Consider the following 115343-nt stretch of genomic DNA (forward strand, 5'->3'; position numbering starts at 1 on the left):
GATATTTTTTTAAGGATCCGGACAGATATGACGAAAAAGCTCTTCAGAAATATTGGGAGGGCCGGGAAACAAAAGAACGGCTGAAGAAGTTAAAGGATCGACTGGCTTCTCTGGAAGACTTTAAAGCCGACAAAATTGAAGAGGTTACACGATCGTTGGCATCGGAGATGGAAGTGCCGGCGGCAAAATTAATTCACCCGATGCGGATTTTGTTGACAGGGTTTTCGGTTAGTCCGGGGCTGTTTGAAATGATGGAGGTGTTGGGTAAAGACACTTGCATTCGGCGAGTTGAGCGGGGTTTAAAGGTGTTGTAGGGATTACTGGGGAGTCGTCTAATGGCAAGACAGCGGACTCTGGATCCGTCGATCGGGGTTCGAATCCCTGCTCCCCAGCATGTTTTTTCATGTGTGCGCCCATAGCTCAACTGGACAGAGCATCTGACTTCGGATCAGAGGGTTGGGGGTTCGAGTCCTCCTGGGCGCACAAGATGTACACGATTTGGCGCATTCGTCTAGTGGCCTAGGACGCTGGCCTCTCACGTCGGTAACACGGGTTCGACTCCCGTATGCGCCGCCATTTGCGCCCGTAGTTCAACTGGAAAGAACACCTGACTACGGATCAGAAGGTTGGGGGTTCGAGTCCCTCCGGGCGCACCATGATGAGTACCAGAGATGAAACCGTCCACACGTACTGGATGGGCAAAGCCTTGGAAGAGGCCGGAAAGGCTTATGATGAAGGGGAGGTTCCCGTAGGGGCGGTGGTTGTTTGGGAAAACCGGATCATTGGACGGGGACACAATCAAACGGAAGCGTTGCAGGATCCCACCGCTCATGCAGAAATTCTGGCGATTACAGCCGCCGCAAGCTTTTTGTCTTCATGGCGCCTTGAGGGAGTTTCGTTGTATGTCACGTTAGAACCGTGTCCCATGTGTGCAGGCGCCATTGTTAATTCAAGAATACCTACATTGGTTTTTGGGGCATTTGATCCCAAACGGGGCGCCTGTGGATCACTCTACAATATCGTACAGGATGAGCGGCTTAATCATCGGGTGCAGCTTATTTCGGGGGTGTTGGCTGAAGAATCCTCGGATTTACTTCGGCAGTTTTTTAAGGAGCTCAGAATATTCTGAGCGAAGGTATCCGGATCAGAAAAGACGGGTAGGTTTTAGAAACAGATCGGTTTGGAGAGGTGTCCGAGCGGCTGAAGGAGCACGCCTGGAGAGCGTGTGTACCCTCCGGGTACCGTGGGTTCAAATCCCACCCTCTCCGCTATTTGGGGCAGTAGCTCAGCTGGGAGAGCGCTTCCCTCGCACGGAAGAGGCCGGCGGTTCGAATCCGCTCTGCTCCACAAAATCCTAAAACAACACTGGAATTTGCCATCGGCTTTGATCAATGGGCAAGTCCTCCGCAATGGGAAGGTGCTCAACTCCGTCAGGACCGGAAGGGAGCAGCGGTCGGCATTCGGACCATGTGCCGGAGGGGTGCTTGCCCATTGATTGAAGCCGGCAAGGGTTTAAAAATTCCGGATGTGAATTGTCTGCATTAAAGAATACAGCCTATGGCCTATCAAGTTCTGGCGCTTAAGTGGCGTCCATCATTATTTGAACAGGTGGTGGCACAAGACCATGTCACCCGCACCCTCCAAAATGCAATTTCGAGCGGCCGAATTGCCAATGCCTATCTTTTCTCCGGGCCAAGAGGGGTTGGGAAAACCACAACAGCCCGTATCTTTGCCAAAGCGTTAAACTGCAAAGAGGGCCCCACACCCACACCCTGTAATACCTGCACAAATTGTTTGGAAATTGCCGGCGGGCGGAGCATGGATGTCATTGAAATTGACGGCGCCTCAAACCGGGGTATTGACGAAATTCGGAACTTGCGGGAAAATATCCGGTATGCCCCATCCAACAGCCGATACAAAATCTATATTGTTGATGAAGTCCACATGCTCACCACTGAGGCCTTTAATGCCCTTCTGAAAACCCTGGAAGAGCCTCCCCAACATGTGGTTTTTATTTTCGCAACAACCGAACCCCACAAAGTACCGGCTACCATTCTGTCGCGCTGTCAGCGTTTCGATTTCAAGCGCATTCCTCTCCAGGTGATTATTGATCATTTAAAATTCATCTGCGAAGATGAAAAAATCGGAATCGACGAAGAATCGCTTCTGGTTATCGCCAAAAAGGCAGATGGGAGTATGAGGGATGCACAAAGCCTTCTGGATCAGATTATCTCCTTTTCGGGTGAAACGGTTGTGATTGACGATGTGCTTCAGGCGCTCGGCGTTATTCAACAGGACCTGTATTTTGAATTTACGGACATTGTAAAATCCCAATCCATTAAAAAAGCGCTTGATTTTATCGATAGATTTATTGCGCAGGGCTACGACATTTCAGGCTTCTTGATGGGTTTGGTGGAACATCTTCGAAACAAGCTGTTTGTTCTGTCGATGAATTCGACGAAGCTTTTGGAGGTCTCCGAAGCCTCAAAAACCCGGTATCTGGAAGAAAAAGATCAGTTTTCCGAAGAGGACCTGCTGCGATTTATTCAAGTCATCTCCGAAACAGAAGCCACCATCAAACGAAGCTCAAATCCGCGGCTAAAGCTCGAAATCATGGCCGTGAAATTAATTAAAATGGATCGCTCCGTAACCATTTCCGATTTGGTGGAAAAGATTTCAAAAATAGGTGCGGGCAAAAAAGGCGCTTTACTGACGGGTGAATCCCACAATCCGCCTCCCAAAGTGCCGGATTTTTTTGGCGGAAAGTCTGCACCGCCGCCTTCTAAGGTTCCACCACGCATGGCTCAGCCTCAAAAAGCCGTCAGGCCCGTGGAAGCAGAGGGATCCGGAAACCAGCTTCAAAATGAAGGAGGCGAAGAAACAGATGAACCCTCGTCTTTGCGGGTGGGGGATTCGGCGGAATCGTATTCCGCGGCACCTGTAACGGACCTGAAAGAAATTCAAAGCCGGTGGAACGAAATTCTGGAGGCTGTCAAACGAAAAAAAATGACACTTGGCTTTTTTTTGCAGGAAGGATATCCGATAAAATTGACGGGAAACACTCTGGAAATTATGTTCGATAAATCGAACGGTTTTCACCTAAATGCCGTTCAAAAAGAACGGGATATTCTTACACAGGTATTGGCGGATTTACTGAATCAGACGTTTTCTTTGAAATTTAGCAGGGGAACGCTGGACGCGGCTGCTCCGAAAGCAGGGGCATCGGATGAACCGGCACGGGCTGCTCCGGTAAAAAAAAATGGTCTTGACCCGAAGGTACAAAAAATTTTACAAATGTTCGATGGTGAATTGTTGTAAACTGGAGGATAGAATCAATGGCAAAGCCCAATTTATCCGCTTTATTAGGGCAAATGCAAAAAATGCAGGAGCAATTGCAGAAAGCTCAGGAAGAATTAGAAACAATTGAAGTTGAGGGAAGCTCCGGCGGCGGGATGGTTACCGTTCTGGCAAACGGAAAGCGCGAAATTAAGCGAATCCAGATCGACCCGGAAGTGGTTGATCCGGACGATGTTGAAATGTTAGAGGATTTGATTGTAGCGGCTGTAAATCAGGCTCTGGAAAAGGCCGAACAGGCCGCCAATGACCATCTCAATCAAACCACAGGCGGAATGTTGTCCAATCTGCCCGGTGGTTTTAAAATTCCGGGATTTTAGTCAGGAATGCAGTTTTATTCGTCGGAATCGCTTGAAACCCTGATTAGTGAGTTTTCGAAATTGCCCGGGATCGGGCGCAAATCGGCCCAGCGGTTAGCCTTTTACCTGTTGAAGCAGTCCCGGGAAGAGGTTGCTGCCCTTGCACAGGCCCTGATCGACGTAAAAGACAAGACGCGGCTGTGCTCCGTCTGTTTTAATATTACGGAGATTGATCCCTGTCCGATCTGTCGGGATGTTTCCCGTGACCATGCCACTATTTGTGTGGTTGAAGAAGCGAACGACATTTTGGCGATTGAAAAAACGGGCATGTACCGGGGTGTGTATCACGTACTGGGCGGGGTGTTGTCGCCGCTGGACGGAATCGGGCCGGAAAATTTGCGAATAAAGGAACTGCTGTCGCGGCTGACGGAGGAGGTTCAGGAAATTATTCTGGCCACCAACCCGGATGTGGAAGGAGAGGCCACGGCACTTTATCTTCAAAAGCTGATCAAACCGCTCGGGAAAAAGGTGACCCGGCTGGCAAGAGGCATTCCTGCCGGGAGTGATCTTGAATTTATAGATGAACTGACGCTTTCGCGTGCCCTTGAAGGGCGAAATGTTTTGTGACTTGAGTGATAGGGAAGAGCGTGTCGTTGCTTAATGCTACACCAAATCAATTGTCGATTATTCGTATCATTTTAACCCCCTTTTTTGCATGGACATTCCTTACCGACAACCTTCATTGGAAAATTGTTTCTGCCGTTATTTTTACAATTGCCGCAATTACCGATTGGTACGACGGCCATGTGGCCCGCAAATACGGGCTCACCAGCATGTGGGGGCGATTTCTGGATCCCCTGGCCGATAAAATTCTGGTTCTGACCGCCTTCTTTGTCTGTGCCTTTGCCGGCGAAATTTCCTTCTGGATGGTCTGGGTCATTGTGATTCGCGATGTTCTGGTGACCGGATTGCGGTGGTATGCCATGTTCAAAAAACAGCCTATTCGCACCTCCTACACGGCCAAGGCAAAAACAACCAGCCAGATGGTCACACTTTTTGTCCTGATTGCGTATCCGATCATGGTGGATTTTGCGAATCGGGGTGTCATTTGGCTGGCCGGAATTGTCCGCGTTTTCGAATCACTGGCCATTATTGACATCCTGATGTGGATTGTCGTTCTTTTAACGGTTTTGACGGGCGTTCAATATTTGATTGAAAATAGGGGACATCTGAAAACGCTGTTCTGGGATGTCTTTCATGTATTCGGTACATAGAATCGGGTCCGGTTCCGTGGCCAAACACAGAAAGCAGACGGGCTGATCAAACGGCCGCCAATCCGTCTCCGGTGAGGTTGCCGCCGGCAAACCATTGGTCTCATTAAAAATAACCGGGAATTCCTTATGAAAACATGGATCGCCAAATTCTTATCGACAACAGCTTTTACCGGATTGTTTCCAATTGCTCCCGGAACCGTGGGAAGCCTGGTCACCCTTGCCCTCTTGTGGTTTCTGCCGCCCCTTTCTCCCTCCCTTCTGCTGAGTGCCGCCCTGATCGTATTTTTGGTTGGAATCTGGAGCTCGGGCATCACCGAAAAAGCCATGGGAAAAGAAGATCCCGGATCCGTTAACATCGATGAAGACCTTGGGATGTTGATTTCACTTGTTGCCCTGCCCAAAACGGTTCTCTGGTGGGGAGCGGCTTTTTTGATTTTTAGATTTCTGGATATTACCAAGCCCTGGCCGGCTAAACAGTCCCAGGCCCTGGGCGGAGGGTTGGGCATTATGATAGACGATGTTATTGTCGCTGTTTACACCAATCTTCTCTTACAGCTTGTGCGGGTGTTTTTCTGATGAAAGCAGAAATCCTTACCATTGGCGATGAAATTCTACTGGGCCAAATTGTCAACACAAACGCGACCTTTATTAGCCAAAAGCTGGTCCAGTTAGGCGTAGATCCCCGGTGGATTACGGTAGTAGGGGATTCGGAAACAGAAATCCTCGATGCACTAAAAATTGCCTTTACGCGGGCGGACGTTCTGGTTGTTACCGGCGGACTCGGCCCGACCCACGATGACATCACCAAATATGCTGTGGCAAAATTCTTCAACTCGCCCATTGTCTTCAACAAGGACCTTTTTGAGAGACTGCGCAAAGGCTTCGCGGAACGAGGATGGGTCATGCCTGCCGTGAATCGGAATCAGGCAGAGGTGCCGCAGAAGGCGACGATTCTTCCCAATCCGATCGGAACGGCCCCCGGGCTTCTTTTTGAGGAATCGGGAAAGGTTTGTTTTGTCTTGCCCGGTGTTCCGGCGGAAATGGAACGGCTCATCCAGGATTCGGTTATTCCCTTTTTGCGTACCCATTCTTCGTCTGAAAAGAGCTGCCTTTCCTACAAAACCCTTCGCACGACCGGCATTTCTGAATCCAGATTGGTGGAAAAACTCGGCGATCTTCAACCGATTCAGCAGCTTGTCAGAGTGGCGTTTCTTCCCCATTACTACGGCGTAGATTTGCGGCTAACAGTCAGGGATTCTTCAAAAGAGGCCTGCGAAAGAAGGCTTCGTAAGGCGGAACGTCTCATTCGCAGCAGGATTGATTTGTACATTTACGGAGAGAATGATGAGACTCTCGAACAGAAAGTGGCCGAACTTTTGTTCAAAATGCACGCCACCATAGCGGTGGCCGAATCGTGCACGGGGGGGTTATTATCCCATAAACTTACAAACGTTCCGGGAAGCTCCGCCTATTTTCTGGGGGGAGTTGTTGCTTACAGCAATTCGGCCAAAATGGCGGTACTGGGTGTTCAGGCCGAGACCCTTCGTCAATTTGGTGCCGTCAGCGAGCAAACGGCAAAAGAAATGGCAGAGGGGGTAAGAACCCTTCTGGGAGCAGATTTTGCCCTTTCCACAACGGGAATCGCCGGCCCAACCGGAGGGACAAAAGAAAAACCCGTTGGATTGGTGTTCATCGGTTTTTCCGATGGCACAACGACTACGGCAAAAAAATTTATTTTCTCCAACGATCGTCTGGCAAATAAGGAACGCTCATCCTACGCCGCCCTTGAATTCCTCCGCCGTCACATACAAAAAATTATTTGATAATAGTAAATTAATTATTTAAATTATTAAATGATTCGGTCATTTATTGCAATTGAAATTCCCGATTTTATTCGGTCTCACATTGCCGATCTGCAGGATGAAATGCGCCGGTTTCATGCCCATGTGAGTTGGGTAAACTCCGGAAATATTCATGTCACACTGAAATTTTTGGGTGACATTCGGGAATCGCTTGTTCCGCAGATTGGAGATGTGCTGGGTGAAATTTCTTCTCACACGCGTCCTTTTACCATTACAATTGAAAACCTGGGATTTTTCCCGAATGCGAAGCGGCCACGGGTGTTGTGGGTGGGAGTGACGGACCGGCAGCAGCTCAAAACTCTCTACAACGAAATCGAAGACGGCCTGTCTCACCTGGGTTTTAGCCGGGAAAAAAGAGGTTTTACACCCCATCTCACCATTGGCCGCGTCCGACATCCCGGCGGAATAGAGGAGGTGGTTGCCCGAATGCAAACCCTCTCTTTTCAACCGGGATCGTTTGAGGCAAAAGAGGTAGTGCTGATCAGAAGCACTTTAAAGCCCACGGGGGCTGTCTATAATCCCCTTGGACGATTCGAATTTAATGGGGACTGAAATCACTTAAATAACCCTGGAAGGAAGAACATGGCAAACGAAAAAGAGGAAAAGTTAAAGGCGTTAGATTTGGCGATTTCTCAAATTGATCGCCAGTTTGGAAAAGGCTCGATTATGCGTCTGGGAGCCGATCGGGTGATTCCGGATATTGAGGTCATTCCGACGGGCTCCATTGCATTGGATGCAGCTCTTGGTGTGGGCGGAGTTCCACGGGGCCGAATTATCGAGATTTTCGGACCGGAGTCCTCCGGAAAGACCACATTGTCACTTCATATCATCGCGGAAGCGCAAAAGGCCGGTGGACTGGCTGCGTTCATCGATGCCGAGCACGCTCTGGATGTCAAATACGCTCACAACCTGGGTGTGGATACAGATAACCTGCTCATTTCGCAGCCGGATACGGGCGAGCAGGCCCTCGAAATCACGGAAACCCTGGTGCGGAGCGGCGCCCTGGACTTGATTGTGGTCGATTCTGTTGCCGCGCTGGTTCCCCGGGCAGAGATTGAAGGTGAGATGGGGGATGCCCAGATGGGACTTCAGGCCCGGCTCATGTCGCAGGCCATGCGTAAACTGGCGGGAGCAATTTCAAAGGCCAAAACCAGCGTCATCTTTATTAATCAGATTCGCGAAAAAATCGGCGTGATGTTTGGGAATCCCGAAACCACCACCGGTGGGCGGGCGCTGAAATTTTACACCACCATCCGAATGGATATTCGGCGGATCGCATCGTTAAAAAGCGGCGACAGTATTGTGGGTAACCGCACGCGCGTGAAGGTGGTGAAAAATAAGGTAGCTCCGCCGTTTCGGGAAGCGGAGTTCGACATCATGTACGGCACAGGCATTTCCCACGTGGGAGAACTGATTGATCTGGCTGTGGAGAAAAAAATCATTCAGAAAAGCGGGGCCTGGTATTCCTACGGAGACGAAAGACTGGGACAGGGGCGCGAAAATGTGCGGATGTTCCTCAAAGAAACGCCTGAGATGTTGAAGGAAATTGATGAAAAAGTCAGGCGGGCTCTGGGCCTTATTCCCGAAAAAGAGGGGGAAACAAAGGCACCCGGCGCAGAATAAATTCCTGTTGCTTTCAAACAGGATTTGCTTGAAACAGGGTCTGAACGAAAACACCATGTGCACCTGATGGGTTGCCGGCGCAAGGTGTATGGGCACATTCACCGATCTCCGGAAACTTTGCAGCACCAGTAGTCATTCACGACGCATTGTGTTTCGTTCGGACACGAAACAGGGCCTTTCGTTGGAAGATCATTTAAAAAAAACCATTACGAAAATAGAACAGCAAAAGGGACGCAAAGATCGTGTCTCTATTTTTTTAAATGGGGAATTTGGTTTTGGGATTCACCAGAATTTACTCATCGATTTGGATTTATTTCGCGGCAAAAGTCTGAGTGAAGAAGAAATTACTGAAATCCTGAAAACCGAAGAACGTGCCTCTGCCAAGGAAAAGGCGTTTCGTTGGTTGTCGTACCGGAGCCACAGTCAGAAGGAAATTGCGCAGAAGCTGCAGCGGGCTAAATTCAGCCAGGACACGATTGAATGGACACTCGCGGAACTTAACAGGCTGAAATTTCTGGATGATGAAGGGTTTGCGCGGATGTACGCGCACGACCGGCTGCTCAAGCGGCCCATTGGCAAGCGGCTTCTTAAACGGGAGCTTCAGCAAAAGGGCATCAACCCGGAAACGGCGGATCGGGTTGTGGAAGAGGCCTATTCGGAAAAATCAGAGGCGGAGCTGGCAGAGACTCTTTTGAAAAAAAAGGCACGGGCGTATGCCCGATTTGAGCCTCAGAAGGCCCGTCAAAAGGCGGCTAATTTTTTGGCCCAGCGGGGATTTGGCTGGGACGTCATTTCGGAAGCGCTTGAAAAATTTAAAACATGAAAATCACCCAAAGAAAGAGAGGTAGGAATGAAAAACCGGTTGTCCTGGTTTGGAGCCGGCGTCTTGCTGGCTGTTCTGAATCTGATCGTGTTTGCACGGGTTGTTACCAATCGGCCGATAGGTGCGTCAACCACGTATCCGTACCTGGCTGATCTATTGGCTGGTTTAAAAAACAGCGCCTATTTTTTGAAAATTCAAACGCCGGGGCACTGGGAGATGATTTTCCTGCTGGGTGCTTTTTTGGCCGGATTGGTGGCCTCTCTCGCATTTGGTGATTTTAAGCTCACCTCCATTCACGAACGCTGGAAAAAACACAAAGGCGATTCCTCGGCCGTTCGGCTGATCTGGGCCTTTGTGGGCGGATTTATTCTGATTTTTGGCGCCCGGATGGCCGGCGGCTGCACCAGCGGACACATTCTGTCCGGCGGAATGCAGATGGCTGTCAGCAGCCTGGTTTTCGGCCTGTTTGTCGTGGTCGGGTTAATTGTGACGGGAAAAATCTTTTATAAAAAATAGAGGATTTCAAAATGTTTCTGACGATTTTAATTTTGGGATTTTTGTTTGGTTTGATTTTACAGCGGGCGCGGCTGAATACCTTTGACACAATCGGCGGATTTGCCATGTTGGAAGATTTGACGGTCGCAAAAGCCTTGTTGGTAGCCGTCGGCGTGGGGGCTATTCTCTTAAGCCTTGAAATCTGGTTGGGATGGGCCTCCTTTCATGTCAAGCCTCTGATTGTGGGCGGGGTGGTGGCAGGCGGTTTGATTTTCGGTGCCGGAATGGCGATTTTGGGCTACTGCCCGGGAACACTGGCAGTTTCGCTCGGCGAAGGCGCGATCGACGCCTTTGTGGGCATCCTGGGGGGTCTGTTTGGCGGATTGGTTTTTACCTGGCTTTTTCCCGGGATGAAATCGATTCTGGGTCCCAATTTGGGAAAACTTTCGATCGGCAGCCTTCTGGGAGGGCATCCGGCCGTCAATTTTGTTGCGGCGCTGGTTGTGGGAGGTGTTTTCATTTGGTTTGCATTTTACCTGGATGGAATCGAAAAAAAGCGGATAAAAAATTAATGTTCATTTATTTGATTGATTTTAATCCCTAAAATTTTATATTTTTTAAACAGTTGTTTTTGGCCTGAATAATTCATTAGCCACAAAGTCACGAAAACACAAAGGTATAATAAATAAAAAGATAAATAAATATTCATTAAAACAGAAAAACATGCAGGACGAACTGAGTTTCAAATAACCAATTATTCTAATCGGTATAACCTTCGTGATTTAGGGTCTTCGTGGCGAAAATTTATGAATAATGCAGGTTGAGAAGAGAAAACGGTTTTATTCATGAGAAAAGGATTGTTGTTTTTATGAATTCAAAGGAAATTCGTCAGTCGTTTTTGGATTATTTCAAAAGCAAAGATCATAAAATTGTTCCCAGTGCACCGGTGGTTCCCATCGATGATCCCACCCTTCTGTTTACAAATGCCGGAATGAATCAATTCAAGAAGATATTCCTGGGATTGGAGAAACCTGACTATCCGCGTGTGGCCGATTCTCAAAAATGCATTCGCGTCAGCGGCAAGCACAACGATCTGGAAGAGGTGGGGAAAGACACCTACCATCACACCTTTTTTGAAATGCTTGGAAACTGGTCGTTTGGGGACTACTACAAAAAAGAGGCTATTGCCTTTGCCTGGGAGCTTCTCACGGAGGTGTGGAAACTTCCGAAGGAAAAGCTCTGGGTCACCGTGTACAAAGACGATGACGAAGCGGAGCAACTCTGGAAAACAACAACCGATGTGGCCGCGGGCCAGGTCCTTCGATTTGGGGAAAAGGAGAATTTTTGGGAAATGGGTGAAACCGGTCCCTGCGGTCCGTGTTCTGAAATTCACATCGATCTGGGTCCCGGGCACTGTGACAAACAGGGCGTGCCGGGGCACGTGTGTCAGGTAAACGGGGATTGCAGCCGTTACATCGAGCTCTGGAATCTGGTTTTCATCCAGTATAATCGACAGGAAGACGGAAGCCTGAACGAATTGCCGTCCCGGCATGTGGACACCGGAATGGGTTTCGAGCGAATTGTGGCGGTTTTACAGGGCGTCCCTTCCAATTACGACACCGATTTGTTCCAGCCGATTATTCAGGCAATCTCTGAGCTTTCTGGTGTGGCGTATCCGGGTCCCGATGGCGGTGTAGCACACCGGGTAATTGCAGATCATGTGCGCGCCCTCAGCTTTGCGATTGCCGATGGGGCCCTGCCGTCTAACGAAGGGCGCGGCTATGTACTCAGGCGTATCCTCCGGCGGGCCGCCCGCTACGGACGCAAGCTGAACATGAAAGAACCATTTATTTACAAACTGGTTCCTGTTTTGGTAGATGTAATGGGCGAGGCGTATCCGGAATTACGGGAAAAACACCAGTTTGTGTCCATGGTAATTCAATCGGAAGAAGAAAGCTTTGGAAATACGCTGGATCGCGGGATTGAAATCTTTGAAAAAACAGCAGCCGATTTGAAAAAGAATAACCAGACCCAATTTCCCGGATTTGCTGCCTTCCGTCTGTACGACACCTACGGATTTCCTCTGGACTTGACCCAGCTGATGGCTGAAGAACAGGGCCTTACGGTGGATTACGAGGGTTTTGAGAAGGCCATGGCGGAGCAGCGAAAACGAGCCAAAGAGGCCCAAAAATTTAGGTACGAAGCGCACGAGTTTTTCAAAGAAGGAGAAACCAGTCCCCACTCCGAATTTGTCGGTTATGAAAAATTAAAAGAAACCGTTCATCTGGTTGCTTTTTCTGGAAATGAATTTCTCCTGGACAAAACCCCGTTTTACGGAGAGTCCGGCGGCCAGGTGGGAGATACGGGTGTGGTTTACACCCCGGATGGGCATTTCAGGGTGAGGGTTGTGGACACCCAGAAAAGCGGAAATATGATTATTCATATTGGCAAAATCGAGCGCGGAAGTTTCGAAGATGTGAAGAACAAAGAGCTTATTGCCGAAGTTGACCGCGAGCGGCGGAAATCTATCGCCAGAAATCACACCGCCACCCACTTGCTTCACAAGGCCTTGCGAACCGTTCTCGGAGGGCATGTTCACCAGGCGGGTTCGCTGGTAGCTCCCGATCATTTGCGCTTCGATTTGACGCACTTCGAACGAATTGCCGCGGAACAATTGGATGAAGTTGAGCGCCTGGTCAATGAAGCCGTTCGGGAAAATTACAGGGTGGAGGTTTTAACGCTTCCTTACAATGAGGCGAAAAAACTCGGAGCAGTAGCCCTGTTTGGTGAAAAATACGGGGATATTGTGCGGGTTATAAAAATTGACGACTACAGCATGGAATTCTGCGGGGGAACACATCTTAACTTTACCGGAGAAATTGGCTATTTCCGGATTTTGTCTGAGTCCAGTGTGGCTTCCGGCGTGCGCCGCATTGAGGCGGTTACGGGAGTGGCGGCCGATGAACTGCTTCGCCGGGAAAAACACGAGTTGGAGGCGTTACGCCAGAAATTGGCCGCCACAGCGGAGGATTCCGTTCAGCGGTTAGAACAGGTCCTTCAGGAGAAAAAGGCTCTGGAAAAGGAGCTTCTGAATGCCCAGCTCAAGCTTGCCCAAACTGAATTGGACAGCCTCGTTCAACAGTCCGAAGAAGTGGATGGTTTTAAAGTGGTTGCCAACCGCCTTCCTGTGGGAACCGTGGGCGAGCTGAAGCAGATCGGCGATGTGCTGCGCAGCAAATTAAAATCCGGTGTGGGTGTACTGGGGTCTGAAATTAATGGCAAACCGTTTCTCCTCTGTGTAGTAACGGATGATTTGATCCAAACAAAGAAACTGAAAGCAGGGGATGTGGTAAAGCGCCTGGGAAAATACATTGGCGGCGGTGGCGGCGGCAATCCAAGAATGGCTCAGGCGGGCGGAAAAGATGTGAAAAACCTGGATAAAGCTCTTCAGAAAACACGCGATGTTGTTCTGGAATTGCTGGGATAGTTTGACAATTAATTTAGAGGAAAGAGGATTTGCCGCAGAATAATGAAAGGCCTATAAATTTCGTTTAGGCCCTGCAGTAAACTTGAGCCCAGAGGGTTTTAGAATGAAAGAAAGAATTTGAATTCTTAACATTTAATCGTGAGCAAATGGCTTGATAACGAGGCAGGAAATTGACAAGGACCTACGAGAAGCTGTTAAAAATATGTGAAGACAGGGGGGCTGGCTATTTTGTGCTTTTTGATCCGGATAACTATGCTCGGGATAAAGTGGGTGAACATGCAGCTCTGGCGGAAGAGTCCGGTGTGGATGCCATTCTGGTCGGAGGAAGCCTTCTTTTCGACAATCACTTCAACGCGTTTATCAAAAAGGTGAAAGAATACACGCACCTGCCGGTTATTATTTTCCCGGGAAGTTCCCGGCAGATTTCCCCGTATGCGGATGCCATTTTGTTTCTGTCCCTGATCAGTGGTAGAAATTCCAACTACCTGATCGGTGAACAGGTTATTGCCGCCCCGATTATTCGGGCGTTGAAACTGGAACCCATTTCTACCGGCTATGTTCTGGTGGAATCGGGGAATACAACCACGGTGGAGTATTTGAGCGGAACCCGTCCCATTCCCCGCAACAAGGCCGAAATCGCGGTCGCCCATGCTCTGGCGGCCGAGTACCTGGGGATGAAAATGCTCTATTTTGAAGCGGGAAGCGGGGCAGAATTTTCGGTACCCACGGACATGATTCAAGCCGTTTCAGACCAGACGCGTTTGCCGATAATTGTTGGCGGGGGTATCCGGACTCCGGAAGAAGCTCATGAAAAGGTTCAGGCTGGGGCCTCTTTCATTGTAACCGGAAATATCCTGGAGAGAAAGCATGACCCGGATTTACTCCATGCGTTTTCCGATGCGGTCCACAAAGTGTAAACCCTAAAAGAGAGATTGCAGAAAGCGGTTTTTTTATGATTATTGATATTCACTCTCATATTCTTCCGGCCTATGACGACGGCGCAATGGATGAGGAAATGACGCGGAAAATGCTCCATCAAGCCTTTGAAGGCGGAACCCGGGAGATTGTTTCAACCTCTCATATTTTGAGCAATGCGGATTATAACCGGCAGTCTGAAATTTTCGAAAAATTTGAACGGGTGAAAAAAATTGCGCAGCAAGACCATCTGGACATGAAATTTCATCTGGCATCGGAAATTTACATGCACCCGGATACCGTTGTGGACCAGCAAATTTCAACGTTCAACAACAATAGAAAATACATGTTGGTGGAGTTCTCCCTTCGCACCATTCCGGAATTTGTTCCGGAAATGCTTTTTAATTGGGTCATGGCCGGTTACCAGCCTATTTTAGCCCATCCGGAACGGAACCTGAAGATTTTTAATACACCGGCCTATGCGTACAAATTTGCTCAAATGGGGGTTTTGCTTCAAATGAATGGCGGAAGCCTTTTGGGGATTTTTGGGGAACGGGCGAAAACCGTGGCTCACGATTTAATGGATCACAATCTCATTCATTTTATTGCCAGTGACGGCCACAATGTGGATTCCCGTCCCATTTTTCTGGGAGATGTGTTCCAGTATGTGGCTGACCACTGGGGAGAAGACCGGGCCGTGGAGCTGATGGAAACAAATCCGCGAAAAGCCATTCGAGCCCAAAAAATTGACATCCCCGAACCGATTCCGTTTACCGAAAACACGAAAAAACCCAATAAAATTCGAAATTTCTTACAAAAATTAGGATTGAGCAGCACATGACATCTGAATTTGAAAATCGATTTGCAGAGCTGGCCCGAACCCAGTTGAAAGCGAGTGCAGAAACCAAATTGAAAATGGTTGACGCCTGTCTTCCGCAGATTTTGGAAGCGGGATACGAAATCGCCAGTCGCCTAAAATCCGGGGGGACGCTGTTCCTTTGCGGAAACGGCGGCAGCGCAGCCGATTCTCAGCATCTGGCTGCAGAACTGGTTAGCCGCCTGCGAATGGAACGGGCGGCCATTCCGGCGCTTGCCCTTACGACCGACACGTCCGTGCTGACGGCCATGGCCAATGATTACGATTACACCCAAATCTTTTCGCGACAGGTAGAAGCGTTTGGGAAAAAGGGGGACATTCTTCTGGGAATCAGCACCTCTGGCGGCTCCAAGAATGTCATTGAAGCCATGAAAATGGCACAGGAAAAGGGGCTGTACCGCATTGGTTTGTTGGGAAAGGACGGCGGAAAATTACGGGATTTTGTGGACACCGCAATTATTGTTCCCAGTTCCGACACGCAGCGTATTCAGGAAGGGCACATTACCATCGGCCACATTTTGTGTGACATTGCTGAACAGTTTCTCTTCGGGGGTAAATAAAGGTGACATACGCTTCGGCAGCGAAAAAACCGGTACTGCCCTCAAATGTGTGGGATAAAATCGGTCTGTTTTTCCTGTATGTCATGGCCTTTTTTATTCCCTTTTCAATTGCCGGGGAAGAAAGCGCCTATGCACTTTTGGCACTCGTCTGGCTTTTTGTCTGGGCAAAAAACAGAAAACTGCCAGCCTTTAAAACGGAATTGGAACGTCCTCTTCTGGTTTTGGTCCTGATTCTGATCGTAGCGTCCGTTTTTTCGATTCACCCCGCTGAAAGCTTTTACAATTTGCGCAAGCTCTTTTTTATCCCGCTGATTTACATCCTGCCGGCTTTTATTCGGACAAAGGAACGCCTCTGGCGCGTGGTCCACATCATGCTGCTGATGGCCCTCCTTACTGCGGGATATGGCATTGTCAAATACCTTGTCACCAGCTGGACGAAAGTAATTGCCACGCAGTCCACAACAATGACGTGGGGCGCGCTGTCCGTGTTTTTTGTGCTTTTTTGGGTGGGACTGCTGGTCGGGATTCCCTCAAAAAAATGGAAGGTGGCCTACGCACTGGCGGCACTTCCTCAGTTGGTGGCACAGGTTTTTTCCTACGTCCGCGGATCGTATCTTGGGCTGTTGACCGGTCTGATTGTTCTGGGGTGGATTCGGAGCCGCAAGCTGATTGTGTATTTTCTGATTTTTCTGGTTGGCATCTACTTTCTGTTTCCGGGATCCATCCACCACCGGGTGAAAAGCATTACGAATTTGAAGGTGCACAGCACTCAGGTGCGACTGACCCAGTGGCGGGATGCCGTACCCATGTTAAAAGATCATCCCATTGTGGGTTTCGGCTGGGTGGATTTGGGCGACATCCATCGGAAATATGCTCCGCCCGGAGCCGATCTCACAGACGGTGCCTACACCATCGGCCACTTTCACAACAATTTGGTTATGATGGCCATGATTGCGGGTGTGCCGGGTTTGGCCGCCTTTATCTGGTTGTTTATTTGCATTCTGGTTGTCCTTTACAAGAATTATGCCCGAATTCCGGAGAGCAAGGCTTTTCTAAAATCCGTAGCCGTCATTGGGTTCATTTCGGTGGCAGGGTTTCTGATTAACGGGCTTTTCGACTGGCTTTTTGGAGATGAAGAAGTCTTTATTCTTCTGTTTTTTACAATAGGCCTGGCGATCAGTGCCTATCGTATTCATTTTTCGGGGGAATGAGTTCATTTTTGTTTTATGAGGAAATGCCGCGACGATGTTTGGTTTTTTGAATAGCTCTATCCTGATAGGTCTTCTGGCCGTTACGCTTCCGTTCCTTATCCATTTGTTGAACCGACAAAAAACCAGGAAGGTGGAGTTCAGTTCACTACGGTTTCTGAAAATGCTCCAGCACAAGAAGATGCGCCGGATGAAACTCCGCCAGTGGTTGTTGCTTATTTTGCGCGCGTTGATTATTGCCATGCTTGTACTGGCCTTTGCGCGTCCGACCATTAAAACGCGGTCCTTTTTACTGAAGGGTTCCAATGTTCGGACGACGGCCGTCATCCTTTTGGATAATTCCATGAGCATGGGGACGGATACGGAACAGGGACAGTTGTTCCAATTGGCCCGGAAGGCGGCCCTCAGAGTGGTGCAAAATCTCCAAGATGGAGACGAAATCGTGCTTTTGTCTCCGACTCCCGAACCCGCACTTCATCTGAAGAAAAATTTCTTTTCGGTTTCGAAAGTAAAGGATATTTTGAAGAAGGAACCACTGACCGCGTATCCGGGGAAAATGGGAGAGGCCATTCGGGAAGCGGTCGGAATTCTTCAAAAATCAATAAATCCCAATAAAGAGTTGTACATCATTTCGGATTTCCAGCGTTCCAATTTTCCAAAGGCGTTGAAGCCGCTTCAAACGTTTCCCGATATTCGAACCTACATTTTCTTTTTGAAAACGACCACACAGCCCAACCTGGGTTTTACGGGGGTAAAACTGCTTGATCAAATTATTGAGCCGGGACGCCCGGTAAAATTCCAGGCAAGCGTAAAAAATTACGGCAGCGAAAATGCTCCCGATCGTCTGGTGCAGGTTTTTCTGTCGGGGAAACGCGTAGCGCAGAGCAGCCTTTCGCTGGATGCACAGGCAACTCGGCCGGTAATTTTTGGCGTAACCCCTGAGACCAGCCGCTTTCAGGAAGGCAAGGTGGAAATCGATGATGATCCGCTTTTGCAGGACAATGTGGCCTATTTTACATTTTTTGTGCCGGATAAAGTGAACATTTTGTTGATTGGGTCCCCCCAGGAAACACGGTTTGTACGTTTGGCACTTCTGCCTAAGAAAGAGCAAAAAACGATATTTACAATTACGGACGTTGCCACCTGGAATCCGGCAAGGATTTCGATCGACGACAAGCAGGTTGTAATTCTTGTGGATCCTCCGCCGTTTCAAGCAGTCCAGCGGGATCGCCTCCGGCGTTATCTTCAAAATGGAGGCCGCCTGGTGTTTATTCCGGGAGCCGCAATGGATCTCAAATTGGTGAATGAAAATTTTCTGACGCCGCTGGAACTACCCGTTTTCAAAGAAACAATCGGCCGCCCGGCTCAAACACACTCGTTCCTGAGCTGGGGGAGTATCGACTTCAACCACCCGATATTTCAGGGGATGTTTCGCGAGAAAAAGCCCGTAATTGATTCGCCGCATTTTTATCTGGCCCTGAAAATGGATCCGACAAAGAAGAGCAAGGAAATCATTCAATATCGAAACGGCTTCCCGTTTCTGATGGATTGTCCGGTGGGAAAAGGACATGTTTTTTTATTCACAAGCGGGGTTAATCCGGAGTGGTCGGACTGGGCTTTTACACCCATTTTTGCACCGCTGATGTATCGAACCGTGAGCTATTTGTCTTCAATGGGAAATTTGCAGGCGGTGGCGCACAAGGTAGGCGAGCCGATTGAATTCTCCGTGAATGAAAGCGATCAGCGAATCGTCATAAAAAAACCGGATGGAACGGAAGTTGATGTGCGGCCGGTTTTTCGAGGGGGGAGCGGTCTGGTTACGTTCAGGAATACCGATGAGCCGGGAATCTACACCCTGTTTGAAGGACGGGAAAAAAAGAAGACCTGGGCGGTTAATACGGATCCCGTGGAATCAAATTTGGAACAGCTTACCCCTCGCGAAGTTAAAAAAATACTGGGGAAAAATGTGTGGGAATTGTCTCTCAATGGGAATTTTTCTCAAAAGATCAAGGAATCGCGTTTTGGAAGAGAACTGACCCCCTATTTTCTCTACTTAGCATTTATTTTATTGGTGTTGGAAATGATCCTGGCGCGTACGACACCGGGAAAGAACGATCAAACAAAGGAGGAATTGCCCTAAAAAATTTATGAAAATCTTGCATTCAATCCAACAGGAAACACAAAAAGCGCGCGAAAAAGCCGTCTTGGTGGGAACGCGTGCGCCCTTCCAGCTGCGCTGGGAGGTGGAAGATTATATGGATGAACTGGCTCTGCTGGCGGATACGGCCGGCGCGGATGTGGTGGGCCGGATGATACAGGACCGCCGAAGCGCCGACCCCACGTACTTTATTGGAAAAGGAAAAGCATCACTGCTTTCGAGTCTGGTTTCACAGTTGGAGGCAAACCTTGTGATTTTTGATGATGATCTTTCTCCTGCTCAGGTTCGCAATCTGGAAAATGTAACCCATGTGAAGGTTCTGGATCGAAGTGCGCTGATCCTGGATATTTTTGCCCGGCGTGCAAAAACACGGGAAGCACGAACCCAGGTGGAACTGGCACAGTTGCAGTACTTGCTGCCGCGGCTTACCCGCCGCTGGACGCACCTCTCCCGACAGGAGGGCGGAATCGGTACCCGCGGTCCGGGCGAAACCCAGCTGGAAGTGGACCGCCGACTGATTAAAAAACGCATCTCTGCATTGTCCGATGAACTGGAGAAAATTGAAAATCAGCGAAAAACCCGGCGGAAGGGCCGCAAGGAGGTCTTTAAGATTGCACTGGTCGGTTACACGAATACCGGAAAATCGACCCTGTTGAACATCCTTTCGGGTTCGCACGTAACCGTTGAAAACCGGCTGTTTGTGACCCTGGATCCTACCGTTCGATCGGTTCGGCTGAACCCGCGGCAAAAATTGCTTTTGATTGATACGGTGGGTTTTATTCGCAAATTGCCGCACCATCTGGTGGCCTCTTTTAAAAGCACGCTCGAGGAAACCACCTCGGCCGATATGCTGCTGCATGTGGTCGACATCAGTCATCCGCAATTTAGGGAACAGATTGCCACGGTTAAGCACGTGCTTCAGGAGTTGGGGATCGGCCAAAAACCGGTGCTTTTTGTTTTCAACAAAGTCGATCTTTTGGAAGACCGCAAGCGGATTGCGTACGTGAAGAAACATTTTCCCAACAGCGTTACGATTTCTGCCGTCAGGGGCATCTTTTTGAACGACCTGCGTCAGAAACTGCTCTCTTTTATTGAAGAACAATTCTACGAAACGGATGTCTCCGTCGATCCGGAGAGCAAGGACATCATTTCCGATATTTATCGGGAAACGGTGGTTTTGGGAAGTGATTATGTGAACGGCGATCTGGTGTTGCACGTTCGCGCCCGTCATGGCCAGATTGAAGCCATCTGGCAGCGAAATCGGGAAAGGGGCTCGTCCGATCTTGAAACGGTTGCCCTTAACGAAAACTAAGGATAGAAGCTTTCGGAAGGCTGCGTGGACCATACAAAGGAAAAAATATGACGACTGATTTAAAGAAAGCAATCAAACAATTTGTACAGGAGCTAACCCCCAAACTGATCGAAATTCGCCGGCATATTCACGAACATCCGGAGTTGTCGTACCAGGAGTACGAAACAATGGAGTATGTTTCGACGATTTTATCCGATTATGGTATTCCTCATCAGAAAGGTGTGGCCAATACGGGAGTAGTGGCTCTCGTCGAAGGTGAAAAGCCGGGGAAGGTAGTTGCCATACGCGCGGATATGGATGCCCTGCCTATTGAGGAAAAAAATGATGTGCCCTACAAATCGCAGAATCCCGGAATCATGCATGCGTGCGGGCACGACTCCCACACAACCGTTGCTCTGGGAGCGGCCATTATACTCAATCATTTTAAGTCCCACATCCAGGGAAGCGTTAAATTCATTTTTCAGCCGGGTGAAGAAAAAAATCCCGGTGGGGCTTCCCTGATGATCAAAGCCGGTGCGCTGGAAAATCCCAAAGTGGACATGATTTTTGGACTGCACAGCGATCCCCGTTTCCGCCCGGGGGATATTGGCTATCGCTACGGGGCCATGATGGCGGAGCCCGACGAAATCCGCATCAAAATAAAGGGGAAAAGCGGTCACGGAGCCGCTCCTCACCTTACGGTGGATCCCATTGTCATCGCGGCCGAAGTGGTTATGGCTCTGCAAAAAATTCCAAGCCGAATGGTGGATCCCAATGAAAAAATTGTGGTGACCATTGGGAAAATCGAGGGGGGCCATGCGACAAATGTAATTCCGGATGAGGTGAACATGCTGGGAACGGTTCGGACACTGAACCCCGAAATCACACAACAGATTCCTGAAATGATGGAACGGATTTTGAAGGGAATTACCAGCGCCTATGGGGCCGATTACGAATTGAAATACGATTTCGGTTACCCGGTTTTGATGAATGATGAGTTGGCCACGGATATTTTGGTCGAAGCGGGGAAAGAATTTTTGGGGCCGGAACACGTCAAAGAGGTGCCTAAACCCAGCATGGGCGGCGAAGATTTTTCATTCTATTTGCAAAAGGTTAAAGGTACATTTTATCGATTGGGTACAGGAAATCCGGAAAAGGGAATTACCGAATACTGGCACAATTCACGGTATAACATCGATGAAGACGCTTTACCCGTGGGGGCCGGATTTATGGCCTATCTCGCATTGAAAACACTTCAAAACTTGTAGGGACTGCTCATGAAGAACGATGTCCTTTGGGGAACAGTAAGCGCATTATTTTTCATTCTTTTCCTGATTGCAGGAAGCGCCCCCGCCCATTCACAAACACGGTCCTTTATTCAGGGTACCAACCCAAAATACGAAGTTGGGGATTGGATTAGCTACACGGACACCCGCACCGTACAGTCGATCGCCGTCGGAAATCGGTTCATCTACTTTGCAACAACCGGGGGCATTGCCCGCTACGACTTCTACGGGGATCGTTGGGTAGAGCCCTTTACCTTGAGCGACGGACTTCCTGACAACAATATTCAGACGGTTGCTTTTGATTTCGAAAGCGGTTCCCTTTATTGCACCACTGCCCTGGCTCTTTGCGTCAGGGATCCGGCCTCCAGACGGTGGACGAATTACAGCTATCGGGAAATCGGGGTGGGAAACCAAAGAGTACATTCCATTGGTTTTGATCAGAATTACATTTACCTGATTACGACGGGCAACAGGGCCTTAAAAGGAAATCGGAACAGCAGCACCTTCACTCCGGTGTCTTTGAAGGAGATTACGCAGGTTCCGGCGGATTCCATTTCCTGGTTCGGAAAATTTGGCTTTAAATCGATGGCTCTTCCTAATTTTTTGATGAATTCCTCCTTGCTCTTTTTCCCGGATGCCAGTCATCCCTATTTTCAGGATGTGAATGATCGAAATTTTGAGGTGACGTATTACGTGGAAGATCCCTGGCAGACCCTCTGGCTGGGAACCCGGGGGTTGGGAAGCGCAAAAGCGAACATGCGCACCAATTTTTTGGAAATGCTTCCCTTCGGCTTACTTCAGAAAAATGTAAATGCCATAGCCACCGAAGGCAGCGACATGTGGATCGGGGGGATAGATCAGACAGATGAAATCCAGGGCATTACACACTGGAATCGAAAAACCGGCCAGTGGGATTATTACGAGGGTCGCTACATTACGGGCCTTCGTTCTGATGATGTTACGTCTATTGCCCCGGACGGCCGCTACATTTGGTTCGGTACGCTGGACGGCCTTTCACGATTGGACTCCAAGAAAAACAATTGGGACAGTTTTACGATTTTCAACGGATTACAAAACAGTCAGATTTACGATGTGGTTTTGGATTCCCAATATGTTTGGGTGGCAACAAAAGACGGCCTGGATCGGATCAAGAAAACACGCTCCGGACGGGACACACTCATCGTGAAACACATCACCCGGCCGCAGGATCGGGTAACCGTGTACGATCTTGAAATGGACGGCGACTTACTCTGGGCCGCTACCAACTATGGTGTTTATGTGTACAATAAGAAAAATCAAAAAGGGGGATATTATTATGGTGCCGACGGGCCGGGAAATGCCCCTGTTTATTCGGTTTCGGTCAGTGGAGATGAGGTCTGGTTTGCCACAAATTATGGCGTGGAAGTCTACAATAAAACGTTGAAAAAATGGCTGGGTCCGCCGGAGCGGTATTTTGTCCCCGGGGTGGAGATTCTGACCATCCGGGCCACATCCAAGGCTGTTTGGCTGGGCACCACAAACGGGGTTCTGAAATACAGTAAGCGCCGGAAATTCTGGCGGAAATTTAATCAAATTGACGGACTTTTGGATCAGCGTGTGCAATTTATTCTCCCGGATGGTGATTATATTTGGTTTGGTACCCGGGAGGGGATGACACGGTTTTATTGGAATGCCCCCTACCGCATCGATTAACCCGCTTCACGCAAATAATCCCGATCGGTTTGGCAAATCTGAAAAGGGGGACCAACCTGCAGCAGGCTTTCGGGGAAGAATCCATTTTTATTCACTTGGAAAAATGAGACGGCGATACCCATTTGGGTGAATCATCAAGTTTAGAGGAGCGACATGACAGAAGACAAAAGAGGCCGGCAGTTCCATATCGCCACGCCAGAAGAGATCAAATCGGGACAGGTTGTGGACGTTTACTTTTCGCGGACAAAGGAGATCCTTGAGGCGGAGAAGAAAGACAAACACGTGGTGGCTGAGTTTGTGGTCAAGCGCTTTCCGGAAGGTCGTACCTGGGGTGTATTTGCCGGTCTGGAGGAAGTGGTGTACCTGCTCCGGGATTTAAATATTCAGGCATGGGCCATGCCGGAGGGCACCGTTTTTCGGGAAAATGAGCCGGTTTTGGTGATTGAGGGAAATTACCTGGATTTTGGTCTGTACGAGACCGCCATTTTGGGGCTGCTGTGTCAGGCATCCGGTGTGGCCACAAAAGCGGCGCGGTGTAAAAAGGCTGCCGGCGAAAAAACCGTGCTCAGCTTTGGCGCCCGCCGCATGCATCCGGTGCTGGCGCCCATGATTGAGCGCAACGCCTACATCGGCGGATGTGACGGCGTGGCCGTCATCAAAAGCGCGGAATTGCTGGGAATCCCGCCCGCAGGGACCATTCCCCACGCGCTGATTTTAATTTTAGGGGATACCGTGGAAGCGGTCAAAGCCTTCGACCGCGTCATTGATCCCAAAGTGGCGCGTGTGGCTTTGATTGACACCTTTACCGACGAAAAATTCGAGTCCGTGCGCGTGGCCGAGGCCATGAAGGGAAACCTTTTCGGCATTCGTCTGGATACGCCGGGTTCGCGGCGGGGGGATTTTCTGAGCATTTTAAAAGAAGTGCGGTGGGAGCTGGATTTGCGCGGTTTTAAGGATGTGAAAATCTTCGTTTCCGGCGGCATCGATGAAAACAAAATTCCCGAATTAAACGAAGTGGTGGACGCCTACGGGATTGGGACCTCCATCAGCAGCGCGTCCGTGCTGGATTTTGCAATGGATATTGTGGAAATTGAGGGCGTGCCCATAGCCAAGCGGGGGAAGGCCTCGGGTCGGAAAGACGTGTACCAGTGCCCTTCCTGTCACGCTTCTGTTGTTGTGCCTTTTGGTCAGGAACCCAGGTCCGTGTGCGATTGCGGTGTGCCCTACAAACCGCTGCTCCAACCCATTTTGGACCACAAAAAATTGTTGGTCGATTTGCCGGATCACAAGGACATTCGCGCCTACGTACTGAAGCAATTACAATTCTTTCAAATGTAGAGTAGAATATTCAAAAGGAGGGCTTCAAATCTCAAGAATTGGTACACCTTAGCAGCCGCCCGAAAGAATACACCAATTGAGGAGGTACAGTACCATGAAAAACAACACAGCCAATCAAATCTTGAGAATAAGCCTGGCCTTGGGATTTCTGGTTTTTGCCGCCCATCTTTGGGCCCAGGGAATCCCGCGGAAAGCTAAAATTGCCCTTGTGTCGTTCGATTCCCGAAAGGATTGGAACCCTGCCACGACATCCGGGTTGAAGCAGGCACTGGAGGAAACGGGTTGGGTTCAGATTGTTGATTTCGAAAATTCTCCCGATTTTGTTTTTTTCATTCGTCACGCGGATACGAACACACTTCATTCCGATCTCACAGTTTTTTCCGTTGCCTTCATGCAATCGCTTCCGGCTCCCTGGTTGGACGAGTTGGCGAAAGAGGAAATTTCTTACAAACTCATGCCGGCATTTAGAAATAAAAAATTACCCAAAAACGGCAAATTCGTGCGGGAGTACGTCACGCGAGAAATGTGGAAAGAATATCGCTATTTGCTCGATTTGAGAACCTACGCGTTTAAGAAAAGAGAAGCGCCAACTTATTGGAAACAGGTTGCCAGTGACGGCCTGGCGGCTGTTTCACGCGTTTACCGAGTTCAGAAATAGCTAAAATCCCGGGCGGCTGGCTAAGGATTGGGGAGTTTTAAAAGAATCCTTGTTTTTCTGTCGAAAAAATGACTCCCAAAAATGAAAGACCGATTCAGGCCCTTTAAGTTATTCAAAACCTGTCAGATCTGTGGCTGAGGTGTTTAAAACGATTTAAAAATGTAAGAAAGGATCAATGTTGCCTACAAAAACCAGCTTGAGTCCAGGAAATAAATCATGCTAAAATTTTTTAAAAATTACCTCCAGAATTCCAGGAAAATTCTACACTCTTATGACAATCATTTGAAAAGAAAGGAAAATATTTATCTCAAAGATCGTTTGGAACAGGAATTTTACGACACAGAGGCAAAGAAATTCTTGGCCAATTTTGATGAGGCGCTTTTTCGATATGATGAGAATGAACCCATGCCTGCGAGCCATCGTTTTTTCTATTCCCTATTTTCTGAAATTCGGAATAGAAGAATTTTGGATATTGGCTGTGGTCATGGATTTACATCTGTTCGGCTGGCAAAACAAGGGGCAGACGTTTACGGAATTGATATTTCTCCAAAAATGATTGAATTGGCCCGACGGAATGCAGCGTTTAATCATGTCAGTGACAAGGTCACTTTTCAGGTAATGTCTGCTCAGGAAATGGATTTTGATTCGGATTTTTTTGATTGGGTGATAGGTTTGGGTGTTTTACATCATCTGAATCTGGAATTGGGAGGGAAGGAAATTTTTCGGGTTTTAAAAAAAGGAGGTAAGGCTCTGTTTATAGAACCTCGAATTCCGTTTAAGGAACTTATTTTTTTAAGGAGCCTTTTTCCAGTAAAATGCCTCGAATCACCAGGCGGTTCTCAATTAACAGACAAAGAAATCCGGGAACTCGGGAAGCGTTTTTCCTTAACCCAGATAAACTATTTCCTGTTCTTACGAAAGTTGAGTCGATTGCCATTTTTGGGAAAATATGCTGAGACACTCGAGAAAATTGATCAAAAAATGATCGAAAGAATGCCCTTTCTGTATAAATTTTACTGGGCCTTTGTGGTACAATTTACAAAATGAGCTGCAACGAAGATAAATAACAAAAAGAAGTAAGGGCCCCGCTGTTCGCCGGTTGCTTCGACAGGCTCAGCAACCGGTAAGGCCAAGGGCATTGAGCCTGTCGAAATGCCCGGAGTAAAAAGGTGAATGCCAATGAGCAAAGGCTATATGTACATTCTGGAATGTGCGGATGGCACGTATTATACTGGCAGCACCAAGGATTTGGAAAGAAGACTGTGGGAGCATCAAAATTCGATCGGTGCTAATTATACGAAGAAAAGACTGCCGGTGAAATTGGTTTACTATGAAGAATATAACAGAATTGACGAAGCATTTTATCGCGAAAAACAAGTGCAGGGCTGGAGTCGGAAAAAGAAACGGGCATTGATAGAAGAAAGGCAGCAGGATTTGCCTCTTTTATCCAAAAATTACACGCAGTTTGGAAAAACAGATACTGCAGAAAAGATGTAAGCGGTTGCTTCGACAGGCTCAGCAACCGGCGAGGCTAAGGGCATTGAGCTTGTCGAAATGCCCGGAGTAAAATAGAGTGCGAGAAAAAGTGCGAGCGATTACTTTGGCAAGCTCAGTGACCGGTAATAATTAACCGCCATTCCGGTGAATGTAAAAGACCAAAGAATCCCATGAAAAACACGATTCCTCGGTACCAATTTTTCGAACACACCGGCGATATGGGGCTGGAGGTTCTGGCCTCTTCGCTGAATGAACTGTTCGAATGGGCCGCCCGCGGCCTGACGGCTGTCCTGACGGAGCCCGAAACCGTTCAGCCGAAAGCGGAGCGGAACTTTTCACTCCGGGCTGATCAGTTAGACGAATTGCTCATTCGGTGGCTGAACCGGTTGAATTTCGAGTTTGAAACGGAGGGCTGGCTGTTTGCCGAGTTTCGGGTGCAGGTGAAGGAGGATTTTTCCCTGCACGCCGCAGCGCGCGGGGAACCTTTCGACCCCCAGCGGCATGAAATTCTTCGGGAGATTAAAGCGGCGACCTACCACCAATTGGTGGTAGAAAAGCGTGATGGGGTTTGGTACGCGCGTATCATTTTCGATCTTTAGATTGGGTCCCAGTTAAATCTTAAATCCAGCCTTGCGAAGGTTTCAAAACCTTCGCAAGGTTGATCATTCGCGCAAAAAAGGAGGAGAACGATGGAATTCAAGAAAATCCGCGATTACGTCTGGGAGATCCCCCGCGAGGGGAAAATGCGGGTTCCCGGGCGGATTTACGCCTCTGAGAAAATGCTGCGCGAGATTCAATCGGACGAGAGTCCGAAACAGGTCATGAATGTGGCGCATCTTCCGGGAATCGTAAAATACTCGCTGGCCATGCCGGACATCCACTGGGGCTACGGATTTCCCATCGGTGGGGTGGCCGCTTTTGACGTGAAGAACGGTATCATTTCGCCCGGCGGCGTGGGGTACGACATCAACTGCGGCGTGCGTCTGCTGCGTTCCAATCTCACCCGCGAAGATGTGCAGCCCAAAATTCGTGATCTGGTGGCTGCCATTTTTGCCCGTGTGCCCTCCGGGGTGGGGTCTAAAGGGCCGCTTAAACTGAGCGATTCAGATGGGCGTAACGTACTGGTGAAGGGTGCGCGTTGGGCGGTTGAAAAAGGTTTTGGTTCGGAAGACGATCTGGAGTTCATTGAAGAGCACGGACAAATGCCTCACGCCGACCCAGCAGCCGTGAGTGCTGAAGCCTACACGCGCGGCCGCCCTCAACTGGGCACCATCGGTTCCGGTAATCACTTTGTGGAAGTGGATGTGGTGGACGAGATCTACGACGAAACCGCTGCCCGGGCGTTTGGTCTGTTTCCGGGGCAAATTGCCGTTATTGTCCACACCGGTTCCCGGGGATTTGGCCACCAGGTGTGCGACGATTCCATTCGGAAAATGCTTCGGGCGTCGGAGAAATACGGCATCGATTTGCCGGATAAACAGTTGTGCTGTGCGCCGTTTCAATCCCCGGAAGGTCAGGAGTATTTTGGAGCGATGAATGCAGCGATCAATTACGCCTTTGCGAACCGGCAGGTCATTTCCCAGTGGATTCGTGAAGCTTTCGAAATGGGGCTCGGCCTTTCGCCCCGCGACATTGGCCTCCAAACGGTGTACGAAGTGGCCCACAACATTGCCAAGCTGGAAACCCACATTGTGGACGGCCAAGAACGTGAATTGGTTGTTCACCGGAAGGGAGCCACGCGTGCCTTTGGTCCGGGGCATCCGGCCGTGCCGGAGGCGTATCGGGATGTGGGACAGCCGGTTCTCATCCCCGGAGACATGGGGCGGTACTCCTTTGTTCTGGTGGGTACCCGGCAAGCTATGGAGGAAACGTTCGGCTCTTCCTGCCACGGAGCCGGTCGACGAATGAGCCGCCACCAGGCGAAAAAAACAGCAAAGGGGCGTGCCATTCACCGGGAGCTGGAGGACCGCGGCATCTATTCCATGGCGGCCAGCCGGGCAACGATGGTAGAAGAAATCCCGGAAGCCTACAAGGACGTAGCCGATGTGGTGGATGCGGTGGAAGGCGCGGGCATTGCCCGGAAAGTGGCCAAGTTGGTACCGATTGGCGTGGTTAAAGGATAAGTGCGGTCTTTTGTAGAGGATAAAAACGGCCCGGCTTTTCTTCCGGAATTCAGCATGGGAAAGGGTTCACAACCCAAAAATGAAAAAAAATAGGACACCCCGGCTGTTAGGCGTTTCTGCAAAAATATTGTTGCAATCCCAAAATTTTTCTTGACATCTTTGGAAAATATTCTTACAATTGAATGTCATCTTGCATTTCATTAAACCCAGTAAGGAGGGGAAAAATGGCGAACGGAGTAAACAAAGTAATCCTAATTGGCAACCTTGGAAAAGACCCGGAATTGCGGTACACTCCCAATGGAACCGCGGTGGCGAGTTTTAGCATCGCGACCAATGAGCGCTGGAAAGACAAAGAGGGAAATTTTCAGGATCACACAGAATGGCACCGCATTGTAGCCTGGCGGAAACTGGCAGAAACGGTTGGCGAGTACCTGAAAAAAGGCAGCCAGGTGTACATTGAGGGTCGACTCCGAACCCGGACCTGGGAAGATCAGAATGGAAACAAACGAACCACGACGGAAATTGTAGCTGATTCTTTGCAAATGCTGGGCAGGCGTGAAGGCGTTTCTTCTTCTGATGTGGCGGCGTCCCCCACGGCATCGGATGACGAAATGGCCGCATCGGATGATTTACCATTTTGAGTAAATGATGATCGCATTCCCAAAAGAATCCGAGGCTGATTAAACCTCGGATTTTTTTTGGCTGAAAAGAAAGAGGCTTTCATGACACCAAAAAACTTGATCCAAAAAGCAAAAGACGCCCAAAAAGAAGCAATCGCACCCTATTCGAACTTTAATGTGGGCGCAGCTCTTTTGACTAAATCCGGTAAGGTTTACAGCGGCATTAACATCGAGTCCAGTTCGTACAGCCTGACCATTTGTGCCGAGCGTGTGGCCCTTTTCAAGGCCCTTTCAGAGGGGGAACGGGATTTTGATTCCATCGCAATTGTTACGGATGCCGATGAATTGTGTCCCCCGTGCGGGGCGTGCCGTCAGGTTTTGTGGGATTTTGCCCCGGACCTGAAAGTAATCCTGGCCAATAAAAAAGGGGATGTGAAAGAATACGAACTGCGGGAGTTGTTTCCCGCCGCATTTGATCAGAATTTTTTGGACCGATAACCCATCAGAGGAAAATGTGAAGAAACGAATTTTGATTGGAATTGCCGGGGGAACCGGCTCCGGAAAAACATTGGTTGCCAAAAACCTCTTTCGCGATTTGGGTTCCGATCGCGTGGTTATTCTTCAGCAAGACGCCTACTACAAAAACCTGTCTCATCTTCCGTTTGAGGAACGGGCCAAGCAAAATTTTGACCACCCGGATGCCATCGACTCCGACCTGCTGCTTCGTCATATAAAAGACCTGTTGGCCGGAAAAACGATTCAACAGCCCATTTACGACTTTACCATTCACCTGAGAAAAAACGAAACCCGGGAAATTGGCGGGCATGATATTATTATTTTGGAAGGCATTCTCATTCTTTACAATCCGGAACTCCGCAATTTAATGGACATTAAAGTGTATGTGGACACCGATGCGGACATTCGGTTTATCCGGCGCCTTATGCGGGATACGAAAGAGCGCGGCCGCAGCATGGAATCGGTGGTTCGGCAATATAAAGAAAGCGTTCGCCCCATGCACCTTCAGTTTGTGGAGCCTACAAAGCGGTACGCCGACATCATTATTCCGGAAGGGGGAATGAATTTTGTCGCCATTGATATTCTACGGGCAAAGATCGCCGCACTTTTAACAGAGTTGGAGGAAAAATAGAGGCGTTTTCCGGGTGTGCTAAACCCCCGAAAATCGCCCGGCTTCGGAAGTCAGGTCATCATGATTCAGTCCATTGTGATCCGGGGAGCACGGGTACACAACCTCAAGAATATTACACTAAACTTACCCCGGAATGCGTTCATCGTCGTAACCGGCGTTTCCGGTTCCGGGAAATCCAGCCTGGCATTTGACACGCTTTATGCGGAAGGACAGCGCCGTTATGTGGAATCCCTTTCCGCGTACGCCCGGCAATTTCTGGAACGGATGGACAAACCCGATGTGGATGAAATCAGCGGGATCTCGCCGGCAATTGCCGTTGAACAGAAAAATACGGTGCGAACCTCCCGATCCACCGTCGGAACGGCCACGGAAATCTACGATTATCTTCGTCTCCTGTTTGCCCGGGTCGGGAAAACCATCTGTCCCGTCTGCCAGATTGAAGTCAAACCGTACACGCGTCAGGCCATTTTTCAACTTTTGGTATCCCGCCATCTGGGAAAAACGGCCTTAGTCGGATTTAAATTTTCACCTCCGGAAAACCAGTCGGCTTTAGACTACCGAAGTTGGCTGATCCAAAATGGCTTTCACCGGGTTTGGGTCGATGGAAAACCGCTGCGCCTCCGGGATGTGAAGAATTTCCCGCCGGAGTGTGTCCAGTGGGATGTTCTGGTGGATCGTCTGCCGATTCAGACGACAGCCGAATCGCGGTGGATGGAATCCTTGGAGCTGGCTTTGGAGTTTGGACGCGGCACCGTGAGTATTCAGGTGGAAGACGGATTGTCCTACCGGTTTAGTGAAGCACGCAGATGTCCTCGCTGCGGGCGGCTATTTCCGGAGCCCCAGCCCCGGCTTTTCTCGTTCAACAATCCTTATGGAGCGTGCTCCACCTGCCGCGGTTTTGGGGATGTGATTGGAATCGATTTTGACCGTGTCGTTCCCAATCCCCAAAAGACCCTCCGCCAGGGGGCCATTGAGCCCTGGAATACCAAATCCAATGCGTACATGCTGGAATGGCTGGAAGAAGTTGCGCCGACATTTGGAATTCCGCTGGATGTTCCGTTTGAAGAACTGACTCCCGAACAACGGGAAATTATTTTTAACGGCAGGGGGACATTCCCGGGCATCCGCGGCTTTTTTAAAGAATTGGAACGGAAGAAATACAAGATTGGTGTTCGGGTGTTTGTGAGCCGGTACCGGGGTTACACCCGATGTCCCGATTGCGGCGGCACCCGGCTCCGTCCGGAAGCCCTTACTGTTTTTGTGGGGGGAAAACACATCGGCCAAATTGCAGCGATGAGTATCAAAGAGGCCTTTCACTTCCTGAAGGAAACCAAACTTTCCGAGCAAGAGGCGGCCGTTGCGGGGCAGATCAAAAAGGAAATTCTGAACCGGATGAGCTATTTGTTGGAGGTTGGTCTGGATTACCTGACGCTCAATCGCCGCTCCTCCACCCTTTCCGGCGGCGAAATGGAGCGCATCCATCTGGCGACGGCCCTGGGGTCGAAGCTTTCCGGCAGTCTGTACATTCTGGATGAACCGACCGTGGGACTTCACCCGCGTGATACCCGGCGCCTGATTACCGTATTGAAAGAAATTCGCGATCTCGGAAATACGGTAATTGTTGTGGAGCATGACCCGGACGTGATGCGGGAGGCGGATTTTATTGTGGACCTCGGACCCGGTGCCGGCGAAAACGGCGGGGAAATTCTTTACGCAGGGGAGCTCTCCGGGCTTTTGCATCACCCAAATTCTCCGACCGGTCGGTATTTGGAGGGGGGATCTGGAAATTCCGGTTCCGCAGAAACGCCGAAAAGGATCGGGAGATTTTCTGGTGGTTAAAAAGGCCCGCGAACACAATCTCAAATCCCTTGATGTCCGATTTCCGCTGGGCGTGTTTTGCGTGGTTACAGGAGTCTCCGGTTCGGGAAAGAGTACTCTTGTGCACGATGTTCTTTTTGCAGGGCTCCGGAAATTACGCGGCTCATGGAGCGGACACGTGGGGGCGCACGAATCCATTGAGGGGTGGGACAAACTGGATGGCGAAATTCTGGTGGATCAATCGCCAATTGGGCGCACACCGCGTTCCAACCCGGCAACCTACCTGAAAGCCTTTGACGGAATTCGTCAGATTTTTGCCGAAACACGGCTGAGCAAAATCCGGGGGTACAAGCCCGGGCGATTTTCGTTCAACGTTAAGGGCGGGCGCTGTGAGGTGTGTGAAGGGGCCGGAGTGGTCAAAGTAGACATGCAATTTCTTTCGGACGTTTACCTGACCTGTGAAGCCTGCGGGGGGAATCGGTACACGCGGGACATTCTGGAGGTAACCTTCCGGGGGAAAACAATCGCTGATGTGCTGGACATGACCGTGGATGAGGCGCTGACGTTTTTTGAAGAATATCCCCGGGTCACGCGGCCGCTTCAGCTGCTGGCAGATGTGGGGCTGGGGTACCTTAAGCTGGGCCAACCGGCCACAACGCTTTCGGGCGGTGAAGCCCAACGCATCAAGTTAGCCGCCCATCTTTCAGTGAAAGCCAATCAACACATCCTCTATATTTTTGATGAACCTACCACCGGATTGCACCCGGCAGACATCTTCAAATTGCTGGGAAGTTTCGATCGTCTTATCGAAGCCGGCAATTCTGTTTTGGTGATTGAACACAATCTGGACGTCATCAAATCTGCCGATTACATAATTGATCTGGGTCCGGAGGGCGGCGACGCCGGCGGAAAAATTGTGGCAGAAGGAACCCCGGAGGAGATCGCCCTGAATCCGCACTCCCACACCGGACATTTTCTGAAAAGCTATTTATCTTCTCCCAAAATCACACAGCAGATCCGCGCATAGAGAAATTTCAAAAAACTCTTGACAAATTTAATTTTGTATCGTATATATTAAAACCCAAAAATTCGTTCTTTCTCAAAGAAGTGTTTTTTTCAGTCCAACAAAATGAAATGTCCCCGTAAACGGCATCTAAGACCTGCATTTGAGGGAGGTTTCGGAAGGAGGAACCATGATTAAGTATATCCGATGCAAGGAAGACCTTTCATTGGAAGAATTGGAAGAAAAGCTGAAACCTCAGGGAATTAAAGTTCTGAAACGGATGAAATTAACGGGTCTGTACAAAGTGGATGTTCCTGAAACGGTAACCACGGAAGCTCTGCTGAAGCCGCCGGCACCGGGGATCACCGTGCTGGAGGTGTACGATGATTTTCCGGTGAAAGCGCTCCTGGACAAGGCAATTCCCAAGGTTCGGGCCAATCTGGTTTGGGAACAGGGGGAAAAGGGGGAAGGAATGACCATCGGAATTTGCGATACGGGACTGGATGTGAATCATCCCGACGTAAAGGGACGTGTTTCTGCAACAAAGGATTTTTCCGGCGAAGGCGACTACGACGGCAACGGTCACGGAACTCACGTGGCGACAATTGCCATGGGTAATGGTCACGCATCCGACGGGAAGTACACCGGGGCTGCTCCGGAAGCACGAGTCGTAATGGCAAAAGGACTGAAAAGCGACGGGACGGGAATGGCCAGCGATATTGCCGACGGAATTGAATGGCTTGTAGATGAGGGTGTGGACGCCGTTTCTCTGAGTCTGGGCGGAAAAGCCCAGCCGGGAGTCCGGGATATTTTACAGCAAACAGTGGACGCCGTAGTGGATTCCGGAATCCCTGTTTTTTGTGCGGCAGGAAATGAGGGGCCGGCGTACAAAACCATTTCCACGCCGGGCGTGTCCCCCAAAGTCATTACCGTAGGTGCCTCAGATGATTCCGACCATGTGGCCGATTTCAGTTCCAGAGGACCCACCTATGAGGGTCTGAAAAAGCCGGACATTGTTGCTCCCGGTGTCAATATCATCGCCGGGCGCGCCAAGGGGACGGCATTGGGGCACGTCATCAACGAATATTACACGGAGCTTTCAGGAACCAGTATGGCCACCCCGCTTGCGGCAGGCTGCGGATTGCTGATCAAACAAAAATATCCGGACATCACACCAGCCGAGCTTAAGGCTCGGCTGAAAGAGTACGCGGTCAATCTTCACACCAACGATGAAAACATTGAAGGCAAGGGGCGCCTTGACGTTTACGCGGCCATTACACAAACGCAGCCGCCTCCCTCGCCGGTAGAGCCTACACCCGAGGAACCCGGATGTTTTTTATCCCGGCTGTTCGCGAAAAGTCCCGCCGTGATAATGGCTTTCCGGGCATTCCGCGATTCGGTTTTGGCAGGAAATGCTCCGGGGCGTTTTGCGATCGATTCGTACTATCGGTTGAATGGCATGCTTTTAAATGGGCAAAAAACACATCATTTGAATGCAACGGGGTAAAGTAGATTAAAAAGTGGTCGACATAGAATTAATACAGATGATCTTTTTAAAACGTGTTGTATACGCTTGAGAAAACAGAGGGTAAAACATGTTTTTCACCTGTGAGAAACAAAAACGAGTGATTTCTGAATTTTATTGGGAACCCGGGATTTGCATCCATCGTACAAATGCTACATTTTATAAAAAGGGTAATTCTCTGAGTGACCCGGAAGAGGTCTGGAATGATTGGTAACAAAATTTAAAATCTGAACAGAAACAGAGTGAGGTGAGGGCTATGGATAAAAAGCAGCTTGAAAAAATTCGCGAACTTCTGCTGGATCGCCAACGTGAATTACTGAGCGATGCAGGCGCAAGTGTGGAGGACATCGATCAATTGCAGAGCGCCCCGGCTGCCGATTGGGTCGATCGCGTGACGGTAGACAGTGCGGTTTCCTCAATGATTGCACGGGAAAGCGGCTTGGCCAAGGAATTGGAAGATATTAAAGATGCGCTGATCAAGATTGAAAAAGGCACATACGGCATCTGTGAACGATGTGGCCAGGAAATTAATCAGGAACGCCTGGAAGCGATTCCAACCGCGCGATTGTGCCGGGAATGCCAGCAACAGGAAGAAAAGAATATGCGCCGGGGAGAAGATTTCAGAGGGGCGGGCAACATTCCGAAAGAGGTCTTTGAATGGTACGAATGATCTTTCAACGGTCTGAAGAGATCCGTTTTTAATGTCTTCTTTTGCGCGGGTCATTTTAAAAAGGGGTGCCGAGAAACGAATTTTAGCGGGGCACGTCTGGATTTTTGAGAGCCTGCTGCTGAAAACAAAGGGCCCCCTTAAAGACGGGGATATTGTGGAGGTTGAGTCCTATCGCGGGGATTTCCTGGGGCGGGGGTATTTTAATCATCACTCCAATATTGTAGTCCGCCTTCTTACCCGAAAGCGTGAACCCATTGATTTTGAGTTTTTTAAAAATCGCATTCACCGTGCCTTTCAACGGCGCCACCCCCTGTTACAAGCAACAAATGCCTACCGTGTAATTTTTTCAGAAGCCGATTTTCTTCCCGGGTTAATTATTGATCGCTACGGGGACATTTTTGTCCTGCAAATTCTCACATTGGGAATAGAACGATTCAGGAACGAAATTGTAGATGTGCTGGTTCAGCTTTTTCAGCCTGCGGGAATTTTCGAGCGCAGCGATGCCAGGCAGCGTACCTTCGAAGGACTTCCTCTGCTCAAACAGGACGTGTGGGGGTCCGTTCCTGAACGGGTGGAATTTTTGGAAAACGGGCTTACTTTTTTTGCGGACGTGCGCGAAGGTCAAAAAACCGGCTTCTTTTTAGATCAACGGGACAACCGCCTGCTTGTACGTCAGATCAGTGCCCGTGCACGGGTTTTGGATTGTTTCAGCTATTCCGGCGGGTTCTCCGTTTCGGCGGCCAAGGGCGGTGCAAGAGAAGTCATTGCCGTAGACATTTCCGAAACCGCTATTGAACAGGCCCGGGAAAACGCACGTCGGAACCATGTGGCGGATAAAATAACCTTTCGCCCGGAAAATGTCTTCGATCTCTTGAAACACTTCGATAAAGAGGGTGAAAAGTTTGATGTGATTATTCTCGATCCGCCGGCTTTTGTAAGGAGCAAAAAGGCCATCGAAGGGGCCCTGCGGGGCTACAAAGAAATTAATCTCAGAGCCATGCGGCTTTTAAATCCAAATGGCTATTTATTGACCTCGTCGTGTTCTCACAATCTCTCGGAAAACCAATTTCATCACGTTCTTTTTCAGGCGGCCGCAGACGTTCACCGCTCGTTTCAGGTGTTACAAAAGATCATGCAGCCTCTGGACCATCCCATCCTGCTGACTATTCCTGAAACGTACTATCTTAAATCCGTTTTGCTGCAATATCTTGAGTTTTAAAAATTTCTGGTATTCTACCGGATTTTTTTATATATTTTTAAAAAAATCATCATTGAAGCCGTTCCAATTCGTAAAACCAACTGTGGATTATGGTGTTGCGGGATCAGCGGTTTCGCTGTGAGTGCGGGGCTTGTGTACGGATTCCATTCTGAAACTCTTCGAGCTTTTGGTGAAAAACAAATTTAGACAGGAGGTTTCACCATGCCTTTCAAAGATACAACGTTCAGATATTTTCAGAGCGAAACGAATAAAATGGACAAAGAGGTTGAACGACTTTTAAAAGACTTCTTCGTCTCAAAAAATCCGCTGCTGATGATGTCCAAATCGGGTTGGACACCTCACATCGATGTGTATGAAACCCGGGATGCCTATATTATTAAAGTGGAAATAGCCGGCGTTTCGCCTGAAGATGTTCGGCTTCAATTGGACAATCGGACAATAACCATTCGTGGATATCGAATGGATGAAGTTCCGGAGGAAAGAGAGCACTTCCATTTAATGGAGATTAGTTACGGGAAATTCTCGCGTAGTATTGAATTACCTCAGGAATTGGATGGTGAGCATGTGAAGGCGGTATACAACAAAGGGATTCTAAAGATCGTGGTACCAAAATCAGATTCGAAAATGCAGGGCCCCGTGCACGTTCCCATTGAAGACTAATTTATGAACAGGCCAATTGGAGGGAAAAACTATGCGACGAATTCAGCAGATGAGTGTTGATAGATTTGATGAAGAAACAACTCCCCTTGAAGAGCGGCTGGATGAAGAAGCCATTTCCGAAATAAAAGATGAAGATGAAATTGAGCAAATAAAAATTCCAAGAGAAATTCCTATTTTGCCTCTTCGGGACACGGTTATTTATCCCTTCATGGTTTCCCCTCTTTTTGTGGCCCGTCCCAAATCCATTCAATTGATTGAAGATGTCCTGAACCAGGATCGCATTTTGGGATTGGTGGCACAAAAGAAAGCCGAAATTGAAGATCCGAAACCCTCGGACTTGTTTGATTACGGAACGGCTGCTACCATACTGAAAATGTTGAAACTGCCGGACGGCTCCATGCGAATCCTGGTACAGGGAATGAGCCGGATTCAGATTGTCGACTATTTACAGATGACCCCCTATTTCAAGGCCCGTGTCCGGCCCCTGCATGACGTGATTGAAGAAAGCCTGGAGCTGGAAGCGCTGGCAAAGAATGTGACCATTCAATTCCAAAAGATCGTTTCGCTGGTTCCTCACCTTCCCGATGAGCTTCAAATTGCCGTCATGAATATTCATGATCCCGGGAAACTGGCCGATTTGGTTGCCTCCAATCTTAATTTGAGTCTTGAAGAAAAACAGGAAATCCTGGAGCTCATCGATGTAAAACGCCGTCTGGAAAAACTCACGGTGTTCATCAATCGGGAATTGGAAGTTCTGGAGATTGGAAATAAGATTCAGAGCAAAGTACAGTCGGAGCTGAGCAAAAATCAGCGGGAATATTTCCTCCGTCAGCAACTGGAAGCCATCAAAAAAGAGCTGGGTGAGGAAGATGAGCGCACCATGGAAATCAAGGAGCTTCGGGAGAAAATAAAAAAGGCCAAAATGCCGAAAGAGGCCGAAAAAGAAGCCATGCGGGAATTGGATCGTCTGGCTAAAATGCCGCCCGGAGCCGCCGAATACACCGTTGCCCGCACGTATCTGGATTGGCTGATTGCCATCCCCTGGGCAAAATCGACGCGGGACAACCTGGATATTGCCAAAGCCCGAAAAGTACTGGATGAGGATCACTATGATCTGGAAAAAATAAAGGAACGCATCCTCGAATATCTGGCCGTGCGGAAGTTAAAATCGGATATGAAAGGGCCTATTCTTTGTTTTGTGGGCCCTCCGGGTGTCGGCAAAACCTCGCTTGGGCGCTCTATCGCCCGGGCATTGGGGCGGAAATTTGTGCGAATCTCTTTGGGCGGAGTGCGTGATGAGGCGGAAATACGCGGCCACCGACGGACCTACATCGGGGCTTTGCCCGGCCGAATCATTCAGGGGATTCGAAATGCCGGTTCGAACAATCCCGTGTTTATGCTGGATGAGGTGGATAAATTGGGCATGGATTTCAGGGGAGATCCCTCCTCTGCCCTGCTTGAGGTTCTGGATCCGGAGCAAAACAACACCTTTGTGGATCACTATCTGGACGTGCCGTTCGATTTGAGCAAAGTCATGTTTATCACAACGGCCAATTTACTGGATCCGATTCCTTCGGCTCTGCGCGACCGGATGGAAGTGCTGGAGCTGCCCGGCTACATTGAAGAAGAGAAACTCCTGATTGCCCAAAAATATTTGATTCCGCGACAAATAAAAGCCCATGGCCTTCGGAAAACGCAATTGAAAATTGAAGACGACGCCGTTTTACGAATCGTGCGCGAGTACACCAAAGAGGCCGGTCTTCGGAATCTGGAGCGCGAAATCGCCAATATTTGTCGTCGGGTGGCCATGTGGATTGTGGAGGAAAAGACCCAAAAAGAGGTGGTTACCGCAAAGCGCATTCCCGAGTTTCTGGGGCCTCCGCGCTTTTTCTTCGATGTGGCCGAACGCATTCAGGAACCCGGTGTGGCCACCGGACTGGCCTGGACGCCGGTGGGCGGCGATATTCTGTTCATTGAAGCGTCAAAAATGAAAGGGAGCAAAGGGCTTCTTTTAACCGGACAGCTGGGTGACGTGATGAAGGAATCCGCTCAGGCAGCCCTTTCTTACATTCGGGCCCACGCGCGGGACTACGGTCTTAAAGAGGATTTTTTCGAAAAGGTTGATATTCACATCCATGTCCCGGCAGGTGCTATTCCCAAAGACGGGCCTTCGGCCGGTGTAACCATTGCCACGGCGCTGCTTTCGCTTCTGACCGATACACCGGTACGGAATGATCTGGCCATGACCGGGGAAATTACCCTGCGGGGGAAAGTTCTTCCCGTAGGCGGGATTAAGGAAAAGGTTTTGGCCGCCAAACGAGCGGGTATCAGCACCATTATTCTTCCGGAAAAGAATAAAAAGGATCTTGAGGAAATTCCCGAGCAAGCCCGCAAGCAGATGACCTTTCACTTTGTTAATAATTTGAATGAGGTCTTTGAGTTGGCGCTTCGGGAGGAGAAATGGAAGAGAAAAGCCGCCGCAAAGAATCAAAAAAAACAGAGTACGCTGAAAAAAGCTGAGGTCCAGGGGTAATCCTTCCTCTGGCCGCGTGTTTGTTTTTTGTATGTATCATAATTGAAAACTCAGCTCAATTTTGGGAGGAAAAAGGCCGATTTGAAAACAGAACCAATCGGCCTTTTTAAGTGAAACACAATCAATTTCATTCCTACAATTCCTGTTGCACATGATTTGAGAGACATTCGAGAAGGAGGCGGGTTATTATGCAGGACTGGAAAACACTAAAAGAATCTTTTGAAAAAGCGGGACAGGGGCATGTTTTCCGATTTTGGGACGACTTAACAGAGAAAGAGCAGAAGAGATTTCTTGAACAGCTCAAAAAAATAGATCTGGATTTAATTAATCATCTGGTGGAAACCTTTATCCGTAATCCCAGGCCCCGCCGGTTTGATGGTGAATTGGAACCCCCCCAGACCATTCCGATCCCAAAAACCAAAGCGGAAATTGCCCGGGCCCGGGAAGCGAAAAAAATCGGAGAAGAGGCCCTTCGAAGCGGTAAAGTGGGGCTTATCCTGGTGGCGGGGGGCCAGGGCACGCGGTTGGGTTACCCCGGACCCAAAGGAATGTTTCCGATCACTCCGGTGAAAAATAAATCGCTCTTCCAATGGCATGCCGAAAAAATCAGGGCCCTTGAAAAACGCTACGGTGTGGAACTGCCCTGGTACATCATGACCAGCGAATCCAATGATCAGCCGACACGGGAATTTTTCGAGGCAAATAACTATTTTGGGCTAAAGGCTTCACAGATCGTTTTCTTTGTTCAGGATATGCTGCCCGCCGTGGACAAGGAGGGACGGATTCTTTTGGATGAAAAGGGACACGTGTTTACCAGCCCAAACGGGCACGGGGGGACGCTGCTGGCTCTTTACGAGAGCGGTGCCCTCGAGGATATGAAAAGAAGGGGGGTGGAACAACTCTTCTATTTTCAGGTCGATAATGTGCTGGTAAAAATTGCTGATCCCATTTTCCTGGGGTACCACATTCAACAAAATGCAGAGATGTCCAGTAAGGTCGTTCCAAAACGTGATCCGTTTGAAAAATTGGGGGTTATTGGGATTTACAACGGGAAGCTTTCGGTGGTTGAATACAGTGATCTGTCAGAAGAAGACATGCTGGCGCGGAATCCGGATGGCACGTTGAAATACAATGCCGGAAGCATTGCCATCCACTTTTTTCGCAGGGATTTTCTGGAAGCCGAAACGGAAAAAGGGTTTAAACTCCCGTACCACGTGGCCCATAAAAAGATTCCGTACCTGGATGAAACCGGGCGCCGAATTGAACCGGACGCACCCAACGGCTACAAATTTGAAACGTTTATCTTTGATGCGCTCCGGGATACCACGTCGTCAGTTGTCATGGAGGTTGTGAGAGAAGAGGAATTCAGCCCGGTGAAAAACAAAGAAGGAGAAGATTCTCCGCAAACCGCACGCCGGGATTTGACGGATCTATTCGGCCGGTGGTTGGAAAAGGCCGGCGTAAAAATACCCAGAGACGAATTCAACCATGTCATCGGGGCCATTGAAATCAGCCCCCTTTTTGCCCTGGATGAAGAGGAACTGATCCGGAAAATAGGTTCCCGCAAAATTGTATTTCATGAAAAACTTTATTTGGGAGACGATTAATGCTTTTGCTTTTGGGCCTAAACCCATCCAACATTTCGCTGGAACCCATCGTTGAACAGATTAAACAGGCGCTGGGGTTTCTGGATGTCACGCAATTGTTTACGAAACTTTTGCTGTATTTGCCCAACTTGATAGCGGCTGCCATTATTGTTTTAATGGGCTACTTCTTTTATCTGGTGGCCCGTTATTTCATTTTGCGGGCTTTTAAACGCTCCGGCGTGGGAGAGAGCGTCTCAAACGTAATCGTTAAAACCATCCGTTTGCTCTTTATGGGAACAGCCCTGGTTATGGCCTTGAATCAAATGCAGATAAAGGTCATTACGCTTATCTCAACCCTTGGGGTTGCCGGCATTGCCCTGGGTCTGGCGGCCCAGCAAACCCTGTCCAACATGATTGCCGGAATTATTATCCTGATTGATCACCCGTTCAGGGAAGGGGATTTTGTTGAACTGGATGGTACGTACGGCCGCGTTGAAAAAATTACCATGCGCTCCACGCTTCTTCGTACGCTGGATAACACAAAAGTGGATTTGCCGAATCACAAGATTATTGAATCGCGCATTGTAAATCACAGCGACTACCCTTTTCTTCGGGTGCGAATTCCGTTTGGAATCGCTTACAAGGAATTCATCCCCAAAGCGCAGGAAGTGGTGCTGAAATCCATTGAAAACATGCCGCAAATTTTGAAAAACCCGGAGCCCGAGGTCAATGTGACCAATATCGGCGAGTCCAGTATTGACATGGAGTTGATGATCTGGATTGACAATCCGGCCATTGAGATTCCGCTGGGATATGAACTTCGGAAACGGATCAAAATGGTTCTGGATGAAGCCGGAATTGAGATTCCTTTTCCACACCGGCAGATTTTTCTGGAAAAGATTAATTTGGGTGATTTAAAGCCCGACCTTCCCAAGTCGTAGGCCGAAAGAATGGCCGCGAATGAAAGGGGGGCAAAAAAGGGGCGTTCTGGCAGAGCCGATCAGACGATCGAGGTCCTTTGCCAACCGCCAGCCCCTTTCTTAATTCTCTTTCTTCGCTTCGTCAGTTTCTTCCGCTTCAACCTCCACAACCGGTGGTGTTCCGGCAATTAACGGGATGGTTTTGTCCACATCGTCTTTTTTCCCGAGCAGCGTAACCTTGTCTCCCACCTTAAACTCGTAAGTACCATCGGGGATAACCACCGTTTCCTCGCGAAGAATGGTGCCCACAAGCACCTCTTTCGGAAGCTCCACATCCTTTAGCTTTTTGCCCACAACGGGTGAATAATCATAAATAATGACCTGTTCGATGGCGCCTCCGCCCGATTCCAGATCCTTTCGCAATTCTTTCACGCGGCTGGAGTCGATGGTGGTCTTTTCCGTTTCCTGCCGGTTTAATTCGATTTCCAGCTCTTTTTGTGTAAGCTCTTCTTTCACAGATCCGATCTGGCTTAAGAGGCTCGATAATTTCGCCTCCATTTCGTCAAATTTCTTTTCTGTGATCAAGGGGTAAGCCTCTTTTCCGAGTTCCTCAAACAGGGAATCCAGTTTCTTTTGTAATTTCAAAATGTCCAGTTTGGTTTTCCCCAGTTTGGATAACTCACCGGCCTTTTCTGAAAGCTTATCCAGGCCTTCCTTGGCCACCTCTGTGCTGGCTTTTGAAAATTTATCGAGTGAGTCCTGCACTTTTTTTAGAAAATCCATTGTTACCCTCCCTTTTTGATTGAAACCAACAAAATGTGTTCGAATGTTTCTTTTGGGTCCAAAAAACAACAGGCTGATTTTGAGTTGAAATTCATTTACTTAAACTTATAAATTTTTCTTGTAAAAAGCAAAATATTTTTATATCTTTTAACAAAAGAAAGAACAAAAAGTTAGAACCCTTTTTTGGATGGAATTCTCTCTGGCCAGTCACCCAAATTTTGAAAGAATCCCAACTTTATGAGAAAAGCTTTACGAATCACAAGCTTGATCGCGGTGCTGTTTTTAGGGATTCTGATCATTCTTTATGCGTATCTCAGAATAAAATTTCCGCCGGACAAAGTCCAAACCCTGATTTTAGAACAGCTTCGGGAAAACACCCACCGGAAGATCACGGCAACCTCCCTTCGTATTCATCCCTTTTCTGGTTTCGAATTGCACGATCTGGTTGTTTATGATACGACCCGTTTTCCCAAACGGGTTTTCCTGACCGTGAAATCCGTTCAATTGAATTATCGGCTATGGTCCCTCTTTAAGAAAAAAATTGAAATTAAACGGATTGAGGTCGTTGAACCCCATCTGTTTCTTCGCCGGAACCGAAACGGAGTCTGGAATTTTGAGGATTTGATTTCGCCTTCTGCAAATTCTCCCGCGCCGGATTCTTCTTCACAGGAATTGAAAATTCCCGGAATTGTGAAGAAAATCTCGCTTCGTTTGCGGGAGTTCTCTGTACGGGATGCGGGAATGAATGCCGAAATTGCCGATTCACTCGGAGAAGCCGTCGCAAAAATTGGCCCCATTTCTGTTCAACTGGATCATTTTGTCCTTAAGGGACTGAATCCCGCAACCCTTCTTGATCATTTGTCCTTTCAATTGTCGGTGTTTTCCAGACGCGGAAAAATTCAGGTGTCGCTGGTGCCTGCGAGGGGTGTTCCTTTGCCCGGGTTCTTTCTAAAGAAGATCGAAGCCTCGGGGGAATGGACCCTGCAAACGGAATTCCGCACGCCCGAACAGCCGGATTCAACCGAAGGCGACACGTTGGCGCGTCCATCCGCCCGCGTTCGTGTGGCCGGTGCGTTTCATCTGAAGCCCATGGCCATTCGGCTTTTCGGAACCCGCGTATCTTCGGCCGATTCCCTCATTCGCCTCGTCAACAACCTGCCGGACGTTCGGACTGAGCTGAAGGGTGAGGTGGCTCCGAAAACCCTTTCCGTGAAATTCCTGAACATACAAGCAGCGGTGGGGGCTTTTTTGCGCACGGCAATTCGGGTGTCTGCCGACAGCCTCTCAAGTACTCCGGATGTGAGGGTCGCCTGTCAGCAGGGACGGGTCAACCTCACGGAACTGAGTACGTATCTCAAAACCCTTCCGCTTTTGGGTAACAATCCCCTGAAATCGGCCCGGTTGTCCGGAATAATCGATTTTTCAGATTTTCGTGCCCGCGCAACATCTGCGGAAAACCACTTCAACGGCTCCTACCGGTTGCAGCCGCTGGTTCAGCATCTTTCACTTGCCATTCCTGAAATCGGGGCACAAATAACCCGTTTTTCTGCGAAACTTTTGGCCACCGGACAAATCAGGGATTCAAACTTTATTCGGGGAGATGTAAAGGCTTCATTTGTTTTGCCTTCATTGTCTGTGGCTCCTGCGGAAAGCCTGGAAATTTCCGGGAAAAATATCCTCGGTTCGTCTCATTTTGTGCTGGGGAGAAATGGGGTTCCGAAAAAAATAAATTTTATGTTTTCTGCCGACAGCCTGCTGGGGGCACAAATCTCCAGTTATTCGGAATTTACAGTGGCTTCCGTTCCGTATTTGAAAAATCTGAAAATTGAGGACTTCGATGGATCGACGCAAATTCAGATCCAGGGATTGGACGTGGGGGGGATTTCAGGCGGCAGTGCCCGGGGGCATCTGAGCGCCAGCGGACTTCTGGTGGCCAGTTACGGAATGAATGCCTTTGTTCAGGCAACCGTGCATTCAAATGACCTCCAATATCGTTATGCCCCGGGTATTTTTGAATCCCTTCCTGAAATTGATTTTACGGGAAAGGGAAATCTGAAAAGTGCACCGGGTTTTCAAAAGGTTTTTCTGAATGATTTCAGACTAACCCTCAACGATTTTGTCAATGGGGTTATTCGCGCCACCGTTGAGCCGCTTCAGAAAAAAGCCAATGCACAATTGGAGGAATTTTCGGTTGACCTCTCCAGGGTGCGCCCCTTCCTTCCGTCGGATATTCTGGAAAGCCTTCAGTTTGCGGATTGGAATGGACGGGTGACGGTTCAGGCGGAAGCTCAGGCAGCCCTGAATCCGGAGACGGATTCTTTGAAGGTGACCGTTAACGGACAGGCAACGGTTACGGTTCCTTATTTTATTGATTCGGAACTCCTGTTGAATGTGAATGACCTTGCCCTGCAAGCCGATTTCGGCGGTACACCGGACCATTTAAACGCCCGGTTTCAGGGCGATGTCCGATCGGCATTTTTGAGGGATGTGCTGGCAGGGCCCGTCAAAAATACACATTTTGAGGGCCGGGCAGAGATCAGGGATCTGGATAGCATTCACCTGAAGCATTTTTCTCTCAACCAGCCGGATCTCCACGCGGTTGTTCAGGCAAGCGGCGATGTTACCCATTTGAGCGAGACCTTTCCGCGGCTGAACCTGGCAGGCGATTTTAGCGTGCATTCCTCTCAGCCCTTTCCAACCCTTGTAGGCATAACCCTTTCAGGAAATCTTCTGGGGCATTTTCGGGTGAAAACCGATTCGCTTACTCCTGAAAATGTGTGTGCAGACGGGGCAATCACGCTTAAAGGATTTAATGTAGCCATTGAGAAAACAGCGACGATCAGAGGAATTCGCGGGGAGATTCCCTTTCGCATGGGGGTGGATATCGAAAGAAGTCTTTTAATTTCGAACAAGACGGCTGTTCCGATTTCGCTGACGCTGTACCCGGTTTTCCAACCGTATTATTTTCGATCCGATTCTCTTTTTCGAACCATTGGCGTAGATACCATTTCTGTTTTGAATTACACGCTTACAAATCTGCGAAGCGACATCCGGGTGGAAAATGGGCGTATTTTACTGCCCAATACCCGAATAAATTTGTACGACGGAAACCTTGTTTCGCAAATGTGGTTAAATTTGGGTACGGGGCAGTTGAAGGATATGTCATACGAAATTCGGGCTCAGATTGCACGGGTAAATTCGGCCAAATTTCCCGGCTCGCGGAACCGGAAAAAGAAACAGTCCCAAATTGCGGCTTCTTTTCACTTTAAAGGAAAAGGCCTGGATCTTGAAAAGGGTCTGGATATACAGGGGGGTGCTGAGGTAACGGAGATTGGCCCCGCAACCACAGACAATTTGTTGAGAAGCCTGGATCCCCAGGGTCTTGACAAGAGTATTCAACAGGTGCGTCAGCTCATTCGCTTCGGGGCAAAACCCAAGCTGATTTCCTTCCGTATCCGGCACGGAAACCTGTACCCAACGATTCTTCTGTCGCAGCCCTGGTATTATCCCTTTAAAATATCCGGCGGAAAAGTGTCGTTGGTGCGAATTCCGCTGTCGTTTGCGATTAATATGGCGCTGCAGACGTCAGAACCGATTCAGTAGATGCAACGGTCAGAGGCATTAGTAAAATGATGAAGAAGCCCTTAATTATTTTTTCTGCGCTGGAAAATGTGTTGGTAAACCCGCGGAGCTTTCAATGGGAGGATGCCCGGGACATCCTCAATCGGGCGTATCTGAGAGGGATCCCCTGGGTAGTGTGGTCCCGCTGGCCTGTTCAGCAAGTGATCTATTTTCGCGGGCAGTTGGGACTCACCGATCCGTTTATTGTCGAAAGTGGAGGCGCGCTTTACATTCCCTTTGGCTATTTTGATGTTGAAATAAAGGCCGTTGAAAAAGAGGGGTGTGAGGTTATTGAAAATGGATTGCCTGTTGCGCCAATCAGGGAATTTATGGAGGAATTCAGGCGTGTGAATCATTTACCCATTCGGTTTGCTGAGGAATTTTCGGTAGAGGAATTCGCCCAAATTGCGGGGATTCCATTGCATCTGGCGGGCTTTTACCAAAACGCCCGCTATTCACTTGCATTTTATGTGGATCCTTACGCCGGCGGGGAGTGGAGGGACAAACTAAATGTGCAGGCCTCAAAACGAGGAATCCGGATTCGAAAGGAAGGCTCGTTTTATATGGCCGTTGGAAGGAATAATGAAAGCGTTCTGGTTGCAAAATTGAAAAAGTGGTTTGAGATGAGCTGGGGTACGAACCCTGAAGTCATGGCCATTGGCGCCGCCCCTCCGGATACGCCCTATCTGAGGCATGCGGATCGTACAATTGTGTTCAAAAACAAGGGAATGCCTGCAGCCAGTGAGCCTGCTGAAAAGGGTACGGTAACCGTGATGAGTTCGGCCAATCCGGAAAGATGGGAAGGGATTGCGAAACTTTTTGAAACAAACAGTGAGGAAGAAAGAGATGATCAATAGATTTCGAAAAGTATGGATATGGGGATTGGTTCTTCTGATCGTTGGTGCCGTTTTGGCACCCGGTTGCGGGCAGAGGTCTCCCCGGGAGATGACCGTGCTCATTCAGGGGTCTGATGCGTACGCAAAATGGCTGCAGGAAAAATTGTCGGGTCTGGGAAAATCCTTTGGGTGGAAGATTACGGTTTCCGCCTATTTTCAGGATGAAGACCTCCTGGATATGCTTAATCTGGAAAAGGATGGCCGTTCCAATAAAATGGGTGTGATTGAGGTCCCCCTGGAATTGTCGGATTATTTGCGCAAGAAAAAAATGATTATTCCTCTGAAACAGGCCGTGTCCGAGGAACAGTTACGGCAGGACCTCAGAATGTACGATTTTAGCCTTTTCCCGGAGGAGAACAATGCTCAAAAGGTGACTTTCCTTCCTGAACGCGGGACGCTTTTTCTAATGGCCTATTTTAAACCGGCTGTTCGCGAGGTACTCCGGGATTGGAGATTGTATGAAAGAGAGTTTTCTTTTGTCATGCAAAAATACAATCATTGGGGGCTTCCTGTGGGGTACGCCATGGAAAAAAATCCCGAAAAATGGGATTTTTATGATTTGGCCTTTATGGCCTATTACTGGGCTGCCAAGCCCAGTCAGGGGTTGTTGATTCCCAGAATGGCGCATTCGGGGGCTCCCACAACCGGAACACTCAATGATTTGTCAACACGCGCTTTTGAATTGGGTGCTTCAACAAATGATCTGTTCCATCCACTCAATACATCCGTGATAGACATGTTTCAATGGGAAAGCCTTTTTATAAAAGAGGGTCTTTACAATCCGGAGATGTGGGAGAATAACTGGTTGGGAACCGATTTGATTTCTGAATTTCTATCGGAGAATATATTTCTGTCCTTCTTTGACCAATCCCAACTGTTCACGCTTTTTGGGGGGTTAGCGTCGGATACACTTCACGTTCCTCTAAAATTGAGTGAGGTTGGAATATCTACTCTCCCAAAAGGTTGTTCACTCCTGCTGGGGAAAAATCTTGTTTCTGAACGCGCGGGCAAAAAGGTGTCGGGATTCTATCTGTGGTCGCTCGGCATTCCATCCCGATTTCGAAATCCTCAATTGGCCTATAAAGTGATTCGCTTTATAACGGGAGAAAATCTGCAGAAACAAGCCATGAACACCTTTGGGTATCTGCCGTCCCGGAAGAACATTCTTGCGGCGTCGGATTCCGTTCTGGATCGCCGCTGGAAACGGGAGATTTTTCGGGTTGTGAAAAAGCAATTAGCCATAGGTGTACAGCCATTTCCATCAGATTTCAAATGGAATAAGATTGGTGCCCTGTATTTGGCGGCATGGGAAAATATTTGTGTGGAGAAACAAACCACGCGTTGGAACGCGATTGAAAACGCGCTGAAATCCATGGATAACGAGGTGAAACAAATCGAAAAAACCGGTCAAAAATAAGTGCTTTTGTCACAGCGAAGGAGGCAAAAATGAAAAAGGTCATAGGGTTTGGACTGTTGGCGATTCTGAGTGTCGGATTATACAGCTGCAGTATCAAAGCCCCCGAAGTCACCATTACAGGTGAGAAAACAACCCTTGAAAAGCAGGTTGAGGGGACGTATCAGGAGATTGAGAACGATGCCGATATGGTGGCCTCTACCCGGGCCCTTGAGGGCAAGCGGAAACCGGTGATGTCCATTGAAAAACGGCTGGTTTTAAAAGCCATTCAGAATCGCAAATTCAATCAGGATGATGTGGAAGAATTTAAACGCATGGGGATTTTTGGCGAAAATAATCAGGGACTACTGGAAATACGGAACCCGGATAAATTGGAAAAGAACCCGGAGCTCAAGAAACGGGCCCTCATGATTCTAAATGAAGAAAATCATGATCGTAAAATTATTATGAATCGAATTATCCAGGTAAACGAGAATCTAAAGAACGCTTCTCCGGAAGAGGTTCAAGCCGTTTTTGCAAAAATGAATCGCGAGAATTCCAGACCCGGAACATGGATTCAGCTTCCAAATGGAAAATGGGTGAAAAAGAAATAACCCTTATTCAGGGTTGGCCGTGCATTTTCTCGCATGAATCGGCACGTTTTCAACCCAGTTTAATTAAGCGTGGGGAAGCGGATGTTTACGCGTGAGGCGAAAGGGAAATGACGGGCTTTCCGCGAGCGTCAGGTCATGGCAGTAAGGGGTTTTCGCGTGTTTGAAAAGGACGTCAAATAAAAAAGGATTATTTGTTTGCGTTTCAAGACCCAAAATCAGTTTTCCATCCTTCAGATTTTTCCGTTTTTTGCAGGATTTTTGTTGGCTGTTCTCTGGGCTTCAACGGCCGTATCGCAGGAAGCCGGACTTTCTTCCTATTATGAAAAATTGTTTTCTCCGCGCTTGGAGGGGCTGCAGCACCTAACGACCCACCCGAAAAATGATATCTTTCCTTCGCTTTCACCCCGGGGGAAGTGGCTGGTGTTTGCCTCGGACCGCAATCAAAACTATGACATCTGGGCCAAAAACACTCAGACGGGAGACCTGTTTCAACTCACCACTCACAAAAGTGAAGACACTCAGCCGGTCTGGTTTCCAAACGGGAAACAAATTGTTTTTATCTCCAAACGATCGGATGGGTTGGGAGATCTGTATCTTCTTTCTGTGCGCCTCTTTCGGGGTTATCTCCTCTCAAAAAAAACGACGCAATTAAACGACTATCTGGGGTACGATGGCGAGCCGGCCGTCTCTCCCGACGGGAAATGGGTGGCGTTTGTCAGTGACCGGCAAACCGGACGAAAAAATATCTGGCTCCTGAGAATGAAAACCCGCAAGGTCTTTCAGGTAACGACCAACGGCGGATTCTCGCCGGCATTTTCTCCGGGAGGCCGGTGGCTGACCTTTACCAAATTCTCGAAGGGACGCTGGCAAATTGTTAGAATCCCGTTTTCTCCCGAAGAATTTCCTGTCTCTCCCGAAAAGGAATCTGTTGTTTTTTCGTCAGGCAATCCTTCAGGTTTTTCCGCCTGGAGCGATTCATCCCACATTTTAGTCGTAACCTATCCCTACGACACCAACGGGGATGGGAAGAAAACGGTTTCAGATCATGGTGTTCTGGTCGAATGTTCCTCAACCCCGCCAAAAGACGGCCATTTTGACGAAGCCAATCTTCCGGTGTTTAAAACCTCGGGAATCTGGGGATCCTATTTTCCCGTTTGGGGGAAAACCGGGAAGATCCTTTTTTCATCGGACTTTGAGGGAAATAAGGATATCTGGGCCATGGAGCCGTTTGGCGAGATTCGCATTCCGGATACCCCCTGGGCCATTTCAGCGTTTGCCGAGCAGAAATTTCCCCTTCAACCGGTGCGGTATTTTCAGGTTCTGAATGATTCTTCGTTTCAAACGGTCTGGCGGAGAGCCCGAAAGACCTACCTCTTGCAGCGCCTGTTTGTTTTGAGAAAGGGTTTACAGCGTGCCCAGGGCTCCCCGGATTTCTTTTCTCAATTTGCCTTTAAAATGGGAGAGACGGCGGAAAAGCTCGGCTGGAACAACTTAGCCGACACGTATTATTCCCGGGCCATTCAGGATGGGGCAACGCAGACTCCCTGGGCGCTCCGGGCGCAACTGGCGCTCTGGAGGTTGGGTACCCTTCACCCGGCCGCTGAAATGGTTGAAATCGATTCGCTTCTTTCCCAGACAATTCGGGACAAGACGTCCCGGGCGCTGCTGTATCTGGAACAGGCAAGGCTTTTCAGGAAACTGGGAAAATACAATCAGTCGCTGGAAAGGCTTCAATCCGTCCTGAATGAAAAAGCCATTGCCGTGGATGTAATTTTTCGTGCGGGCCTTATGCTGGGGGAAATCTACACGGAACTACAGAATTTTCAATTGGCTGTCAAAACAGAGGCCGCTCTTCTGCGCCTGCACCCCGATGCCTTTTACTGGAATCAGGTGGTTCTTCAAAAAATAAAATGGATCCTGTCTCAAAATCCGGAGTGGTCCGATCCGGTTCAGGAGTATCAGTTTTTTATTCAAACCTATTCGGACATCCCGCAGCTCGCCGCATGGGCTCAATACGAGATCGGGTACACGTACGAGAAGCAGGGAGATTTTCGGGTAGCCATTCGTGAATTCGTGCGTACCCGGACCCACTATTCCACGGAGCGGGAAGCCTATTTCAGGGCGACCGTTGGTTTGATTGCAATAAACCATTTCATGAAGGATTCGCAGGCTCTGATTCGCGTGTGCCGGGAGACGCTTCAAAAGGGCACTCTTTTGGATTCCACACAGGTCTGGTGGGTACGGCAGAATTTGGTTCGTGCCCTGTTGAATAAAGGGGAAAAACTCCTTTCACAAAATGACTGGCAACTGGCACGTTCGGCTTTTCAATCGGTGCTTGCAACCGATTCCCTGAATGTAGAGGCCCACCGGGGGATTGTGAAGTGTGCCGACCGGGGAAATCAATTAGCAGCCGTAATCGGTCACTATCGGGAGAAAATCCTCAAAAGTCCCGAAAATGATGTTTACCTGTACACCCTGGGTCTGGCCTATTCTTATCTGGCAACGCGGCAGGAGCGGCTTTCGGAGGAATATCGTCTTTTGCGGCTTTCAAATCGTTACCTCGAAAACGCCCTCAAGCGTAATTACCGGTTGGTTTACGCGTACCTGACACTGGGATTCAATTATGAAACTCTGGCGGGCCTGGAGCGAATGCTGAAAAATCAAAAGGAACCGTTGGTTTCGCGCATTACAAAGGGTGTTCTGGCTCCGGTCTTCTGGGCCGTTCGGACGCTTACGTTCCAAAAAGCCCCCGCACAACACCTCTGGTATGAAAAAGCCATTGACCTTCTCACCGTAGGTGTGTCCATTAATAACGAGAAAAAAAATCCGACCTTAGAGGCCCAGCTCACCCTGAATTTGGCCAATAATTATTATCAAATGGGTGAATTTGGTTTTGAGAAGGCCTTTCATTACTACCGCATCCGCATGCAATTGGACTCCACATTCCGCTCCGTTCAGCAAGAAGCGCTTGTGTATGAGCGGATGGGGCATTGCGCCATTATCCTCGAAAACTGGCCGGAAGCGGTAAAGGATATTTCGAAAGCGATTTCACTGTATCGGCAGCAGAAAAACACCCCGAAAATTCTGGAAAATACGGATCGTCTGGCCTGGGCCTATTTCATGTCGGGGGAGTACGATCTTGCGGTTGAAAACTATCTGGATATTCTGAGAACGGTGCGAACGCTTCAAAATCTCCCGGAAAAGGAACGAACCCTGGAGAGACTCCATCGGAATTTGGCCAATGCGTATCTGTATTTACACGATTTTCGGAGTTCGCTGAAGCATTTGCAAATCGCATTAAATCTCCTGGATTCGGGGAAGATCAAGGACAAGCATTCGTTAAAAGGATATTTGCGCATCGAGTTTTTGGGTTACTCCATCCCGGTTTTTAATATCAACAAACTTCTTGAACAAGGGGGAAGTAAAGGGGTGTTAACCGTGGCCGATGAGCGGGCCCTTCTCTACACGCTTCTAAAAAAGAATTATGTCGAACAAAAGTATCTCTTACAGGCCATCCGGGTTTTGGAAGAAAAGAGAAGGCTGTTTCACCAGAAGAAAGACCATTTGGCCGAGGCGGTTACCGAAAATAATCTGGGGTTTCTCTACTCCTTTTATGGGGATTATGAAAGTGCCTGGAAAAAATTTAGTCGTTCATTTTCCATTTGCCGGGATAGGAAGTATTGGTCCGGTGCGGTGATTAATCTTAATAATATCGCCCGACTGACCCTTGCTTTTTGGACAAAAGAAAAACTGACCGGAGAAACGCCGCAAACCATTACGGTGGATTACAAGCGGGTTTTGGCCCTTCTGATGACGGGCCGCAGCTATCTGGAAAACATTCCCTATGGAATGGCCAAAGAACGGGTGGCCCTGTTGTACCAGACAGGAATTTTGAAAACACTTTTGTATCTTTTGCCGTTGCGCACGCAGCAGGACACGTCATCGGTACGCACGATTCAGCGTTACGCGGCGGCCACAGACGTTTTGCAAATTTATGGCCGCGCGCTGGACTGGGCGGCACGGCTGCATTTGATGCGCGAACAAATTATTCTTCGGAAAAATCGGGCGGATATTTATCTGTTCTTGGGGTGGCCGGACGAAGCCAGAGCCGATCTGCAGGCCGCCCGGCAGCTGGCTCTTCAAACAGGAGCCTCCAATTTGCTGTGGCGGATCGATTTTGCAATGAGTACCCTGAGTCAGCCGGGGGAAAGGCCCCTGGCACCTGATTCGACCGCCTTCCGCTTGCTTGAAGAAGCCGTTCAGATTCTCGAAACGACACCGGACACAACCGGAGGTCGCCAGTTTATTGGCGAGCCCCGCCTGGATCAGGAACTTGTGTACGAAACCTACTTGAACAAGGAGGCTCGTGCCGGGCGGGTGAAGAAGGCCCTTGAAATCAGTGAGAGGCGTGAAGAAAAGTGGTTTTTGGATGATCTGAGCGGATACAGGCTGAAATTGAAATTGGAATCGCACAAAATATTTTACGGCAATGCCCGCTATTTACTCCTTGAAATAGCCCGGCAGAAAAACAGCCTGCGAGAATTGTCGGCTCGAAAAATCCCCGATATTAAGCGTCAATCCCGCATAAAGGCTCATCTGGACAGTCTTCAGACAGAATACACGCAGATGATCCGGCAGTACCTTCAGACCGAACCCGAATTGGTTGCACTTGTTCAGCCCGTTACCATTCCGGTCAAAAAGATTCAGGCCATTTTAAAACCGCGTACCGCGTTGATCAGGTATGATCTGGGTCTGAAAGACAGCTGGGCCTGGATGGTAACACGCGACACCGTTTTGCAGGCAGCCCTGCCGGTTTCGAAGGCGGAGGTGGTTTCGCGTGCCAAAAAAGCCCTGGCAATGAAAGGAGTCTGCGCGGAACCCGATTCAAATTTTCACTGGCTAAGCCAAAATTTGATTGATCCGCTCCTCAAGCAAGGCCAGCCCTTTTCGCGGCTCATTTTTGTTCCGGACAGAAGCCTGCTGGAATTTCCCTTCGGTCGTTTACCTTACAAAAACGGGTGTCTTTCCGATTCTGTTTCCATTCAGTATGCTGCGGATTTAATGAGTTTCTATTTTCAGTTTCAGAAGAGGCATATCCCCCAGAAAAAAATCGCATTTGTTTCCCCGGGAAAGGCCGTATTTGATTTTTCGGTTCCTTCCAAAGCAACCCTGGTACGGGATGTCCGGCGGTCAGCCACAGAGCTAAATCTCCGAAAGGTGGTGCAGGATGCGGATATCATTCACCTGAAGGTACCACTCCTTACGGATCGGTTTCAGCCCATGCGGATGGCATTTGGATTGCGCTATCCAAATGTGAAATGGCGCAAAATGTCCACACTGATTTCACCTTTTCCTCCAAACAACGACGGCCGGCTTCACATGCACGAGGTTTTCGGATTGGATTCCCGGGCAAATGTGCTGATTCTCGAGAGGGATCCTTCTCAAGGGCAGACTCCAATTCCCTCGTCCGATTTAATGACCCTTGTTCATGCGTTTACTTACGCCGGGGTTCCCTCGTTTATCTTCCAGATGCACACTCTTCCCGAAAAAGCCAGGCGCCTGTTTTTTAATGAATTTTACAAGCACGTGTTTACTGAGCGTCCCTTTGACGCATTCGAAATGGCTCAGAAGAAAGTCAGGCAGGTTTTCCCCGATCCGGATGTGTGGGATGCGTATCGTTGGTTTGGATTTGAAGGCATGTCCCCCGGGGAGGAGGTGCAATTTGCAAAGAGCCGGCTCAACCGGATGTTTGCAATGGGGTACCGTTTTGCACAGAAGGGCTACTGGTGGGATGCCATTCGCAATTATGAGCAGGCCCTCCGGATGGCCAAGCTGCTGAAACAAACGGCGAAGGTGGTTATTCTGTATCAGCAATTGGTAGAGGCAAGTGCCAATGGAAAATACTGGCCGCGCGCCGCCCATTATCAAGAGCTTTTGAATCGGTTTTACGAAAATCAAAAAGACTGGGAATCTCTTCTGGAAGGAACCCATGCGGCGCTGGTTTTTTACAGTCACCTCCACAATCGAAAAAAAATGGCTTTCTACCAAAAGAAATACGAAAAATTGCTGGCCCAGTTGGGGACGCATGCGGAACAGGCACAGGCCTTTCGGCAAATTGCGCTCTTGCAGGAGCGAAATAAGAATTACTCCGAGGCGCTTTCCTTTTTGAAAAAGGCCCTCCGGATCTACCAAAAACTGGGAAAACCGGCTGAAAGCGCACAAATTCTGCTGGATTTGAGTCGGATTCATCTGAAATATCTGGATGCCTACAGTCAGGCCATTGCGTATGCTGAAAAGAGTTTGTCGCTTGTTAAGAATGAACCCCCTGCAAAAATACACATGCGAATTTACCAGTATCTGGGGCTGGCGTACGAGAAAATTGGTTCGTACCAAACATCGCTTGATTTCCAGATGAAAGCGGCGGCGTTGTCTCGAAACCTTGGGAATTTGAGTGATCAGGGACTGGAACACCAATTTTTGGCCAACATTTACTGGAAGATGGGAGATTACCTCCACGCCCTGAAAGAGCAGGAGAAGGCCATCGAGATCTTCCAAAAATTGAAGGACCCCCGGCTCTTGAAACTGGCCTATTCAACCAAAGGCCTTATTTTCATGAGTTTGAATGAAATTCCAAAGGGCCTGTCCCTTGAAATGCAGGCCCTGGCTCTGGCCAGATCCCTTGGGGACAGCCTGGACGAAGCGACTATTCTTAAAAACATTGGCAACGGATATGCCCGGCAGGCCAATTGGGATTCTGCCCGAACAGCCTATCGGCAGGCGATAAAAATTGACAGTCTGATTTCGGCCAAACGGGGACTGGGGTACGATTTTCGAAATCTGGGTCTTTTCTTTTTGCAGGAGAAAAAGAATAAAGCGGCATTGGGGTATATGAAGCGGGCCCTTGCCATGAGCCGGCGCATTCGCGACCGCCGGAATGAGGCGTCCTGTTTATTGGGATTGGGGCGTATCTATCACCAAATGGGCCGGGTGGATTCCGCCCTTGCGTATGGGAAAGAGGCCGTTCGTTTGGCGCAACAATTGGAAATCCCGGAAATCACCTGGCAGGCCTTTGAGTTTTTAGGGGACACCTGGACACAGAGGGATTCATTGCAAAAGGGCTTGCAGGCGTACGAAAAAGCCATTGATGTGATTGAAAAACAACGCGCGCAGATTCGGGTGGAAAGTTTTCAAACCGGCTTTCTGGCGGATAAAATGGGGGTGTACGGGAAGGTCATCAATTTGCTGGTGCGACAGCATAAACCGCGGAAAAGCTTCGAATTTGCAGAGCGGGCAAAATCCAGAAGCTTTATCGACATGCTGGGCAATCGAAAAATAAATTTTCGGGAGGGCGCCGATTCAACAGCTCTAAAACAGGGAAATCACATCCAGAATACCATTCAACGGTGGCAAAACATTCTGGCGCAAGTGTACCAAACACCCGAAATGACGCCCGCTCTGAAAGACAGTATTTCCCGCATCCGCGCCACGCTTGACCGCTTGCGAGCCCGTTACCGGGATTTTTTGGATCGGCTTCGAATGGACAATCCGGAACTGGCGTCGATGGTGTCTGTGGAGCCGTTTCGGGTCGGGGACATTCAACGCTCTCTCGACGACTCAACAGCGCTTTTGGCGTATTACGTTCTTCCCAAAAAACTGATTCTCTGGACGCTTCGGAAAGATACCATCGCCGTGTCGTCTGTACCGATTTCCTCCAAAAAATTGATTAATCTGGTCAGGATGTTTCGGGCGGATTTGCAGAAGAAACTTCCCATTGATGACCAGGCCAGGCGCCTGTACCGTATTCTCATTCGTCCGGCGGGAAATTTTCTGAAACCGTGCTCGCAGCTCATTCTGGTGCCGCACGGTGTGCTTCATTATCTGCCCTTCGGGGCCCTGATGGACGGCAAGGGCCGATATGTGCTGGAGCGGTTCCGTCTGGCAAATGCCCCCAGCGCCACGGTCCTGAAATTCTGCCTGCAAAAGGGGGATCATTTTCAAAAGACAAAAGGCGTTATCCGAAAGGTTCTGGCCGTTGGTGATCCGGATTTGGGTAATCCTCGCTACGACCTGCCGTTTGCCGAAAAAGAGGCGGAAAGCCTGAAACGCACCTTTTCGGAAACAACCGTTCTTTTGCGAAAACGAGCAACGGAAACCCGGGTAAAACGGATTATCGGAGAATATGACCTGGATCTCTTTTCGACCCACGGGGAATATGACCCGGTGAATCCGCTTTTTTCGGCCCTGCGGCTGACGCCCGACTCCTTGAACGACGGCCGTCTGGAAGCGTGGGAAATATTTGGCCTTCGGATGAACGCATTTTTGGTCACAATGAGCGCCTGCGAAACGGGTCTGGGAAAGATAACCCGAGGAGATGAAGTGATCGGGTTATCGCGCAGTTTTATTTTTGCGGGAACACCTGCCGTGGTAGCCTCCCTCTGGAAGGTCGATGATCTGACAACGGCAGTCATTATGAAGCGATTTCATCGGTACCTGCATCAGGGGCTTTCCCGGGCTCAGGCCTTGAAAGAGGCTCAAAACTATGTCCGGCAGTACATCCATCCGTATCCCTATTTCTGGGCGGCGTTTTATCTGACGGGGGATCCGCGGTAGGAAATCCTTTACGGATTTTTCCGCAAATGCGTACAATAGCCGGGAGTGAAAGAACCATCTGACCATAGAGGCAGACATGTTAGCCAAACGATTAAAGTATTTAAAACCGTCGGGTATCCGAAAAATATTCGATCTGGCCCAATCCATTGAAAATCCCGTAAATCTGAGCATTGGAATGACCGATTTTAATGTGCCGGAACCCATTCGGGCGGAGGCCAAGCTCTGGATGGATCGGGGATTGAATCAATACGTGAACACCCAGGGGTTACCCGAACTACGGGAGCAGCTCAGCCAAAATCTTCAAGAGGAGGGCGTACAGTTTGATGATGTCATCATTACCAGCGGCGTAACCGGCGGATATGTCATCAGCATTATGGCTCTGGTCAATCCCGGAGATGAAGTGCTCATCCCTGACCCCCGGTTTGTTATGTACAGTTTCGTCGTTGAGTTGTTCGGCGGTATTCCCCGATTTATTGACACGTATCCCGATTTTAAGCTGCGCCCGGAACAGATTGAAGCAATGATTTCACCTAAGACCCGGGTGCTGGTCCTCAACAATCCCAACAACCCGACGGGGGTGGTTTTGTCACCGGATGAGGTGAAAGCCATTGCGGAAGTGGCTAAAAAACACAATCTTTATGTGATTTCCGATGAGATTTACAATAAATTTCTGTACGACGATATACCTTACACAAGCATTGCCAATTTTTATGAGAAGGCGGTTGTTCTTCGGGGATATGCCAAAAGCTGGGGAATGAGCGGTTGGCGCATCGGCTATGTGGCAGCAGCGAATGAATTAATGACGTATTTCAAGATGCTTCAGCATTACACGTACGTGTGTGCCCCGCCGTTTTTGCAAAAAGCGGCCATGGTTGCTGAAAATTTTGACGGATCGGAAATTATTCGGGACTATCAGGAGAAGAGGGATTTTATTTACCACGGATTGAGCGGCTTTCTGGACGTGCAAAAGCCGCAGGGAGCGTTTTATATTTTTCCAAAAGTACCCCAAGGAACAGCCACGGAGCTGGTTGAACAAGCCGTTAAACGAAAATTGCTGATGGTGCCGGGACAGGCGTTTTCGGAAAAAGACACCCATTTTCGGATTTCTTTTGCCGCTTCCAGGGAAGCCCTTGAAAAAGGGATTGAAATTTTATATGATTTAGTCAACGGACACTAAGTCGGTAAAAATCCTGCACGCATGAAGAAAATCCCTTGGCGCTTTTTGGGACGTAAAAATTTTTGGAGATTAACACATGACCGATGAAGTTTCAATTCTCATTGCGGATGACGAAGAAGATTTTCGAATCATCTTTTCGGATATTATTCAAAAAATGGGCTACCATGTGGAAACCGCCCAAAATGGGCAGGAAGCCCTTGCCGTAGTGGAACGTCATCCCATTGACATTGCGTTAGTCGATTTTAAAATGCCCGGCATGAGCGGACTGGAGCTATTGAAGGAAATAAAATCACGAAAACCCCAGATTGAGGTGATTTTAATTACCGGAATGGGAACCATTGATTCGGCTGTGGAGGCCATGAAATCGGGGGCGTATGATTATATCACGAAGCCGGTTAATTTTGAAGAGCTGGAGAATGTCCTCCGGCGAATTATTCAGACCCAATCGCTCATTCGAGAAAACCAAATTTTAAAGGAAGCGGTCCGCCAAAAATACAAATTCCAGAATCTGATCGGGGCCACGCCTCAGATGCAGAAGGTTTTTCAGATTATTGAAAAGATCAGCAAAAACCGAAGTACCGTTCTGATTCAGGGAGAAAGCGGAACCGGAAAGGAGCTTATCGCGCGAGCCATTCATTTTAACGGGCCCTGGGCAGATAAGCCGTTCTTGCCGGTGGATTGCAGTGCCATTCCTGCGAATTTGGTGGAAAGTGAGCTGTTCGGGCACGAAAAGGGATCATTTACGGGGGCCCTCTATTCCAAGAAAGGTCTTTTCCGCCTGGCGGAGGGAGGGACCGTTTTTCTGGATGAGATTGGCGAACTGCCGCGGGACGTCCAGCCCAAACTCCTGCGTGCGCTGCAGGAACGGGAGGTGAAACCGGTTGGCGGTTCCAGGCCGATTCCCGTCGATGTCCGAATTATTGCAGCGACCAATCAGAATCTGGAAGAGGCCATTTCCGAAGGCCGCTTTCGGGAAGACCTGTTCTATCGCCTGAATGTGGTCCAAATCGACGTGCCTCCTTTGCGGGAAAGGCGCGATGACATTCCGCTGTTGGTTCAGCACTTCATTGAAAAATACCGAAAAAAGCAGGCTAAATCCGGAATTAAGCGAATCTCCCCGGAAGCCCTTCAGGTACTTATGTTGTATCATTGGCCCGGAAATGTGCGGGAACTGGAAAATGTGATTGAGCGCACATTTGCTCTTGGCGGCACAGAAACCATTCAAGTTTCAGATTTGCCCGATTATTTGATCCAGCAAATTCCGAAAGATAATCCGCCTGAAAGGACTGTTCTGCGTTCTTTAAGAGAAATTGAGAAAGAGGCCATCGATCGCACCCTCCGTGCCGTCAAGGGGGACCGGAGTCGGGCGGCCGAAATCCTGAAAATCGATCGGACAACCCTCTATCGGAAAATAAAGCGCTACAAGTTATCGTGAAAATTGTGCCCCACTCCATTCCCATTTCTTTTTAATCTGCCTGTGCAAAATGCCACTGAGTGGCAATTTGCAACGGAAGGCACCGCGCATGTATTCTTTGAAAAACAGGTGGATTCCTTCTCATATTACGCTTTAATAAACAGCAGGTTGTATAAAACAGAAGTGTTCTTGAGCAAATACTGAAGGCTGATCTGACCCATTTTTCCCGCTTTTCTGGCCAAACACCCCATGCCCTGAATGCAAATAGCCACATTCTTTCCTTTTTGTCACATACAAAACATTTTTGTAATCTTTTGAAAATTGTCTAACTCCTTAATAATCAACCGACTTATTTTTTCTGCTCGACTGGCCGAAATTATTAAATGGAACACTATTTGTGGTACAACAGGCAAAGGAGTAATTTTTGTCATCCCAAAAATAGGCCGCGCAGGGAATAATGGCGAAAGAATTAAACGCGAGGATTATAATGACTCACTATCGGCCAGTGGTTGCTATTGTTGGCAATCAAAAAGAAGAAGTGGAAAAAATCTATTCTTTATTGGGTGCTCCCAGATATCGGGTTTGGAAGCTGACGTCGGGGGAGGAATTGCTGAGTTTGGTCAGGAATGAACGTGTGGATGTGGTGATTATGGATTATTTTTTACAGGATATGAAGGTCCCCCTGTCCATTGAAAAAATTAAGGGTATTGACCGAAATATCCGAATAATTATAATGATAGAAAAGCCTTCCGAATACCTGGAACGGTCGGCCAGGATGCAGGGGATTTCATTTTTTGCAATTAAACCGAATGATCTGAAATATATTCGCGATGCTGTTCGGACAGCCATTTTGAGTCGTCAGAGGCAAAATTATTTAATTCGTAAAAATGAACCACAAGTTGCCTGATTCACTGCAGACGGAGGTAATGGGACATATCAGAGGTTTTTTGAACACGTCCGGCATGTGTATTAATTGGAAGATGTCGGTAAACAGGATTCCAACTGCGGAAATGAAACACGAATAAAATAGAAGGAATGCTCTCAATGGAACTTTCCACTGAAAAGCAGGGAGTTTACACAGCGGTCAACATTGATGATACCCGAATTGATGTGCAAAATGCAACCCAGATCAGGACTTACCTGCTGAACCTAATTGCCGAGGGAAATCAGAACATTGTTGTCGATCTAAAACATGTCACATTTATTGATAGTTCAGGGCTGGGTGCTTTGGTTTATGCCCTTCGGGAAGCGAAAATGAACGGCGGGGATGTCAAAATTTCCAATCTGAAGTCTCAGGTCCAATCCATATTTAAGGTTACCCGGTTAAACAAGATTTTCAATATCATTGACTTGCCTGAAGATTGAATGTGTTGCCAATGGAAAAATTCAAGATAGATGTATCTTTTTCGGGGAAACGGGAAAATATTCGAATAGTCAGTATTGGAGTGCACGATTTACTCCAACAACTCTTGCCGAATCAGGAAAAATTTGTCCAGGATATGGAGCTGTGCCTGACCGAAGGCCTGTCGAATGTCCTGTTTCATGCCCATCAAAATGATTCAAGAAAAAAGATACGCTTTCAAATTATTATTGAGAATGAATGCGTAACGATCCGGATTTTCGATTCTGGCCCTGGTTTTTTATTTGATCCCAAAACCGTGCAGCTCCCAGGGAGTGGTCAAAGCGGAGGGCGGGGACTCTTTATTATTTCACGGCTAATGGATGAGGTTGAGTATAAAATGAACCGGAAGATAAATTATTTGCAGATTACCAAACGCCTCAATAAGTGGAAGGAAGAATAGAGAGAAAATATGGCTCTGGATATCAAAATGGTTTTTGATGAGATTTTTCAACACAGGGAAACGGTTCGAGTGTTGAATTCGGTTTGTCGAATGAACCGCCTGTCTGCAAAAATTCTGAATACCCATGGTTCGGTTTTGTGGACCTTCCCCGAAAATGTGTCCGATGGTGATCCCGCCACATACCCGGTTACCTATCAGGATATCCTGCTTGGCGAATTACAGTTGCAACCCCAGACTGGAAAAACAAAACGAAAATCCTTATTGGATAAGGCGGCCGAAGCACTGCACCAAATTCTTCAATTGTGCATGGCCAATGAGTATGAGCTTGAAAATTTATCAGAAGAAATTCTGGATAAGTATGAAGAAATCAATCTCCTGTTTGAAATGAGTGAATCGCTGGGGGCCATCTTCGAGCTTCAATTGATTTATGAAATTCTCCTGGATAAAATTGTTCAGGCACTGGATGTCAAAAAGGCCAGTATTCTCAGCTATGATGAAACCAATGATCGGCTTGTGCTGGAAGCTTCCCGCGGGCTGCCGAATGAAATTATTAAAATTGTTGTGCCGATTGAAGGAACCGTCAGCGGGTATGTGCTCAGGAGAGGGGCTCCGCTTCTTGTTGAGGATATTGGTCATTTGCCGCAAGAGATCCATCCGAATGTAGAGGGGAGATATTCCAGCTTCGGATTTATTTCCGTTCCTATGCTGTGTTCGCCCGTAAAGGTAAGGGATAAACGAATAGGGGTTATCAATGTAACGGATCGACGGGATGGCCGCCCGTTCTCCACGAATGATTTAATGCTTTTAAACAGTATTTCCTCCATTGCCGCAATATCCATTTATAATGCCCATCTTATTGAGGAACTAAAAGATACCGAGCGCGTTCACCGGGAACTGGAAATCGCCGAAACCATCCAGATGAGTTTGTTGCCGTCACAGCCGCCATCCGTTGCCGGACTGGATATTTACGGGGATTGTAAAACGGCCAAAAATGTGGGGGGGGATTATTTTGATTATTTCAAGAATGAACAGGGCTGTGTAGACATGATTATTGCCGATGTCTCCGGGCACAGCATCGGATCGGCTCTGATGATGGCCATTTCCAGAAGCGTGATGCGATCGGTTATTCAACAGGAACATTCAGTGGCCGACATTTTGAAGCAAACCAACCACCTTCTTTTCCCGGATTTGGATCGTGCGGGCCTGTTTATTTCCTTGTTTTTGGGGCGGTACAATCCGCAAACCCGCTGGTTTAGTTATGGAAATGCCGGACATCCTCCCCTGTTGGTTTACAAAGCGGCCACCAAAGAGGTTATTGAGTTGGATGCCGAGGGAATGATCATCGGCATTCTGGATCAAATGGATTTTGAAGAAAAGAACATACGTTTGGATGTGGGAGATATCATCGTTTTTTATACAGACGGAATTATGGAAGCGGTCAATCCGTACAAGGAGCAATTTGGCCTGGATCGTCTTGCAGAAATTATCAAGATCTTCCACGATGAATCAGCCAGAGATATCGTCCATAATCTTTATAATCAACTGGATATCTTTGTAAATCGAAAAGAACAGGAAGATGATGTGACCGTTATCGTTGCCAAAGTGACCGAATGAGAGAGGAGAAAATGCTCAGCAACCGATCAGACGCCATACTTGAACAGATTTCCCGGACAAACAAGTCCGATTCCAAGGCATTGAGTCAGCCGAAAGATGCCTATATTGCGTTTCGCATTTTCAATGAATACTTTGCGCTCCCCATCCAGAATGTGCGCTATTCCATGCCCATTGGAAAAATCACCCCCGTTCCGGATGTTCCGCGATTTTTGCTGGGCATTACAAACGTTATGGGCGAGATTATTTCGGTGGTAGACATATTCGACTTTATTTTTCAAAAGCCCCTTCCACTGGATCAGCAAAAGTGTTTTTTATTGCTGATTAAATGGAAAGACATTGATACAAGTTTTGTGGTGTCCGATCTCATGGATATGCTTTTGTTCGAAAAGTCTGAAATTCAATCCGATCTGCTTCCGCTGAGTAAGGAAAAAAGACGCTATTTTGTTGGGGGGGCATTTTGGGAGGGAAAAATTATTGGCGTTTTGAATCTTGAAAATATTTTGGCATCAGAAAGAATGCGGTTTGGTGAAGATTAGATGGCGGACTATTTATTCCCCGGCATCTGCCGGTATCCGGGAAAGGGAGGAACACCCGTTACCCGTTTGGGTGAGGTTTGGACCGTTTGAGTTGGCTGCAAGTCATCAATAAGTGTGGAGTTTAACATGAGAAAGAGATCGTTTAAACAGGAAATGGGGATGCTCCTGGGGATGAATCTGATCGGCTTTTTTGTTTTGGCCATTATTTACTGGACGGGTTATTACTATCTGTTCAACCACAGCCATGAAGTAGCCAAGATTGGCTGGTTCTTGTTCCTGATGTTCATTTATATGGGATTTCAATATGCCCTCTTTCGAAAATATGTTGACCGAATTTTAATCCCTTTGCAGGATTTTTATCAGGTGCTCAGCAACATCCAAAAGGGAAACTATGATCTGATGCTTCAGGAATCAGATATCATTGAAATTAACGAATTGGCACAACTCATTAATGGAATGATTGCCTATTTCAATAATTTCATTAAGAATTTGCAGCGAATGGCCGTAGGGGACCTGGATATTCAATTTCAGGAAAATGGTGCTCTCAATCATTCGCTTGAGGCGGTGGTTGTAAATTACAAGGAGCTGTTGAATGGAATAAAAACTGCGATTCAGCAAATGAACGAGGCGGCAGAAGAGACCTCTTCGGCCACACAGCAATTGTCCAGCGGCATTAATGAACAGGCAAGTAGTGCCAATGAGATGGATGCCTCTGTGGAGGAAATGTCGCAAACCGCTCAAAGCATTGCCAGTACCGCCGAGAAGCTTAAAGAATCGACCGATCAGGTTTATGGCCTGGTCGAAATAGGGCGGGCCATGCTGGAAAGTCACCGGAAAGAAATGGAACAGACAAAAGAAATTGCCAAAGAAAATCAAAAAACGGTGGCCGCCCTGATTGAAAATATCCGGAAAATCGAAGGGATTTTTCATCGGATTACGGATATTGCCACGGAAACCAAAATGCTGTCACTGAATGCGTCTATTGAGGCTATCAAAGCGGGCGAAGAGGGTAAGGGATTCTCCGCCGTGGCGATTGAAATTCGAAAATTGGCGGAAAATATTCTGCATTTTACAAATGAGGTTCATTCGGTTGTAACCATGACAAATAATTCCGTCAATGAAGTCAAAATAACATCGGGTAAAACGGAAAGCGAAATTGATCATATTTATCAGCAATCTATTGAGCTGGATGATCGGTTCGGAAAAATTGACGAGGAAACCAGTGAAATTGTGAAAGTGTCTCAATTCTTGTCGGAGGCGTCCAGTCAACAAAAAATTGCCACGCTGGAAATGACAAAAGCAATTCAGGAGGCGTCGGTCACACTAAAGGAATCGGCAAAAAGCGCTACAAGTATTGCAAATTCGATGCGACAGTTGCGGGATTTTATTGACCACTATACGGAAGAAGTGAATTCATATTTTATTAACAAAGGAAATGTGCACCATGAAATTATCCAAAATTAGCATTTATTTGTTAATTGAAATTGTTGCCGCCTATCTGGTCATTATTGTTGGGTTTGGCATTTCGCTTTTTTTGAGTAATTTGGCTTTCAGTCCCGAGCAGGTGGCTTTTTTTAAACGGCTGTATATGGACTTGGGGGGAATCGCCTTTTTACTGACGGTGGCGGTTCCGGTCTATTTTATGGAATCCATTTTGAGGGAACTTCATCGATTAAAACACAAAGAAGGCACGGCCCTGGAAGAAAAATGGATCAAACGCATTACCCGCGGGCACTATTTTATGGGATTTTTTGAATTCTTACTCCATTTTTCGGCCTATCTGATCGGCATTCTCTTTATGAAAATGGGACCGGGAATCAGCCAAATTCAAGTGTACCAGGCGGTTAGTGCTTCACTGGCCATCAGCATTACGTTTGCAATAATTATTACGCTGCTTTCAAAACGGGCCATTACCGCCGGCATTGCGTCCTCGAATTCTTTAACCAATCTTTTGGATGTGAGAGAAAGTATTTTCAAGAAACTGCTGACGCTCAATTCGGGATTCTTTTTGATTGTCGTTTTTGTGCTCGGTTTTATCAATCTGTCCAGCAATTTTAAAATTCTGAAAAAGAATCAAATGGACGAAATCCTAATGACTGATCACAACCTGAGCGCCTTTTTCGACACACTCGATCTCGAAAATTTGTCCGATTTGTCGCGTGCCAAAACATATCTTACCCGGTTTTTTCGCTCCCAGTTCAAGGAATTTCTTTTGGTGGGGCCGTCCGGAAAGGTTCTGGGTTCCAGTCAGGATACGAATCCTTTGAAAGAAATTCCTTTTTCCGAATTGCAGAAGAAATCCTTTCTCAATTATAAAAGTACCGGGCTTTCCTATTATCCCGATTATCCCAACAGCAAAATCTACCTTTGGAAGCCGGTGGATGGCGGAAGCGTATTTTTTGTTTCCGTTATTCACGAAGATATTATCGGTTCTCTTCTCATTTCGAATTTTCTTCATCAAGCCTGGATTTACATCGGAATTATTTTGTTAGGCCTTCTTCTGCTAAGCTACATGGCGTATGACCTCATTCAGCCTATTCGAAATATTATTAATAAGGCAACAAGGATTTCTGAAGGGGATTTGACCCAGCCCGTGCCGATCGAAACCTGGGATGAATTACTCCTGCTGGCCCGTGCGTTTGAAAACATTCGTGTGAGTTTCCAAAAGATCACCAGTCGGATTCGGGGCTCGGCCGAAAAAATGCAGGATATTTCCGATTCGATCGCAGAAGCGACCAATCAGGAGGCTTCTGCCGTTGTGGAATATGCCTCTTCCGTCAACGAGGTACTGGCCACATTGGAGGAATTGGCCCAAACCAGCAAGAAGGTTTCAGACAGCGCAGCTGGTGTTTCCGGTTTAACGGAAAAGAACCTGCAAAAGGTTGAAGACAGTAACCAGATCATTCAGGAATATTTTCAGCAATCTCAGCAAATTGAAGATCAATTTGAAAAAAATGTCCGACAGATGAAGGAGCTGAACAAAAAGATTCAGGACATCTCCCGCATATTGGAATTAATCGAAAATATTTCGGGAGAAACAAAAATCCTTTCCATTAATGCCTCAATCGAGTCCGCCAGAAGCGGTGACAATGGCAGAGGATTTGGTGTAGTGGCTTCTGAGATTCGAAAACTTACGGATCGGGTGGTCAACTCCACATCAACCATTCGGCAGTATATTCGTGAGGTACAAAATTTATCGGACGAAACAATGTCCATTACACAAAAAACCTGGGAGGGATTGCAAAAACAACTGGGATCCATTGAAATTATCCGCGATTCGTTTGATGAAATTCTTCAACACACGGAAAATGTTTCGGAGGTCGCCAATCATATCTCGGAAAGCATTCAACAGCAGTCGATCGCAACACATCAGGTCAGAAATACCATGGAGGAAATTTCACAGGTGATACGGGATTCTTCGGAAATGATTCAGCGAACGAAAAATCAGGTACAGGATTTCAACATCCTTTCAACGGAATTTCTTAACCTGGTTGCGGTTTTTAAATTTAACCAGGAGGACCCCTCCCGTTCACGTCAACAAGAGTCCAGACCAACCCCGCAGATTCCAGAAACCCTTTTGGATGAGGTGTATAACTCATGATTTTCAGACTGGATAGCAACGAATTCGACTGGTCAGAATTGCTGCCGAGTTTTATTGAATCGGCAGAAGAAAACTTATCCTTTCTCGCCGAAGACCTGATGAATCTGGATGAGGACAATAAAAACTCTGACCTGTTTGAAGATATTTACCGCCGCGCCCACAATTTGAAAGGCTCTGCCTACACAATCGGATTCAAAGACCTGGGAGATCTGGCGCACAGCATGGAAAATATACTAAAAGCCTATTTTCAGGGGGAACGAACGCCGTCTTCACAGGACATTGACCTGCTTATGAGGGGGCTGGATAAATTAAAAGAGATGCTCGATGAGCTGAAGAAAAAGGGTTGGGTGGATGACCACAAGGAAGAAATTTTGGAATTGGAAAGCCAATTTGATGCCTGCCTGCAATCTGCAGGGAACGAGAACTCTGAAAGGAATACGGCAAAATCGTCCCCCGCAGGTGCTTCGGGCGTATCCAAAAAATCGAAAAATGGAACAGCTTCATCCATTCATCAACCGGAGATTTTGTTTGATTCTGTACGGGTCAAAACGGTCTATCTGGAAAAAATCATGAATTTGCTGGGCGAACTGGTCATCTTAAAAAATTCCCGATCGGATGATACCAAACACCTGGCAAACAGCAAGAAGATAATGAGGGATTTTTTTGCCGAATTTTTGCATTTTCAGGAAAAACACAATCCTGTGCAGGAGTCCGGGGCCTGTTTGGGGGACAAAAGACAGATGCAAATTCTTGCCAAAAAAGGCAGTGACGTTCTGAAAACAATGGATACCCTCTTTGAGAGGATTGTAGAAAATTTCGATCGCTTCAGCAATTTGCTGGACCAGCTTCAGAACAATGTGGTCAATATTCGAATGGTCCCCTTTTCCATTATTTTTCGGGGATTTCAACGAACGATTCGTGATTTGGCCAAAGAATTTGGCAAAGAGATTCATTACGTGCAGGAAGGCGGAGAAACGCAGATTGACCGGGGGATTTTGGAGGGGTTGGTTGATCCTATGGTCCATCTTATCCGCAATTCTATTGACCATGGTATTGAAACCGTGGACGAACGGAAGCGGGCCGGAAAACCCGAAAAAGGGATTATTCGCATTGCGGCCACCCAGGAAAACGGACAAATCAGGGTTGTGATAGAGGATGACGGCCGCGGAATAGATAGTGAGCGAATCAAAGAAACGGCTTTGGCGAAAGGCCTGCTCACGCAGGAGCAGCTGGAGGCGATGACAGAAAAAGAAGCGCTGGATTTGATTTTTGAGTCGGGTTTTAGCACAAAGAAGGTGGCCAACCAGATTTCGGGGCGAGGAATCGGGATGAGTGTGGTTAAACAGAACATCTCGAAATTGAACGGAGATATTACCATTGAAACGGCCCCCGGCAAAGGAACAAAATTTATTTTGAGTCTGCCCCTTACCCTACTGATTTCACGAGCCTTGCTGGTCAAAGTAAAGGAACACGTCTATGTGCTCCCAACATCTTTTGTCAAAAAGATTTTGACCTTTCAGCATTCCGACCTCATGTACTTTTCCAGTTATCCGGTGATTCTGATAGGAAAAGAGGCCATTCCGCTGGCATCCATTTATGAAATTCTGAATAATCAGAAGAATGGTTATTTTGATAAGCTTAATGCCCGTTATGAAGGGATTTTGGTCCAGGCAAATAATCAAAAGCTCATTCTCTGTGTGGATCAAATCCTGGAAGAACAGGGAATTGTGGCGAAATCTTTGGGAACACATATTAAACACATTCCGAAAATTTCGGGTTCAACCGTCCTTGCCGACGGCAGCCTGGGGCTTATTCTGGATATTCCCGCCATTTTAAGAGCGCTGAAAGAGGATTTTCTTGAGTCCGGGTTGTCCGGAACGTTGATTCAGAAGAATCTTGAAGAAGAGAATCACCGCGCCGGGGGAAATCATATTCTTCTGGTGGAGGATGAACTGGCCACACAGCAACTGGAGAAATCCATTCTGGAAAGTGCGGGTTTTCATGTGGAGGTTGCCAATAATGGATTAGAAGCCCTGAGAAGACTTGAATCGAGTCCTGTGGATTTGGTGATTACGGACATTAATATGCCGGAAATGGACGGGCTTAATCTGACGAAGAGCATTCGAAGCAAGGATCAGTTTTCCCACCTGCCTGTTATTGTGGTGTCATCAATGGATAACCCGGAGGACAGGCAAAAGGGAATTTCGGTTGGAGCGGATGCCTATATTTCGAAGAATCGATTTAGCAGGGGTGAATTGGTCGATGTTGTCAAATCATTTATGGAGTGACCATGTCACGTTTATTGGACCAAAAGTTTCAGGAGATGGATGCGGCAATTGAAAAACTAAATTCGGTTGTCAATTCATATTGTCTCATTGCCATTGGTTCCTCAACGGGGGGGCCAAAGGCGTTACGAACAATTTTTGAAAAATTGCCATCCAATTTTCCCGTCCCGATTATTGTGGCACAGCACATGTCGCGCGGATTCATGAAGAATCTTGTTGAGCATATCAACAAAATTTGCTCCTTGCGCGCATGTCTGGCGGAAACCGGAATGAAACTGGAAGCAGGTGCGATCTATTTTTCTCCTGACGACCAGCATGTGCGTGTAACCCGGAAAATGACTCTTGAACTGGTTCAGTTTGCGAATGGGAAATTATATGTTCCTTCGGTGGATGTGTTGTTTGAATCGGTGGCCGAATCTCTGGGAAAACGCGCCATCGGGATTATTTTAACGGGAATGGGAAATGACGGGGCCGCCGGTTTGCGCAAAATGGCCGATGTAGGGGCATTTACCATTGCCGAAAGTGAAGAAACATCTGTTGTTTTCGGAATGCCAAAGGTTGCCATTGAAAAAGGCGCAGCCCGCGAAGTTTTACCGATTTATGAAATTGCCAATCGAATTATTGAACTGACAGGACTTTCAAATTAGTGTGGTTAGAGGAATGAACTCATCTGAATACGCAGTTTATAAACGGAAAATTTCAGACTTTATTCAGGAACACTATGCCATTCGAACGACGGATATGAATTTGCACTCGCTGGACTATTTTATTTTGACGCGCCTGAAGGTGCTGGGAAAACCCATCTCAGAGTACTACGATTATCTTCTTCAAAATTATCATGAAAACGGAGAAGAAATCAGACTCTTTTTGGATGAAATAACCGTACAGGAAACCTATTTTTTCCGGGATCAAGGTCAATTTCAGGCACTTATCGAATATGTTTTGCCCGCACTGATTGAGCAAAAGCGGAACAGGGACGAATCGCTTCGGATCTGGAGCGCCGGTTGTTCCACCGGCGAAGAGCCGTATACGATTGCCATTATTTTAAACGAATATTTTCAAAATATTTTGGATTGGAATATTCTTATCCGAGCCACCGATGTGAATATGGTGGCGCTTCAGAAAGCCAAAAAAGGAGTGTACCGAAAACACTCGTTTCGGGGCGTTTCGGAATCCATCAAATCCAAATATTTTTTTTCCGAAGGGAATTCCTATTTTTTAAAAGAATCCATTAAAACGATGGTCAGTTTTGATTATTTTAATCTGGCCTCCGATACCTTTTTGCCCGTGGGCAGGGGGAATACATGGGATATTATTTTCTGCCGAAATGTTTTGATTTATTTCCATAAGGAACGAATTAGGAGCCTGTTGAAACGGTTCCACAGAGCGCTTCATGAAAAGGGATTTTTATTTCTCGGGTTTTCAGAGAATATCTTTTCCTATTCAAGGGATTTTGAGTCCGTTCATTATGAAAATAGTTTTTTTTACAAAAAGAAATTTCCGGGCAAAAAACCGGTTCGCGAGCCGAACCTTCGAAAATCATACCCGGAACGCGCAAAGGGGCGGGCAACGGGACATGAAGGAGGCCGGCTTACCCATCGGGAATCCCGGAAGGGCAAAAAAACATTTGATGAGCAATTGGAAGTTATTAAGGGCCTCTTTTCCCTGGAAAAATACGAACAGGCACACCGGATGATGAGTGAAATTCGGATTGTTCCTCCGGAAAAGGAAATAGAATATCTGTTTTTAAAGGCCCGTATTTCGTCCAATTTGTCGAAATTGGACGAAGCCAATCATGCCATTAACCTTATTCTTTCGAAAAATGCGCTTGACAAAGAGGCCTATTTTCTAAAAGCCCTGATCCTTTTCCGGTCGAATAATGTGAACGGGTCGATTGAAAATTTCAAAAAGGTGTTATATGTTGATCCCGATTATGTGTTGGCACGGCTCTATCTGGGAGATTTATACCGCATGAAAGACCGGTTCAAACTGGCTCAACGGGAATATCAAAATGCACTCATTACACTGGAAAAAAATCTACAGATCGATTTGGGGCCTTTTGCTGCGGGTTTTTCCTCGGAAATATTGGCTCAAACCTTTATCAACAAAATCAAAAGTCTCGAAAAATCACATGAAACATATGGAAACAGGCGGATGGCCGTTTCCGGGAGGTAAAAATGACAAAAGGCAAAATTCTGGTGGTAGACGATGAGCCCTTTATCAGGCGTTCTCTTGAATTTGTTCTAAAAAAGCAGGGATACGAGGTGCATACCGCAACCAACGGAGAAGAAGCCCTTGAATTCCTGAACCGTGCCAATGGGGGCAAACCCGACCTGATGTTTTTGGATGTTATGATGCCCAAAGTGAATGGTTTCCAGGTGGTTGAGACGGTAAAAAATACCCCCGATTTAAGCAATATTTATGTGATTTTATTAACGGCAAAAGGGCAGGAAGCCGATCGGCAAAAGGGCTTTGAACTGGGTGCCGATGATTTTATGATTAAGCCCTTTAGTCCGTCACGTTTGCTGGAAAAAGTAGCCACCATTTTATCGGAAGAAGGATAGCAATGGACGCCGCTCTGCAACGTATTGTAACTGAGATAAATAATCTTCCGACATTGCCTCAGGTGGTGGAGTCCGTCATGAGTATGGTCGAAGATCCCACGACAACGGCAACACAATTGGCGGCGATCATTTCAAAGGATCAGGCGCTGATGTCGAAGGTGCTGAAAGTGGTGAATTCGGCCTACTACGGAATGCCGCGCAAAATTACCACCCTTAATCAGGCTACCGTCATTCTTGGATTTAATACGATTAAAAATCTGGTCTTAAGCGCTTCAATTTTTGGTGCATTTGACGATCATTATTCGAATCGGCGCTTCAGCCGAATCAAATTCTGGGAGCATTCCATTGGAACAGCCGTGGGTGCCCGGGTCCTTTCGAGACGTATCGGATTGGGAAATCCGGAGGAATTGTTTGTGGCCGGGCTGGTACACGACATCGGAAAAGTTGTTATTGACGAATATCTTCATGACGATTTTCTCAAAATACTGGATATTGTTGAGACACGGCCTGTCCGCATTCTGGATGCCGAGAAGGAAGTTCTTAGTTTTGGGCATCCAATCCTTGGAGAATGGGTCGCCACCAAGTGGAATCTGCCTCAAAATTTGGTAACGGTTATTGCTTATCATCACACACCGAGCCTTGCCCATGATTATAAAAAGATGGTCTCCGTTGTTCATCTGGCGGACGCCATTTCCCGGATCGAAGGGATTGGCTATGGCGGCGATTTACAGACACCGGTTATTGACCCCCAAAGTTGGGAAACGCTCCAAATCCCTGCTGAGGAATTGGGAGAATTAATTCTTAAAATTAAAGAAGAGTTCAAAAAGGCCACTGTTTTTTTGGCCATGGCAAATTAATTCCTGCGGAAAGATTCTCGATAAGGAACAAAATGGCAGGCGTACAGAAATCCAGCAGAGGCCAATGACTACAGATAAAATGAACATGCCCGTAATTGACCATTTGGACCCAATAGCAGAAATGGCCAGACCCGAATCTGAGGCAGAAGCCTTAAAGGCGGCCTATGAGGATTACAAGCGTCTGTACGGCCTGTCAACGGTTTTTTATGAATCTCATCAGATTTCTGTCGTTCTGGACCGGGTATTGGAGGCCTTTGGCGAGATTGTGCGTTTTTCGGGAGCCGCTCTTTTTCTCATGGATCCGGCTACAAAGGAAGTTCAGCTCTCCGAGAGCAGGGATCTTTCTCCTGCGGCTATCCGAAAATTGGAAAATTTCAAGGCGGAAGGTTTTCTGAAATGGGCGCTTAAAAATGACCGAATTTTTCTCTTGCCAGACAAGGCTATGGCGTCGAAAGCAGCGACCCTTTTTATTCCTCTTGTTGTCAATTCCCTTCCTCTTGGAATTTTGTTGATTTTTGTTGAGTCGGGCGGGGAAGAAATCTCCGCCAAATTAATGGACCAGTTTACTCTGCTGGCCACACAAGGCGCCATGGCCATTGCAAATGCCAAACTTTACAGAGATTTGCAGCGAAAAAACCGCACGGTTTCCGAAATCAGAAATTTTCTCACCGGCATCTTAAGCAATATGGCTGACCCGCTCATTGTTTTCAATGAGCGTCAGGAAATCAGGGTTTTTAACCCCGCAGCCGAGGCCCTCTTTCAGTTGCCGTTAAACCGGGTAATTCACAAGAGATACGAAAATGTTCTGCCGCGAGCCCTTACCACACTATTTAACAAGGCCTTTCAGTTGGCTCAGCAAGGCGAGAGTTTCCAGGAAGATGATATTCCTTATTTAAATAACGGCCATTTGATTCCACTGGGTATTCGGGCCTCATCCATTAAATCCCCATCGGGTGCATTTGGAGGCGTAATCATTTCGGTTCGGGATTTATCGGAAGCCAGAGAATTGGTGAATCTGCGAAGAATCGATCAATTGAAGGATGAATTCATGTCGTCAATTTCCCACGAATTGCGCACGCCGTTAACGGCCATTCAATCCTTCACCGAAATTCTCCTGGATTATAATGAGGACGATCCCGAAACCCGGCAGGAGTTTTTGCAGGTGATTCAGAGCCAATCCCATCGATTGTTAACGATTATCGATAACATTCTAATGGTTGCGGAAATCAATCGCGAGGGTCTCTCTGTTTCAATCTCTCAATTTTCTTTGCCGGAATTGATACAGGAAATCATCCGTCTCTTTCAGGAAAGAGTGCAAGAAAAATCCATAGAATTAAAGATTCTCATTCAGGAGGGACTTTCGGAGATCACGACGGACATCCGGTATATTAGGCAGGCGCTTGTAAATATTATGGATAATGCAATCAAATTCTCTCCGAAGGGGGGTACCATCAAAATCGGGGCAACGGAAACGCCTGCCAACACGGTACAAATTTCCGTGAGCGATTCCGGTGTGGGGATTCCCCCTGATAGCACACAGATAATTTTTGAACGGTTTAAACAGTTGGGAAATACGCTAACGGACAAACCCGACGGAACCGGATTGGGGCTCTATATTGCCAAAAAGTTGATTGAGAAAATAGGCGGGAGAATATGGGTGGAAAGTGAAAAGGGATCCGGAGCCACGTTTTTTATTGTGTTGCCCCTTGTGAGAATACAGAAAGGTGCGCGAAATGCCTGATACAGATGTAAACACATTGGATATTCTTTTGTTTACGTCGGGAAATTTTTGGTGGGGCGTGGATGTTTATTTTGTCCAGTTTGTGAAATGGGGAATTCGGGGGAAAGATCTGAAACCCCTGAAACCCACACAAGCGGCAAGTATCCTGGGAATTCCGCCGGCGCTTGGTTTGGAAGACCAGGGTCAGTTTTTTCCGGCTATTTTTTTAGCCGGAGCTTCGGAGGATTTTGATTTAAAATCCTTTCAGGGAACGGCCATCTTTTTGGGACATCACCGGAAAAATTTTGTTGTACTGGCCGATGAAATTGTTGGAACCGAAACCCTGAAAGTTCCCGGTCACATTCGGTCACTGCCTGAACATCTCAAGCCTGTATTTTCCGGAAAAAATATCTGGGCTGTGGCCGACATTCGGGGGAATTTGGTTTATTTATTTGAGCCGCCGACGGATTAGCCCGGCCGTTTTTCAGCCCCGGTTTTAGGGCCGGGGATAGCCTGCACAAAAAACAGGGGTCCGGCAGACAAATTCTTCCGGCCTGATAGAAAGAAGGAGCTCCAGTATTTTTGGAGATCGGTGGGTGATGCAGCCTGCAGATGGCATTGCCTCGTGCAGTGTCTGCCATTTTTGACAAAAACAGGACTTGAAACGCGCGATTGGTATTATGGAATACACACAGAATAATAATTACCGCAACAAGCGTCTGGGTGAAATTCTTGTTGAAAAGGGTTTGATTTCTCCTGAAGATTTGGAAAAGGCGTTCCGGATGCAGAAAAAAACAGGAGAACGCCTGGGGAAAATTTTGGTTGATCAGGGTTTTTTAAGCGAAGAAGATTTATTAAAGGCGCTGAGTCTGAAACTCAATATCCCCACGGCAAAAATCGATTCGTATGCCATCGATCCCTCCGTGGTTGAAATTATCACCCGCGATATTGCCGAAAAACACAAAATAATTCCCCTGTTCAAGGTGAATGATACACTCACAGTTGCCATGGCCGATCCCCTGGATGTTTACGTGGTCGATTATTTGCGCCATAAAACAGGACTGAACATTCAGACCGTTCTGGCATCCGAGTCCGATATCCAAAAGGCCATTGAAAAATACTATCGTGTACAGAATTCGCTGGATAAAGTCATTCACGACATTCAAATGGACGACACCCTGCTCGAAGAGCCCGCCGCGGAAATGTTTGAGGACTCTTCAGAAGAAGGGTCCTCCATCGTCAAAGTCGTAAACCTGATTCTCACTCAAGCCATTCGCGATCGGGCCAGCGATATTCATATTGAGCCGGATGAAAAAATTATGCGGATTCGCAACCGTATTGACGGGATTTTGCACCAGGCATTTACCCTGCCGTTCAAGTTTCATGCCATGGTGGTCTCACGAATTAAAATAATGTCGAACCTGGATGTGTCGGAGAGGCGACTTCCACAGGATGGGCGCTTTCAATATAAGGCGGGCGAAAAAATTGTAGATTTGCGGGTTTCTGTTTTGCCAACGGTGCGGGGTGAAAAGGTCGTGATGCGAATTCTGGATAAATCCGGATTTATTCTGGATCTTTCCCGAATGGGGTTTTCCCCGGAGGTATCGAAAAAATGGGATTACTTAATCCATCGGCCCCAGGGGCTTATTCTGATTACCGGTCCCACCGGAAGCGGAAAAACGTCGACTCTGTACGCGTCACTCAATGAAATTAACACCCCCGACAAAAATATCATTACGGTTGAAAATCCTGTGGAATATAATTTCCCGCTGATTAACCAGGTTCAGGTGAATCCCAAAGCCGGGCTGACATTTGCGGCCGGGCTTCGTTCGATTCTCCGCCAGGACCCGGATGTCATTATGGTTGGAGAAATTCGGGATCCGGAGTCGGCGGAAATTGCGCTGAGGGCGGCACTTACCGGCCATCTTGTGCTGAGTACGCTTCACACAAATGATGCGCCAAGCGCCGTGACGCGGCTGGTTGATATGGGCCTGGAACCTTTTCTGGTGGCTTCTTCCCTTTTGGGCGTGCTGGCACAGCGTCTTGCTCGGCGGTTGTGTGATGTTTGCAAAACGGAAGTCATATTGTCTCCGGAAAAAATAAGAAGCCTGGGATTGGGAGAAGATTATCTGACCAAAACATTTTATAAGGCTGAAGGTTGCAGAGAATGCCATCGTTCCGGATACAAGGGGCGGGTAGGCATTCATGAATTGCTTCTTGTGGATGATGAACTCCAACGCCTCATCCTGAAAAATGCTACGGATCATCAAATTCGTGAGGTCGCCATCAAACGGGGTATGCGTCCTTTGCGCTTGGACGGCCTCCGAAAAGCCGCAGAGGGATTAACATCGGTTGAAGAGATCCTTCGGGTAACATAATTCCTGTGGAAATACCTTTTTGCGGAAACGATACCTCACGGGTCAATTTTGAACGGGATTCCAATCAAAAAGTGAAGTCAGAATGGAAAAATACAAATTTCGCGCGCGTGATTTAACCGGAAATGTTCACAAAGGGATCATTTCTGCCGAATCTCTGGATGATGCCGTTCATTCTTTGCGAGAAAAGAACTACTATCCTGTCGTTTTAACCCGGCAACGCGGAAACCGGCTGGACAAACTCTCGGCTGGCAGTGCCGTGCGGATTTCCTCCAAAGAATTGATGTTGTTTTGCACGCAATTGGCAACCCTTCTCGGAGCGGGGGTATCGCTGGCATCGGCATTATCCACGGTGACAAAACAAATCAAAAATCTTCCCTTTCAAAAAATTGTATCCCATCTGGAAAATGATGTCACTCAGGGGCACTCCTTTTCTGCCGCGTTGTCAAAATATCCCAAAATATTTCCGCCCCTGCTGGTGAATATGATCAAAGCGGGCGAGGAAAGCGGCCAACTGGATAAAGTACTTGAGAATTACGCCCATTTTCAGGAAAGAAAGGAAGCCGTTAAATCGGAAATCAAAAATGCCATGATGTACCCCATTTTTTTGGTCATTTTGTCGGTTGGAATTATGGCGTTTTTGTTGATCTATATTCTTCCCAAGTTTGTTTCGGTTTTAAAAGAATCTCATGCGCAACTTCCGGTAACCACCCGAATCATGATCGGAAGCAGCGAATTTCTTCAGCATTATTATGCCCATATCTTCTTTGGGGCTATAGTTTTTCTTCTGGTTGGCCGACAAATAATAAAAACCCGCTCCGGCAGAAAGATGTGGGATTACCTGAAGCTGCATCTTCCCATTATGGGGAGTTTGGTGTACAAAATGGCTCTGGTGCGTTTTTGCAACGTATTTGGAGTGCTGATTCGCAGCGGGGTTCCCATTCTTCGATCTCTTGGCATGGCCCAAAATGTGGTGAATAATGTGATCTTTGAAAATGTGCTTCGTCAAATCAATTCAAATTTGACAATGGGCAAAAATCTGGGGGATGAAGTCGTCCGAACGCGCTTTTTTCCGCCCATGTTTGTTCAAATGGTAATTGTGGGAGAAAAGACCGGCCGCCTGGATCAAATGATGATGAAGATAGCCGATTATTACAACAAGGAAGCCAATCATACACTTAAGCGCCTGGTTGCCGCGCTGGAACCCACGATGCTGGTGGTCATGGCTTTATTGGTCGGCTTTATTGCATTGTCTCTTGTTTCCGCATTAATGAGCGTGCTTAATACAATTAAATAGAAAAACAGGCCTGTAACACAAGATGTCGGGGGACAGGAAGAATAGATAGATCATCGCAAAACACGAACAAGAAAAAGGAGGACTGTCAACATGTTTCGAAAAGTTCAAACTGAAAAGGGTTTTTCCCTGGCTGAACTGCTCATCGTGATTGCCATTATCGGCATTCTGGCCGGAATTGTTATCATGAATATGAACGGCTCGGAGAAAAGCGCGAAAGCAGCCAAACTTCGGGGAAATCTGGTAACCCTGAGAGAAGCGGTTTTGGCTTACAAAATGGATCATGGACATTACCCGTGTGTAAGTTCCGATTACAACCACAGTGGGAATGAAACCGTTTTTAAGGAACAATTGACCTGGTTTACGGACAAGAGCGGCAGACCCTCAAAAACCCGAACAGCCACCTATGCTTACGGACCCTATTTGCAATCGTTTCCGGATGAACCCATTACCGGTTCCACGAAAGTGGTTATTGATCGGACCCATGAACGCATTCTGGACGATCTCAAGAATTATGTGTACAATTCGAGCAGTGCCACGGGGGGCTGGTACTATGAAGCAAAAACCGGACAGGTTGTGGCGAACCTGAATAAGAACTTTGGCAAAGAATATGCCTTTTATTAATGGGTTAAGGGGGAAAGAACAGAGATGCGCTTTCCCCTTTTTTCTCTATCGGATTCAAGGTTCATACGTGCAATGAAAAACGATGAAGCAGGCTTTTCGCTGACGGAAATGGTTGTGTCGATTGCTCTGCTGGGGATCATTTCCACATCATTGCTTATGGCTTTGCAGATCCTGTCAGCCCGAACAATTGACCTCCAGAAGCGAACGCAGGCGTTGATGTTGGTACAATCGGGTTTGGAAAAGGTTGTATTTGAAAACAATCGAAATGGTTTTGACTGGCTTCAAGCCAGGAATTTCCCCGATGAACAGGATGCGGAGGGTCTAAAGGGTTTTGTTCGCAGCACCTCATTCAAAAAACTCTCTTCCACTCTTAAGGAGGTTGTTGTTCGTGTTTCCTGGAAAGGAGGCCGGAAAGTTACGGCGCTATGGGTAAGAAAAACAAAATGATTCTCCGACAAAAATGGGAAAGTGCGGAACGTGGTTTTACGCTTATTGAGCTTTTGCTGGTTGCTTCTCTTTCCGGTATTTTGTTTGGAATTATTTTTCAGCTTATCCACGTGAGTGAAATCGGGTTTAACCGTGGCTGGCATAAATCCGATTTCTACCGAAGTGCCCAGAGAGCCCTTTTGCTTATTTCTTCTGAAGCAAGGGGCGCAAATGAGCTTGCCGTTATCAATCCCGAAACGCTTCAACTCACAACAAATAAAGAAACCATCCGATATAAAATTCAGACGGATTCAGAATCGCAATGGATTGTACGGCAGCTCTACCAACCTGTTCAGAAGGAATGGATCAACGATCCCACAGAACCAATCGCCGCTGTTCAAATGAATTCTTCCATTGGAAACTTGCAATTCATACTTACAAGAATCGCGTCCGGTTACTATCAAATTACTCTGAAGAACAACACGGATCAATTGTTTGTTTCATGCTTTTTGCGAAAATAAGGGCGTATGATATCAGACAGCCAATGAAACGGGTTTATTCAAATGAAAATGGGGGACTGTTGATTGTTCTGCTGCTGCTGTTTGTGCTGCTGATGGGAATCATCATCGCCCTAACCGGGTTTTTATGGGCACAACATGAGGCGCTGCAGAATTCGGAAACCGCGACAAAGGCATTTTATTTTGCACAATCGGGACTGGCAGATTGCCTGGCCAACCCAACCATTCATGCGATTGATACGACCAATGTTGGCGAAGGGCAATTTGTTGTGACAGTGCAGTCCCTTGGCAGCGGTGGAAAATATTGGATTCGTTCGACAGGGATGTACAGGCAAAAAAAACGAACCCTTTCGGTTTTGATTGTGAAGCGAAAAAAATCGGGTATTAAAATCCTCGATTGGCAGGATTCTTACATTAAACAAGTGATTGACTGAATGATGGGCAGACGTTTACATTTTACATCCAGGACAACCGTTTTCGGAATGGATTGGGGACATCACTCTGTAAAAGTGGTCGGTCTGCAAAAGAAAGGCGGCACATTCAGGTTAACCCACTGTGCTGTTTTTACCGTGCCCTCCGATAAAGAGAGTGTTTCTGTTGAGGAAAAGATTGCTCAAAAAATAGATGCCTGGCATGGAAGGGACGCGGCTATCGTTGTTGGTGTGGGTGGAAACGATGTGATTGCCCGCTATATAAAATTGCCGGATATGCCTGAAGGAGAGTTTCGAAAAGCAGCGCTCTGGGAGGTCCGCGATCAATTATATTTTGGGGTGGAAGACGCAATATTGTGGGCGGATTACCTGGGGAAGATTACGGAAGGAGCGGTGAAAAAAACACACGGTGTGGTTTATGCCGTTCGAAAAAGCGCGGTCTTCGACAGACTGCGGAACCACCAAAAATCCACCTTACAGCCCCGGATGATTGTTCTCTCGGCGGAAGCCGATCGTCTGGCCTGGCACCGTCATACAAAAGAGCCCGTTCTGCTCCTGAATATCGGATATTCACGGACCCAAATTTCAATTGTCCGGCAGAGGAAGGTTGTTTTTCTTCGGGATGTTAATTTTGGCACCGGGCAAATTCAGACTGAGATTTCCTCAAATCTGGGAATTTCTGACCGCGAAGCGGAATCGGTTATGAAGCGGATTCGTTTGGAAAACGGTGTAATCACGCTTCCCGGCTCATCATATTCCAAGCAGGATATGGAATTTCTATTTCATTTTATTGAGATAGCCCTTGAACCTCTGGTCGATGAAATTCAATTATCGCTGCAATTTTTTTCAAGCCAGCTTCACGAGAGTGTAATAGAGATCAGTTTGCTGGGTGGAGGAGCGCTGATAAGCGGCTTTAAGCCGTATCTGGAAGACAAAATTGGTTTGCCGGTTGATATTAATAATCCGTTTCAATCCATTGAAATAGATGAAAATGATTTTGACAGAGAGTCGCTTTATAAAATAGCATCCCTTTTTTCCACAGCCGTTGGTTTGGCCAAGAGCCGGTTTGCGTCAAATAAACAGTCTCTCAACCTGTTGGAAATTATTAAAGAAAAGGAAAAAACCGAGAGAAAAAAGGGTGCCGCTTTCCGAATCGCATCGTTGTCTGCAGTCCTTTTTATATTGATTCTTGGATTTTTCTTTTCTCAAAAAACAACAGCCCTGCAGAACAAAAAGATTGTTCTGGATGCAAAATACAAAGCAATTCAAAATCGTTTGAAATTATTGAAAGAGCTGGAGGAAAAAACCGGATTACTGAGCTCAAAGTTCAAAACATTACTGGAGATTAAGGGAGAGCAGCCGCGCTGGTCCATTATTCTGAAATCTCTGGGACGCACGCTTCCGGAAGGCACGTGGATTACGGATTTTAAGGGGGCACGTGCAGAGCAAACAGACACTGCGGGAGGCGATCCGGATAGTCCCGAAGAAGAAACGGATGCGGCCTATTGGCAATTGAGCCTCAAGGGGAGATCCTTTTCAGGGGCAAACGTGCGGATTTTTTACAATCAATTGCAGAACATGCCCTATTTTTCGGATGTCATCATTACCCGCATCGCCCGTGCGGAAAACGAGCAGGCCGATAATCTCCTTGAATTTGAGATCAACTGTCAAATGGCAAAGAATTTTAGTCAGACCGTACAGGCAAGAGATGAACATTAAAGAAAAGAAAATTTCTCCCAAGGGCCGACTCCTTATTCTGCCTGCAGCAGCCACAGGTATCAGCCTGCTGCTGATTATTTTTTTCCTGTGGCCAAAAGTGAGAGAATACCATCGCGTGAGAGCTGATTATGAGCACGAACGTTCCATTGTAGAAGGGATTTCGGGTCGCTGGGCCGAGATATCGCGGAAGGAAAACGACTACCGCGAAATCTACCGCAATTTGCAAGAGATTTCCAGGCGTGTTGGAAAATCCTGGACAAAAATCGATTATATGAAAATCTTTATTGATCGCTCGCATTCAAGCCGGGTAAAGATTATCTCATTTTCACAGAGTCGGGAGAAAACAACAGACACAAGGCGGGAAATTACCTTTTGGCTTACGATGCGCGGACGGTATAAAGCCATCGGGAATTATCTGAAATATCTGGAATCAACGTATCCTATTGTTGATATTCAATCGCTTTCTATTCGGCCTCAATCGACACGGTCGAAAAGAAATGTCCCATTAAATATTCGGATATCCGGGAAAATTATTTTTCTCATTTAAGGCAGTAAAATAACAATGACGCATAAAAAATTGGCGGTCTACAGTTTTATTTTGGCGGTTCTTTTTTTGATGCTGACGTTTAGCGTCGTAAAAAGAAATGCCCGATTTTCGGCCGAAAACACATCTGAAACGTTTTCCACAGAGCCAGGCGATTTTTTTTTCACATCACCTGATACAAACTTTTCGGAGATTCAGATTGAAAAAATAACGCCAATTTTTGCAGGAGTTTCTCCGGATTTTGATCAGGAGTGGGGGCGGAATCCTTTTCAGCCCTTTTTCTACAGCCGCCCAATACATAAAAAACGCCTTCGACAGCGCGCTCTGCAATTGGAAGGGATTATTCAAAAGGGCGGCCTCAGAAAAGTGATCATTAATGGAAAGATACTGACTATCGGCGACAAAATAGAAAATTATCGGGTCAAGTTGATTCTTGAGAATATGGTTGCGTTGACAAATGGGAATAGGGAAATCTATTTGAAGTTTTGACAGGATGGAACACATGAAAAAATTAATTCCGATTGCGTGGCTGGGTCTCTTGCTGGTCGGATGTGCCGGAACAGCGCCGAAAACCTATCATTTTCCGGATGCTCCCTGGCTGGTTCAACCAAGCGATCTGGCAAAAAATGAACCTCGGGTCCCTCAAAGGATCGATCCTTTCTCTGGCGAACGCCTTTCGTTCACATTCAAAGACGCACCCATTCAGCAGGTTTTGTTAGCCGTGACACAGGAGTTTGGTGCAACCCTGATCAGCAGTTCCTCGCTCACCGGAAATGTGACCGTTTCATTACGAAATGCGTCACTTCCCGAAGCGCTCAATCGGATTTTGGCCGGTTCCCCCTATGGATACATTATCGACGGTACGTTGGTTCGTGTCTTAAAGGGAACAGATCAAATCACCCAAATACTTCGTCTCCACTATGCCCGGGCGACTGATATTGTTGATAATCTAAAGGGCATGTCGGAGAAAGCAGCCATTTTGGCGGACAAACGCACCAACAGCATTATTGTTCGAGATACCTGGAACAGGGTGAAAGAGTTGGAAGCGGTCATCAAAAAGATGGATGTGCCCGTACCGCAGGTCTTAATCGAAGCTGAAATGATAGAGATTAATGCGGACGACAAGAGGAACCTGGGTCTTCAATTGTCTGCCGCCTGGGAAAAAGCCGGCCAGACGTTGCAGGCCGCCTCACCTTTCCAGGTCAATCCCTTATCTGTTCTGATGAGTTACGGGAATCTGAAGCGGGGGCAGGCTCAAGCACTGATTGAAGCGCTTGAAGACCGTACGCACGGTCAACTCCTTTCAAGTCCCCGCATTGTGGCATCCAACGGGCAAACGGCACACATCTTAATTGGGGAAAAAGTGCCTTACCAGCGCCAGACTTCTGAAACCGCTGCGGGAGGAATTATTGCCGACGTGGAATTTGTTGATGTTGGAATAAAATTAGAGGTAACGCCAACGGTCAATCTTGCCGATAATTCTATAGTGATTGATGTATCGCCGGAGGTGAGTGAGGTTATGGATCAGGCTGTGCAGGGGGTTCCAAGGATTTCCACCCAGGAGGCGCATACACGGGTTTCTGTAAAAGACGGGGAGACCGTGGTAATTGGCGGGTTGATGCGGGATAACAAGCGAAAAACGGGGAAATCGATTCCGATTTTAGGGCGTATTTTCTTGTTGAAGTATCTGTTCTCGCACACAGAAAAGCATGATGATCGAAGAGAATTAATTGTTTTTATTACACCGCACATTATCAATAAGGAACAGATTCTCCAAATGGGGCGGGTACAACAAAAGATCCACGAACACCTGAAACTTGGAAAAGATTGGAATCTCTTCAAATAGGTAAATAATAAAAGATGACGCTTTCACAATTGCAAAATTCTCTGGATGAAAATGAGTTAAAACGACGCTGGGAACTATCCCAAAAACAAATGCTTCTTTTTAGTCGCGATTTTGCCCGGATTTATCGGGCCGAAAAAGCCAAGCGGGAACTGCTGGAAGTTCTTCATAAAAAACTTCGGGCTATTGTTGATGCTATGTTCGACGGAATGGTTGCGACCAATGAAGAACGGATCGTCCTGGATGTGAATAAAACATTTGAACGAATGTTTCATATCAAACAGGAGGATATCCGTGGATATCCTTTGGGGGAAATTTTACCGTATCCCGAAATCATTCGAGCCATTGAGACCATGCAGGCATCGAATAAACATTTTCAATCCATGGAATTGCATTTCAGACGCGACCGGGAGCACTATTTTGAGATTAATATTTCTCGCATTCGGGGCGCCCGGGAAGAACCCATGGGGTATGTTCTTCTTTTTCAGGATGTGACCGACCGCATGCGCTTTGACCGCATTAAAAGCCGGTTTATTACATTTGCCTCCCATGAAATTCGTACGCCTCTGCATGGCTTGCTTGGATTTTTGAATTTAATTTATGAAAATCTTCAGGATCGGCTTCGCGATGAGGAAAAAAAACACTTTCAATTCCTTCTGGATTCCGGCGAGAATTTGCGCGAGGTTGTGGAAGAAATGCTCCAGATGTCCACCCTTCAAAAAGAGGACTCCAGGCTGCGGCGGAGCCATGTGTCTGTTCAGGATCTCATTCAGTCGGCCATTGAAAAAGTTTCCCTGGAGCAGGAGGCCATGGGAGTTACGGTGAAATTTAACCCGCCAGAGCAAGAGATGATCTTGTTTGTTGAGCCCGATTTGTTGTTGAAATCTTTCGAAAGTATCTTGAAAAATATCATTATTTATACCCTTCCTGAAGGGATTATTTTTATTCGTGTGGAAGAGGCGCAGGAACACTATAAAATTCTTTTTGTCTGTCCCGACATCACGCTGACTCGGGATGAGGTGGATATTATGGTAAACGATTTTTACAATATGGAGTCGCAGATTACAAAAGGGGTTGACGGATTGGAACTGGGATTTCCCCTGGCAAAAGACATTGTGGAATGGCATGGAGGACAATTGTGGGTTCCGGATAACGGCGATTTCTCAATCGTAATCACACTGCCGCGGTTCTTGTCTCAAGAAAAAGGACATCTTTCATGAACAAATGGGAAGAATTGAAACCATTCGTCAAGGAGTTGCGGTTTGACGATTGTTTTGTCGATTTTAGAATAGAAAATGCCATTACATCGCCTGCCCGCAAAATATTGATTGTGGATGATGAAAGGGAAATTCGCGAGCTGGTTCGTGAAACGGTCATGATTGACAATTTTGAAATTCTGGAAGCAGAAACCGGAGACGCAGCGTACGATATCATTTTAAAAGAGCACCCTGATCTGATTATTCTGGATGTAAAGATGCCCGGTACACTGGATGGACTTTCATTAACTCAAAAAATAAAGGGTGATCCCACTATGAGAGACATTCCCATCATTCTGCTCACGGCCGTCCCCGTGGATCTGGAACAAAACTCCCGGCTAAATCCAGATGCGATCTTCTATAAGCCATTCAGCCCGATAGATTTGCTGGATCGAATCTCAGATATATTCGGGGAATAGAATGGGTGGGACTGTCTGAAGGAGTGTAAAAAATGAGTCAGGACTTTGAAAAAAACATGAAAATTTGGCGGGAAAAATATGCGGATCCAGAAATGAGAATTGAAGAGCTTTTTAGAAATTACAATGTCAGCACCGAGATGATTAAACGAACGCCGAATCTTCACGACTTATTGGATCTGGTACTTTTGGAATATATTAAGCGCCTGGATGAAATTCCGGGAAAGGATTTGTCACGCCCTTCTGGCTCCGAATTTTCGGAATATGATCGCGAAAAACTTCGCTCATTAATCATGTTTTCCAGTCAGGCGGTTCTGTTGAAAGAAAACAGTGAGATTTTCAATGCGCTCGAGATAAAGAACAAAGAGCTGGAAGAAACCACGCAAGAATTGGAAAAGGCCAATACAGAATTAAAATCGCTAAACCGGCAATATTTAAACATGCTGGGCTTTGTGTCTCACGAACTTCGAAGTCCGCTGATTTCTATTTTGGGTTTTGCAGAATTATTGGATGAAAATCTTCTCGGAACATTAAGCGACGAGCAAAAAAAAGCCGTACAAATTATCATGCGTTCCAGCAAGAATCTTATCGAAATGATTCGCAATTATCTGGATCTCTCAAAAATTGAACAGGGCGAGTTGAAAATGGAAAAACGCCCGCTCGAATTTGTGGGCACAATCCTGAAACCCACTCTGGAAGAAATGAACGAACAATTCAACAAAAAGAATATGTCCGTTTGGGTGGACAGCAACCAGGAAGAAGTGTGGCTTTTTGCCGATGAAAAACTGCTGCGGATTGTCATGGTCAATATTCTCTCAAATGCAGTCAAATATGGCCAAGAGGGCGGAGATATTCACATTGAGTTTTCAATTGTAAATAAAGAACTTGAAGTACGTGTGACCAATACGGGCCGCGGTGTGGAGGAAAGTGAAGTCGGAAAGGTTTTTGACAAATTTACACAATTGGATTCTTACGACACAAAGGTTGGGAAAGGATCGGGTCTGGGTTTGTACAACACGAAGTACATTGTTGAAAAGCACGGGGGCAGCATCTGGGCAGAGTCTGAATTTAAAAAGTGGTTTCGAATAGTTTTTCGGCTGCCATTGTTAAAGAACCATTCCGCGCACGAGGCTCGAAAGAAAAACGTTCTAAATAATCAACACCAGAATCAAACACATGTGTGAATAGAAGTTCAAAGAAAATATGGCACAGCCGCTAACACAAGGGAAAAGCGTCCCCAAAATTGCCATTATCGATCCTGAAACCGAAATATTGGAGGTCCTCCGGCAGCTCTTCCAAAACAATGGATTCCAGGTAACGGTGTTTCGTTCGGGGGCGGATGCCCTGACCGAATTTTCTTCCCTTCAGCCGGATGTCGTGTTGCTGGAAATTGCGTTGAACGGAGAGGATGGGCTTAATATTTGCCAGACGATTCATGAAACGTACCCCGAAATACCGATTGTCGTTTTAAGCCGTCTTCGGACACCGGAAATCCGGCTGCAGGCGATCGAGGCCGGCGCGATTGACTACCTTACCAAACCCTATGACCGGGCGTTTCTGCTTCAAAAAATAAAAAACCTGCTTTTTCTTCTGACGCGGAGACCGCTCACAGCCCCTCCGGCTGTCTCTCCCATTGTGACGCTTTTTGAACAGGAACGTCTTTCGATAATAAAACCCGAACCCAATCCAAACTCGCCCTTCGGGTATGCCTATCCAATCCTGAATCAGGTGGGCATAAACCGCCCCGAAGATCAACAAGAGGCCTTGGAGGCGCTCGTAGCGGAAGGGAAACTGGAGCATATCATTTATGATATGGTTAAACAATGTCCAAAATGCCATTCCATTACCATTCAGTTTCGTGCCGTTTGCCCGGAATGTCAATCGCCAGCCATTAAACCGATTCCCGTACCCGGGCGCTCCGCACAGCAGCCATTTCAGGAAAAAAGATACAACTGTCTGCATTGCAATGCCGTTTTTTCGACCTCTGTGATTTACGGAAAATGTTTAAACTGCGGAACGACATTTCAGGAGGCAGACGCCAAAACACACTTGATCTATTCGTACAGGTTACCAGTGAGCAGACCCTGGGGCGACCCACCGGAGAGCGATGCAGAAGCATCCATTCTGGAGCAGGCCCTTCGGGAATCTGAGATTGACTATTTTGCGCCAGATGCTCTGAAGTTTCTTGTTGCCTACGAAATAAAGCAGGCGCGGGCTTCCGAAAAAAGGACATTTTCTTTGATAAAAATCGATTTTTTGAATCTAAAACAGCTTCAAGACCATCAGGATCACTTTTCGGTATTGCGGCTGCTCCGAAATCTGTTGTTAATTTTTCGAAAAATCCTTCGTCCGCAGGACCAGGTCATTTTGAGTGGAAAAAACAAATTCTATATTCTCATGCCTGAAGCGAGCTATTCAATGGCTACCCTGGTAAAGAAACACGTGCTCTCTTTCATCGACCGCTTTAAGTTTGACGTGGAGTTTCGAGTGTCGGTGGAGACATTCCCGGACACGTTTCAAACGATTGAAGATATTCTGGATTCCTCAAACCTAAAAACAAAAACGCCGATCTTACAAAAATCGGCGCTTGTTTAAACTCTTTCAATCGTAAATCCCGCAAAAGACCAGCCGGAGCGAACGTTTTTTCCGACGGTTTGGCTAAAATCCCCTATTTAATTCTCACGGCCTTTACGGATACCATTGTTGATGACGGGATTTCCATATTTCTCGACGGAATGGTAACATTCCCATCGATATTGCTTTCGGATGACATCGATAAAAATGTAGAGCTTACGGGATCGAAGTAGATTTTTCCGGAACCGGAACCGCTGCCTGAATAATTGAGCCCCATCCCGGCCTGGCTACCCTCTCCGGAAAGGGTGAGATCGGTGGTGTATGTAATGAACAGGCAATCCATGCCCTTGTACGGTTTGATGGATTTCAATAAGTACTTCGTTTTACTTGTGATAGTCATGTCCATTGGACCGGATTTTTTATGCGTAGTTTTGGTTTCCGTCCAGGAATCGCCTATTTTAATGGGTTTCGCAGGAAGTTTAAAGAATAACGATTCAAATAGCCGTTTCCAATCGGCACTTCCCTGAAGGGTGGGGAAAGCGTTCAGTCCCTTTACCGTATCAATTTCACCCGTTTTTGTGACGATAAGCTCCACCGGCTTGTGCAAGGATTTTTGAAGAAGAGAATTGACCTGATTTATCATGGGATTGCTGGACGAAATGGCCGTTGAATCGACGGTCGATTGAATTACAAATGTACCGTTTTTCAAGACATCTTTTACTTCGTAATGCAGAACAGATCTGTTCGTTAAATTGGTTTCTTGTGTTTGGCCGGCCATTTCCTGGCTGGTACTGCTGTTCGTGATGAATCGGTATGTGTGTTTCTCCCCTTTTTTAAAATGGTAGGTAAATACCATTCCTTTATTGCCAACGATCTCTTTCCAGTTCGGCTTTTGAGCTGCGCATCCGACGATACTGAAAATGAGAATCCCGAATAGGGCAGCTTTCAAAAAATATTTCTTCATCTTTACCTCCTGCGGTTTGTGTGAGATGGTTTGATCCGGCGCTTTTAAGAGGCGCCTGTGGTGAATACGTGAAAATCAGTTGGATGTTTCAGGCTTTTTCAAGCAATTCCTCGTGGGCAATCGTCCGGTTTTTGCCCAGGCTTTTTGCCTGGTACAAATGCCGATCGGCAATAGCGAGCAGTTTTTCGGTAGAATACCCGTCCATGGGGAAATTTGAAATTCCAATGGAAATGGTAATGGTTTGTCCGCTGATCTGATAATCCGTCAAATTAAAGTGACCCTGAACAGCCTTTCGCAGTTTTTCTCCCACGCGAATAGCGCTGTTCAAAGGCGTTTCAGGCAGGAGAATCACAAATTCTTCACCGCCATAGCGGAATAGAATATCCGTTCTCCGGATATTATTCTTTAAAATGGCGGCAATGGCCTGAAGTACATCATCGCCCTTCAGATGCCCGAACGTATCATTGATCACTTTAAAATCGTCAATATCAATCATGAGTACGGAGAGGTTTCGTTTATAGCGTTCGGCGCGCTTGATTTCTCTCTGAAAGGTCTTGTTAAAATAGCGCCGGTTAAAAATGCCTGTAAGTTCATCCAGGATGGTAGATTCCCGGGTTCGATGAAATAATAAGGCCCGATTTATACAGACAGCCACTTCGTCCGAAATCCGTTTGAGAAAATCGAATTCCGATTTTTTCAGGACGCGTTTTGTATCCCGAAAAAAACTCAGTACGCCGATAATCTGTTCATCCTCTGAAAAGAGAGGAAATCCCGCAAATAAGAAATTTGACGGGGTATTGGTTTTTATATCGGTTATGGTGAGGGGACTGCCTGTTACGGCAACGCGTTCAATTAATTGAGGCTCCGGTTGCAGATGGATTTTTGAGGGAAGTTTTGAAAAGCCGAAAGATTCTTTGAGTCCCAATTCCTCCTGCAAAGGTGCCAGTAAGAACAAGTGTGCACTGTCCACGGGGAGGGAATCCTTAAAAAGGTGAAAAATGGATCTCAGAATTTGCTTGATTTCGAAAGTGGTGCTCAAAATATGCGAAATATTATACAGGATGTAGAGTTCTCTGAGCTGCCCCGCAAGCTCCTGATTGACTGATCGGATCTCTTCATATTTTTGTGACAGTTTTTCCAGCTCGTGTTGTAAATCATTACGTGATGGCATCGTTAACCAGCGTTTCTTTTTTTATGCGTGTAAGGTCTTGAATGATTCTCAAAAGATAGCCAACCTGCTTCTGAAAATCATTGTTCTGATTGGGATGCAGGATAATATTAAAAAAATCCGCCACCCGGGGTTTTTTAAAAGAAATTCTCACCGGAGCCTGGCTGCTGTAGCATAAATATTCGCTCCAAAGTCTGTTTGTGGTGTTGAAATCAATGGCCATAAAAATATTTTTCGGGATTTGAGCGACCCATTGCTTTTTTAAGATTCCCACGGATGAAAAATCGTCCGGCGAAAAGGGAAGTATTCGGACAGATGGAACGGCGGCAAAAAAGGTTTCAAAGGAACGATTTACAACCAGAAAAAATGTACCCGATGCAAAATGATGTATGAAGGAAGGAAGATAATTCTGAATGGTCAACAAATCTTCCTCACGGTCAGGCAAACACACGATGAAGCGGGGAGCCTGGGGAATTCTTAAGGGGAGCGTCAATGGAGTTTTTTTGCCTCGGGAAAAGGCCTGTTTTATCCGAAGGCGCTGTAAAAAATATTTTTCTTTAATTGCTGACATTTGAAATTCGGGACGTTTAATTTGGCAAATGAGTTATCCCTTTTGTTGCTTTATAATGCAGCAAAAATGGGTATAAGTTCAAATGAAATATAATGAAAAGAATAAATGAAGTCAAATGGAATTTTGCACTTTCAAATTGGGAAAAAATAAAAGCCCGGATAATCCAGGCTTTTTCGAAATATAACGGGACGCTGCAGGCTAACCCAGGTATTTTTGCAAGGGACGCCGTCTGGATTTGTGGCGTAATTTGCGCAACGCTTTTTCTTTTATTTGCCGAACCCGTTCGCGGGTCAGATTAAATATTTCACCGATTTCCTCGAGGGTGAGAGGCCGGTCCTGATTGATGCCAAAATAAAGCTTAATGATCTTGGCCTCCCGCAAGGTTAAGGTTGCCAGCACCTTTTCAATTTCCAGACGAAGGGATTCGTCCATCAGGTCTTCATCAGGCGGCGACATGTGTTCATTTTTCAGGACATCCAGAAGGCTGTTTCCATCTCCCTGTTGAAAGGGTGCGTCCAGCGAAAGGTGCCGGGAGGATGTGCGGAGCGTTTCGGCCAGCTCAAAAGCATTCATGTTCATTCGCTCGGCCAATTCATCCAGGCGGGGCTCCCGCTCGTATTCCTGACCCAGGTTGTCAAGCATTTTTCCGATTTTGTTGATGGCTCCCACGCGGTTGAGGGGAAGCCGGACAATTCGCGACTGTTCGGCCAGAGCCTGCAAAATGGATTGGCGAATCCACCAAACGGCATACGAAATAAATTTAAACCCGCGTGTTTCATCAAATCGTTCGGCAGCTTTAATCAACCCCAGATTGCCCTCATTGATTAAATCTTCCATCGGCAAGCCCTGGTTTTGATATTCTTTGGCAACACTCACGACAAATCTCAGATTGGAACGTACCAGAACGTCCAGTGCTTCCTTATCCCCCTTCTTAATGCGTTTGGCTAAAGCCACTTCTTGTTCGGGAGGCAGCGGAGAGTATTCCCCGATTTCTTCCAGGTATTTTTCCAGGGACTTTTCTGCCCGGTTTTTTTCTTGCTTCTTAATCTTACTCATCACCCAACAACACCTCACCTGCTTGCAACCATTTGATTTTTATTTGCGCCCCAAATTAGATGTAAGAAATTTTTTTACAAATAATTAGAGCGGGGGTTTCTAATTTTCAATAATAATAAAATATTTTAATAAAAGCAAAATTTTTTTGGACGATTTCACCAAAATTCAATAATTTTTAAATATCATTTCCATTTCTTTGGAATCTTCTGAAATCGGTAATTGGACTCTCCCACAAAAAATCCGGGGTCAATCCGAAAAAAATGGTTTAAAATCATAAACTGATATTGACAATTCGGAAAAAAACTATTAACTTAAAATGCTACAATTGAGCGAGCTGTAAGAAATATCTCTTTAAAATAAGATATTTTGCAACGAGCCACGTTCTAAACGGGCTGTATGAAAATGCTGTTATTAACCTATCGTCCTTACGGGACTTCTTAATTGTTCTTTTATTTGCTACAAACCCGTCGTCCCTACGGGACTGTATTTATTATAGTGTCAATTATGGATTGACCAATCCCTGTATGAGAGCGCCGTCAGGTGCGAAATGTTTGTAGTAATATAGTTTGCCCCATTAATTTGAGTGCCGTAGGTACGAAAGGTTAACTGCGGTATTTTGACACAGCCTCTAAAAAGCGTGGCATTCAGGTTATTTAATAAAATTCCCCACGCCAAAAGGAGCAAAAACGCTTTCCCCGTGAAAGCCGAAACGACTTGCATGGAAAAAACAATCGCTTGCTTCAATGAATAAATCGATTCGGAAATTCTGCGTTCTGGGAACGGTGGGACTTTTCCTGATGGGCAGTTTCCCCCATTTTTTGCAGGCCCAAAGGCGTTCTCCCCAATTAGCCAAAACCACCGTTGACGATATTAACAATTACACAACGGTCGGAAACCTTGGACTGACGGTTACAAACTTTGGGATTATTGGCGACGGGTACAGCAACCCGGACCAACCCTCCTGTTTGTACAAACTGCATTCAAACAATCCCCGTGAACAGGTGGAGCACCTTTCCTACGGAGGGCTCTGGATTGGCGGCAAAGGAGGATTTTCGGGGGGAACCCATGTTTCAACCGCAATCATCGATGGTGTTTTTAATTACGGCGATCAGGGGTTCGAATTCACCACAACCTCTGCCGACAGCGATACCATTCTGACGCGCTCAAGCATTATTACGTCCCGGTATTTTGACCCTCACGCCGTTTCTCATCAGGATTTTATTTGCAATTTTACGGACACCAACCGAACCGTCCCGGGAACCGAAATTGAAATTCCCAATCACACGCCTCTTGGACTGGCGGTTCACCTGGAATCTTATGCCTGGAACTATTCGTACGCCGATGCCTTTGTGATTTTGAATTACACCATCAAGAATGTCTCTCCCAACCCTATTTACGATGTTTTTGTCGCACTTTGGGTGGATGCTTCGGTTGGAAACATGAATTACACCAGCATCTACGAACCCGGAGGGGGCTGGTCCTGGTACGATAATTTGAACGGGTTTGATCAAAAAAATGATCTGGCTTATCAGTACGATGCAGATGGCGATGACGGGTTTGCCGAAAGTTATCTGGGCATTCGCTTTTTAGGGGCCTCTGTTTTGCGAAAGAATTACCACGTGTATTACAATCAGTGGAAGTGGAGCACCTCTTCAAGTCTGGATTTTCCCGATTACGTCATGCCGGTTGATGACGAGCAGCGCTATGAAACCATGGGGAAGGGGCATCCCTACGGTAACACACCGGATCAGGGAGGGCTGCCCGATAAGCCGGACAGCTGGATGATTTTGCTTTCGGCCGGTCCCTTAGAGCAAACGCTGAATCCGGGAGACACATTGAATTTTTCCTTTGCCGTGGTTTGTGGGCGCTGGGCCACGGGTGATCCTTCCGATACACCCGCACGGCGGAAAAACCTTGTTCTGAATTCGAAGTGGGCGGAACTGGCGTACAACGGCGAAGATGTCGACGGTGACGGAAAACTGGATCAAAATGAAGACCTAAACGGAAACGGCATTCTGGATCCCGGGGAAGATGTGGACGGCGACGGCCATCTTGATATTAATGAGGATCGGAATGGCAATGGGAAAATCGATCGATTCATCTTGCCCTCGCCCCCGCCGTCACCCAATCTTCTGGTGATTCCCGGGGATCGGGAGGTTACCTTGTACTGGGACAATCTTTCGGAAACGGTTGAAGATCCGATTACGCGGAAGATCGATTTCGAGGGTTACCGGATTTACGGAGCGCCTAAAACCCAGGGAAGCCGTCAGGCAGAGAGTCTGCTTGCCCAATTTGACAAAAAAGATGCAATCGGGTACAACACCGGTTTTGAAAGCATTCGTTTTGATACCACCATCAATGGGCATCATTACTATTACCGGTTTGTCAATCCGTATCTTCACAATGGCTGGCCCAACAAATACTTTTATGCGGTTACTGCCTTTGACGAGGGTAATCCGGAAAACAATCTTCCCAGTCTGGAAAGTTCCATTCTGGAGAATAAAACGAGTGTGGTTCCGGGGACACCTCCGAAATCGCATCGGAAGGTCGGCGTTTACCCAAACCCGTATCGGGCGCAGGCTATCTGGGACGGCCCCGGCGAGCGAGAACGCATGATCTGGTTTACGAATCTTCCTCCGAGAGCAACCATTCGCATTTACACGCTTTCCGGTGATCTGGTGGACACCATCGAACACGATGCCGCCACTTACAATGGGTCGGGCACACGTCTTCTGGAAAAAAATCGTGGAGGATCGAACGTGGTTTTCAGCGGAGGCGAACACGCCTGGGATTTAATTACGCATTATGATCAGGCCATTTCCACCGGGCTTTACCTGTTTACGGTTGAGGACAAAGATACGGGCGAGATTTCACAGGGGAAATTTCTGGTGATCAAGTAGGGGGGGCGATCGAACGAGTTGCGAGTCCACGAATGCGGTCTACCGCATTTTTCGGCTGAAAAATACCGGGAAATTCGTGGGGAGTCGCAGAGGGTGGTTTATCAGATTTCAACCCAAAAAGGAGGGATCCATGAAAACATGTTACAAGATAGTTGTTGCGGTGTTTATTTTGATTTTTACATTTGGGCTGGCTAATGCTCAGGTGACAAAAATCAAGCAGATTCAGTACACAAACGATTCCAGCGGCGATTCGCCCCTGAAGGGTCAGGTCGTGACGATTAGCGGAATTGTCACCGCCGAACCCTACGCGTTTGGAGGAAGCTATTATTTTGTTCAGGATTCCGCGGGGGCCTGGTCGGGAATCAAAGTGTATGACAAGGGCCGACAGGTAGCATTTGGAGACAGTGTAACCCTGACGGGTACGGTGGCCGAATACTACGGGGTAACGGAAATTAAAAACGTAACGGCATTCGAAATTAATGATTCCTCTCGTGTGGTGATGCCTGCGGTGCCCGTCACAACAGGTGAAATCGGAACCGGCGGAACCATGGCCGAAGCCTACGAGGGTGTGCTTATTCAGGTGAAAAATGTAGCCATTACCAATCCGGATTTGGGTCACGGCGAGTGGGAAATTGACGACGGCTCCGGTCCCTGCCGGGTGGACGATGCTGCGGATTACTATTTTTCCCCCGGCGCGTACGACAGCGTGAAATCAATTACAGGTGTGCTGGACTATTCCTACTCAAACACAAAAATTGAGCCGCGCCTGGCAGCGGATGTGGTGGAAATGGGTCCCGTGGTCCGGTTCCAGCGTATTCAACAGGTTCGGTACAGCGACCTGCTGCGAACGCCTTTCGATACCAAATCGGATATGTCCTACATGAAAGGGGACACGGTTACCGTTTCGGGAATTGTCACCATGCCAACCGGTCTGAGTTACGCGGGTGCCGGAATCAAATTTATTATTGAAGATCCGAAGGGCGGCCCCTGGAGTGCCATTTTGTCCTACAATCCCGATTCTACCGCCTATCCTTCTCTATTTGAAGGCGATTCCATTCGCATGACGGGCTACATTGGCGAGTACAGTACAGGCCCGAGTAACATGACGGAGTTCTGGGTAACCAGTCCCATCGACATCCTGGATTTTGGAAAACCCCTTCCGCCGGTAGATACCGTAAAAACGGGTGATCTGCGATGGCCAACCACCGCCGAACAGTGGGGAACCGTCATTGTGGCCTGCAAAAATGCGGTCGTCAAAAATCTGACCCCGCAGTACGAATTGTTTTCAATTGACGATGGCTCCGGTGAAATTCTGGTGGATGATGATTCCGACAGCCTTACCGATTACGAAGATCCTCCGCAGGGAACCGTGATCGAATCCATTCGCGGCTGGGTTTACCATCATTACGGAAGCTATGCCGATTCCACCACGTACAAGCTGGAACCCCTGTACAAATCGGATATCGTTCTGGGTCAGGGACCGCCATCCGTCAAAAATACCGAGCGGAATCCGGTGATTCCAACCGCTTCCGATTCGGTGCACGTGTCTACAACCGTGGAAACGAATTTGGCCGTTTCGTCAGTGGAATTATTCTACAACGTGGACGGGGGGTCTTACCAGACTGTATCCATGAAGCCGGTTTCTGCTGGTAACTTCGTTGGTGCGATCCCTCCGCAGCCGGTGGGAAGCTTTGTTAATTATTTTGTGAAGGCCACAGATGAACATGCACAATCCACAATTGATCCGGCGGACACCAGCCTGTACAACTATTGCTACCCCGTAACGGACGGAAATCTGACCATTAAGGATATTCAATACACACCGTGGAAACTGGCCGATTCACCATTTGAGGGTGCTTCCGTCAGTGTGTCCGGTATCGTCACATCGGATACAACCATGAACCGCTATTACGGAGCCTACAGCATTCAGGATGCCTCCGGCGCCTGGAATGGAATTTTTATCTTCGGTGCGAAAGCCGAATTGTACCGCGGCGATCAGGTAAAGGTTTACGGAACCGTGACCGATTACAACGCCGATTGGCATTTCAAATGGGATAACAATACGGTTATTCTGGTTGACTCTGTGAAGATTATGAGCTCCGGAAACACGGAGCCGGCTCCGGTTGAAGTGAAAACGGTGGATCTTGGAAAAGGTTCTCCTAAAGCCGAGTCGTACGAAGGAACCCTGGTTCGGGTGAAACAGGCCACTATTACCAAGATTAATTCTTATGATATCACCATCGACGACGGTTCCGGTCCCTGTTTAATGGATGGCGACGGGCTGGTGAAAAAAGACGGCACGCCCAATTCCACCTTCTACATTAACAAGGCGGATGGGTACATCGTCGTTTTTGGCGATACCCTTCGTGTGGGCGATGTGGTCAATTTCATTCAGGGTGTGCAAACTTTCAGTTTTGGCTCGTACAAAATTGAATTGCGCGACAGTCAGGATTTTGGCTACTTTGTGGGCGTAAACGAACATACACCCACGTACCCCTTAACGTACAAGCTGGAACAGAATTTCCCGAACCCGTTTAATCCGGAAACCCGAATTTACTTCGATATTCCGGCGAAAAACACGGTGAAAATTGTCATTTACAATTCCCTGGGACAAAAGGTACGCACCCTGGTGAATGCCAGTTTTGATCCGGGTCATCACATCATCAATTGGGACGGCCGGAATGATGCCGGACAGATGGTTCCGACAGGCGTGTATTTTTATCGGATGAAGGCCGGGAATTACATTGCCTTGAAGAAAATGTTGTTGATGAAATAATTCCGAACCATTTTGAGAAAACTTCCCGAAGGCCTCGCGCTTTCGGGAAGTAAATTTATTTTATGAAAAATAAAAAAGTTACATATTTTTTTGCGATTGGACTGGCGCTTCTTTTTCTGGCGGGCTGCGGTAATTGGCGAAATCCGTTTGTTCCGCCGAAAAAATCCAGTCCGTTGAAAAATCAACCGCCACAAACCTACATCTTTCTGTTTGCCCGGCAGGATACCAGCGTGGTAACGGAATACGGTGACCACCCCCGAAGGCACGAAGATCGTACAGGATACTGTGATAACCGGAATCGATACCACCGCCAGCAAGCAGATCATTCACTGGTGGGGCGACGATCCGGACGGTGAGATCATTGGTTATTATTACCAGTGGGATTACCAGCCGGAACCCGTTTGGACCACGCAGGAAATCGACACGTTTTATTTGCCCATCCGGGCCCGTTACGATGCCTTTACCATTCGTGTGTGGGCGGTGGATAACGACAGTCTGAAAGATCCGACACCGGCCGAACTGCGGTTTCCGGTTATGAATACGCCGCCCCATATTGAATTTCGCGTGGGGAGCAATCCTTCGGCGCCTCCGAACAATCCGAACGTGGTAGCCTACACCTTTCCCACACGTACCTTTGTCTGGGATGCCAGTGATCCGGATGGGAGAGAGACCATTGTCAAAATTCTCTGGGCACTGGATGACACCAGCACATGGAATACCCTGGACGGTCAGGCCACCTCTATCACCCTGACGGATTTGCCGCCGGGAGAACACCGTTTTTTTGTCAAAGCAGTTGATATTGCCGGTGCACAGAGTCCGGTGATTTCTTTCCCGGATCCACAGGATGACAAGGTTCCCCATACCTGGGTGGTGAAAGCCCCCAAAGGGGATGTGCTCCTGGTGAATGATTTTGCCCAGGATCAAAATCTCCATCAGGTACAGTCTTTTTACCAGACCATTCTGGATGAAATTGTTGGAGCCGACCAATATTCCGTCTGGGAAATTGGAAGCAACCGCGTGCCCGTTATTAATCCTCAAAATGCGCTGCCGTATTCAAAAGCGGATATTGAAGCGACTCTTGGCTATTTTAAAAAGGTCATCTGGTTTGCCCACCTTGGGCGGCCGCACATTACACAGGCGGGGCTGAGCATTACGCGGTTTATGTCCAACGGCGGCGATATTTTTATCACCAATGCCAATGAGGAAACACCGGACACCACCTGGACATTCACAAAGATCGATTCGGTCTACCGGTTAAACCCGGGTGGACGGCTGCTGCCAGGTGTTCTGGTACTGGCGCGATTCGGGGACGAAACACTGAATTCACAGCTAACGATGAAAATTGCAAAACTGGTGGGGAACCGGGTTTCTGCGCTGATTCCCGGAGAGGGTGCCGAAGCGGTTTACGTGATGCAGCCCGACACCGCCGCCAGTGTAAAAGTCCCGTACCACGGCTCACCGCCGGTAGGAATCCGATATCGGATCGGAAAAGGGGAATCTATTTATTTTTCGCTTCCTCTGCACTATTGCGACGGCCTGAACAATGTAAAAGAGGTGCTGCGGTACATTCTTTTTGAGGAGTTCAAATAGAGCGATTTTGGCAAAATTCAGACAGAAATCTGATCTAAAAAATGTTTGCCCGCGAATTTCGCGAAGTATTACGAACTGAATTTTTAGCAATTGGGATACTTTTGACAGAAACAGCCTTTTTATGAAAAGAATTTATCCAATCATTTTATTCGTTTTGCTGCTTGCTCAACTTGCCTTTGCCCAAAAGGGAGTAAAGGGGGTGATTGAGGGAACCGTGACGGATGCCAAATCGGGGACACCTCTGCCGGGTGTGAATGTCATTGTCAAGGGAACCTACAAGGGCGCGGCTACCGATGCGAAAGGGCATTACAAGATTTTGGGGCTTTCGCCGGGTGACTACGATATTCAGGCTCAGATGATCGGGTACACCATTCAGCTGCAGACAGGTATCCGGGTGCTTCCCGGAAAAACGGTTCGGGTGGATTTTAAACTGGAACCGACGGTACTGGCCTTCGGCCAAAAGATCGAAGTGATCGGTGACCGTCCGCTGATTGAGGTAGATGTAACTGCCTCCCAGCGCAAGCTTCTGGCGTCCGACATCAAGCAGAAAATTGTGCAAAATGTAACGGATATTGTGTCGCAGGAAATGGGTGTGGTCAAGGAAAATAACGAAATCCACATCCGCGGGGGGCGTGCCGATGAAGCCATGTACATTGTGGATGGTCAGTCCGTCAAGGATCCCCTCTCCGGATACACGAACACGCTCTACATTAATGCGGGGGCTATCAAGGAGCTGAAAATCATTACGGGTGGATTTAATGCCGAGTACGGACAGGCGATGTCCGGAATTGTGGATGTGGAGACCAAAGAAGGCTCTTCCAAATTTGAGGGCGATTTGTCCCTGGAAAGTGATCATATTTTTCCGAAATCGTTTTTCAAGGGATTTCACACGGACATCTCCGAATTTAATTTTGGCGGACCCGAACCGATTACCAGCCATGTCTTGCCGGTACTCGGGTTAAAAATCCCCGGGAACCTGACCTATTTTATCAGTGGGTATGTTCATCTGACGGATACCTATTTGCCCCACGCGACCCGGCTATACCCGTCAAAATCGTATTACGAAAAAATGGCTCCCCGCGAAGAGAACGACTGGCATCTTCTGGGGAAATTGACCTGGAAAATTGCACCCGGAAAGAAACTATTTCTCTCGTACAATCGTTCATTGAACATTAATCAGGGGTATTTTCTTCCCCGTATTGAATCGGGTGCCTATTTCCCCTACCGTTACAGCAAGATGCTGGATCATTACAACACGATTACCAAGGAAGCCGTTCTCATCAATATTGGGTGGATCCACACGCTCAATTCGAAAACATTTTACGAACTGAATATCGGGCGGTTTTTCACAAGTCTGCACAGTGCCGTTCAGAATAAGCCCTGGACGGAATATCAGGAAACGCTGGACACGCAGCCGGTCAAGTATCTGGCGGATTCTCATGGCAACATTCAAACCCGCTTTGGCGATGGGTTTTACGACACCGGTGACGCCAACCGCTGGTACGATTATTATTCGGACAATTGGTCGCTGAACGGTTCCATCACCAGCGATGTTCATCCCAAACATCAGGTGAAAGCCGGATTTGAGATCAAATACACGGAAATGCAGGTGATTGACGTTGTCGATCCCTGGATCGGTGAGAGCGGGCTGGGGCGCAATCACGATTTTTATCGTGTCTATCCGAATGACGGGTCCGCCTACATTCAGGATCGCATCACCTACAGCGGCATGATTGTCAATATCGGAATGCGGTACGACTATTGGTTTCCCGGAAAGTATGTGGAGGATGCCATTAACGACCCGGAAACGGTCACCATTACAGATGAGGCGCGGAAGCTTTTCAAGAAAGAAACCTTCTCGTTTCTGGGACACCGGGGCAAGGGGCACCTCAGTCCGCGCCTGGGCATTTCCCACCCGGTTACGGACAATGACGTGCTCTATATGCACTACGGGCATTTCTCTCAGCGCCCCATTGGGCAGTATGTGTACGCTAAACTCAAATCGCATTCGGAGGCAACCTACCAGCTTTTCGGGAATCCCAATTTGAATCCGACCACGACCGTGGCGTACGAACTGGGGATCAAACACCGGTTTAACCGAAATCAGAGTATTGAAATTAAGGCTTATTACAAGGACATGTTCGACTACCCAACGGCGGTGAGGATTCAGAAATTCAGCCCCCGTTTGGGAAGCATCAGCTATTACATGTACGTCAATATGGATTATGCACGCGCCAGAGGGGTTGAAATGCGGTTTCGGCGCCGGTACTCGAAATATCTGTCCGGAAATGTGGATTTCAGTTACGCGCTGGCTACCGGGAAAAGCTCCACGCCGAATACCAATCTTTTGGTGGCGGCGGGACGGGTTCCGGAAAAGCCCCTGTACGAGAGCTACTTGCGGTGGGACAAACCCTATCGTTTTTCAACGGATATTTTCTTTCGGGTTCCAAAAGGAGCCAACAAACATTTTTGGAGATTCAAACTCCCCGAGCAATGGGGATTCAATCTGCGGTGGGAGTACGAATCGGGGAAGCGCTATCGGCGCCTGATCGATGTGGATCGGGGAATCTACGAAAAAGAGGAGTACGGCAGCATCTCCCAGCCCTGGATGCGAACCGATGCGAGAATCTACAAGGACATTTCGCTGCTGGGTTTGGACTGGTCGGTTTATCTGGAGGGAGAGAATATTTTTAACGCCAAAATTCCCCGAATTATTAATCCGGTTACAGGAAGGCCTTACCGCCCGGGGGATATTATCCCAAGAACCTGGCACGACGATCCCCGGGATTTGCCGCCGAATAATCCCGGACGGTACAACTGGCCCCGGCGGCTGATGGCAGGAATAAAATTGACGTATTGATCGTGCCCACAAATTTTCACGAATGGTTCCTGAAACTATGAATATGCGAAAAATAAAAATTTTCCTTTTTCTGGTCATGCTATCCCCGTCCTGGGTATTCGGACAGAGCCTGTTTCCCCGTTTGGGAGAACAACGTGTGGGAACAGCGGCCATGACCTTTCTGAAAATTGGCATTGGTGCCCGGGCAACCAGCATGGGAGGAGCCTTTGTTTCAATGGCGGACGACGCCAGTTCGCTCTATTGGAATCCGGCCGGCCTGGTACAGGTCGGATCCAACGAGGCGCTGGCCTCTCACATTCAGTGGCCCGTGGGCATTCAGTACGAATTTGTGGGACTCGTTTACCAGCTGACCCCCACCCTGGCATTGGGAACCAGTGCGGGCTTTTTATATTCTGATGACATGGAAGAAACGGACGAATATCATCCCATGGGAACGGGACGCTATTTCAGCTACAGTGATTTCGTCGGAAGCCTGACCCTGTCGATTCGTATGACCGATCGGTTCTCGTTTGGTGCCACGGCAAAATTTGCTCAGGAAAATTTGGCTGACCTTGAGATGCACACCTTCATGTTTGACCTGGGTACGTTTTATTGGACGGGCTACAAATCGCTGCGGTTTGCAGCCTCCATGCGGAATTTTGGCGCCAATGTTCGGCCAACAGGTACCTTTTTAAAGCGAACGGCCTCCGGGGCGATGGTTCGCCAAAAGTACACCGGATTTTCTCCGCCAACAGAGTTCAGCCTCGGGGCGGCTATGGAGGTTTTCGAGACGCCCGTTCATCGGGTAACCACATCGTTTCAGATGAACCATCCGATGGATAATGCAGAAAACGCCGTGTTTGGCGGTGAGTACAGTTTTCACAAACTGTTTTCATTGCGGGGGGGCTACAAATTTAATTATAGCAACGCCCACTGGACATTTGGCGCAGGCGCGGTGATTCCCCTGGGTAAGACCGAATTGGTCATCGATTATGCCTATGCCGATTTCGGACGGTTAAATTTAGCTCAACAATTTTCGCTGTCTTTTAAATTTTGAGGATTTTTGTGAGAAATCTTAAAACTACAGTCCTGCTTCTTTTGGGTTTTGCACTCATTTATTCCGGATGCGATTTTCGGAAGTTACCCCTTCCGGTGGAAAAATCGGGTATAATGGCCTTCGGTGCAAACGACACCTCTTACATTGAAATCAAACCGGTCTGGAACAGTTCCTTCCTCGGCCGGACTCTCAACCGGCCAACGGACATCATTGTTGGGCCGGACGGTTACCTGTGGGTGGCTAATTCCGGAAACAATGAAATTTTCTCCTTGACGAAAGCCGGAGAAATTCTTTCTTCCAATAATTTTGATAACCTCCGACCGCTTTTGCATCCGACGGCCCTTAGCCTGGACAGCAAATTGAATCTTCTCATGGTTAACGGGTCGGATACGATTTTTGTGTGGAATGAATATGCCAATCTGATCGGAATTGACAGTGTCGCTTCCCGGGTCGTGTTTCGTCGAATTTCTGGCGATACGGTTCACTATTCAATTGAACAAGCCGCTCAATTCTTGGCTGCCCCGGTGGATTCCCTTCACCTTCATTTTTTAAGATTCTTATTTCGGAAAAATGAAAACGATATTCGAAGCCTTTCTTCCATTCACCCCTTTTACATTTCACCGGATCCCAGTCGGCGCTACGTGGGGATCGCGGCCGGGAAGTTTGGCTCCGAAGAGGTGTACGTGTCGGAAACCTTCAGAAACCGAATTGCCCGGTTTAAATTGATTCCCGAACGCCGCCTCAAACTAAAAAACGGAGTAGAGGTGTTCAGCTACAAAGGGATGTTTGATCGAAACGTGGTCACGTACGGTTCCGGTGCAGGAACGGTGGATACCCCAAGGGGCATTTTTGTCGATCGTTCCGGGAATCTGTACCTGACGCAATTGGGCGGTAATTTTCTCGTTCAAAAACTGCTGGCCGGTACCTTTATGTCCCAATACGAACTTCACAAGGATCCTATCATGGATCTCAATCGATTCGATCAGCCCGTTGACATCACACTGGACGGCGACAATAATATTTTTGTGGTGGATCGCGGATTGAAAAAGGTGTTCAAATTCGGGAACTCCGGGCCCTCCGCCGGGAAAGAAATTTCTCTGGGCAACAAGGGATTGGGCACCGCCGAATTTGTGGATCCCCGGGGAATTTTGGTGACAGACAAAGTGGTCTACATCACAGATGCCGGAACCAATGAAATTCGCCGGTTTAAATTATCGATTTCTGAAAATGATTTACCCATGTCCGACCAAAATCAGCCGTAATTCTTCTTGACTACAGTCCTCCAAAAATTTATATTGAATAGAAGACCTAACCTTCTTGACTATCAAATCTTCAGGAATTTTGTATTCCGGAAATGCTTCCTTACGAAAGGACTTTCACATGTCTGAACGGTATCTTGGAATGGATGTTGGCGGTACGAAATTGGCTGTTCTGATTGGAACGAGCGAGGGGACGGTTTTGGAAAAAGTCAAGCGTCCCACCCATGCGGAAAGAGGACCCTGGCCCATTATTGACGATCTGGTGGATATGGCCGAAGAGGTGCTGAATCGGTCCGGGACGTCCCTTGAAGCGATCGACGCAGTGGGCGTTTCCATTGGCGGCCCGTTGGATTCTGCGAAGGGAATTATCTACTCGCCGCCCAATTTGCCCGGCTGGGACGAAATTCCGTTGAAACAAATTCTCTCTGTAAAATTGGAACGCCCGGTATTTGTGGAAAACGATGCCAATGCCGGGGCCCTGGCGGAATGGCGGTTTGGTGCCGGTCGGGGAGCCAAGAACATGGTTTTTCTAACGGCAGGAACCGGAATGGGGGCCGGTTTGATTTTAGACAATCGTTTGTTTCGGGGAGCCAATGACCTGGCCGGTGAAGTCTGGAAAATCCCCCTCATTCGAAAGGGATTGGACGACCCAACCCCCCTGGAGTTTGAGTACCTGACCGCCGGGCCCGGGTTGGCCCGCCTGGCCCAAAATGCCCTGCGGAAAAATCCCTTTTCCAAAATGCTGGAACTCACCGGCGGCGACATCGAAAAGGTCACCGGCGAAATCGTCGGAAAAGCCGCCCGGGCGGACGACCGGCTTGCCCTCCAGGTTCTGGAAGAAGCCGGAACCTACCTGGGTTGGGGCCTCGCTATTCTGGTGGATGTGATTAACCCGGAGCTTTTTGTGATTGGCACGCTGGGCATTCACCTGGGGGATTTGCTTCTGGAACCGGCGCGGAAGGCCATGCGCGAAAACGCCGTCCCGCAGTCGGCCGCTGTTGCCCGCGTGGTACCGGCCCAGCTGGATGAAACCATCGGTGACGTGGCTGCTCTTTGCGTGGCGATGGAAAAATATGAGGGGTAGATTCACGGTATTCGTGTTCAAACTGCATTGTATTTGAATGATGACCTTTTCAGGCGAAAATCGGAAATACACGAACGTCTCGAGGTTTAACCATGCTGAAAAATACATCCTTTTTATTTCTTTTGGGAATAGCCCTTTTCGCACAGATGGTGTCCGGTTGCGGGCAGTCCAAAATCGACGCCGATTACCAGATTGTGGTGGATTGGGGCGATTTTGATTCCCCGCAAAAGGCTGCTTCAGCCGAGGCTGCCATCGACTGGAACGGCCCGGATACCCTCCAAATGGCGGCCTGCACAGAAAGTTTCGCCGCAGTGGAGATGCAATCGTATTTACGCCAAATCTTTCATCGGCCGAATCGGTTTCCTGTGGTTTCACTTCGGAAAAAGCTCCCTCTGAAAGCGCTTGTCATTGCCGATCTTAGTCAGAAGAAAACCAACAAAAAGCTGGATTCAATCATTCGCCGGAACGATTTGGATCAAAAGCTCCAGGCAGCCGAAAGTTTTGTGGTTCTGCCTCAAGGAAAGCGCCTCTTTATTATTGGGCACGACCGCGTGGGGGCCCTGTACGGGGTGTTCCAGGTGTTGGAAAACCTGGGTGTGCGCTGGTACTCCCCGGAGGAAACCGGTACGGTTCTTTCCGATTCCGGAGAATTCTCACTTTCCAGACAGGCAACCCTTCAAAAACCGGATTTTCTCACGCGGGGTTTCTGGGTCTGGGAAGACCGGGGCTACCCGGAATTTTACCTCTGGATGGCGCACAATCGTCTCAATTTCTGGACGATTGCCGAACCGAACCATGCGCTTCTGCGCAAACTGGGCATCCAGATGACGGTGGGCGGTCACTTGCATTTTCAAAAGTTTCTCAACCCGGCTGATGAGTACCCGTACAATCACCCGCTTTTTCGGGGGGATGAGAACAAGCCGAAAGATCCGTACCGGGCCAATCCCAAATATTTTAAGGGAGACACCAACCACGACGGCCATTTGAGCTACTACGAAGCGCATCCCGAGTGGTACGGCCTGGTGGAAGGGAAACGCCGCCTTCTTACGGGGCATCTGGCTTGCAACATTTGCACCTCCAACCGGGATGCCGTGACGGAATTTACCCGAAAATTTGTAGACGAGCTGGCTGAGGGCGACTGGAAAGATGCCCGTACAGTCAACCTTTGGCCCCTGGATGGCGCCAGATGGTGCACCTGTGAGGATTGCCAAAAATTGGGTACCCCCACGGACAGGCTGCTGCTTTTTATTTATGATGTGAACAAGGCCGTCCAGAAAGCCGTTCAAGAGGGGCGAATTCATCACGACGTGAAGCTCATTTTCCCCATTTATCACGAAACGCTTGCCCCGCCCACGCGTCCGCTTCCGGCGGATTTCGACTACACCCACTGCATTGGTACATTTTTCCCCATTCACCGGTGCTACGTGCATTTTATTGACGACAGCACCTGCACGGAATTTAACGTCCCCATCTGGAAGGATTTTCTGGGCTGGGCCGTGGCCAAACCCCGCTTCTACAACGGGCAATTTTTCATCGGGGAATATTACAATGTCTCCAAAATCAATTGCTTACCCGTGATTTACACCCGAATCATGAGTCACGACATTCCCACGTATTACCGCTACGGTGCCCGGCACTTCCACTACATGCACGTGTACACCCGGCTTCTGGGCATGAAGCGGTGGAACAACTACTTATTTGCCAAACTTCTGTGGAACACCCACACTGACGTCAAGGCCCTGGAATCCGACTATTTTGTCGGTGTGTACGGAGCGGCGGCGGATCAAATGGCTCGCCTGTATGGACGGCTGGAGTACGGAATGTCCAGTGTAAAGCAGTGGAAACACTCTCAGCCTCTGACGTCTCAGATCTACTGGGACAAAAAGCCCCTCTTTAATCTGGAGCATTTGAAGCTCAGGGAATACCATCCTCCGAAAAACGACGGGGTCGATCTGGAGGAGAGTGTACGGGCTTTGGCCGACTGCCGCCGGATTCTCAATCGGGTGGAACAAATGAAACTTCCGCCCGTTATTCAAAAGCGTCTGGCCGAAGACGATCGCAATCTGCGTTATGCGGAAAACACGGTCAATTTTTATTACACCTTTGCCCAGGCCATTCTGGCCAAACGTGCGGGAGATCGTGCAGAAGAACGGAGATTATTCCTGAAAAGCATCCCTTTTGCCAAAGGATTGGAAAAAGAGGTGGATATTTTGAAGACCGGTTCAGTGGACAATCGCCGGAAAAATGCTCTGGAGGCCACACGGGTTATTGAACCCTATTTAAAGATGGCGAAAGATTTGGGGGTTCAATTTGAATAAATCAAACGAAAAGGAATGAACACATGAGAAAACCCTATTTGGAACGATTGAACGAAGGCATTCTGTTGGCCGACGGAGCCATGGGGACCATGCTGCAAACAAAAGGCCTGCCGGTGGGGGAATGTCCCGACGGGTGGAATCTGACGCATCCTGAAAAGGTGCAGGACGTGCACCGGGGCTACGCAGAGGCCGGGGCAGAAAGCCTGATTACAAATACCTTTGGCGGGACGCGCACCAAACTCACGCAGTGCGGTTATCCGGAAAAACAGTGGGAGATTAATTTTCAGGGAGCCACACTCGCCCGGGCCATTGCCGGCGATGCGATTTATGTCGTTGGCTCCATGGGCCCGACCGGACAGTTCTTGGAGCCTCTTGGCGACCTGAAAGAGGAGGTGGCTTTCGAAGATTTCTGCGAACAAGCTAAAGCCCTGGAGGCCGGAGGAGCCGATGTGATCCAAATAGAAACCATGACTGACCTGGGTGAAATTTGTGTGGCCATTCGGGCGGTCAAGCAGACAACCCGATTACCCATTATTGCCTCTATGACATTCGACAAAGGACAGCAGGGATACCGGACGGTGATGGGAGTGGATATTCCAACGGCGGTGGAAAAACTGATCGAAACGGGAGCCGATGTGGTAGGAAGCAATTGTGGCAATGGCATCGATGAATTGATTGAAATTATGGCTGAAATGCGCAGGCACACGGACTTTCCGCTACTGGCTAAACCCAATGCCGGTATTCCGGTTCTGGAAAGTGGGAAAGTCGTCTACACTCAGGGGCCGGATTATTTTGCTGAACGGGTTCAAAAACTGATAGACGCGGGGGCAACCATCGTGGGAGGATGCTGCGGAACCACCCCTGAACATATCCGGGCAATGGCCAGGGCGATTGGACGAGCAGGAGCGTAAAAAAAAGAGTGGAAACAGAATAACAAAACATTCGTAAAGAATAGGAAGAGCCGGTTGGCTCAGAGAAGTCAGGGGGATTTGGGTCCGGTTAGAATTTTTGGGTTTGATTGCCGGATGCGTTTGCCTTGATTCTCTTAGAGTGTGTTTTGGGCCTAACGTGTTTCTGCCTAATGCCCTATCTTAACGGCAGGGACATTGGCGCGAAAAGTGACTGTTGCAAAATTTTCCGGAGAAATCGCTGAACAAATAATTTGTAAGAGGCCTATGAAAAATCGCATAAAAGATCCGCAATTCAAAAAAAAGGCTGAAGGTGTTTTAAAAACACTTGCATCGGAATTTCAAACGGCGGCTTTGCTGGTTGACCTGGATGGGAGTATCGTTTTGCAAAAAAGCCCCAAGCCCCGGCAGAAATTTTTTTGCGGTCAGGTACACAGCAAACCCAAATGCCAGGAAATCGAGGTTTCCGAATACCGTTCGATTATTATGGAGGCCTGGAGATGGGGTGAGGCGTACATCAGTCGTTGCGAATTTGATGTCATTCGAATTGCTGTTCCGATATTGGAAGAGAATCGAATGATCGGAGGTATAATTCTGCGTCCTATTTTGCTTCGAAATCCCGAGACGGTTCCGCTAAAAGTGCTGCAAAAATTTTTTGGTTCCAACAGCCAGGCGCTTCGTCGGTTAAAGATGAACTACTGTAAAATACCCATCTGGACGGAAACCAAAATGTATCAGGCCACGCACCGCCTGTTTGAACTGGCCGAATCGATCTCCACACCCAATTTGAATCTGCTTCGTCACATTCAAAGTATTCAAAAGCAACAGGCCAAGATTGCTGAAGAAATTCACAAATACAAATCGGTTGGGGAGGTTGAAAATAAACGCCTTCTGAATTTGATTTCGTATGATACCGAAAAAGAACTGATTCGGCGGGTTCGCCTGGGAGACCGAAGGGGGGCCAAAGAAATTCTGAATAAGCTTTTGGGCATCGTTCTGCTGAAAGACCCCATCCGCGTGGACCTGCTAAAGGCGCATATTCTGGAATTGGTTGTGGTGCTCACGCGGGTAGCCGTTGAGGAAGGCGGAAATCTGGAAGATATATTGGGCATGAAGTACAATTTTGTGGTTGAGCTCTACAACATCCAGCAGCAGGAGGAGATTTGTTACTGGATTGTACGCGTTTTGGATCGCATCATTGACAACATTTACACCACCAGGAACGACTACAACTACGAAATTCTGGAAAAGGCCCTGCGATATATTGACGAACACAGTGCGCTGCCCCTAACCCTGGAGGATGTGGCCCATCATGTGGCCCTGAGTCCGTATCATTTTGCCCACCTGATTAAAAAAGAATTGGGGTTTACCTTTGTAGATTACTTGACCCGGGTTCGGGTTGAAAAGGCCAAAAGACTCCTGCGGCAGTCCGATCAAAACATTACGCAAATTGCATTTGAAGTCGGTTACCCCGATCAGAGCTATTTTACCAAAGTTTTTAAACGCGTTGAAGAAACCACACCGAAATTATACCGGCAATCTTTTATCAAAAATCTCCACGAAAAAGCGAATTAGGCCCTTACAACAGAGAAAATCATGGGCTGACCCGTGCAGAATGGGGGGTATTGACGAAGGTAACACCGCAAGATATTACCTAAATTAGACAATATTTTGCAAGATTCTTACAGTTGAAGTTACTATCTTTCATTAGACCAAAATTGGAGAGCGTTTATGACAGACTTCCAGAAAATAGCGGACAGCATCATTGTCGGGAATGCCAAATTAGCCAAAAGTTTAACAGAAGAAGCCGTTCAGGAAGGATATCCCCCCAAAGAGATTCTTGATGAAGGGCTGATTGCCGGAATGAATGTCGTGGGGGTCCGGTTTCGCAAAAATGAAATTTATGTGCCGGAAGTTCTGATCTCTGCACGGGCCATGAAAGCCGCTCTCGAAATTCTTCGACCTCTGCTAACCCGAACAGGCATTGAGCCGAAAGGAAAGGTCATTCTGGGAACGGTAAAAGGAGATTTGCACGACATTGGTAAAAATTTGGTGGGTATGATGTTGGAAGGCGCCGGTTTCAAAATCATTGATCTGGGCATTGACGTTTCCCCCGAAAAGTTTGCCAGTTCTGTTGAACAGGAACAACCGGACGTCCTCGGAATGTCGGCTTTACTGACCACAACCATGATTGGAATGAAGGCTGTGATCGACGTGCTTGAAGCCAAAAATCTCCGCGATAAAGTCCGGGTGATTATTGGCGGCGCCCCGGTTACGCAAAACTATTGTGACGAAATTGGTGCTGACGGCTATTCTCCGGATTCTGCTTCCGCCGTTGATCTGGTAAAAAAGCTAATGAATTTAAATTGATTGAACCCGTCGACCAGATCAAAGGATTTTTCTAAAAAATGAAATGTTTCCTTTAATCTAATCTCAGGTGTGCACGCGCATTCAACCATTTTCCGCAATCTGTCAGGCTGCTGATGAAAGAAATTCAGAAAGAAGGTTGCCGATTACATGAGCCTATTTGAAACAATTCAAACCCAGCCTAAGCCTTTTGGTGCCCCCCTAATGGGGTATCCCGGGATTCAACTGACCGGCGACACCATGCGAGATGTAATTCTTTCCCCAAGCAAACAGTTTGACGCCCTGAAAGCACTGGTCGATCGGTTTAATCCTCCGGCAATTTTCCCCCTGATGGACTTAACGGTTGAGGCCGGCGGCCTGGGATTAGAGGTTGAATTTCCAGAAGATGATGTGGCGTATGTAAAAAAACATCCGCTCCGCGAAGGCGATGACCTGTCGGGGCTGAAAGCCCACGACCTTCTTTCGGAAACCCGGGTGAAGAATTACCTGCAGGTTGTGGAAGCGCTTGCCAGGGAGTTAAAGGGGCTCCACGGCGGGTACGTTATCGGGCCATTGAGTTTGGCGGGCCTCCTTATGGGGGTGGAGAATCTGGCTTTGGCTCTTCTGGATAACGCCCTTTTTGTCCGGGAATTGTTGTTGATTTTAAGTGAAAAATTGGCCCGGGTGGCTCGGGCAGAAGCGGCAGCCGGTGCCGATCTTATCGCTATTTTGGAACCCACGGCCATGATTATTTCCCCTCTCCAGTTTGACGTGTTTGTAAAACCCGCTGTTCAGTACATTATTCAGGATCTGGAGGCCATGTCTCTTCTTCACATATGCGGGCATGCGGGGCATCTGGTTGAACACATGGCCCAGACGGGCGTGGATGGCTTAAGTCTGGACTATCAGGTGGATTTGGCCAAGGCCGGGGAACTGGTACCCTCTGAGGTTGTTATCTGGGGGAATCTGAATCCGGTTGATGTGTTTCTTAAAGGAACGCCGGACAGTGTGAAAAAACAGGTTAATAGCCTGCTGGCCAAAATGGAAACGTTTGATAATTTTGCATTAAGCTCCGGGTGCGATCTGCCGGCTCGCACGCCGCTTGAGAATATTCAAGCCTTTTTTGAAGCCGTGTCAGAGTGGAAACAAGTTGAGACCCGTCAGTTAGAGAAAGTTCGGTTGTAGCGTGTCGGAAAATCCTGAGATTGCATGGGCCGAAAAAATAGAGCCTTCACCTGAAAAAGAGGACGTTTTTATTACCTTTCAACCGGAGGGGCGCCGGGTTCAGGTTCCTGCCGGAACCACCGTAATGGATGCCGCCCGGAAGGCAGGTATTAACATTGTTGCGCCCTGCGGCGGAACCGGGGAATGCGGAAAATGCAAGGTTGAAATTTTTAAGGGGGACATTCCGGAAACCCAGGCCGATCGCTCCTGGCTGACGGAGAAGGAGCGGCGCAAGGGATTTCGTCTGGCGTGTATGGCCCGGGTTCAACACGATGTTGTGATCCGAATTCCATTTGCGACACGGCTGTTTTCACAAAAGATTCTCACGACGGGTGCGGGTGAACCGGTTGATTTGGATCCTTGGGTGCAGAAGCATTTTCTGCAGATGAAATCACCGGATGTGGAGGATCAGCGGGGTGATTTTGAAAGGATTCTGGACGGCCTTGATCTGAGTCGTTCCGATTATTCAATTGATCCCGGCTTTCTGCGTCAGCTTTCCGAGCGGCTGCGCAAATCATATTATTCAGGAACGGCGGTCTTTGTTGGAAAGACCCTGATCGATTTTCAGCCGGAAGATACGACCGCAAAGCAGTTTGCCGTGGCACTGGATGTGGGGACCACAACGATTGTGGGGACGCTGATCGATTTAAAGGCGGGGGAACAGGTCGAAGTGGCGTCGCAAATGAATCCTCAGATGAGCTTTGGGGATGATCTGATTTCTCGAATTGATTATGCAAATACCCACGAAATGGGAACCCTGGAGCTGCAGCGGCGTGTGGTTCGGGCGATAAATGATATCATTTCCGAGGGGGCCGAAAAAGCCGGCATTTCTCGGGAAGATATTTACGAGATTGTCATGGTGGGCAACACGGCCATGCATCATATTTTTCTGAAGGTTCCGCCAAAATTTCTGGGACAGGCCCCCTTTGCCCCCACAATTCAGAGTGCTCTGCATGTTTCGGCAAAGGAGCTGGGTCTTAAAATTCACCCCGGAGGACGGGTATACACATTTCCGAATATCGCCGGATTTGTGGGCGGAGATGCCGTGGCAGTGGCCCTGGCCACGGGGCTGACCGAGCGTAAGGGAAATTTCCTTGCCGTGGACATTGGAACAAACGGTGAGATTCTGCTGGCAGTGGGCGGTCGCTTGCTGGCGGCCTCGGCGGCGGCAGGGCCCGCCTTTGAGGGGGCCCGGATCTCCCAGGGAATGCGCGGCACCACCGGCGCTATCGAACGGGTTCAAATCACAGATGGC

The 115343-nt window shown here is 47.8% G+C and carries 92 protein-coding genes, 6 tRNA genes, 1 other RNA gene and 1 pseudogene (2 of these 100 cut by a window edge); 95 read left to right on the forward strand and 5 right to left on the reverse strand.

Annotated features, from left to right (window positions below; all coding sequences use genetic code 11):
* From GXO76_14225 to GXO76_14450, 46 genes and pseudogenes are all read left to right on the forward strand, one after another.
* Positions 1 to 314 carry the 3' portion of a glutamate--tRNA ligase gene (locus GXO76_14225; GenBank protein ID NOY79012.1) on the forward strand. The gene continues 1114 nt to the left of window position 1, outside the view, so 314 of the gene's 1428 nt are visible here — the last part of the coding sequence; its start codon lies off the left edge, out of view; its stop codon occupies positions 312 to 314.
* A gap of 7 nt (positions 315 to 321) precedes the next feature.
* Positions 322 to 392 (forward strand) — tRNA-Gln (locus GXO76_14230).
* Between the two features lie 17 nt (positions 393 to 409).
* Positions 410 to 483 (forward strand) — tRNA-Arg (locus tag GXO76_14235).
* A gap of 17 nt (positions 484 to 500) precedes the next feature.
* Positions 501 to 576 (forward strand) — tRNA-Glu (locus tag GXO76_14240).
* 3 nt (positions 577 to 579) lie between these two features.
* Positions 580 to 656 (forward strand) — tRNA-Arg (locus tag GXO76_14245).
* Positions 656 to 1129: a tRNA adenosine(34) deaminase TadA gene (gene tadA / locus GXO76_14250; protein ID NOY79013.1), complete on the forward strand. Its 474-nt coding sequence runs from the start codon at positions 656 to 658 to the stop codon at positions 1127 to 1129. The genes GXO76_14245 and tadA overlap by 1 nt, the downstream gene beginning before the upstream one ends.
* A gap of 53 nt (positions 1130 to 1182) precedes the next feature.
* Positions 1183 to 1268, forward strand: a tRNA-Ser gene (locus GXO76_14255).
* Between the two features lie 6 nt (positions 1269 to 1274).
* Positions 1275 to 1347 (forward strand) — tRNA-Ala (locus GXO76_14260).
* A 46-nt stretch (positions 1348 to 1393) separates the two neighbouring features.
* An RNA gene (gene ffs, locus GXO76_14265) (signal recognition particle sRNA small type) lies at positions 1394 to 1493 on the forward strand.
* Positions 1494 to 1557: 64 nt separating this feature from the next.
* Positions 1558 to 3318 carry a DNA polymerase III subunit gamma/tau gene (dnaX, locus tag GXO76_14270; protein ID NOY79014.1) on the forward strand — a complete coding sequence of 587 codons (1761 nt, stop codon included), beginning with the start codon at positions 1558 to 1560 and terminating at the stop codon, positions 3316 to 3318.
* Positions 3319 to 3335: 17 nt separating this feature from the next.
* Positions 3336 to 3674: a YbaB/EbfC family nucleoid-associated protein gene (locus tag GXO76_14275; GenBank protein NOY79015.1), complete on the forward strand. Its 339-nt coding sequence runs from the start codon at positions 3336 to 3338 to the stop codon at positions 3672 to 3674.
* 6 nt (positions 3675 to 3680) lie between these two features.
* Entirely contained in the window at positions 3681 to 4280 is a 600-nt protein-coding gene (recR, locus tag GXO76_14280) for a recombination protein RecR (protein ID NOY79016.1), read from the forward strand.
* 20 nt (positions 4281 to 4300) lie between these two features.
* Entirely contained in the window at positions 4301 to 4927 is a 627-nt protein-coding gene (gene pgsA / locus GXO76_14285) for a CDP-diacylglycerol--glycerol-3-phosphate 3-phosphatidyltransferase (protein ID NOY79017.1), read from the forward strand.
* Positions 4928 to 5053: 126 nt separating this feature from the next.
* A complete protein-coding gene (locus GXO76_14290) occupies positions 5054 to 5503 on the forward strand; it encodes a phosphatidylglycerophosphatase A (protein NOY79018.1) in 450 nt (149 codons plus the stop codon).
* Entirely contained in the window at positions 5503 to 6750 is a 1248-nt protein-coding gene (locus tag GXO76_14295; GenBank protein ID NOY79019.1) for a competence/damage-inducible protein A, read from the forward strand. Before GXO76_14290 ends, GXO76_14295 begins: the two co-directional genes overlap by 1 nt.
* A 30-nt stretch (positions 6751 to 6780) precedes the next feature.
* Positions 6781 to 7341 carry an RNA 2',3'-cyclic phosphodiesterase gene (thpR, locus tag GXO76_14300; protein NOY79020.1) on the forward strand — a complete coding sequence of 187 codons (561 nt, stop codon included), beginning with the start codon at positions 6781 to 6783 and terminating at the stop codon, positions 7339 to 7341.
* Positions 7342 to 7371: 30 nt separating this feature from the next.
* Positions 7372 to 8412, forward strand: coding sequence for a recombinase RecA (gene recA, locus GXO76_14305; GenBank protein ID NOY79021.1), 1041 nt, complete (start codon positions 7372 to 7374; stop codon positions 8410 to 8412).
* Between the two features lie 148 nt (positions 8413 to 8560).
* Positions 8561 to 9235 (forward strand): hypothetical protein, encoded by a 675-nt coding sequence (locus GXO76_14310; protein NOY79022.1) that lies wholly within the window; start codon positions 8561 to 8563, stop codon positions 9233 to 9235.
* A gap of 27 nt (positions 9236 to 9262) precedes the next feature.
* Complete coding sequence (locus tag GXO76_14315) at positions 9263 to 9751, forward strand: YeeE/YedE family protein (GenBank protein NOY79023.1); 489 nt, start codon at positions 9263 to 9265, stop codon at positions 9749 to 9751.
* A gap of 11 nt (positions 9752 to 9762) precedes the next feature.
* Positions 9763 to 10302 carry a YeeE/YedE family protein gene (locus GXO76_14320; protein ID NOY79024.1) on the forward strand — a complete coding sequence of 180 codons (540 nt, stop codon included), beginning with the start codon at positions 9763 to 9765 and terminating at the stop codon, positions 10300 to 10302.
* Positions 10303 to 10598: 296 nt separating this feature from the next.
* The gene (alaS, locus tag GXO76_14325) at positions 10599 to 13217 is read left to right on the forward strand and encodes an alanine--tRNA ligase (GenBank protein NOY79025.1); all 2619 of its coding nucleotides are present in this window, start codon (positions 10599 to 10601) and stop codon (positions 13215 to 13217) included.
* 191 nt (positions 13218 to 13408) lie between these two features.
* Positions 13409 to 14134, forward strand: a complete 726-nt coding sequence (locus GXO76_14330) for a geranylgeranylglyceryl/heptaprenylglyceryl phosphate synthase (protein NOY79026.1) — start codon at positions 13409 to 13411, stop codon at positions 14132 to 14134.
* A 35-nt stretch (positions 14135 to 14169) separates the two neighbouring features.
* Positions 14170 to 14973 carry a hypothetical protein gene (locus GXO76_14335; GenBank protein ID NOY79027.1) on the forward strand — a complete coding sequence of 268 codons (804 nt, stop codon included), beginning with the start codon at positions 14170 to 14172 and terminating at the stop codon, positions 14971 to 14973.
* Entirely contained in the window at positions 14970 to 15569 is a 600-nt protein-coding gene (locus tag GXO76_14340) for a D-sedoheptulose 7-phosphate isomerase (GenBank protein NOY79028.1), read from the forward strand. The genes GXO76_14335 and GXO76_14340 overlap by 4 nt, the downstream gene beginning before the upstream one ends.
* Positions 15570 to 15571: 2 nt before the next feature.
* Positions 15572 to 16780: an O-antigen ligase family protein gene (locus tag GXO76_14345; GenBank protein NOY79029.1), complete on the forward strand. Its 1209-nt coding sequence runs from the start codon at positions 15572 to 15574 to the stop codon at positions 16778 to 16780.
* Positions 16781 to 16814: 34 nt separating this feature from the next.
* Positions 16815 to 18917, forward strand: a complete 2103-nt coding sequence (locus GXO76_14350) for a VWA domain-containing protein (GenBank protein NOY79030.1) — start codon at positions 16815 to 16817, stop codon at positions 18915 to 18917.
* A gap of 7 nt (positions 18918 to 18924) precedes the next feature.
* A complete protein-coding gene (hflX, locus tag GXO76_14355) occupies positions 18925 to 20247 on the forward strand; it encodes a GTPase HflX (GenBank protein NOY79031.1) in 1323 nt (440 codons plus the stop codon).
* A 47-nt stretch (positions 20248 to 20294) separates the two neighbouring features.
* The gene (locus GXO76_14360; protein NOY79032.1) at positions 20295 to 21494 is read left to right on the forward strand and encodes an amidohydrolase; all 1200 of its coding nucleotides are present in this window, start codon (positions 20295 to 20297) and stop codon (positions 21492 to 21494) included.
* A 9-nt stretch (positions 21495 to 21503) separates the two neighbouring features.
* Positions 21504 to 23204, forward strand: coding sequence for a hypothetical protein (locus tag GXO76_14365; GenBank protein ID NOY79033.1), 1701 nt, complete (start codon positions 21504 to 21506; stop codon positions 23202 to 23204).
* Positions 23205 to 23357: 153 nt separating this feature from the next.
* Positions 23358 to 24542, forward strand: a complete 1185-nt coding sequence (locus tag GXO76_14370) for a nicotinate phosphoribosyltransferase (protein ID NOY79034.1) — start codon at positions 23358 to 23360, stop codon at positions 24540 to 24542.
* A 94-nt stretch (positions 24543 to 24636) separates the two neighbouring features.
* Positions 24637 to 25200 (forward strand): hypothetical protein, encoded by a 564-nt coding sequence (locus GXO76_14375; protein NOY79035.1) that lies wholly within the window; start codon positions 24637 to 24639, stop codon positions 25198 to 25200.
* Positions 25201 to 25518: 318 nt separating this feature from the next.
* On the forward strand, positions 25519 to 26247 hold the full coding sequence (locus tag GXO76_14380) for a class I SAM-dependent methyltransferase (protein NOY79036.1): 729 nt from the start codon (positions 25519 to 25521) through the stop codon (positions 26245 to 26247).
* 147 nt (positions 26248 to 26394) lie between these two features.
* Entirely contained in the window at positions 26395 to 26697 is a 303-nt protein-coding gene (locus GXO76_14385) for a GIY-YIG nuclease family protein (protein NOY79037.1), read from the forward strand.
* Between the two features lie 170 nt (positions 26698 to 26867).
* On the forward strand, positions 26868 to 27296 hold the full coding sequence (locus tag GXO76_14390) for an archease (protein ID NOY79038.1): 429 nt from the start codon (positions 26868 to 26870) through the stop codon (positions 27294 to 27296).
* A gap of 90 nt (positions 27297 to 27386) precedes the next feature.
* Positions 27387 to 28820: an RtcB family protein gene (locus GXO76_14395; GenBank protein NOY79039.1), complete on the forward strand. Its 1434-nt coding sequence runs from the start codon at positions 27387 to 27389 to the stop codon at positions 28818 to 28820.
* 224 nt (positions 28821 to 29044) lie between these two features.
* Positions 29045 to 29461 (forward strand): single-stranded DNA-binding protein, encoded by a 417-nt coding sequence (locus GXO76_14400; GenBank protein NOY79040.1) that lies wholly within the window; start codon positions 29045 to 29047, stop codon positions 29459 to 29461.
* Between the two features lie 81 nt (positions 29462 to 29542).
* Positions 29543 to 29938 (forward strand): cytidine deaminase, encoded by a 396-nt coding sequence (gene cdd, locus GXO76_14405; protein ID NOY79041.1) that lies wholly within the window; start codon positions 29543 to 29545, stop codon positions 29936 to 29938.
* Positions 29939 to 29954: 16 nt separating this feature from the next.
* Entirely contained in the window at positions 29955 to 30587 is a 633-nt protein-coding gene (gene udk, locus GXO76_14410) for a uridine kinase (protein ID NOY79042.1), read from the forward strand.
* A gap of 60 nt (positions 30588 to 30647) precedes the next feature.
* Positions 30648 to 33432 (forward strand): annotated as a pseudogene (gene uvrA, locus GXO76_14415) (excinuclease ABC subunit UvrA).
* Positions 33433 to 33598: 166 nt separating this feature from the next.
* A complete protein-coding gene (locus tag GXO76_14420) occupies positions 33599 to 34915 on the forward strand; it encodes a S8 family peptidase (protein ID NOY79043.1) in 1317 nt (438 codons plus the stop codon).
* A 274-nt stretch (positions 34916 to 35189) separates the two neighbouring features.
* A complete protein-coding gene (locus GXO76_14425) occupies positions 35190 to 35603 on the forward strand; it encodes a TraR/DksA family transcriptional regulator (protein NOY79044.1) in 414 nt (137 codons plus the stop codon).
* Between the two features lie 31 nt (positions 35604 to 35634).
* Complete coding sequence (locus tag GXO76_14430; protein NOY79045.1) at positions 35635 to 36822, forward strand: class I SAM-dependent rRNA methyltransferase; 1188 nt, start codon at positions 35635 to 35637, stop codon at positions 36820 to 36822.
* 201 nt (positions 36823 to 37023) lie between these two features.
* Positions 37024 to 37482, forward strand: a complete 459-nt coding sequence (locus GXO76_14435; GenBank protein NOY79046.1) for an Hsp20/alpha crystallin family protein — start codon at positions 37024 to 37026, stop codon at positions 37480 to 37482.
* 49 nt (positions 37483 to 37531) lie between these two features.
* On the forward strand, positions 37532 to 40015 hold the full coding sequence (lon, locus tag GXO76_14440; protein NOY79047.1) for an endopeptidase La: 2484 nt from the start codon (positions 37532 to 37534) through the stop codon (positions 40013 to 40015).
* A 188-nt stretch (positions 40016 to 40203) separates the two neighbouring features.
* On the forward strand, positions 40204 to 41622 hold the full coding sequence (locus GXO76_14445) for a UDPGP type 1 family protein (protein ID NOY79048.1): 1419 nt from the start codon (positions 40204 to 40206) through the stop codon (positions 41620 to 41622).
* A complete protein-coding gene (locus GXO76_14450; GenBank protein NOY79049.1) occupies positions 41622 to 42542 on the forward strand; it encodes a mechanosensitive ion channel in 921 nt (306 codons plus the stop codon). The genes GXO76_14445 and GXO76_14450 overlap by 1 nt, the downstream gene beginning before the upstream one ends.
* Positions 42543 to 42641: 99 nt before the next feature.
* Here GXO76_14450 and GXO76_14455 read toward each other — a convergent pair whose 3' ends face one another.
* Positions 42642 to 43304 carry a hypothetical protein gene (locus GXO76_14455; GenBank protein NOY79050.1) on the reverse strand — a complete coding sequence of 221 codons (663 nt, stop codon included), beginning with the start codon at positions 43302 to 43304 and terminating at the stop codon, positions 42642 to 42644.
* Between the two features lie 237 nt (positions 43305 to 43541).
* Between GXO76_14455 and GXO76_14460 the strand changes: the two genes are divergently transcribed.
* The 35 genes from GXO76_14460 (at position 43542) to GXO76_14630 (ending at position 90049) form a co-directional block, all read left to right on the forward strand.
* Positions 43542 to 46907 carry an AsmA family protein gene (locus GXO76_14460; GenBank protein NOY79051.1) on the forward strand — a complete coding sequence of 1122 codons (3366 nt, stop codon included), beginning with the start codon at positions 43542 to 43544 and terminating at the stop codon, positions 46905 to 46907.
* 29 nt (positions 46908 to 46936) lie between these two features.
* A complete protein-coding gene (locus GXO76_14465; GenBank protein ID NOY79052.1) occupies positions 46937 to 47782 on the forward strand; it encodes a hypothetical protein in 846 nt (281 codons plus the stop codon).
* On the forward strand, positions 47772 to 49238 hold the full coding sequence (locus tag GXO76_14470; protein ID NOY79053.1) for a hypothetical protein: 1467 nt from the start codon (positions 47772 to 47774) through the stop codon (positions 49236 to 49238). Before GXO76_14465 ends, GXO76_14470 begins: the two co-directional genes overlap by 11 nt.
* 29 nt (positions 49239 to 49267) lie before the next feature.
* The gene (locus tag GXO76_14475; protein NOY79054.1) at positions 49268 to 49828 is read left to right on the forward strand and encodes a YdbL family protein; all 561 of its coding nucleotides are present in this window, start codon (positions 49268 to 49270) and stop codon (positions 49826 to 49828) included.
* A 261-nt stretch (positions 49829 to 50089) separates the two neighbouring features.
* The gene (locus GXO76_14480) at positions 50090 to 58438 is read left to right on the forward strand and encodes a CHAT domain-containing protein (protein NOY79055.1); all 8349 of its coding nucleotides are present in this window, start codon (positions 50090 to 50092) and stop codon (positions 58436 to 58438) included.
* Between the two features lie 76 nt (positions 58439 to 58514).
* Complete coding sequence (locus GXO76_14485) at positions 58515 to 59615, forward strand: aminotransferase class I/II-fold pyridoxal phosphate-dependent enzyme (protein NOY79056.1); 1101 nt, start codon at positions 58515 to 58517, stop codon at positions 59613 to 59615.
* Between the two features lie 76 nt (positions 59616 to 59691).
* Positions 59692 to 61050, forward strand: coding sequence for a sigma-54-dependent Fis family transcriptional regulator (locus tag GXO76_14490; protein ID NOY79057.1), 1359 nt, complete (start codon positions 59692 to 59694; stop codon positions 61048 to 61050).
* Positions 61051 to 61516: 466 nt separating this feature from the next.
* The gene (locus tag GXO76_14495; GenBank protein ID NOY79058.1) at positions 61517 to 61936 is read left to right on the forward strand and encodes a response regulator; all 420 of its coding nucleotides are present in this window, start codon (positions 61517 to 61519) and stop codon (positions 61934 to 61936) included.
* A 137-nt stretch (positions 61937 to 62073) separates the two neighbouring features.
* The gene (locus GXO76_14500) at positions 62074 to 62394 is read left to right on the forward strand and encodes an STAS domain-containing protein (GenBank protein ID NOY79059.1); all 321 of its coding nucleotides are present in this window, start codon (positions 62074 to 62076) and stop codon (positions 62392 to 62394) included.
* A gap of 11 nt (positions 62395 to 62405) precedes the next feature.
* Positions 62406 to 62831, forward strand: coding sequence for an ATP-binding protein (locus tag GXO76_14505; GenBank protein ID NOY79060.1), 426 nt, complete (start codon positions 62406 to 62408; stop codon positions 62829 to 62831).
* Positions 62832 to 62840: 9 nt separating this feature from the next.
* Complete coding sequence (locus tag GXO76_14510; GenBank protein NOY79061.1) at positions 62841 to 64445, forward strand: SpoIIE family protein phosphatase; 1605 nt, start codon at positions 62841 to 62843, stop codon at positions 64443 to 64445.
* 11 nt (positions 64446 to 64456) lie between these two features.
* Positions 64457 to 64981 carry a hypothetical protein gene (locus tag GXO76_14515; GenBank protein ID NOY79062.1) on the forward strand — a complete coding sequence of 175 codons (525 nt, stop codon included), beginning with the start codon at positions 64457 to 64459 and terminating at the stop codon, positions 64979 to 64981.
* Between the two features lie 126 nt (positions 64982 to 65107).
* On the forward strand, positions 65108 to 66445 hold the full coding sequence (locus tag GXO76_14520) for a methyl-accepting chemotaxis protein (protein ID NOY79063.1): 1338 nt from the start codon (positions 65108 to 65110) through the stop codon (positions 66443 to 66445).
* Positions 66426 to 68582, forward strand: a complete 2157-nt coding sequence (locus GXO76_14525; protein NOY79064.1) for a methyl-accepting chemotaxis protein — start codon at positions 66426 to 66428, stop codon at positions 68580 to 68582. The genes GXO76_14520 and GXO76_14525 overlap by 20 nt, the downstream gene beginning before the upstream one ends.
* Complete coding sequence (locus tag GXO76_14530) at positions 68579 to 70870, forward strand: hybrid sensor histidine kinase/response regulator (GenBank protein ID NOY79065.1); 2292 nt, start codon at positions 68579 to 68581, stop codon at positions 70868 to 70870. The genes GXO76_14525 and GXO76_14530 overlap by 4 nt, the downstream gene beginning before the upstream one ends.
* A gap of 2 nt (positions 70871 to 70872) precedes the next feature.
* Positions 70873 to 71514, forward strand: coding sequence for a chemotaxis protein CheB (locus GXO76_14535; protein ID NOY79066.1), 642 nt, complete (start codon positions 70873 to 70875; stop codon positions 71512 to 71514).
* A gap of 13 nt (positions 71515 to 71527) precedes the next feature.
* Entirely contained in the window at positions 71528 to 73042 is a 1515-nt protein-coding gene (locus GXO76_14540; GenBank protein ID NOY79067.1) for a hypothetical protein, read from the forward strand.
* Positions 73043 to 73044: 2 nt separating this feature from the next.
* Positions 73045 to 73431 carry a response regulator gene (locus tag GXO76_14545; GenBank protein NOY79068.1) on the forward strand — a complete coding sequence of 129 codons (387 nt, stop codon included), beginning with the start codon at positions 73045 to 73047 and terminating at the stop codon, positions 73429 to 73431.
* Positions 73432 to 73433: 2 nt separating this feature from the next.
* On the forward strand, positions 73434 to 74288 hold the full coding sequence (locus tag GXO76_14550) for an HDOD domain-containing protein (GenBank protein NOY79069.1): 855 nt from the start codon (positions 73434 to 73436) through the stop codon (positions 74286 to 74288).
* A 64-nt stretch (positions 74289 to 74352) separates the two neighbouring features.
* Positions 74353 to 76029: a PAS domain-containing protein gene (locus GXO76_14555; GenBank protein ID NOY79070.1), complete on the forward strand. Its 1677-nt coding sequence runs from the start codon at positions 74353 to 74355 to the stop codon at positions 76027 to 76029.
* Positions 76022 to 76480, forward strand: a complete 459-nt coding sequence (locus GXO76_14560) for a hypothetical protein (protein NOY79071.1) — start codon at positions 76022 to 76024, stop codon at positions 76478 to 76480. The genes GXO76_14555 and GXO76_14560 overlap by 8 nt, the downstream gene beginning before the upstream one ends.
* A 208-nt stretch (positions 76481 to 76688) precedes the next feature.
* Positions 76689 to 78386 (forward strand): Flp pilus assembly complex ATPase component, encoded by a 1698-nt coding sequence (cpaF, locus tag GXO76_14565; protein NOY79072.1) that lies wholly within the window; start codon positions 76689 to 76691, stop codon positions 78384 to 78386.
* Between the two features lie 82 nt (positions 78387 to 78468).
* Complete coding sequence (locus tag GXO76_14570) at positions 78469 to 79680, forward strand: type II secretion system F family protein (GenBank protein NOY79073.1); 1212 nt, start codon at positions 78469 to 78471, stop codon at positions 79678 to 79680.
* 90 nt (positions 79681 to 79770) lie between these two features.
* On the forward strand, positions 79771 to 80301 hold the full coding sequence (locus GXO76_14575) for a prepilin-type N-terminal cleavage/methylation domain-containing protein (GenBank protein NOY79074.1): 531 nt from the start codon (positions 79771 to 79773) through the stop codon (positions 80299 to 80301).
* Between the two features lie 72 nt (positions 80302 to 80373).
* A complete protein-coding gene (locus GXO76_14580) occupies positions 80374 to 80748 on the forward strand; it encodes a type II secretion system protein (protein NOY79075.1) in 375 nt (124 codons plus the stop codon).
* Positions 80727 to 81248, forward strand: a complete 522-nt coding sequence (locus GXO76_14585; protein ID NOY79076.1) for a prepilin-type N-terminal cleavage/methylation domain-containing protein — start codon at positions 80727 to 80729, stop codon at positions 81246 to 81248. Before GXO76_14580 ends, GXO76_14585 begins: the two co-directional genes overlap by 22 nt.
* A gap of 23 nt (positions 81249 to 81271) precedes the next feature.
* Entirely contained in the window at positions 81272 to 81679 is a 408-nt protein-coding gene (locus GXO76_14590) for a hypothetical protein (GenBank protein NOY79077.1), read from the forward strand.
* Between the two features lie 48 nt (positions 81680 to 81727).
* A complete protein-coding gene (pilM, locus tag GXO76_14595; protein NOY79078.1) occupies positions 81728 to 83395 on the forward strand; it encodes a type IV pilus assembly protein PilM in 1668 nt (555 codons plus the stop codon).
* Complete coding sequence (locus tag GXO76_14600) at positions 83385 to 83942, forward strand: hypothetical protein (GenBank protein NOY79079.1); 558 nt, start codon at positions 83385 to 83387, stop codon at positions 83940 to 83942. The genes pilM and GXO76_14600 overlap by 11 nt, the downstream gene beginning before the upstream one ends.
* A 15-nt stretch (positions 83943 to 83957) precedes the next feature.
* Positions 83958 to 84428, forward strand: a complete 471-nt coding sequence (locus GXO76_14605) for a hypothetical protein (GenBank protein ID NOY79080.1) — start codon at positions 83958 to 83960, stop codon at positions 84426 to 84428.
* Positions 84429 to 84441: 13 nt separating this feature from the next.
* Positions 84442 to 85785, forward strand: a complete 1344-nt coding sequence (locus GXO76_14610) for a hypothetical protein (GenBank protein NOY79081.1) — start codon at positions 84442 to 84444, stop codon at positions 85783 to 85785.
* A 14-nt stretch (positions 85786 to 85799) separates the two neighbouring features.
* Entirely contained in the window at positions 85800 to 87002 is a 1203-nt protein-coding gene (locus tag GXO76_14615) for a PAS domain-containing protein (protein NOY79082.1), read from the forward strand.
* Complete coding sequence (locus tag GXO76_14620; GenBank protein NOY79083.1) at positions 86999 to 87457, forward strand: response regulator; 459 nt, start codon at positions 86999 to 87001, stop codon at positions 87455 to 87457. The genes GXO76_14615 and GXO76_14620 overlap by 4 nt, the downstream gene beginning before the upstream one ends.
* A 32-nt stretch (positions 87458 to 87489) precedes the next feature.
* Positions 87490 to 88638, forward strand: a complete 1149-nt coding sequence (locus tag GXO76_14625) for a HAMP domain-containing histidine kinase (protein NOY79084.1) — start codon at positions 87490 to 87492, stop codon at positions 88636 to 88638.
* A gap of 19 nt (positions 88639 to 88657) precedes the next feature.
* Positions 88658 to 90049, forward strand: coding sequence for a response regulator (locus tag GXO76_14630; GenBank protein ID NOY79085.1), 1392 nt, complete (start codon positions 88658 to 88660; stop codon positions 90047 to 90049).
* 73 nt (positions 90050 to 90122) lie between these two features.
* On the opposite strand, the gene GXO76_14635 is transcribed toward GXO76_14630, so the two are convergent.
* The 4 genes from GXO76_14635 to GXO76_14650 all read right to left on the reverse strand — a co-directional run bounded on the left by GXO76_14635 (position 90123) and on the right by GXO76_14650 (position 93787).
* Entirely contained in the window at positions 90123 to 90992 is an 870-nt protein-coding gene (locus GXO76_14635) for a hypothetical protein (protein NOY79086.1), read from the reverse strand.
* Between the two features lie 88 nt (positions 90993 to 91080).
* Positions 91081 to 92163, reverse strand: coding sequence for a sensor domain-containing diguanylate cyclase (locus tag GXO76_14640; GenBank protein NOY79087.1), 1083 nt, complete (start codon positions 92161 to 92163; stop codon positions 91081 to 91083).
* The gene (locus GXO76_14645; GenBank protein ID NOY79088.1) at positions 92150 to 92731 is read right to left on the reverse strand and encodes a glycosyltransferase family 9 protein; all 582 of its coding nucleotides are present in this window, start codon (positions 92729 to 92731) and stop codon (positions 92150 to 92152) included. The genes GXO76_14640 and GXO76_14645 overlap by 14 nt, the downstream gene beginning before the upstream one ends.
* A gap of 198 nt (positions 92732 to 92929) precedes the next feature.
* Positions 92930 to 93787, reverse strand: coding sequence for a sigma-70 family RNA polymerase sigma factor (locus GXO76_14650; GenBank protein ID NOY79089.1), 858 nt, complete (start codon positions 93785 to 93787; stop codon positions 92930 to 92932).
* Between the two features lie 743 nt (positions 93788 to 94530).
* Here GXO76_14650 and GXO76_14655 point away from each other — a divergent pair.
* The 14 genes from GXO76_14655 to GXO76_14720 form a co-directional block, all read left to right on the forward strand.
* On the forward strand, positions 94531 to 96687 hold the full coding sequence (locus GXO76_14655; protein ID NOY79090.1) for a hypothetical protein: 2157 nt from the start codon (positions 94531 to 94533) through the stop codon (positions 96685 to 96687).
* Between the two features lie 130 nt (positions 96688 to 96817).
* Positions 96818 to 99463 (forward strand): T9SS type A sorting domain-containing protein, encoded by a 2646-nt coding sequence (locus tag GXO76_14660; protein ID NOY79091.1) that lies wholly within the window; start codon positions 96818 to 96820, stop codon positions 99461 to 99463.
* Between the two features lie 62 nt (positions 99464 to 99525).
* Positions 99526 to 99819 (forward strand): hypothetical protein, encoded by a 294-nt coding sequence (locus tag GXO76_14665; protein ID NOY79092.1) that lies wholly within the window; start codon positions 99526 to 99528, stop codon positions 99817 to 99819.
* Entirely contained in the window at positions 99749 to 101053 is a 1305-nt protein-coding gene (locus GXO76_14670; GenBank protein ID NOY79093.1) for a hypothetical protein, read from the forward strand. The genes GXO76_14665 and GXO76_14670 overlap by 71 nt, the downstream gene beginning before the upstream one ends.
* A 121-nt stretch (positions 101054 to 101174) precedes the next feature.
* Positions 101175 to 103913, forward strand: coding sequence for a TonB-dependent receptor (locus tag GXO76_14675; GenBank protein ID NOY79094.1), 2739 nt, complete (start codon positions 101175 to 101177; stop codon positions 103911 to 103913).
* 43 nt (positions 103914 to 103956) lie between these two features.
* The gene (locus GXO76_14680; GenBank protein ID NOY79095.1) at positions 103957 to 104949 is read left to right on the forward strand and encodes a PorV/PorQ family protein; all 993 of its coding nucleotides are present in this window, start codon (positions 103957 to 103959) and stop codon (positions 104947 to 104949) included.
* Between the two features lie 8 nt (positions 104950 to 104957).
* Positions 104958 to 106211, forward strand: a complete 1254-nt coding sequence (locus GXO76_14685; protein NOY79096.1) for a hypothetical protein — start codon at positions 104958 to 104960, stop codon at positions 106209 to 106211.
* Between the two features lie 118 nt (positions 106212 to 106329).
* Entirely contained in the window at positions 106330 to 107292 is a 963-nt protein-coding gene (locus GXO76_14690; GenBank protein ID NOY79097.1) for an ROK family protein, read from the forward strand.
* Positions 107293 to 107384: 92 nt separating this feature from the next.
* Positions 107385 to 109610, forward strand: a complete 2226-nt coding sequence (locus tag GXO76_14695; GenBank protein NOY79098.1) for a DUF4838 domain-containing protein — start codon at positions 107385 to 107387, stop codon at positions 109608 to 109610.
* A 23-nt stretch (positions 109611 to 109633) separates the two neighbouring features.
* A complete protein-coding gene (locus GXO76_14700; protein NOY79099.1) occupies positions 109634 to 110521 on the forward strand; it encodes a methionine synthase in 888 nt (295 codons plus the stop codon).
* A gap of 264 nt (positions 110522 to 110785) precedes the next feature.
* Positions 110786 to 112093: a helix-turn-helix domain-containing protein gene (locus tag GXO76_14705; GenBank protein ID NOY79100.1), complete on the forward strand. Its 1308-nt coding sequence runs from the start codon at positions 110786 to 110788 to the stop codon at positions 112091 to 112093.
* 156 nt (positions 112094 to 112249) lie between these two features.
* Positions 112250 to 112888 carry a cobalamin-binding protein gene (locus GXO76_14710; protein NOY79101.1) on the forward strand — a complete coding sequence of 213 codons (639 nt, stop codon included), beginning with the start codon at positions 112250 to 112252 and terminating at the stop codon, positions 112886 to 112888.
* A 147-nt stretch (positions 112889 to 113035) separates the two neighbouring features.
* A complete protein-coding gene (locus tag GXO76_14715; GenBank protein ID NOY79102.1) occupies positions 113036 to 114049 on the forward strand; it encodes a methylcobamide--CoM methyltransferase in 1014 nt (337 codons plus the stop codon).
* Between the two features lies 1 nt (position 114050).
* On the forward strand, positions 114051 to 115343 hold the 5' portion of the coding sequence (locus tag GXO76_14720; GenBank protein NOY79103.1) for a DUF4445 domain-containing protein. Its footprint extends 615 nt past the window's final position; the window shows 1293 of its 1908 coding nt (coding positions 1-1293); its start codon is at positions 114051 to 114053; the stop codon falls past the right edge of the window.

Source organism: Calditrichota bacterium (genome assembly GCA_013151735.1).
Classification (GTDB): domain Bacteria; phylum Zhuqueibacterota; class JdFR-76; order JdFR-76; family BMS3Abin05; genus BMS3Abin05.

Bases quoted from the DNA above. Each gene is read 5' to 3' on its own strand.
- GXO76_14630 (NOY79085.1), top strand. From the start codon at position 88,658: ATGGCACAGCCGCTAACACAAGGGAAAAGCGTCCCCAAAATTGCCATT.
- GXO76_14495 (NOY79058.1), top strand. From the start codon at position 61,517: ATGACTCACTATCGGCCAGTGGTTGCTATTGTTGGCAATCAAAAAGAA.
- GXO76_14605 (NOY79080.1), top strand. From the start codon at position 83,958: ATGACGCATAAAAAATTGGCGGTCTACAGTTTTATTTTGGCGGTTCTT.
- GXO76_14695 (NOY79098.1), top strand. From the start codon at position 107,385: ATGCTGAAAAATACATCCTTTTTATTTCTTTTGGGAATAGCCCTTTTC.
- GXO76_14635 (NOY79086.1), bottom strand. From the start codon at position 90,992: ATGAAGAAATATTTTTTGAAAGCTGCCCTATTCGGGATTCTCATTTTC.
- GXO76_14535 (NOY79066.1), top strand. From the start codon at position 70,873: ATGTCACGTTTATTGGACCAAAAGTTTCAGGAGATGGATGCGGCAATT.
- GXO76_14395 (NOY79039.1), top strand. From the start codon at position 27,387: ATGGAATTCAAGAAAATCCGCGATTACGTCTGGGAGATCCCCCGCGAG.
- GXO76_14320 (NOY79024.1), top strand. From the start codon at position 9,763: ATGTTTCTGACGATTTTAATTTTGGGATTTTTGTTTGGTTTGATTTTA.
- GXO76_14560 (NOY79071.1), top strand. From the start codon at position 76,022: ATGCCTGATACAGATGTAAACACATTGGATATTCTTTTGTTTACGTCG.
- GXO76_14615 (NOY79082.1), top strand. From the start codon at position 85,800: ATGACGCTTTCACAATTGCAAAATTCTCTGGATGAAAATGAGTTAAAA.
- GXO76_14620 (NOY79083.1), top strand. From the start codon at position 86,999: ATGAACAAATGGGAAGAATTGAAACCATTCGTCAAGGAGTTGCGGTTT.
- GXO76_14650 (NOY79089.1), bottom strand. From the start codon at position 93,787: ATGAGTAAGATTAAGAAGCAAGAAAAAAACCGGGCAGAAAAGTCCCTG.
- GXO76_14555 (NOY79070.1), top strand. From the start codon at position 74,353: ATGACTACAGATAAAATGAACATGCCCGTAATTGACCATTTGGACCCA.
- GXO76_14470 (NOY79053.1), top strand. From the start codon at position 47,772: ATGATCAATAGATTTCGAAAAGTATGGATATGGGGATTGGTTCTTCTG.
- GXO76_14505 (NOY79060.1), top strand. From the start codon at position 62,406: ATGGAAAAATTCAAGATAGATGTATCTTTTTCGGGGAAACGGGAAAAT.
- GXO76_14340 (NOY79028.1), top strand. From the start codon at position 14,970: ATGACATCTGAATTTGAAAATCGATTTGCAGAGCTGGCCCGAACCCAG.
- GXO76_14460 (NOY79051.1), top strand. From the start codon at position 43,542: ATGAGAAAAGCTTTACGAATCACAAGCTTGATCGCGGTGCTGTTTTTA.
- GXO76_14295 (NOY79019.1), top strand. From the start codon at position 5,503: ATGAAAGCAGAAATCCTTACCATTGGCGATGAAATTCTACTGGGCCAA.
- GXO76_14385 (NOY79037.1), top strand. From the start codon at position 26,395: ATGTACATTCTGGAATGTGCGGATGGCACGTATTATACTGGCAGCACC.
- tadA (NOY79013.1), top strand. From the start codon at position 656: ATGATGAGTACCAGAGATGAAACCGTCCACACGTACTGGATGGGCAAA.
- GXO76_14590 (NOY79077.1), top strand. From the start codon at position 81,272: ATGAAACGGGTTTATTCAAATGAAAATGGGGGACTGTTGATTGTTCTG.
- GXO76_14625 (NOY79084.1), top strand. From the start codon at position 87,490: ATGAGTCAGGACTTTGAAAAAAACATGAAAATTTGGCGGGAAAAATAT.
- GXO76_14435 (NOY79046.1), top strand. From the start codon at position 37,024: ATGCCTTTCAAAGATACAACGTTCAGATATTTTCAGAGCGAAACGAAT.
- GXO76_14680 (NOY79095.1), top strand. From the start codon at position 103,957: ATGCGAAAAATAAAAATTTTCCTTTTTCTGGTCATGCTATCCCCGTCC.
- GXO76_14420 (NOY79043.1), top strand. From the start codon at position 33,599: ATGATTAAGTATATCCGATGCAAGGAAGACCTTTCATTGGAAGAATTG.
- GXO76_14545 (NOY79068.1), top strand. From the start codon at position 73,045: ATGACAAAAGGCAAAATTCTGGTGGTAGACGATGAGCCCTTTATCAGG.
- lon (NOY79047.1), top strand. From the start codon at position 37,532: ATGAGTGTTGATAGATTTGATGAAGAAACAACTCCCCTTGAAGAGCGG.
- GXO76_14425 (NOY79044.1), top strand. From the start codon at position 35,190: ATGGATAAAAAGCAGCTTGAAAAAATTCGCGAACTTCTGCTGGATCGC.
- GXO76_14570 (NOY79073.1), top strand. From the start codon at position 78,469: ATGGAAAAATACAAATTTCGCGCGCGTGATTTAACCGGAAATGTTCAC.
- pilM (NOY79078.1), top strand. From the start codon at position 81,728: ATGGATTGGGGACATCACTCTGTAAAAGTGGTCGGTCTGCAAAAGAAA.
- GXO76_14540 (NOY79067.1), top strand. From the start codon at position 71,528: ATGAACTCATCTGAATACGCAGTTTATAAACGGAAAATTTCAGACTTT.
- GXO76_14530 (NOY79065.1), top strand. From the start codon at position 68,579: ATGATTTTCAGACTGGATAGCAACGAATTCGACTGGTCAGAATTGCTG.
- cpaF (NOY79072.1), top strand. From the start codon at position 76,689: ATGGAATACACACAGAATAATAATTACCGCAACAAGCGTCTGGGTGAA.
- GXO76_14580 (NOY79075.1), top strand. From the start codon at position 80,374: ATGAAAAACGATGAAGCAGGCTTTTCGCTGACGGAAATGGTTGTGTCG.
- GXO76_14365 (NOY79033.1), top strand. From the start codon at position 21,504: ATGAAGAACGATGTCCTTTGGGGAACAGTAAGCGCATTATTTTTCATT.
- GXO76_14370 (NOY79034.1), top strand. From the start codon at position 23,358: ATGACAGAAGACAAAAGAGGCCGGCAGTTCCATATCGCCACGCCAGAA.
- thpR (NOY79020.1), top strand. From the start codon at position 6,781: ATGATTCGGTCATTTATTGCAATTGAAATTCCCGATTTTATTCGGTCT.
- GXO76_14510 (NOY79061.1), top strand. From the start codon at position 62,841: ATGGCTCTGGATATCAAAATGGTTTTTGATGAGATTTTTCAACACAGG.
- dnaX (NOY79014.1), top strand. From the start codon at position 1,558: ATGGCCTATCAAGTTCTGGCGCTTAAGTGGCGTCCATCATTATTTGAA.
- GXO76_14475 (NOY79054.1), top strand. From the start codon at position 49,268: ATGAAAAAGGTCATAGGGTTTGGACTGTTGGCGATTCTGAGTGTCGGA.
- GXO76_14315 (NOY79023.1), top strand. From the start codon at position 9,263: ATGAAAAACCGGTTGTCCTGGTTTGGAGCCGGCGTCTTGCTGGCTGTT.
- GXO76_14675 (NOY79094.1), top strand. From the start codon at position 101,175: ATGAAAAGAATTTATCCAATCATTTTATTCGTTTTGCTGCTTGCTCAA.
- GXO76_14290 (NOY79018.1), top strand. From the start codon at position 5,054: ATGAAAACATGGATCGCCAAATTCTTATCGACAACAGCTTTTACCGGA.
- recR (NOY79016.1), top strand. From the start codon at position 3,681: ATGCAGTTTTATTCGTCGGAATCGCTTGAAACCCTGATTAGTGAGTTT.
- GXO76_14455 (NOY79050.1), bottom strand. From the start codon at position 43,304: ATGGATTTTCTAAAAAAAGTGCAGGACTCACTCGATAAATTTTCAAAA.
- GXO76_14445 (NOY79048.1), top strand. From the start codon at position 40,204: ATGCAGGACTGGAAAACACTAAAAGAATCTTTTGAAAAAGCGGGACAG.
- GXO76_14715 (NOY79102.1), top strand. From the start codon at position 113,036: ATGAGCCTATTTGAAACAATTCAAACCCAGCCTAAGCCTTTTGGTGCC.
- GXO76_14520 (NOY79063.1), top strand. From the start codon at position 65,108: ATGAGAAAGAGATCGTTTAAACAGGAAATGGGGATGCTCCTGGGGATG.
- GXO76_14375 (NOY79035.1), top strand. From the start codon at position 24,637: ATGAAAAACAACACAGCCAATCAAATCTTGAGAATAAGCCTGGCCTTG.
- GXO76_14450 (NOY79049.1), top strand. From the start codon at position 41,622: ATGCTTTTGCTTTTGGGCCTAAACCCATCCAACATTTCGCTGGAACCC.
- GXO76_14550 (NOY79069.1), top strand. From the start codon at position 73,434: ATGGACGCCGCTCTGCAACGTATTGTAACTGAGATAAATAATCTTCCG.
- GXO76_14490 (NOY79057.1), top strand. From the start codon at position 59,692: ATGACCGATGAAGTTTCAATTCTCATTGCGGATGACGAAGAAGATTTT.
- GXO76_14515 (NOY79062.1), top strand. From the start codon at position 64,457: ATGCTCAGCAACCGATCAGACGCCATACTTGAACAGATTTCCCGGACA.
- GXO76_14660 (NOY79091.1), top strand. From the start codon at position 96,818: ATGAAAACATGTTACAAGATAGTTGTTGCGGTGTTTATTTTGATTTTT.
- GXO76_14390 (NOY79038.1), top strand. From the start codon at position 26,868: ATGAAAAACACGATTCCTCGGTACCAATTTTTCGAACACACCGGCGAT.
- GXO76_14600 (NOY79079.1), top strand. From the start codon at position 83,385: ATGAACATTAAAGAAAAGAAAATTTCTCCCAAGGGCCGACTCCTTATT.
- GXO76_14430 (NOY79045.1), top strand. From the start codon at position 35,635: ATGTCTTCTTTTGCGCGGGTCATTTTAAAAAGGGGTGCCGAGAAACGA.
- GXO76_14645 (NOY79088.1), bottom strand. From the start codon at position 92,731: ATGTCAGCAATTAAAGAAAAATATTTTTTACAGCGCCTTCGGATAAAA.
- GXO76_14500 (NOY79059.1), top strand. From the start codon at position 62,074: ATGGAACTTTCCACTGAAAAGCAGGGAGTTTACACAGCGGTCAACATT.
- GXO76_14350 (NOY79030.1), top strand. From the start codon at position 16,815: ATGTTTGGTTTTTTGAATAGCTCTATCCTGATAGGTCTTCTGGCCGTT.
- GXO76_14665 (NOY79092.1), top strand. From the start codon at position 99,526: ATGAAAAATAAAAAAGTTACATATTTTTTTGCGATTGGACTGGCGCTT.
- GXO76_14575 (NOY79074.1), top strand. From the start codon at position 79,771: ATGTTTCGAAAAGTTCAAACTGAAAAGGGTTTTTCCCTGGCTGAACTG.
- GXO76_14655 (NOY79090.1), top strand. From the start codon at position 94,531: ATGAATAAATCGATTCGGAAATTCTGCGTTCTGGGAACGGTGGGACTT.
- GXO76_14705 (NOY79100.1), top strand. From the start codon at position 110,786: ATGAAAAATCGCATAAAAGATCCGCAATTCAAAAAAAAGGCTGAAGGT.
- GXO76_14335 (NOY79027.1), top strand. From the start codon at position 14,170: ATGATTATTGATATTCACTCTCATATTCTTCCGGCCTATGACGACGGC.
- recA (NOY79021.1), top strand. From the start codon at position 7,372: ATGGCAAACGAAAAAGAGGAAAAGTTAAAGGCGTTAGATTTGGCGATT.
- GXO76_14690 (NOY79097.1), top strand. From the start codon at position 106,330: ATGTCTGAACGGTATCTTGGAATGGATGTTGGCGGTACGAAATTGGCT.
- GXO76_14400 (NOY79040.1), top strand. From the start codon at position 29,045: ATGGCGAACGGAGTAAACAAAGTAATCCTAATTGGCAACCTTGGAAAA.
- GXO76_14585 (NOY79076.1), top strand. From the start codon at position 80,727: ATGGGTAAGAAAAACAAAATGATTCTCCGACAAAAATGGGAAAGTGCG.
- alaS (NOY79025.1), top strand. From the start codon at position 10,599: ATGAATTCAAAGGAAATTCGTCAGTCGTTTTTGGATTATTTCAAAAGC.
- cdd (NOY79041.1), top strand. From the start codon at position 29,543: ATGACACCAAAAAACTTGATCCAAAAAGCAAAAGACGCCCAAAAAGAA.
- GXO76_14275 (NOY79015.1), top strand. From the start codon at position 3,336: ATGGCAAAGCCCAATTTATCCGCTTTATTAGGGCAAATGCAAAAAATG.
- GXO76_14610 (NOY79081.1), top strand. From the start codon at position 84,442: ATGAAAAAATTAATTCCGATTGCGTGGCTGGGTCTCTTGCTGGTCGGA.
- GXO76_14465 (NOY79052.1), top strand. From the start codon at position 46,937: ATGAAGAAGCCCTTAATTATTTTTTCTGCGCTGGAAAATGTGTTGGTA.
- hflX (NOY79031.1), top strand. From the start codon at position 18,925: ATGAAAATCTTGCATTCAATCCAACAGGAAACACAAAAAGCGCGCGAA.
- GXO76_14710 (NOY79101.1), top strand. From the start codon at position 112,250: ATGACAGACTTCCAGAAAATAGCGGACAGCATCATTGTCGGGAATGCC.
- GXO76_14700 (NOY79099.1), top strand. From the start codon at position 109,634: ATGAGAAAACCCTATTTGGAACGATTGAACGAAGGCATTCTGTTGGCC.
- GXO76_14360 (NOY79032.1), top strand. From the start codon at position 20,295: ATGACGACTGATTTAAAGAAAGCAATCAAACAATTTGTACAGGAGCTA.
- GXO76_14640 (NOY79087.1), bottom strand. From the start codon at position 92,163: ATGCCATCACGTAATGATTTACAACACGAGCTGGAAAAACTGTCACAA.
- GXO76_14485 (NOY79056.1), top strand. From the start codon at position 58,515: ATGTTAGCCAAACGATTAAAGTATTTAAAACCGTCGGGTATCCGAAAA.
- GXO76_14525 (NOY79064.1), top strand. From the start codon at position 66,426: ATGAAATTATCCAAAATTAGCATTTATTTGTTAATTGAAATTGTTGCC.